The sequence below is a fragment of the Streptomyces sp. NPDC059169 genome, assembly GCF_042755225.1.
Lineage (GTDB): Bacteria > Actinomycetota > Actinomycetes > Streptomycetales > Streptomycetaceae > Streptomyces.
Genome location: NZ_JBHZCF010000010.1, coordinates 186,931 through 302,273, shown reverse-complemented (window position 1 = coordinate 302,273; position 115,343 = coordinate 186,931). Strand labels below are relative to the sequence as shown.

Genomic DNA, 115,343 nt, shown 5'->3' with positions numbered 1-115,343 from the left:
GAGCACCGACCAGACGGGGCCGTCGTCGAGGGTGTCCGTGCGGTGGACGGGTGCCTCACGGCGTAGTTCGGCGACCAGGTCCGGGGTATCCGGCAGGGCCCACAGCCCCGGGTCGGTGAGGTCGATGGTGGTGGTCAGCATCTCTGCTCCCTGGGGGCGGTGCGGAACGGAGGGGAGGTCTGGCCTCTCGTCAGAAGGGAGGCCAGGAGGCCGACCGGGCCGGGCCGGTCGACCGTGGCGAGCAGGTGCCCGCCGGGGACGACCCGGTGGCGGAATTCACCGCGGGTGTGGGCCGCCCAGCCGGTGAGGCCGGCGGTGGCGAGCATCGGGTCGTCGGCCCCGGCCAGGGCGTGGAGCGCGGAACCGATCGGCGCACGGGGACGGTGGCGGTAGGTGGCGCTGACGGCGAGGTCCGCGCGGATGGCTCCGAGGGCGAGCTCGACCAGCTCGGGATCGGCCCGGACCATCTCCTCCAAACCGGTGAGCCTGAGGAGTTCGGACGCGTCCAGGTCCCTGGTCCGGCGCTCGGCCCACTCGGCGGGGCAGGGGGCACCGACCGCGACCAGAAGCTCTGGACGGCGGTCGGCGGGCAGTGCCCGGGCGACCTCGTAGGCGAGCAGGGCTCCGAAGCTCTGCCCGTAGAAGGCGAACCGGCCCCCGTCGCCCCCGGTCAGGTGTGGGGTCAGCGCCTCGACGACGGCAGTCACCAGCGCGTCGAAGTCGGTCGGCATCGGGTGCCTGCTGCGGCCGCCCCGGGCCGGCGGGCGCAGCGCCCAGACCTCGGCCACGGGGGCGAGGGATCGGGCCAGCGGGGTGTAGGCGGTGGCATCCCCACCGGCGTGCGGGAAGCAGAACAGCCGCACGGGTCTGTGGGGTTGCGGCGCGGGGACGAGCAGCCAGTCGCCCTCGACCCGGGGACGGACGGTCCGCGCCGCCGGGGTGCCCGGTGTGGTGGTCGCTCCGGTCATCGGACGGCCGCCCGGCGGGCGGTGAGGGCGGGGCGGGCAGTGGCCGGACCTGCCTCGGCGGCACGGCGGACGGCTGCGGTGAAGCCGGCCAGGTCGGCGGCGTCCAACAGGTGACGGAGCTGCAGCTCGACGTTGAGCTTGCGGCGGAGCAGGTGGACGACGCGCAGGGCGGTGAGGGAGTGGCCGCCGAGGGAGAGGAAGTCGTCCGTCGGCGCGACGCTGGGCACACCGAGCACGGTGCGCCAGACTTCGGCGACCTGCTCGTCCACTCCCCCGGCCGCAGGCGGCTCGGCGGCGGCCTCGGGTGCGACGTCGTCCGCCGCCGGGGCGGGCAGGGAACGGTGGTCGACCTTGCCGTTGGGGGTGAGCGGCAGGGCGTCCAGCACGGTCACGGTGGACGGCACCAGATGGGCGGGCAGGGTGCGGCGCAGCTCGGCCAGGAGGTCGGCGGGTCGGGCGGCTGCGCCGGTGACGTATCCGGCCAGCCGGTGGTCCCCGGGCGCGGCCTCGTGCACGGTGACCGCGGCGGCGGTCACCCCGACCAGCGCGCCCAGCGCGTGCTCCACCTCGCCCGGCTCGATGCGGAAGCCGCGCAACTTCACCTGGCGGTCCACGCGTCCGACGTACTCCAGCAGACCCTCGGCGGTGCGGCGGGCGAGGTCGCCGGTGCGGTACATCCGGGCACCCGGCTCCGGCGCGAACGGGTCCGCGACGAACCGGCCCGCGGTCAGGCCCGGGTGGCCCGGGTAGCCGTGGGCCAGGCCGGGCCCGGCCAGGTACAGCTCGCCGACCGCGCCGACGACCGTCACGGGGGCGAGCCGGTCGTCCAGCAGATGGGCGCGGACGCCGGGCAGCGGCTCGCCCAGGTGCGGGGCGGGGCCGGTGATCGAGGTGGTGGACGCGTCGACGGTGCACTCGGTGGGGCCGTACAGGTTGAGCGCGTCGATGCCGCCTTCGGCCAGCTCGCGCCAGGTCCGGGCGGGCACCGGCTCACCGCCCATGAACAGCCGCGGGACGCGGGCGCCGGCCAGCGGCTCGCGGAGCAGCTGCCAGTGCGAGGGGGTCAAGTCGAGGTCGGTGACGTTCCGTTCGGCGAGCAGTCGGGCCAGACGGGCCGGTTCGGCGCGATGGGCGTCGTCGATCACCACCAGGGTGTCGCCCCGACAGACCCGGATCCACTGCTGGACGGACGCGTCGAAGGAAACGCTGGCGTTCCAGGCGACGACGCCCGGCTCGGGTCGGTACGCGCCGGTGGCTTCCAGGGCGGCGGCGAGATCGGCAACGGCTCCGTGTGGGACCTCCACGCCCTTGGGGCGACCGGTCGAGCCCGAGGTGTAGATGACGTAGGCGGAATCGAGCGGGTGCGGGGTGCATGCGGTCACCGGTCCGTCGGTGCCCCGGTCGGCCGGCGCGGTATCCGGGCGGAGCACCGGGACGCCGTCCGGGACGGGCGGCGCGGCGTCGGTGCTGACCACGGCGGCGAGGCGGGCGTCCGCGGCCATGAAGGCGATCCGCTCGGCCGGGTAGGCAGGGTCGAGCGGGACGTACGCGGCGCCGGCCCGCCAGGCTGCGAGCAGCGCGACCGGCAGGTCGGCGGTGCGGGTGAGGTGGATGCCGACCCGGTCGCCGCGCCGCACGCCGTGCTCCTGCAGGGCACGGGCCAGGGCCGTGGTCCGTCGGTCCAGGGCGGCGAAGTCGAGGCTGCCGTCGACGGCGTGCACGGCGGGCCGCGCGGGGTGGGCCCGGACGGCGGCGCGCAGGCGGGACAGCAGGTCGGCGGCGGGACGCGGAGCGGAGTCGGGGGTGCTGCTGGACGGTTCGGCGTAGCTGGTCATGCGAGGGCACTCCTCGGTGGTCGGTGGGGCGGGGGGAATCACTCGGGCGTGGGTGTCGCGTCGGCGCAGCAGGGCGGAGTCGGCGGGCGGTGCCGTCCCGACGGCCCGAACACGGCGTGCGCGCGCCCGGTCCGACAGACCCGTCGGGCGAGCGGCACTGACCGGCGTCCGCGGCCGACGGCGGGTCAGACGTCGGCGGCCAGGCGGGCCAGCGCCGTCGCGTAGGCGTCGACGAACTCCCCCGCCGTGGCGTCGTCCACCACCGCACGCTGGTGGTCCACGGCGAGCAGCACGCGTTGCGAAACGGGGTCCTGGATCAGGGAGGCGCCGAAGGCGAAGCTGTTGGGCTCGTGCCGCAGGGTCGGCTCGCAGCCGATCCGGCCGTCCTCGATCCGGGCCCCGCTGAGCCGTCCCAGCGCGTGGAACCGCAGGTAGCCGAACTGGCTGTCCAGCGCCGTGTCGGCCATCATCCGGGCCAGCCGGGCGAACGGCACCCGGCGGTGCGGCATCATGTCCAGCTCCTCGCGGTGCACGTGCCGCACCAGGGCGGCCAGGTCCTCGTCCGGCTCGGCAACCAGCGGGACGGTGTTGAGGAACAGTCCGTACACTTCGGTCCCGCCGTGCCGTTCCAGCCGGCCGTTCGTCGCCAGCCCCGTGGTGACCCGATGGCGCCCGGTGATCCGGGCGAGGGCGTGCAGGTGGGCGGCGAGCGCGACCGACTTGACCGGGACGGCGAGCGCGTCGGCGACCGCGCGCAGTTGCCCGGGGGCCTCGGGCAGCACCCGCTCGAGGGTGCGCGGCAACTCGTGGACGTCCTCGCTGCCGGGCCACAGCTGCCCGGTGGCACCGTCGAGTCGCCGGTGCCAGTACGCCAGGGAGTCCTGCTCGTCGGCTGCCGCGCGCTCCACCGCGACGAAGTCGCGGAAGGCGGTGCGCGGCGGCGGGGTGGGCGCGGAGGCCGGGTCGGCGGCGAGCGCGGTGTGCCGCTCGAGGATCTCCGTGAGCAGCGAGGTGAAGCTCCAGCCGTCGAGGATGGCGTGGTGCTCGGAGATGGTGAGCTGGTAGGCGCCGTCGGCCAGCCGCTGGACGGTGATCCGGAAGAGCGGCGGTTCGGTCAGGTCGAAGGGCCGGTCCCGGTGGTGCTCGAACGCGGTACGCACCTGGACGTCCTGCTCCTCAGCCGCCGCCCTGCGCAGGTCGACGAACTGCACCGGCGCCGGCAGCGCGCCGTGCACCAGCTGGAGCGGTTCGCCGTAGCCGGAGAGGTCGAGGCCGGTGCGCAGGACGGCGTGCCGGGCCATCGCCTCGTCGACCGAGCGGCGGAAGGCGGACTCGTCGAGGTCGCCGGTGATCCGGTAGGAGTTGACGTTGTGGTAGCTGTCGGTGCCGCCGGCGACTTCCATATGGAAGACCATGGAGAGCTGCATCGAGACCATCGGGTAGGCGTCGACGATCCCGGGTGGCAGTTCGGCCCGGTCCGCTGCGGCGATCAGCGCGAACGGCCGGTGCGCAGCCGGGTCGACGGCCACCGGGCGGGCCCGTGGCAGCAGTTCGGCCACGGTGGGTGCGTCGAAGACGTCCCGCAGGGTGACCTGCCAGCCCCGCTCGTGCAGGGCTCCGGCCAGTTGGACGGCGCGGATGGAGTCCCCGCCGAGGTGGAAGAAGTCGTCGTGGACGCCGACCCCCCCGATTCCGAGCACGTCCGTCCAGACACCGGCGAAGAGTTCCTCCTCCGGCGTGCGCGGCTCGACGTGCCGGCCGGTGGCGGCGGGTGCGGCCCGGTCGGGCGCGGGCAGCGCGGACCGGTCGACCTTGCCGTTGACGGTGAGCGGCAGCGCGTCCAGCACGGTGACGGTCGCCGGGATCATGTAGTCGGGCAGCGAACGGCCGAGGAAGGCCCGCAGGTCCCGGGGCTCGGCCGGGGCGCGCCCGATGACGTACGCCGCGAGCCGGTCCTCGTGCACGGTGACCACGCAGGCGTCCACCTCGGGGTGGGCGGTGACGGCGTTCTCGATCTCGCCGAGCTCGATCCGGAAGCCGCGCAGCTTCACCTGGAAGTCCGCCCGGCCGACGTACTCGAGACCGCCGTCGGGCAGTCGCCTGGCGACGTCGCCGGTCCGGTAGAGCCTGGCACCGGGCGGCCCGTACGGGTCGGCGACGAACCGGCCTGCGGTGAGGTCCGGCCGGCCCCAGTAGCCGTGCGCGAGGCTGCCGCCGCCTACGTACAGCTCACCGGGGACGCCGGGTGGGCAGGGGCGCAGCCAGTCGTCCAGGACGAGCGCGGTGAGGTGCGGCAGGGGTTCGCCGACCACGCTGCGCTCGAACCCCGCGCCGTCCTCGGCGACGTCGTGGGCGGTGACGTGGACGGTGGTCTCGGTGATGCCGTAGAGGTTGCAGAGCCGGGCCGGTGGCAGTGGGTCCAGGTCGTACCAGCGCCGGACCGCTCCAGGGTCGAGCGCTTCGCCTCCGAGCATGATCCACCGCAGCTCCGGCAGGGTGCGCGGGTGGCGGCGGAGCGCCGGTTCGAGCTGGCGCAGTGCCGAGGGCGTGAGGCAGAGGTGGGTGACACGTTCCTCGTCGAGCAGGCCGGCGAAGTCGTCGGGCGAGCGGCTGGTGAGGTAGGGCACGACGACCAGGCGCGCGCCGTGCAACAGGGCGCCCCAGAGCTCCCAGACCGTCCAGTCGAAGGCGTAGCTGTGGAACAGCGTCCAGACCGTCTCGGGGCCGAATCCGAAGTGGTCCCGACCGGAGTCGAGGAGGCGGCTGACGTGCTCGTGGGCTACGGCGACCCCCTTGGGGCGGCCGGTCGAGCCGGAAGTGAAGATGAGATAGGCCAGGTCGGCGGGACGGCCGGCGGCGCGGGGACGGTCGGCCGGGCGGGCGGCGATCTCCTCCGCGCGGGCGGCGAGGTCGAGGGTCTGCCAGGGGCCGTCCGGTGCGCGGTCGGGCCGGTCGGTGACGACCAGGGTGACGGCGGTGTCGCCGAAGACCAAGGCCGCCCGGTCGGCCGGGGCGGCGAGGTCGACCGGGACGTAGGCGGCGCCCGTCTTCAGTACGGCCAGGATCGCGACCGGCACGGCGGCGCTGCGCTCGAGCAGCAGGCCGACCCGGTCGCCGGGACGCACCCCGCGAGCCAGCAGGGTGTGGGCCAACCGATTGGCCCGGCGGTCGAGTTCGGCGTAGCTGACGGTGCCGTGCGGGTCGCTCACGGCGGGCCGGTCGCCGTGGGCGTCGGCGGCCCGCTCGAAGAGGTGGTGCAGGCAGTGGCCCGGGGCGAGCCGTGCCGGGCGCTGCTGTTGGGGGTCGGAGGTGAGCCGGAGCACGGTGGCGTTCGGGTCTGCCAGGGCCGTGTCCAGCAGGCCGGCATAGTCGGCCGCGAGTCGGCGCACGGTGGCGGCTTCGAAGAGGTCGCTGCTGTACTCGGCCTCGCCGCGCAGCTCGCCGCCGTCGGCGCCCTCGAAGACGGACCAGGTGAGGTCGAACTTGCTGGTGCCGTTGGCGCGGACGGTTCGCTCGGCGGTCGCGGCGCCGAGCACGAGTGGCGCGCGCTCCTCGGAGTGGGCGCCGAACACCACCTGGACCAGCGGTGGGTGTTGCGGGCTGCGTGCGGTGCCGAGTTGGTCGACCACCTGGTCGAAGGGCACGTCGAGGTAGCCCAAGGCGTCGAAGACCCGGTCCTGGAGGTCGGCGAGCAGTTCGCGGAAGGTGGCGTCGGGGGCGAGCCGGACGCGAAGGGGGAGCAGGTTGACGAAGTAGCCGATCAGATCGGTGAGTTCGGGACGGCTGCGGGTTGTTGCCGGGGTGCCGACGAGCAGGTCGTCCGCTCCCGTCCAGCGTCCCATCAACAGGGCGAAGGCGGCGAGTTGGACGGTGAACGGGGTGACGCCCTCCTGCTCGGCGAGTTCCCGGACCCGGGCCGCCGTGCCGGGTGCGAGGTCGAACGGCTCGGTGGCTCCGCGCTGGCTGCGCTCGGCGGGCCGCGGCCGGTCGCCGGGCAGCTCCAGGAGGATGGGGGCGCCGTCGAGGCGCTCCTTCCAGTGGGCGAGGTGTTCCTCGTAGGAGACGTACTGCTCCTCCTCCGCCCAGTCGGCGTACTGGGTGGTGAGCGCCGGGAGGACGGGGGCCCGGTGCTCGCTCGACGCACTGTACGCCTCGACGAGTTCACGTTCGAACACCTCCGCCGACCAACCGTCCCAGACGATGTGGTGGACCACGAACAGGACGGTGGTGCGGTGCTCGGCGATCCGGAACGCCTCCGCGCGCAGCAGCGGACCCGCGGTCAGGTCGAACGGCTCGGCGGCCCGCGCCGCGATCAACTGCTCCGTCCGGTGTACCCGCTCCGGTTCGGGCAGTTCCCGGAGGTCGGTGACGGCGAGCGGTACGTCGAGGGTGCGGTGGACGTACTGGCGGGGGCCGTCCGGGTGCAGGGCGAAGGTGGTGCGCAGCGCCTCGTGCCGGGCGACCACGTCGTCCAACGCCCGTTGGAACAGCACGAGATCGAGCGGGCCGGCGACGTCGTACGTCCAGGGGGTGGTGTACGTGACGGACTGTGGGTTCCACCGGTCCAGGAACCAGAGGCCGCGCTGGAGGCCCGAGACGGGCACGGTACGGACCAGGCCGGCAGGCAGGTCGGTCGCCGGGGCGGCCGGCGGCGGCGCGGTGGGCAGGTCGGCGGACGGGCTCACGGCTCGTTCCCTTCGGTCGGGCGGGTGGTGGGGCGGTCGAGGTGCCGTGTCGTCACGAGGCCAGCCGTTCGGCGATGACCCCGACCGTCCGGCCGCGGAAGACGACCTGCGGCGGAACCCGGGTGCCGGTCTGCTGGGAGAGCCGCATGGCGACCCGGACCGCAGCCAGCGAATTGCCGCCGATCCGGAAGAAGTCGGCGTCCGGTCCGAGGTCATCGGCGAGCCTCAGGACGGCACGGACGGCGTCGGCGACCAGCCGCTGGTCCGGGGTCAGTGGGTCGACCGGGGTGACCGCGGGGCGTTGGGCCGGGGCGGGCAGGTCCCGGCGGTCGACCTTGCCGTTGGGGTTGAGCGGCAGTGCGTCCAGCACGTCGATCGTGGCGGGCACCAGGTGCTCGGGCAGCAGCCCGGCCAGGTGGTGGAGCAGCTCCTCCGGGTCGGGTGCCGGCACTCCGGAGGCGGCGGTGACGTACGCAGCGAGCCGGCGGTCCCCCTGGGCGGGCTCATGGACGGCGACCGCCGCCTCCCCCACGGACGAGTGGCGGGTGAGAGCGTCCTCGATCTCCCCGGGTTCGACACGGAAGCCGCGGATCTTCACCTGGTCGTCGATCCGGCCGGTGATCTCCAGCACTCCCTCCGCCGTCCGGTGGCCGAGGTCACCGGTGCGGTAGAGCCGCTCGCCGGGCGCGCCGAACGGGGAGGCGACGAACCGCTCGGCGGTCAACCCGGGCCGACCGACGTATCCGAGGGCCAGCCCGCCGCCCGCCGCGTAGAACTCGCCGGTGGTGCCGTCCTGGACGGGACGAAGTCGCTCGTCGAGGACGTGGACCGCCTTGCCGTGCAGCGGGCTGCCGATCGGGATCGAGGGACCGGCGGCGTCGTCCCGGGTGGCACGGTGGCAGGTGGTGAGTCCGAGACTCTCGACCGGACCGTAGCCGTTGGCGACGACCAGGTCCGGGTACTGTGCGAGCGCTTTGCCGACATGGGTGACGGAAGCGCGCTCACCGGCGGTGAAAGCCACCCTGAGGTCGCGGTAGGTCTCCGGGAACTCCTCCAGGAGGAAGTTGAACAGGCTGGCCGAGAGCTGGAGTTGGGTGACCCCGTGGCGGGGGGTGAGTTCGGCGACGGCCTGCGGGTCGGGCCGTTGCCCGGGCTGGAGCACGCACGTCCCGCCGAAGGCCAGCGCGCCGTACAGCTCCAGGGCGAAGGCGTCCCAGGAGACCGGGGAGCACTGGAGCCAGACCTCGTCGGGCCCGAAGCGGGCGTAGTCCTGGCCGAGGTAGGTGGTGGTGAGGGCACGGTGCGGGACGGCCACTCCCTTCGGGCGGCCGGTGGAACCAGAGGTGAACATCACGCAGGCGAGATCGGCCCCGGTGACCGGAAGGCCCGGGTCGTGGCCGTCCCGTGCGGCGACGGCGACAGCCGCGGCATCCAGGTCGAGGTGGCGGGCGACCGGGAACGCCGGGGTCGCGTTGCGGTGGGTGACCAGCAGGGCGGCTCCGCTGTCGGCCACCGCGCCGGCCATCCGCTCGGCAGGGAAGTCCGGGTCGAGCAGGGTGTAGGCGGCGCCGGCTTTCAGGGCGGCGAGCAGGGCGACCACCAGATCCGGTCCGCGCTCGACCAGGACCGCAACGGTGTCGCCACGGCCGATGCCCAGGCCGCCGAGGTGGTGGGCGAGGCGGTTGGCACGCTCGTTCAGGGTGCCGTAGTCGAGTCGGTCCTCGGCGCAGACCAGGGCGAGGGCGTGGGGGTCCCGGGCCGCCCGGTCCTCGAACAGCGCGTGCACGGGCGCCTCGACGGCCGCGGCGAGAGTGCCGAGCCACGCCTCGCACAGCTCGGCCATGGTGGCGGGATCGAACAGCTCGGAGTCGTACTCGAAGCGACCGGTGAAGTCGGTCCCCCGGTCGTCCACGGAGATCGACAGGTCGAAGCGGGAGACCGGGTTGGAGTGCAGCTCTCGGGTGACCTCGATGCCACCGACGGTCAACGGGCGGGTGTCCAGCGGATGCAGTTCCAGCAGTACCTGGCAGAGCGGATTGCGGTCCTCGGTGCGGTCCTCGGGACGCTCTTCCATGACGGCGCCCGCGATGGCGTCGAACGGCGCCTCCTGATGACGGTAGCCTTCGATCGCCACCTCACGAACCTGCCGCACCAACTCGCGGAAGCCCATCCCCTCGTCGAGCCGGACGCGCAGCGGCAGCAGGTTGACGAAGTAGCCGATCAGCGCGTCGAGTTCGGCCCGCCCACGGACGCTCACCGGGGAGCCGAGTACCAGATCGCGCTGGCCGGTGCGCCGGTGCAGGGTGAGTGCGAGCCCGGCCAGCAACACCATGAACGGCGTCGCGTCCTCGCTGCGGGCGAGGGCCCGCACGGCCTCGGCGACCGGGCGGGGCATCGCGAACCGGTGGAACGCTCCCCGGAAGGACTGGAGTTCGGGACGTGGTCGGTCGGTGGGGAGAACGGGATCGGTGGGCGCCTCGCGCAGGTGCTCGCGCCAGTAGCCGAGTTGCCGATCGGCCGTGCCGTCCCGGTGCTGCCAGCTGCTGTAGTCGGCGTACTGGACGGGGAGCGCGGGAAGGTCTGCGGGACGTCCCGTGGCCAGGGACTCGTACAAGGCCGCCAGTTCGGCTTCCAGGACGGGGAGCGAGCCCTCGTCCCAGACGATGTGGTGGCAGAGCAGCAGCAAGGTGGACGTCCCGCCGGTGCGGTAGAGGTGGGCGCGGACGAGCGGGCCGGTCTCCAGGTCGAAGGGCACCAGCGCCGCCTCGGCGATCAATTCGTCCAGGGCGGCGGGCGTGGTCTCCTTCACGGTGAACGGCAGCTCCACGGTGGAGTGGACCACCTGTCGGGGGCCGTCCTCGCCCAGCTCGAAGGTGGTGCGCAGTGCCTCGTGCCGGTCGACGACGCCGGTCAGGGCCCGGCGGAGCAACTCCGGGTCGACCGGCCCGGCGAAGCGGAACACCCAGGGCACGATGTAGGTCGGCGCTCCCGGATTCCACTGGTCCAAGAACCAGAGCCCGCGTTGGAAGGCGGCGAGCGGCGCTTCGGTGGCACCTGTCCGGGTCAGCTCCGGGCGCTCGCCGCCGTCCGAGGCGGCGGTGACCGCGGCGGCGAACTCGGCGAGGGAGGGCGCGTCGAAGATGGTGTAGGGCGAGATCATGCCGAACACGTCGAAGACCCGGCCGACCACGCGCACGGCGGTGAGCGAATCCCCGCCCAGGTGGAAGAAGTTGTCGTCGGCTCCGACGTCGGGCACCCCGAGTACGTCCGCCCAGACGGCGGCGATCAGCTGCTCGGCGGGCGTGCGCGGCGGACGGCGGACGGCGGACGGTGCCGCGGGCGCGGATCGGGGCTCGGGCAGCGCCGCCCGGTCCACCTTGCCGCCGGTGGTCAACGGGAAGGCTGCCAGCGGGGTGACGGTCGCCGGGACCATGTGCTCGGGGAGCCGCTCGGCCAGGTGGGCGCGCAGCTCGGCGATGTCGGGGGCGGATCCCGTCAGGTAGGCGGCGAGCCTGCCCTCACGTGCCACCACGACCGCTCCGGTGACGCCCGGGTGGCTGACCAGCATCTGCTCGATCTCACCGGGCTCGACCCGGTAGCCGCGGATCTTCACCTGGTGGTCCGCACGGCCGACGAACTCCAGCGCGTCATGCCCCCGAGGTCGTCGGACCAGGTCACCCGTGCGGTACATCCGGGCACCTGGCTCAGCCGCGAAGGGGTCCGCGACGAACCGGCCGGCCGTGAGGCCCGGGCTGCCGTGGTAGCCGGAGGCCAGCAGCGGGCCGCCGAGGTACAGCTCGCCCGTTGTTCCGGGCTCCACCGGACGCAGCCGGTCGTCCAGCACGTACGCGTGGCGGTCGCCGAGCGGGCGGCCGATCGGGACCGTGTCTCCCGCTCCGGCCACCGGTCCCGCCAACTCGTGGACGGTGGCGGTCACGACGGTTTCGGTCGGCCCGTAGGCGTTGAGCAGCGGCACGCCGGTGGCGGCCCACCATCCGGTGGCGGCGTCCGGGTAGAGCCGGTCGCTGCCGGAGATCATCAGACGGAGGGTGCTCGGGGGGCGGCAGCCCTCGCGCAGCGCCGCCACCACCTCCTGGAAGTAGCCGGCGGCAAGGTTGGCCACGGTGACGGCCTCGACGTCCAGCAGCTCCAGCAGCGCCGCGGGGGCGAGCAGTTGGCGCTCGGGAACGACGATGCAGGCGCCGACCGAGAGTGCGGTGAGTACCTGTTCGACAGCCACATCCACGGTCGGGCGGGCGAAGTGCAGCACCACGTCGTCCTCGGTGAGACCGAAGCGTTCGACGGCGGCTGCCAGGTGGTCACTCAGCGCGGGGAAGGGGACGTGCACACCCTTGGGGTGACCGGTGGTGCCGGAGGTGTAGATGAGGTAGCCCGCGGTGGACGCACGGCTCTGCCGGTCCGGCACGATCGCGGGTCCGTCGAGGTCCTGCCCGTTGGCCGCCTCGACGAGTTCGCCGTCCGTGTAGGCGAGCACGGCGCCGGCGTCCGCACGGATCCACCGGTTGCGCTCCTCGGGTGCCTCCCGGTCCAGCGCCAGGTAGGTGGCGCCGGCTCGGATGGCGGCGAGCAGGCCGACCACGTGATCGAGCCGGTCCCGGCCGGTGACGGCCACCGTCCGCCCGGGTGCGATACGGGCGGCCAGGGCGCCGCTCAGCTCGTCCAGCTCCCGGTAGGAGACGGTCCGGGAACCGAGCCGTAGGGCCGGGCGATCCGGGAACCGGCGTGCGACTGATACGAACGGGAAACCGCGAGATTCCATCATCCAACCCCGATGAATTAACAATGCTGCGGGTAGTGGCCTCGACGATAGAACGGCCCTTCCGGGACGATCGGCAGAATTATCGGAAGACCATCGGCAGTTTCAACTGCCGCTTGAGGAATGCACATCACCACAAACGAAACAGCCCGTCGAGACACGCACAGGCGCCTCGCCGGGCTGCTAAAAGAACGCTTCGACTATCTGGCGACAGGAATTCTGGTGAATTCCGGTGACCATACATCGTCCCGGTCCAGGTCGCGCGGAGTGTATTTTCCGAGCGCACTGATCAGCAGTCGGAGTTCGAGCGCGAGGCACTCCGAGAACCGGACCAGCCCGGCCTGCGGGTCTTCGGCGACGGCGAGCAGGGCCGCCCTGCCCAGACCCACCGCGCGGGCGCCGAGCGCCAGGCTCTTCACCGTTCGGCCGCCCTCCCAGATCCGTCCGGACACGAGCAGGCAGGGCGGCGGCCCGGAGGCCGCCAGCCGGCGCAGGCACTCCGCCAGCGGCAATCCGACCTGGGCCGGGAAGGCGCCCGGCGTCCAGCCGGTGCCGCCCTCAGCGCCGTCCACCGTGACGGCGTCCGCCCCCGCCTCGACCGCCACCCGGGCGGCCTCGGCCACGTCCCGGCCCGGGTGCAGCTTCACCCAGACCCGGGCCCGGGGGAAGTTGTTGCGCATCAGCCGGACCTGCTGGCGCAGGATCTCCGCCGTGAACGTGCCGGGAGTGCTGGAGCGGAGCACCCGACCGTCGCCGAAGACGTCGTCGAGGCCGTAGCGGTCGCCGAGCCGGGCAGCGGCAGCGGCGTCCAGCACGGTCATCCCGCCGAGGCCCGGCTTTGCGCCTTGCCCGAGCTTCAACTCGAAGGCCAGGCGTCCGGATTCGAGCAGCGGCAGCGCCGCGGGGTCGCTGTAGACCAGGTTCCACACCTCAGCATCGGCGTCCTCGGTGGACTGCTGGACGGCGACCCCGCCCCGCCCGTCCGGCAGGTCCTCGACGTAGGCGCGGAGACGACCGAGGAGCGCCCGGTCCGCCGCCTCGCCGAGCCGACCGTAACCGTTCACCGGGACGACGTTCTCGCCGATCACCATCGGGATGCCGAGCCCGCCCGCCTGCCTGCTGAGCGCGAGCCCGAGGTCGCCTCCGGCCGCGCGGGTGGAGCCGAGCGCGGACACGTACACCGGCAGGGAGGAGGTGAAGCCGCCGATACCGGTGGTCAACTCGACGTCCCGGTAATCCGGCTCGCGGCCCAGATCGATCAGCCGGGCGAGTCGCCGCGGCACGAAGACCGGCGGAGTGATCCGCAGCGCGTCGAGCGGGTCCAGCCCACCGTCCGGGTGATCGCCCCGGTGATCCGCACCGAACAGGACCCGCCCGTACTCGCCCGGCGGCGGGAAGGCCGCGGCCACGCCGGCCCGGGCCCGCTGGCGGACCTCCTCCTCCGGGAAACCGGGCGCCGAGAGGTCGCTCACGGCGACACCACCCCCGCCACCTTCGGGAAGGGGCTCGCCTGCCAGACGGCGTCCAGTCCGGCGACGTAGCGGGTGAGCCGCTCGACGCCGATGCCGAAGCCGGCGCTACCGGGCACGCCCTCACGGACCAGGTCCAGGTACCAGCGGTACTTCTGCGGGTTCTCACCCGTCTCCCGCATCCGGGTGACGATCTCCGCGTAGTCGTTGGTGCGCTGGCTGCCGCTGCACAGCTCGCCGCAGCCCTCCGCCGCGATCAGGTCGAAGTTCCGCAGCAGGCCGCTGTGCTCGGAGCTCTCCCGGTCGTAGAAGCCGCGCGAGCCCTTCGGGTAGTCGGTGACGAAGAAGGGGCGGTCCCGCCGCGCCGAGAGCAACGCCTCACCGGTCCAGTCGATTTCGGCGTCAGGACTCTGCGGGTGGCCGACTCCCTGGAGTTCTGCGACCGCTTCGGCGTGCCGCAGCCGGCCGAAGGAGCCCTTCAGCAGCTCGGCGAACACGTCGACGTCCCGGCCGAGTCGGGCGAATTCCTCGGGCAGCTCGCGGATCGCGTCGTCGACCATGTGCACCACCAGTTCCTCGACCAGTCGCACCACGTCGTCCCTGGTGGCACCCGCCACCTCCACGTCGAGCTGGTGGAACTCGGCGAGGTGACGACTGGTGCCGGCGGTCTCCAGGGGCTCCAACCGGACGTTGGGGGCGATGCAGAAGATCTTGTCGAAGGCCAGCAGCGAAGCTTGCTTGTAGAGGATGGCGCTCGTCATGAGCTTGTAGCGGTGGCCGTAGAAGTCGACGTCGACCTGCTTGGACCCGCGCGAGCCGGGATCGGTGACCGGGCCGATGATCGGCGGGAGCAACTCGGTGAAACCCCGGTCACACAGGAACGCGCGGGCCGCCGAGAGGAGCCGGTGCTGGATCCGCAACGCGCTGCGGGTGACCGGCGCGGTCAAGTGCCGGCCGGGGTCCGGGATCGGTGCGCGGGCCGTGAGCCCATCGGTGGTCATGGTGTTGTGGGTCCCAACTCTCGTCGTGGTGTGGACGTCGTGCGGGGCGTTAGGGGCGTGCAGGGAGTGCCGGTGCGGCGCCGACGGCCGACGGCCGTCCGGCGGCTCGGACGTCATAGGTCCGTTGGACGTGGGAAAGCGCCGCGAGCAGCTCGGACGAGCCGAGGATGGGCGGACGCGGGCCGCCGTCCGACAGGCCGGCGATCGGCATCGAACCGACGCTCGACCAGTGCAGCCGACCGTCGGGGGCGAGCGAGCTGCGGGCCCGGCCGGCGTTGTCGGGGTGCAGACAGTACGGGACATCGAGGTAGCCGGCGGCGAAGGCTCGGACCAGTGCTCGGCCGATGTCCGCGTCCAGCTCCAACACGGCGCCGATCAGTGCCCGCGCTTCCGCCTCGACACCGGTGTCCTCGACGGACGGGATCCGAGCGGCGACCAGGGGTGTGCGGGCACGTTCGTCGGCGGCGGCCGCTGCTGCCGTCTCCAGCGCCCGGACGTTCTCGCCCACGGTCGGGATCCGGTGCGCCTCGGCGGTGGTCTTGACGATCAGCCGGGCGGCTCCGGCCCGCACCGCAAGCCGGGCCGCGTCCTCCACCAGCATCCGGGCACCGCCGGGCGAGCGGGGGAAGACGCCCATGTAGGCGTAGAGGACGACGTGGTGGTCGACGTCCGGCAGCAGTTCGCCGGCCAGCCGCCCGAGCACGGTGAGGGCCTCCTCGTCCTGGCGCCGATCCGCCTGCTGGGCGTAGCTGAGCGAGATGCCGCGCAGCCCGTGCTGCCGGAAGAACAACGCCTCCAGCACACTGACGGCAACCAGCAGGCTCGGCGGACAGAGCTGCCCCATCAGGCAGCCGCCGAACGTCTCCACGTGCGGCTCGGCGCCGAACTCGGCGGTCGTGGCCAGCAGTTCGCAGCTGCGCCGCCAGCTGTCGACCGCCTCTCGCAGCGGCGTCCTGCTGTACGGCAGACAGTACGAGACGGGGCCGCCCTCGGTGGCGTCCAGACCGGCCCCCAGCAGCGCGCGGACGATGTGCTCCGGCCTCGCCGAACCGTGCCGGACCTGCACCGGAAAACCCGCGTCAGCGACACCCCGCAGAACCTCGCGAGTGGTGTCCGCGGGGTGGGTGGCGATCGGGTAGCCGTTCAAACCGACCCCTTCGGAGAGCGCGCGCCGGGCAGCCTCGAGGTCGCCGGTGCGCGTATAACTGTCGAGCGTGATGGTGCCGACGGTGACGGCGTCCGCTTCCCTGGTGGCGCGCAGGCCGTCGCGCATCCGCAACGGATCGGCCATTCCCATCCTGGGCTGGACCACCAGGGCACCCGTAGCACCGGCCCGGGCGACGAAGGAGCCGAAACCGGACACGGGGAGGCCTGGCGCGGCCGCACGTGCGACGAGGGCGTCGCTCGCACCGCCCCGGGAATCGCTCACAGCAGCGCCCCCGACCCTGCGGACGACGCCCCGGAGCCGGCGGGCAGCGAGCCGACGAAGGACCGGAAGTCCAGCACCGAGCCACCCTCCTCGAAGACCCCGTCGAAGCCCGCCGTCAGGAGCGCCTGCTGACGGGCCGGGTCTCCGGAGCCCGCTATCCCGAGCTTCCCGCCGATCACCGTCGCCGTGCGGGCCAGCGCGGGACAGGCGCGCAGCGCGGCGATCACCCGTAGTCCGTCGTGGAATCCGTGCCCGTTGACGCTGCTCAGCACGATCAGGTCCGGCTCGATCCTGCGGCACTCCGCGACCAGCAGCTCGTCCGGTACGCACGCGCCCAGGTTGGTGACCCGGTGACCGAGCTCCTCCAGCAGAAGCTGGAGGAAGACCAGGTTCCAGGTGTGCGAGTCCGAGGCCATGGTCGTCACGACGACGTCCAAACCGGCCGGCTCGGCCTTTCCGTGCATCTCCACGGCATGCTGCTCCACGGCGCGAACCCTCTGTGTCGATAGGTGGTGGGGAATCCCCGGGAGTGGTGGCTCCGGGTCTCCGGGCGACGGGGCCTCCGGGTGTCCGGCTCGCCCGGCCGTGGACGACACGCTAGGGACGTTCCGGGCGCAGGACCGGCAGCTCGTCCGGCAGGATGCGGGCAGTATCTGCCCAGGCCTGAGCCGTCGGACGGTGCTCAGCTCGCCGTCGCCAACTGCGGGTACGCGCCTGCCCCGCACAGGCGCCGGCACAGGTTCAGCACGGTGAACCGGACGCCGTCGCGGGCCGGGAGACTGCGGATCAGTCCGCTCGCGAGCAGCTCGTGCACCGCCGCCAGGCACTCCTGTGGTGGTCGGCCGCTCAGTTCGACGGCGTCCTCGCCCGACCAGTCCCCCGGTTCGGCCGCGAGACGCTCCAGCAGGTCCCGCTGGTCGAGCGTCAGCCGGTCAAGCGCCGACTCCAACGCCGCGGCCACGTCCGCCCTGCCGCCGTACCCGGCCGGCGGCGGCAGGTGGAACGGCCCGTCGGCCAGTCTCACCACGAGCTGGCGTGGGGACATCACCGTCGACCAGCCGGCCACCAGTTCCAGTGCCGAGGGCAGACCGTCGAGTTGGCGGCTCAGCTCGGCGACGGCGGGAGCCTCCTCGGGCTCCGGCCGGTAACCCGGGCGCAGCCGGCGCAGGTGCGAGAGCAGCAGCCGGACGGCGCCCACCTCGGCCAGCGCCACCGGGTCGTGGTCGAGTTCCGGCCCGGGAGTGGGCAGCGGCGCGAGCGGGATCACCTGGCCGCCGGGCAGCGGCTGCGGGACTCGAGCGGTGATCAGCACCCGCAGGCCGGGGCAGCGTTGGAACTGCTCGTCCAGCAGGGCGGTGTCCACGCCGGCGTCGGCACCGTCCAGAACCAGCAGGGTGGGCCGCTCCCCGATCGCCCGGACGAGGTCTGCACGGCGTTCGGGTCCCGCGACCGTCTGCCTGGCGCAGTCGATCCAGTGCACCGACCAGCCGGACGCGAGGTGCAGCCGTCGCGCGACCTCCAGGACCAGCCGCGTCTTGCCGACCCCGCCCAGCCCGGCCACCGTGACCAGGCGGTCGCCGTGCACGGCGAGAGCGTCGACCAAAACCTCGACCTCCAGCTCCCTGCCGACGATCGCGCCCCGGGCGACCGGCGGCGCGGTCGGCACGTCGCGCAGCTCCCCCGCGAGCACGTGCCGCCGTGCGGCCGCCTCGAAGTCCGAACGGGTGCGCCCTTCCAGCCGCAGTGCGTCAGCCAGCAGCCGGACCGTCTCCTGCCGCGGACGCTGCACCCGCCCGCTCTCCATGTCCCGGATCGCCCGGACGCTCAGGGTCGCGTGATCGGCGAGCACCTGCTGGGTCAGGCCGACCCGTTCGCGCCGGATCCTGAGCAGCTCTCCGAAGCCCGCCACCGACCGCAGCGGCTGCACACCGTCCATGCCTCGTCCACCTTCCGTGCGTTGGCCAACTACCGGGGACCGGGGGCGAGCTGCCGTACGACACGCCCGGGCGGCGGCGCGCGGTGGTGTCCGTCGAGCCGTGTTCCCCCTGGCGCCGATGGTCCACGGCACGGCTCTACGGTCGATCAACGGCCGATCACCACACGTTCACACTCTCTCCGCGTCACGCACGAACTCCGGGTCCGCGCACCGCGCGGTCGATCGGGGCGACGGCATGCCGACTGGGGGCGACCGGGCCGGCTGGGACCATCGGAGATGGTCCAGAGTTGTTCTGGTTAGTCAGGATCCGACTGAGGTCGTCCGGGGCCGGCCGCCGGACGAGTTCCCCTACGGCACGTCGGAGCGTCCGCGTTTCCGATCAGACCGCCCCTGCACGGCCTTTACGGGCGAGCAGCTGAACCTCCTGGAACTGCCGCCTGTCGGTGGGCTGTGGCTCCCGGACCATCCGGGCCACCTCGGCCAACCCGAACTCGCTCAGCACCGCGGCGAGGCGGTCGGGCGACCACCGATAGGCCGGGGCGACGGCATGATCGAAGACCTGCGTCGGCTGATTCGGGTCATCGGTTGCCGAGAAGCCGACCAGAAGGTGGCCACCTGGTGCCAGCACACGGTGGAACTCCGCCAACACGGCGGGGAGTTCCGACGGCGGAGTGTGGATGATGGACCACCGTGAGAGCACGCCGTCCAGCGCACCGTCAGCGATCTCCAACGCGGCCATCGAGCCCACGTCGAAGCGCAGGCCCGGATGAGCTTGCCGAGCCAATCCGATCATCGCGGGAGAGGCATCAAGGCCCACCACCGCCAGCCCAAGTTCATCCAGATAGGCAGTGACGTGGCCAGGCCCACACCCAAGGTCCGCGACCTGGCCGTCTCCACTCTCACGTACGAGTTCGGCGAAGGCACCCAAGATCGCACGGTCCAGGGGACTGTCACGCAGGGTGTCGCGGAACAGCCGCGCATAGGTGGGGGCGGCGTCGTCGTACGCCTCGCGGGTGGCGCTGAGGGAATCGTGTTCGACCATTCTCGCGACAGTAGTTCCTGTCCCCCCGGCGAGCCGGAGTACCCGAAAACCTCGGACTCGCTCTCCACTCCACGGACCCTCGGTCGACAACGGAACCCATGGGGACGCCCCTGAGCCTCCGCCCGTCACCGGCATACCAACCTTCCGCACGTGTGTGGCTGGGCCCGCTGTCAGATGCCGGCCGTACCCTCTGGCAGGTGACGAACCATGGGGTGGAGCCCCGGACCTTGGAAGCCGGGATCCGCGATGCACGGCGCGCCCTGGATGAACGCGGTGGTGCGGCGGAGTGGCTGCTGCAGCCCGATGCGGCGCTGAGGGGACCGCTTGCCACCGAGGTGTGGGTGTTCGACAGCAATATGACGCACATTCTCCTGGTGAAGCACCGCTGGCGAGGCTGGGTGCCGCCCGGCGGCAAAGTTGATCCCGGGGAGACACCGCGCGAGGCCGCGCGTCGTGAACTGTTCGAAGAGACCGGGGTGCAGGTGGAACTGCTTGACACCCCAGCGGCTGCCACTGTGCGGTCCTACCGTCCCGCCGGGTCGGACACCCTGGGGCTTTCCTATGTGGCATTCCTCGACCGGCGGACGCCGTTGACTCCCGAGGAGGGCCAGCCAGCCGCGTGGCACCGGCTGGACGAGCCATGGCACGGATGGTTCTCTGACGATCGCCTCAGGATGAGGCAGTGCGCCGTCCGCCTTTCACAACGGCTCTGAGGACATGGATCGTTCGATTGTCCGGCCGGAGGCTACCAGGGAGTCCGGTGCCTCCGTTTCGTGCCGAGGGCGCTACCACCGGGATCGAAGACGAGCCCGTCCGGAGTTGTCGTGCACCGGCGGCCCCGAAGGCTTCCGTCTCTCCGGTGGCGTCCGGCCCGTGACGTCGCCCGCGGTGGCGGCCGAGCCGGCCGGGGGATCCGGCCGGCGCGACGCCCCCCGCCAGCGCGGGCCAGGCGGAGGGCCTGGATGACGTGCCGCAACCGGCCGAGGGCCTACGGAAGCGGCGGGACCGCTGTGCGCAGGTGCGTCAGCAGCGTCGACAGGGACTCCCAGGCCGCCGGGTCCGCGCCGTCGCCCAGCGGGTAGTGCAGTCCGGGTCTGCGCTGCGGGCCCACCTGGACGGGCTTCATCGCCAGTGGGGGCCGTCGCGCCTGCGTAAGCGTCGCCTCGGCGACACCGGCCCCGCCGAGGGTGAAGGACACCGGCACCGCGGGCGCGGCCACCCTCGGGCTCAGACTCAGGTCCCGCCGTCCCGGCCCGACGGAGGCCAGCATGCTGACCAGACCGTGCCCGGCGACGAGTTCCTCCGCCAGGCTCGCGAGCGCGTCGAGCGGCACCTCCTCGGAGGGTCCGTACCCCAGGGACAGGGTGATGTCCTCTTCGACCCCGGTGGCCGTGCGGGTCACGCGTACGGTGGCCAGCGCGGGCTGCTCCGGCGTTCCGACGGCGGTGACCAGCGTCGGCTCCGGCGCCCGCCCCCGGGCCAGGTCGGTGAGCTGGCGCGGCGACCACGGCAGGTTCACCGGCTCGGCGGTGCCCCAGCCCGCGGGCGGCCCCCCGGTCAGGGTGCGCCAGGCGGCCTCCAGCGAACGCCCGACCAGCAGTTCCTCCTCGGCCCGGCGCTCCGTGCGGAATTGCAGCGTCAGCAGGCGCTCCCCCGACGGCTCGCCCCGACGGAACGCGGTGGCGAGTCGCGGTCGGCCCGCCTCGTCGCGGGCCGGGGCGAAGGTGCCGTCCTGCCAGCTGAGCACCGCACCCGACAGGCCGTCGTAGTAGCCGCACTCCGGATCCTGGACCACCCATCGGTTCGGGGCCCCGGCCAGCGCGGTGCGCAGCGGCAGGCTGAGCCGGCAGTTGCCCGGGGTGACGATGTGCAGGGCCGCTCCGAAGCCGGCGGTGGTCCTAAGGACGTCCGACAGCCAGGCCGTCAGCCCGACCACCGGCCGGTCCGCGAGCACCACCGCGGTGGACTCGGTAACCACGTCCACGGTGGGCAGCGCCCCGACGGGCGCAGGTGCCGCCGAGGCCTCGGAGCCCACCGGCACCACCGCGACGTGCCCGGCACCTTCGGGCCAGACCGTGCCGCCGAGGACCTCGGCGAGGCGTCCGGCGACGGCCCCGGCGAGGGGGCCCGCCTCGGGCACGGCAGTGGAGGCGCGGGTCTCCGTCCACCAGACGGGGGTGGGCGAGGGCGTCCCGAGGAGGCGTTCCACCTCGCCGGAGACCTGGACGAGCACCGGGGCCTCGACGGATACCAGCGGCCTGCCGCCCGCGCCGAGCAGCTGGATCACGGCGCCGTCCCCGGCGGTCTGGGCGCCGAGGTCCGCGCCGCCCGCCGTCAGGGCCACCATCAGGGCAGTGGTGTCAGGCATCTTGGCGGTGAGGGCGATGACGTCCTTGGTCATGGTGTCAGGTCGCTTCCTGGGTGGGGGAGCCGACGAGTGCGGTCTGCACGATCTCGTGCGGGCGGCCGCGCCGGACCAGCGTGCCGCGTCCGGGCGGCTGGGCACTCGCGTACAGCTGCGGGAACAGTTGTCCCTCGGAACGTTCGCCGCTCATCACGAGGGCCGTGGTGCCGGACTCGCGCAGGGTGGTCATCAGCGGCTCGTACAGGGCACGGGAGGAACCGGCGACGCGCCGCGCGATCACGAAGTGCAGGCCGATGTCCTGGGCGGAGGGCAGGTAGGGGACGAACGCCTGGAGCGGCTGCTGTCCGGCAGTGGTGAGGATGTCGTAGTCGTCGACGAGGACCACGATGCGCGGGCCGGCGAAGCCGGGTCCCTCGCCGGGTTCGGCGTCCGGGTCGATGCCGTCCTCGGGGAGCCTCTTGTCGAGTTCCTTGGCGATACCCGCCGAAAGGGCCGTGGCAATCTTCGAGTTGTGCGCGTAACCGCCCCGGTAGGGCTCGGGAACCACGCCGCGCAGCCCGCGTCGGGGGTCGTAGACGGCGAAGACCAGCTCCTCCTCGCCGTAGCGCGCGATGAGCTGGCGTGCGACGAGGGCGAGCAGGTTGGTCTTGCCGCAGGCGTTGTCGCCGAGGATCAGCAGGTGCTGGTCCTGCCCGAAGAGGTCGAGGAGCACCGGGGCGAGGACGTCCTGGTCCACGCCGACGGGGATCCGGTACGGCTCCTCGTCGACGGTGGGCAGCCGGTCGGAAGCCAGCCGTGCTGGCAGGACCCGTACGGGGGAGGCGAGTTCACCGTGCCAGGTGGCGCGGACGGTGCCGGCGGCCTCCTCCAGGGCGGTCGCCAAGTCGGTGTTCCCGGCCCGGGAGTCGATGCGCGGCAGGGCCGTCTGCGCGAACAGCTTGCCGTCGGTGAGGACCCGGCCCGGGGTGTCCGGGGAGATCGTCTCGGACAGCTTGCGGTCGATCGCCGAGTCGGAGGGGTCACCGAGGCGCAGTTCGACGCGGCCGCCGAACAGGGACTGGTTGGCGATCCGCACGTCGTTCCAGCGGAGCATGCCGACGACGACGTGGATGCCGTAGCCGCCGCCCCGCTTGAGCAGGTCGGTGACGGAGTCGTCGAGCTCGGAGAACTCCTCGCGCAGGGCCCCATACCCGTCGACGAGCAGCACGATGTCCGTGGAGGCCAGCTCCGCGAGCTGCCCCTGGGAGCGCAGCCGGCGCAGCTGGTCGACGGAGTCGATGGAGTACTCGCGGAAGAGCTCCTCGCGCGTGGCGAGCATGGCCCGCACCTCGGCGACCGTACGGGTGGCCCGTTCCCGGTCGGCACGGCCGGCGATCCCGCCGACGTGCGGGAGCCCGGCGAGCGCGGCGAGGCCGCCCCCGGCGAGGTCGAGACCGTAGACGGCGACCTCCTGCGGGGTGTGGGTCAGCGCCAGCGACAGGGCCAGGGTGCGCAGCAGAGTGGTTTTGCCGGATTGGGGTCCGCCGGTGACGGCGGTGTGCCCACCGGCGACGGTCAGATCCAGCTCCCACGTGCCGCGCCACTGGCGGGCCGGGTCGTCGAGGACACCGAGCGGCACCTTGAGCGGGGCCCGCCGGGCGGTGCAGAGCCGGAGTCCGTGTTCGGTGACGGACAGGGGCCCGGCGGCGGCGTCCAGGGGGATCGCGTCGGGCAGCGGCGGCAGCCAGATGCGGCGTACGGGCGGGGCGGCGTCGGCGAGCTGGTCGACGATGACGGAGAGCACGCTGGGCCCGGTCTCGCGGGCGGTGGCGGTGGGCTTCTCCTCGACGGCCTCGGCCGGACCGGTGCTGTCCTGGAGGGTGTTGAAGGTGGGGTAGGGCAAGGCCAGCGGGCCCCGCTCGGTGTCGTCGAGGGCGGCGGCAGGACCCCGGTGGCGGCCGGAGACATACCCGGCCTTGAAGCGGGAGTAGGTGGAGGTGTCCACCTTGAGGTAGCCGAAGCCGGGGAGCGGCGGCAGCTGGAAGGCGTCGGGGGTGTCGAGCACGGTCCGTGACTCGTCGGCGGAGAAGGTGCGCAGGCCCAGTCGGTACGACAGGTACGTGTCCAAGCCCTTGAGTTTGCCGCCCTCGATGCGCTGGCTGGAGAGCAGCAGGTGCACGCCGATGGAGCGGCCGATTCGACCAATGGAAAGGAACAGGTCGATGAAGTCGGGCTTGGCCGTGAGGAGTTCGCCGAACTCGTCGATGACGACGAACAGGTGCGGCAGCGGATCGAGTTCGGGCTTCTCCACGCGGAGCGCCGCGTAGTGGCCGATGTCGGCGACGTTCCCGGCGTCCTTGAGGACCTGCTGTCGGCGCTTGACCTCGCCGGCGAGGCTGGTGTGTACGCGTTCGACGAGCCCGGCCTGGTTCTCCAGGTTGGTGATGACACCGGCGACGTGCGGGAGCTTCTCGAAGGGGGCGAAGGTCGCGCCGCCCTTGTAGTCAACGAGAACCATCGCGAGGTCCTCGGGCGAGTGGGTGGCGACCAGCGCGAGGACGAGCGTACGGAGCAGTTCGCTCTTGCCTGAGCCGGTCGCGCCGACGCACAGCCCGTGCGGGCCCATGCCGAGCTGCGAGGACTCCTTGAGGTCGAGCAGCACGGGCTCGTGCCGGTCGTCGATGCCGATCGGGACGCGCAGGAAGTCCCGCTCTCCGCGCGGCGCCCACAGCCGCTTCACGTCGAGGGCCGCCGGATCGGTGATGCCGAGCAGGCCCATAAAGTCGACCGTCCCGGACACCGGGGTTCCCTCGGCGACGGACTCGGCGGACAGCCGCAGCGGGGCCAGCATGCGGGCCAGCCCCTCGGCGGTGGCCGTGCCGAGGGCGTCGCTGATGCCCTCGGCGGCGGGGTCCTGCGGGATGCGCAGGTCCCGGACGGTGACGTGGCTGCCGTCCACGGTGATCCGTATGGTCACTTCGTCGGGCTCGTGGACCTGCTCGGCGAGCAGGTGCAGCACGGTGGTGTTCATGTCGGCTAGGCCCACCGTCACGTCGGGGCGGGGCAGTTCGACGGAGTTCTCGCCGTACTCGTCACTGACGATGAGGAGCCGGCCTGCCAGGCGCAGGGCCCGCTTGTCGGACAGGCCGCGGCGCACCTCCGCCGCGTACGAGGCCCTGCGGCGCAGGTCGGGTGCGAGGACCCCGGAGGCGAGCTGGGGCAGGCTGGGCGCGATCCGCCGGGCGGCGACGGGACCGTCCTGCTCCTGTTGGTCGAGGACGTGCGGCAGCCACTTGGCCCACTCCCAGTCCGCGAGCCGGTCCCCGGGCACGCCGAGGGCGAAGGCCACGTCGTCGGGGGCGTGCAGGACGGCGGTGTGCGCGAGTAGAGCGCGGGCGACGCCCAGCACGCCTTCGCGGTCGCCGACAATGCTGACGTTCCCGACCCGGTCGAGGGGCACGGTCAGCGGGAAGTCGCTGGCCCGGCCGAAGCGGGCCATGAGCGCGCCGGCCTCGTTGAGCATGAACCGGTCGGGCGGGGTGAGGACGCCCCCGACGCCCGCCGCGAGGGACAGCTCCTGCACGGCGACGGCGCCGGTGCCCAGACGCGGCCGCAGGAAGTCGGGGTCGGTGCGGCGCCGCTCCCACAGCCGCGCGGGGTCGCGTACGAGGTCGTACAGGGCCTCCGGCGGCGGGTTGAGGCGGCGGGCCTCGTCGCGGAGCGCCTTCTCGCGGGCTCCGAGCTCCTCGCGCTGCTCCTCCAGGTACTCCAGGTAGCGCTCGCGCTGGGCGCGGCGGGTGCGCTGCGCCTTGCCGCGCTGGGACCAGAACAGGGCGATGGCACCGATCAGGGCGAAGACCAGCACGATCGCGCCGACGGCGGCGAACCGGCTGTTGCGGATGACGGTCATCATCACGACCGAGCCCATCACGCCGGCCATCGGCAGAAGCGCGGTGGCCGGGCTGCCGATCTTGCCCTCGGGCAGGTTCGGCGGGGCCTCGACGGTGTGGGGCTGGGCGGGGGCGGGGGGCATGGTGGCCCGGGCCGGCCGGTGGATCAGCTGCTGGGTCACCGGGCGGCACCGGAGGCCGGGAGGGCCACGGACCGCTGGAGCACCTCGGCGGCGAGCCGCATGGCCGCCTCGCGGGTCTGGAAGCCGAGGAGTTCGGACCGGACGGCGCCGCCGGAGGCGAGGTGGCGGTCGTAGGGCAGTACAAGGACCCCCGCGCCCGTCGCGCGCAGCTTCTCGGCGGCCTTGCCGAGGTCGACGGTGGGGTGCGGGGACTGGACGGTGAGCACGACGACGGTGCGCGGCAACACGGGAACCGGCAGGGAGGCCAGCCAGTCGAGGACGGCGTGGGTGGAGACCAGGCCCTCGGTGGTGGCGGGCGCGGTGAGCACCCGGGCGTGCGCGGTGTCGAGGGCGGTACGGGCGACCTCGCCGGGGAGGGTCTCGCAGTCGACGACGGTGACCCCGAAGTAGCGGCGCAGCGAGACCATCACGGTCCGGTAGGTGGCGACGTCGACCTGGGCGCCGATGCGGCCCTGGCTGCCGGGCAGCAACCAGCCGCCGTCGGGGATCGGGACGAGGTAGCCGGTGATGTCGGTGAGCTGCATGGAGGGTCGGACGATCTGCGCGAGGTCCGCGCAGGTCCACCGCACGGACTGCACGCCGAGCCGGACGGGGAGGGTGCCGAGGGCGGCGTCAGCCTCCAGGGTGAGTACCGGGTCCTGGCGGAAGTGGTTGTAGGTGCGGCTGAGGAGGGCGGTGACGGTGGTCTTGCCGGAGCCGCCGCGGATGCTGGTGACGACGATCTGGCGGCCGGTGGTGACAGGCTGCTGGACCTGGGTGGCGAGTTCCGTCTCGGCGGCGACGGCCTTGGCGACGGAGGAGCCGAATGCTCCGCGCAGGGTGCGCAGGGTGCGACGAACCAGCGGGTCCCCGTGGCGGGGGCGGCCAGCCGGGGCCTCGGCCCCGGGGACCGGGACGGTCTCGGGGGCCCGGGCCTGCGCGGTGTAGGGCTGCTGGTGGTGGGGCTGCCGGGACGCGGGGGCCGCCTGTAGCGGTAGGGGGGCGTGCGGCTGCACCGGCATGGGGGCGGGAGATGTCTGGGGAGCAGGGGCGCCGGTCAGTTCACCGAGGACCCCGGCCTGCCAGTCGTCACGCCGCTGGTTCATGCTCATGTCTGAGTGCCACCCTTACGCGAAGGTGCCGAGCAGCCGCCCGTACACGCCGAACACGCCGATGAGCAGCGGGAACAGCACGATGACGCCGATCGACTCGGCGGTGTCCCCGACCCGCCGCAGCCGGACCCGTACGTGCTCGGGCGGCTGGACGGCGAGGACGCCGAGCGCCACCAGGGCCAGCGCCAGCAGCACTGCCAGCGGCCCGGCCGCTCCGGCCCGCCCGGCCCACACCAGCAGCGCCGCCACGGTGATGGCGGCCCCGGCCAGCAGCAGCGCGACCACCTCCGGGACCAGCGGGAAGGCCCGCGCGCGCAGCCACAACACGGTGGCCACCGCCGAGGCGAGGGAGACCGTCCAGACATCGGGTTCCATCAGTGCGACCGTCCCGGCAGCGCCCGCCGAGACGGCGGTGGCGAGGGTGGCCAAGGCCATGCCCCGGTGAGTGGCGCCGAGGGCGGTGGCGACCTTGTAGCGGCTGACCGAGACACCGCGCGCCCGCTGGTCGTCCAGGCCGGTCAGCCCGGCCGCGGCCAGCGCGAGCCGCGGCAGCAGCCCGAGCAGGACGACGGAGACCACGGCGAGCACGGCGCCGGTCCGGGCGCCCGCGTGCCCCTGGGCCAGTGCGACGCCCTCCCAGACAACGGTCAGCGCGCCCACGGCGGCGGCTCCGACGAACCCACCCCGCCCGAGCGGCGTGAACCACCCCAGCAGCGCGAGCGCCACGGCCAGCGCACCCGCCACGGCGGCTAGGCGCCCCATGGCGTACCAGTGCTGCGCGTCACCCAGGGTCCAGGCCCCGAGCACCCCGACCGCACCCGCGGTCGCCAGCAGCGCGGTGGCGAGCCCGGACCCCTTCAGCCGGCCTGCCACGGCCCCGACCACCGCGCATACGGCGGCAGTCGCGAGCAGCGCACCCGCCACGGCCCCCGGCGCGAACGCGGCCCGGGCGAACCATCCGGCCACCAGCGTCCACAGCACCAGACCGGCCCCGGCGGTGACCCGCCGCGCGGACGGCCGCCAACGCCAGGCTCGTACGTCCAAGTCCTCTGCGGCCTCGTCGGTGACGTCGTGCACCACCGGCGCGGACGGCACGTCCTGCACCCGTACGAGCCGCAGCACTGCCCCGTCGGCAACGCCCGCCTCCTCCAGCGAGACCCTGTGCTCGAGCACGGAGCCGTCTGCCGTGACCAGATGACGCAGCATCGGCTGCGCGGCCACCCGGTCGTCCAGCAGCTGTATGACATCGGGCAGCAGACGCCCGACCGGCTCTTGGGAGGGCAGTACGAGATCCATCCGCCGCCGCTCGCCCACCAAGGTGACGCGGCTCAAAGCCGTACCGCTCACTGCCCCCATGCTCACCACGCGCTCGAACCTATCACCGAGTACTGACCTGCCCGGGCGTCCCGACCTTGCCGATGAGGCGGTGGGAGATGAACGACCAACCGACGCAGCCGGCGCACAGCACCGCCGCGATCACCAGTCCGGCAACGGCCTTCCCGATCCGCTCGTCGGCCACCCGCCGCCCACGCTGCGCACCGAACAACACGGCGTCGCGCATCCGGTGCCGCCGCACCGCGACGGACTCCAGCAACTGGCTGTCATAGTCCTCGGCAGCCATCCCGGCCTCCCTTCTCCCGGTCGCCCAACAGACGCTAGTACGCGCCCCTCACGACGCCGAAACCGGCGGGGGCAGTTGCGTCCTGCCACCCGAAGTCGACCTCTGCCAGCGACAGCTGGGGATCCGATCCGACGGGGCGGCCGGGATGCGTCCCGCACCCCTAACAACTTCTTGGCCAGTCGCCGAACCCTGGCCTTCGCCCACTCACCGGGCCACCTTGAGGCTCACCATCAGCAGCCGACCGGGCAACAGCCCCACGACGCCTTCTCCTCCGCGGTGCGGACCCTCGGGCCGCTCCGGCCGTTCGGCCGGCGTGCCCGCAGCAGGCTCGCCAGGACGCCACCGGCCTCCCCCAACAGGGCGAAGGCCTTCGAAGACCGCTCCCGGCAGCGTCGAGCACGGGTGTGATTCCCGGCCCCCCACGAGCCCGGTCGCGATCACTCTCCACATCAGCGCGGCCGTCCAGGTCGGAACTCCCCGTCTGGCTCGGCACGCGCATCACACCTCAAGTGTCTCGGCTCAGCTCCACGGCAGCATTGCCGGGCGACGATGCCAATACCACGCCGCAGAGGCGAAGTCCCCTCTGTCCTTCTTGAGAGCGACGGCGAGCGCGCGGCCGTCGTCCTCCGCAGTGTGCTCCCGAAACGCCGCGTCGAGGGAGTCCACGGAGGCGACCACGAGTGCCTTCTCGTCGTCGGGGAGCGCCTCGATCGCCACGCGGAGCCGATCGCGGTTCTCCAGGTCCTCCCGGTACATGTCAGCCCCGTACCAACCTGCAGGCGGCCAGCCCGTGGCCATCCGCGAGATGAGCGCCTCCCACAACCATACGAGCGTACGGACCTCGCCGGCGGGAGTGCGCCGAGCCGCGCCGGGCAGGAGTGCGTCCGCCACCGGCGTGGATACCGGCAGCTCCCGGGAGACCTCGGGAAGTCCCGCAACCACCGCGTGAGGGAACGCGGCCACCGCCACCTGTGTGGTCGAAACCGTGCATCCGGCTTCCTCGCCCTCCAACTCCTCTACCCGGGCGAAGGTGGTGAGTCCCTCGGGAGTCACGACCCGGTGGATCGAAGGAACACTTCCCCAGGACACGAGCACGGGCGTTACCAACGCGCGCGCCAACGCAGCGGCGAGTTCCTCCTCCGAGGGCTGGTCGGGCACCTCCTCGGCCCCGTACACGCTCAGTTGGCCTACGAGGTCACCCTGCAGGAGCTCGTAATCACACGTGACGGTCGCGTCCCAGTTCCGGTCGTCCATCTCACTGGCCGGGGAGACGTCCACCGACTGCAGAGACACGCGGAAGGTCTCCGCGAGCACGCGGGCGACGACTTCCGGGGCCGGCGCCGCTGCGGTCAAGAATCCGTACATCACGGGTAGTACTCCCTGTAGAGGTCGATCATCCGCTGAACCTTCTCCGGATTCTCTTTGAACTTCGGCGCGTTCTTGAACATCTTGTCGACCTTGCTCAAGTCTCCGTCCGCCCTCATGATCGCCTTCATCGCCTCGAACTCCACGCGGTCGAGGTTGACGAGTCCCGGACCCGACACCGGGAAGGTACGACCGGTTTGTTCCACACCGTAGCTGCGCCCATTGACCGTGTAATGCTGCTTCACCGGGTCGAAGTCGGCGCGGCCGGACGCGATCTCCGCGATGTCCTGCTTAACCAGTTCCTTGGTCTCCGGCAGGATGATGGTGTTCTTCGTGTCCACCTGACCACTCCTGATGCCGCTCAGGTTGTGGCGGGAGTTGGGGTACATCAGGTTCTTACCCCTGGCCGTACCGACGATGTCATCTTTAGCAGGCCAGGACTCCTCTGGCTTCTTCACCTTGGCGGGGGACTCAGCCTCCCCAGCACCGCCGCCAGGCGTGCCTGCCCCGCCGTGGTCGCCCTGGTGCGGAACAGTGGGACCGTCGCCGGGGCCGTGGCCGCCGCCAGTGCCCGGGCCGTCGTCGTGGCCGCCCGTTGACGGAGTGTCTGTGTGGCCGCTGCCGGTCGGGGTGGTGTCGGTGGCGCCGTGGCCTCCGTTGCCGCCGGGTTCGGGGTGGTTGTTGCGCGGCATGTTGTCCGCAGTGCCGCCGGGCATGTGGGATGCTGCCCCGCCCGGGGTTCGGGTGGTTGCGTCGACCTGATGGACCGGGCCGCCGACGGTGACTTCCTGCTTCTTCGGGAGCTCCGCCAAGGGGTGGTCGGTGCCCTTGGGGACGGAGGTGAGGTCCTGCTTGGGCACACCGTTGTGGTCCAGGAGCTGGTTCGTGGTCTTGTCGAAGTACTGCGGGCGGCCCAGGGCGTCGTCGGGGAGGCGGACCGTGTTCTCGGGGTGGGGGAAGGTGACGCCCGGGGCGTCGGCCTTGGGGAGGTCCTTCCACACCACCTCGTCGAGCTTGGGGAAGGTGCCGTCGACCTTGCCGAGGTTGGTGAACAGGTCGCCGATCTTGAGTTTGGCGAGGGAGCCGGCCTTGCCGATGTAGGTGATCGGGTCGATGAGACGGCCCGTCTTGCCCGCCACCGAAAGGACCTTCGCGACCGAGCCCGTCTTCGCGGCCGTGCCGGCACCGCCGGTGAAAACCGTGGTCAGGACGTTGAAGGTGACCGCGCCGGCCGCACGGGCCGGGTTCTTCCCCCACTCGTCCCACGCGACCAGCGCCTTGCCGGTCTCCTTCATCGCCGTACGCGAATCACGGAGCCAACCCGGAAGATGCTTGTCGTCCGCCGCCCAAAACGCCGCGCCCACACCCGGCATCGAGGTGATCACCAGACCGGTGGCGAGCTTGGCGAGACCCATCCATGCCTGGCCGGCAGCGTCCCAGCCATCGACCCCGACGAGGGTGCCCAGGCCGCGGACTGTGCCCCAGATGCCGTCGACGATCAGACCGTCCCACACGAACGACTTGACCCAGTAGCCGATCTCCCATGCCCGGTGGGTCTCCTCCAGCTGGGAGCCCCAGGGGAGGTCCTGGGCCTTGTTGAGGTCCTCGCCCTTGTAGCCGTACATGTTCGCGCCATGCGAGCCGTCGTCCGCGGTCAACGGGGGCGCGCAGTACAGCGCACGAATCTTGTTCGCACACGTCCGCTCGGCGGCCCAGAAAGCGGAGACGGCGGCGTTGACGTCGTGGATCAGATCATTGTTCTCATCGATCTTGTCCCCGTCGTCCTTCCAGTGCTCGTCCCCGCTGATCTTGTTGGAGAACGTCGTGGCCTTCGCCTGGAGTTCCTTCAGCCGCGCCACGATCGGACGGGCTTCGGTGACGTACTCGCCCAGGGCCTTCGCCGCCGACTCCAGCTGGTCGGCGAAGAAGTCGCTGTCCGTCTTCACCGGCTTGGTGGTGGCAAAGAGTTGGGCGGCCTCGGGGGCGGAGTAGAACGCGGACAGGCCCTGGAACTCCGAGTCCACGTTCGAGCCCGCGTCACGGAACGTGGACGCGGCCGTCGCGATGGCCGTGCGGTCCTGCTCCAGCGCGTCCAAGTCACCCGTGAACTGCGGGATCGTGCACGGATTGATCGGTACGTGGTCGGTCACTTCTGGCCCGCCCCCGGAAGGTCGACCTTCGGCGCCTTCAGGGCCTCGGCCTGGGCGTTCTGCGCCTGCTCGATGTTGCCCTGCACGTACGCAGTCGCCGCCTTGATGGCGCCGTTCAGCGAGGCCTCCGTGCGGGCGCTGATGAAGGCGAGACGGTACTCGTGGGCCTTCATGAGCTCACCCAGCGCGCCGGCGATCGGGCCCATACCGCCGCCCTCGCCACCGGTGCCGCCGCCGGGAGTGACGGTACCCGCGTGCTTCGCGGCCTCCGGCAGCTCCGTCTGGAGCGACTTGCCAGCCTTCTGGAAACCCTCGGCGGCGGTGATCGTCTTGTTGACGACCCCCTGCACGCCGGACGGCTTGATGTCCCAGTCCATGCTCTGCCCCCGTGTCCTCGCGTCCCTCGTCCGACGTGCGTCCCGACGTCAGCCGATGTTGTCGACCGCCGCCTTGGCCTTCTGCAGCGTGGCTTGCGCGGTCGCGTCGTTCTGCTCCAGCGTGGTGCGGACGAGGCGGATGATGTCGCGAACCTCGTTCGCCGCCTTGTTCCAGCGGACTTCCTTGCCGTGGTACTCGTCGGATACGCCGTCGGCCTGGAACTCGGCCATCGCGGCCTTCACCGCGGCGTCACGGTCGCCGAGCACCCGCTCCAGCTGGCCGATGATCCCGCCGAGGCCGCCCTGGACCTCAACGGAGGCGGCGATGTCGTAGGAGGTGCGGTCCTGGTTTGCCATGTGTCTTCAGCCCCCGGGTGTCAGCGCGCGCCGAAACGGGCGGCGTCGAAGTTCGCGGAGCCCATGTTCTGGTGGGCGTTGTCACCCTGCTCCTGGGCACCGGTGGTGAACGAGGTGTCCATCCCGGCCTGACCGCCGAGGATGGCGCGCAGCGAGGCGTTCAACTCGGCGGTGATCGAGTCCGAGCGCCGCTTGAAGGAGTCGAACGCCTGCCGACCGACGCCGTTGAACTTGCCCTCCAGCGGATCCGCCGCGGCGATCAACAGTTTGATCAGCGTGCCGAGGTCGTCGCTGGAGCCGGTAGTGGCCTTGCCCAGCTCGGACAACGTGGTGCTGCCCATGTCGAACTTCATTCACCCACCCCTGACGTGTTGTGCCGTCACTTGCGTGTATACCTGTCTACCGAAGGGACGTTGCGAGCACAAACACGGTTTCACTCGGCCTTGACGTCGGACTGAAAAACGCCGTCGGCCGGTTCACGGTCTCCTAGCACCTCCCGTACGTAGTCGTCCCCGGCCTCCCACGAATGGGCCGCCAGGGCCGACCCGCGGGTCCCGGCGGCAGTCGCCGAGCCGGTTGTCGAAGCCCTCCCGACGGCGAGGCCGAGCAGGGCGCGCAGGGTCGCGACGCGTCACCCCGCGGTACCCTTCTCCTCGGCCAACTCCCCGCTACGTTCTGGAGCATCCTCACTGAACCGGCCTGAACGCGGCTACGTGCCTCGTCCCGGTAAGATGCCTAGGCAGGCCATCTGCTGAATGGCTGGACAACCTCGATAGCAGTCGCGGCTGTTGGAGCCCTACGCGCCCTTCGCCGCCGCGCCACCGTGCCCACGCCATACCGGAAACAAGCGCATGGGCTCAGTGGGCCGCAGTGGTCGGAACCTGGTCGACGCCCCACTGCGCCAGCAGCCCGAGTGACTGCGCGGACGCCGAGCCCGGCTCCGCGTGATAGGTCACCAGGGACACGTCTTCGTCGTCCGATAGCCTCAACGTCTCGTACGACAGGGTCATGTCGCCGACGAGGCTATGGTGCAGCCGCTTGGTGCCGTGGCCCTTCTCCTGCACCGTGTGCGCCGCCCACAGCGTGCGGAACTCATCGCTCTTCACCGAAAGTTCCCCGATGAGCGCCGACACGTGCGGATCGTCCGGGTAGCAACCCGCGCACAGCCGCAGCACGCTCACCACCTCGATGGCCTTGCACTGCCAGTCGACGTAGAGCTCTCGGGCCGCCGGGTCGAGGAACACCAGCCGGCCCATGTTCCGCTCCTCCGGACGCATCGTCGCGAAGTCGCCGAACAGGGCGCGCGCCATCGTGTTCCAACCCAAGACGTCCATCCGGCGACCCACGAAGAACGCGGGCACCGCGTCCATCGCATCGATCAGGGCCTGGAGCTGCGGACGTAGGCGTTGGGTGCCACGCGCCACGCGCTTCTTCTTCTGTGTCGGCTTCGCCAGGTGGGTCAGATGGGCGCGCTCCGCATCGGAGAGCCGCAGCGCCCGGGCGATGGAATCGAGCACCTCGCTCGACACGTTCTGGCCGTTGCCCTGCTCGAGCCGCGTGTAGTAGGCCACCGACACCCCGGCCAGCTGGGCCAGCTCCTCGCGCCGCAACCCCGGCACCCTGCGGTGGCGGCCGAAATGGGGCAGACCGACGTCCTGTGGCTTCAGCCGCCCCCGCCGGGAACGCAGGAATTCGCTGAGTTCGGCACGCTGATCCATACCGTCCAGTATCCCGGTGCCCGGGTGCCCTCACGACCGTGAGCCTGACCCTGCCAGTGGTAGGCACGGCAGGCGTACGCACAACAGGGGGCTGGGTGGTTCCCGCGGAGCGAGGCACGCTCGTAGCCATGTCCAGCAACGTTTCCACCGTTCCCGCATACGCAGCACCGACCGCCAAGGCTCCTCTGGAGCGCACCACCATCCCGCGCCGGGCGGTCGGGAAGCACGATGTGCTGATCGAGATCAAGTACGCCGGCATCTGCCACTCCGACATCCACCAGGCCCGCGACGGATGGGGCGAGGGCATCTTCCCCATGGTTCCCGGCCACGAGATCACCGGAATCGTCACGGCGACCGGGCCGTCCGTGACCACGTTCGCCGTGGGCGACCGGGTCGGCGTCGGCTGCATGGTCGATTCCTGCCGCACGTGCGACAACTGCAAAGCCGGACTCGAGCAGTACTGCACCCGCGGCAGCGTCCTCACGTACAACGCCGTCGGCAAGGACGGCGAGCCGACCCACGGCGGCTACTCCACCCACATCGTCGTGGACGAGGCGTTCACCCTCCGGATCCCCGACGGCCTGCCCCTGGACGCGGCGGCACCGCTGCTGTGTGCGGGGATCACCACCTACTCCCCGCTGCGGCGCTGGAACGCCGGACCCGGCACGAAGGTCGCCGTGGTCGGCCTCGGCGGCCTCGGACACATGGGCGTCAAGATCGCCCACGCCCTGGGAGCCGAAGTGACCGTACTGTCCCAGTCCCTGCGCAAGAAGGACGACGGGCTGCGACTCGGCGCGGAGCACTACTACGCAACCGGCGACGACGCCACGTTCGACACGCTCGCGGGCACCTTCGACCTGATCCTGTCCACCGTCTCGGCCCCCCTGCCACTGGACAAGTTCCTCGGGTTGCTCACGACCAACGGGGCGATGGTCAACGTCGGAGCCCCCGAGGAACCCGTGTCGCTCAACCTCTTCTCCCTGATCGGTGGCCGCAGGACATTGGCCGGCTCCATGATCGGTGGCATCCCGGAAACCCAGGAGATGCTCGACTTCTGCGCCGAACACAACCTGGGCGCCGAGATCGAAGTGATCCGGGCCGACCAGATCAACGAGGCGTACGAGCGGGTGCTGGCGAGCGACGTCCGCTACCGCTTCGTCATCGACACCGCCACGATCTGACCAACGAATGCAACGCCCGGAGGCCATCGACAGCGCAGCAGCCCGGGGCGCGACCGGTACCTCCATCCGGTCCACGTGTCGTGTCACGGGCCGGTGGTGCCAGTCGTCTTCACTCCGCCGGTGCACGTCATCCGCCCGCGGCGTCCTCGGCCTCCCAGCGCAGCAGGTCGCCCGGCTGGCACTTGAGCACCTCGCAGAGCGCGGCGAGCGTCGCGAAGCGCACCGCCTTGGCACGGCCGTTCTTGAGCACCGCAAGGTTGGCGGGCGTGATCCCCACACGGTCCGCGAGCTCGCCCACGGACATCTTCCGCCTGGCCAGCATCACGTCGATGTCGACGGTGATCGGCATCAGATCACCTCGTCCAACTCGGCCTGCATCTGCGCCGCTTCGACGTCGCGTGCCACGGCCTGGGCGAGCAGCATCCGCAGCACGAGGACGATGAGTGCCACCCCCAGGATGGCCACGCCGATCCCGCCCATGATGAGGGTGACTCCGGGGTCCTCCCGCTGGCCCGGCGCATTGAGGATCGTGACCACGAACCACAGGAGGGCAGCCGCCACGATCGCACCGATCACGGCGTCCACATAGCGGAAGGCGGCGTGGGAGAACACGGTTCCGCGGCGCACCATCGTCACCAGCCGCCACACGCAAACCAGGGCGACCTGGGCCGACACCATGCCCAGGATCGTGATCACGCGTAGCGGGGTCAGCGGGAGCGACCCGTCCTCCGGGTCGGTGGCCAACGTCCACACCATCCCTGCCTGTACGAACACGGTGCCGGCGAGCACCACCACCAGCACGGCTCGCAGGGCACGCACGGTCAGCTCTCCCATGACCCACCTTCCATCGAGTTGCGATGGAAATCTATCGAATATCGATAGATTCGGCAAGGGCTGGGACGGAGGACGGGCGGCCCTTCCGCACCGTGACAGGGGCACCGGGCCGCCCCACGGCACGGCGTTCGCGCGAACCGCCGTGATCTTGTCGAAGTCGGCTTCGCCCGATCACACCGAACGCCACCCGACCGGGCCGAAACCGTGATCACCGCGTCGAAGGCGCCATGGAAGTCCTTCAGGTGCTCGACACCCTCGTGGTGTCCGGGACGAGCGCTCCCTACCGAGAGCGACGGTGGTCGCCCACTCACGCGGTCAAGCGGGCTGGTCCCTCAACTGGCCCCCAAAACGACCGGAGGCTGTTTCGGATCACTCCGAAACAGCCTCTGAACCGCGACTCTCACGAGTCGGGACGACAGGATTTGAACCTGCGACCCCTTGACCCCCAGTCAAGTGCGCTACCAAGCTGCGCCACGTCCCGGTGCGCTATCCCCGGGCCTCTGCCCGGCTGATCGCGCAAGGGAAACACTACCCCACTCCGCGGGGCGGATCGACGCACGGACTGCGTGCGCGGACGTGCCGCGGGCGCAAGGTCTTCGCAGGTGACGACGGTTACTCGTCGGCTGGCCGGCTCCGCGCCCACCCGCCACCGGCCGCCGGTGTTCCGCGACGCACCACCGCGTCCACTCGGTCCGGCTGACGGATCGGTTCTGACAGGACCGGTGCGCCGGGTGACAATCGAGACGTGAACCAGACCCCGAGGGACCGAGACGCCGAGGGCAGGGCGCGCAGCAGCCGGCCCCGCGACGGGCTGGGGCGTCCCCTGCCGTACGGGGACACGGGCGTTCCGCGACAACCCGAAGGGGTGGTTCGCACACCGCAGGAGACGCTCGCAGAGGCGCAACGGCTGTTGGACGCGGGCATGCCCTTCCACGCCCACGAGGTGCTGGAGGACGCCTGGAAGTCGGGACCCGAGGAGGAACGCGGGCTGTGGCGCGGACTGGCCCAACTCGCCGTGGGCCTCACCCACGCCGCGCGCGGCAATGCGGCGGGGGGTCTGGCGCTGTTGGACCGCGGTACGGCGTCGATCGCCCCGTACGGAGCCCGCTCCACGGCGCCGTACGGCATCGACGTCGACGGGCTGGCCCGGTGGGCTGACCGGTTGGCGGCCGAACTACGGCGCGGCACTGCGGCGGTGTCCGCCGCCGACCGGGCACCGCGGCTGTGCTCCGGTTGACGTCAGGTGGTGACCAGCACGACCTCGAGGGTGCGGGGTCCGTGCACGCCCTCGACCCGGTCGAGCTCGATGTCGCTCGTCGCCGACGGTCCGGAGATCCAGGTGAGCGGGCGCTCCGGAGCCAGCCGACGCAGGGCCTGCGGTACGGAGGCCACGACCTGCTGCGGTACCCGGACCACGCAGATGTGGTGGTCGGGCACGAGCGTGATCCGGCGACGGCCCTGGTCGGGGCTGCCGTCGAGCACGATCGTGCCCGTCTCCGCGATCGCCACGGCGCACCCTGTGACCACGCTGTCGACGGCGTCGAGTTCCCTGGCCGTGGACTGCGCACGGTCGGCGACGCGCACGGCTTTCGCCTCGGCGGTCCAGTGCCGTGGCAATCCCGGTGGCGCGAGCACGCTCCGCGCCCCGCGTCCGTCGAGGAGTCGCGCCAGCAGGCCCGGTAGGACGCTGGGGTCCGTCCGGTGCACGAGCGCCCGGTAGTCGGCCAGGTTCTCGTGGAGCAGATCCGTCAATGCGTCCGGTTCGGGCGGCACATGGCTGTGCAGGTAGTCCCGGGAGACCTCCGGCGCCTCGGGAGCCCGGGCCACCGCGGCCCGCACCCTCGCGAGGACCAGTTCCCGGGAGCCGGGCCGCGGGGGCGGCGGCGTGCCGTGGCTCGACGTCATGTGCGGTTCCTCTTCCACCAGTCACGGAACGGCTCGGCGGGCAGGTCGGGCAGGTCACGGCCGCCGGTCCAGGCGCCGGCGCCCGGGGGGCGGGCCGGAAGCACCCCCCGGGTGCGGGCGGCGAGCCGTTCGACCGCCCCGAACGCGGCGGGATGGTCGAGGAGCCAACCCGCAGCCCTGATCGCGGCCTTCTCGAGGCGGCGTCCCCGGCCACCCTGCGCGGCGACCCTCTCCCTCAGGTGAACCAGTACCTCGGGGATGTCGATGGCGACGGGGCAGACGTCGTAGCAGGCGCCGCACAGCGACGACGCGTACGGGAGCGATGCGTCGAGATCACTCGCCGTGCCGCGCAGCTGGGGGGTGAGGATCGCGCCGATCGGACCGGGGTAGACGGATCCGTACGCGTGGCCGCCGGCACGTTCGTACACCGGGCAGACGTTGAGGCAGGCGGAGCACCGGATGCAGCGCAGGGCCTGTCTGCCGGTGGCGTCGCCGAGGACCTGGGTACGACCGTTGTCCAGCAGGACCAGGTGGAACGCCCGCGGCCCGTCGGCATCGGCATCGGACGCGTACGTGCCCGTCCACATGCTGGTGTACGGGTTCATCCGCTCGGCGGTGGAGGAACGCGGTAGGAGTTGCAGGAACACCTCCAGATCACGCCAGGTGGGCACCACCTTCTCGATCCCGACGACGGAGATCAACGTCTCCGGGAGGGTCAGGCACATCCGGCCGTTCCCCTCGGACTCGACCACGACGAGCGTACCGGTCTCCGCGACCATGAAATTGGCACCGGAGACCGCGACCTTCGCCCGGAGGAACTTCTCCCTGAGGTGCAGTCGGGCGGCCTCGGCGAGCTCGGCGGGTTCGTCGCCGAGCCCTTCCGGTGCGGGCCTGCCCCACCTGCCCATGCGGTCACGGAAGACGTCGCGGATCTCCTGGCGGTTGAGGTGGATGGCGGGCACGAGGATGTGGGACGGTCGATCGCCGCCGAGCTGCACGATGAGCTCCGCGAGGTCCGTCTCGTACGCGGAGATGCCTTCGACCTCCAGGGCTTCGTTGAGGCCGATCTCCTGCGTGGCCATCGACTTGACCTTGACGACCTCGGTCTCCCCGGTGGCCTTCACCAGATCGGCGACGATGCGGCACGCCTCGTCCGCGTCCGTCGCCCAGTGCACGGTGCCGCCGGCGACCGTGACCCGTTCCTCCAACTGCTCCAGGTAGCGGTCGAGGTGACGGAGCGTGCGGTCCTTGATCTGCCGTCCGGCCTCGCGCAGCTGGGGCCAGTCGGCCAGTTCGGCGACGGCTCCGGCACGCTTGTCGCGGATGGTGTGGGTGGCGTGGCGCAGATTGGCCCGCAACGTATCGTCGTGGACGGCCTCCCTGGCGGCTCGCGGGAACGACGGCATGCCGACGAAGGTTCCGGTCATGCGGGGTGCTCCTCTTCGGTCGCGGCGAGGATCTCGGCGATGTGCACGGTCCGCTGAGGTGATCCCTCGCGGCGCAGGATGCCTCCGAGGTGCATCAGACAGGAGTTGTCGGCTCCACACAGGACGTCTGCCCCGGTGGCTCCGGCGCTGCGCACCTTGTCGCGGCCCATCGCGGTGGACACATCGGGGTTCTTGACGGAGAAGGTGCCGCCGAATCCGCAACACTCCTCGGCGCCCGGCAGATCCACGAGTTCGAGGCCCTTCACGGCCCGCAGAAGCCTGCGGGGCCGCTCCCCGAGGCCGAGGAGCCGCAGGCCGTGGCAGGACGGGTGGTAGGTGACCCGGTGCGGGAAGTACGCGCCGACATCGGTGACCCCGAGGACGTCGACGAGGAACTCGGTCAGCTCGTACGTGCGAGACGCGAACGATTCCGCGGTGGCGTCACCGAGCCGGGGGTAGTGGTGGCGGACCATCGCGGCGCACGAAGCCGAAGGGGTGACGACGTGCTCGTAGCCGTCGAAGACCCGTGCCGTGCGCCCGACCAGTGACTGGGCTTCGCTCCGGTAGCCGGTGTTGAACTGGGGTTGGCCGCAGCACGTCTGCCCGTCCGGGAAGTCGACGTCGACGCCCAGTCGCTCCAGGAGGCGGACGGTCGCCACCCCCGTGGCGGGATAGACGGCGTCGTTGACGCAGGTGACGAAGAGTGCGACGCGCATGGGCGGAGGATATGCCGCGTGCGGGCGCCCCGGTAGGCGACGGTCCGCGCCCCGTGGCGGGCCCGCCCGGATTGCCGCCGGAGAGCCGCTCGAGGCGCCCGTGCCCGGCAACGGCTCCTGGGGCTCGTCGCGAACGGCGACGGTCGGGAACCGTTCCCAAGGCTCCCCGGCCGGGGCGTCATGCCGCCCGCACGCCCGTGCCCCGCGTCCCCGGGGCGGACCGCCCGGACGTGCGAGCGTGTCGGATCGGCGGTCGCGGTTCCGCGTCGCACAGGGCTCCTACGCTGACCGCGTGCGTCACACGGAGAAGCGGGCAGAAGGGGCGGGACCGTTCACCACCAGGCTGACCTGGCGGCTCGCCGACGGCGGTGAGGCGGTGTGGGAGTCTCGGGCGGCGCGCAAACGCGGTGCGCTGACGGTCCGGGCCGCCGAGGGCGCGGAGGGGGTGCCCCGGTCGGCTGAATCGGAGGCCCTCGGCAGGCTCCGGACCCTCAACAGCGTTGTCGCCGCGACGTTCACGGTCGGCGGCGCGCTGTTCGCGCTCGGTGCGGCCATCGCCCTCGGCGGCGGCGGTGCGACGGCGAGCGCCTCGGTCTACTTCGTGGGTGGCCTGTTCTTCAACGCGGGCGGCTACTCCTCCATGCTCCAGGCGATCAACGCGCCGAGGCCGGGCAGCGCCGCCCGCGCCCTGGAGACGCGCCGCTGGCGATGGTGGAGGTACGAGCCGATGCAGATCGACTGGCTCAGCACGTTCGTCCTGTTCGCCGGAACGCTGGTGTTCGGTCTCAATCTGCTGGACTCGTTCCTCCACGGGCTCTCCGCAGATCAGGCGAACCGACTGGTCTGGGCACCCGACATGGTCGGTTGTCTGCTGTTCCTCATCTCGGGGCACCTCGCCCTGGAGGAGGTGTGCCACGGCCGCCCCGGCGTCCGACCGCACGAGCTCGGGTGGTGGATCGTGGCCGTCAACCAGGTCGGATCCGTGTTGTTCATGATCGCGGCGCTGGCCGACTTCACCGTGCCGAGCACCGGGGGCCTCGTGAGCGCGAGCATCGCCGACTGGGGGACCCTCACCGGAGCCCTCTGCTTCTCCGCCGGCGGCGTGCTCCAGGCCTTCGAACGTCCGTAGGACCGTCGCTCCCGGGTGACCGTGGCGGACGGGCGCCGGGCCGGTAGGAGCGCCAGGCCGGTAGGGGCTCAGGCGGTACCGCGGAACGAGCCCGCGGGTCGGGGAGCACGGCCCGGACCCTGCCCGGAGTGCCGGGGCCGGGTGAGACGAGGCGAACGCCCGGGGAGGCACCTCAGCCGATGGAGAAGAGCGGGCCGGTGACGGTCAACCCGAGGTCGTGGCCCGCGTACGAGAAGAAGGCCACGAGCATCAGCGCGGCACCGCCCAGGGACACGTCCTTCAGGAACATGACCTGTTCCGTCTGCCGTGTCTGGGGGTCCGTCTCCTTCCAGAACGCGTGCATGAGGACGGCGGTCGGGAAGAGGAACACCGCCAGCAGCAGGGCACCCAGATCGGCCCAGATGCCGAGGACGACGCTCACGGACCCGGCCAGCATGACCAGTCCGCTGAGGACCGTCGCCGGCACCGGAGCCGGCAGTCCCTTCGCCGCGGCGTACGCGCCCATCGCCTTGGTCTGTGTGAGGTGGCCCATGGCAGAGGCGAGGAAGAGCAGTACGAAGAGGATGCGGCCGATCAGCACCAGGACATCCACGGCGGCCTCCCGGAGTCGGGACGTTCCCCCCTTGGCCCACCCCTCGGTCTGTGCCCCCATTCTCCCCCGACGGACGGGAAAGGGCGCAGCAGGAGACCGTCCCCGCAGGTCAGGCTCTGGGCAAGGCGGCGCGCCGGGCGGGCGTCCCCATGTGCTCCTGCGGGGAGCGACAAGGGTTTTCCCCGTATCGGGTTCACCCCGCCGTTCCCTACTGTCTGCCGCACCGGCGGATCCCGTCCCCCATGCAGCTGTCAGGTGCATGTAGGGCGTGCGCCCGCTGGAGACGGCCCTTGACCGCGGGCCGTCGCGTCGGCGAGGCGGCGCAAGGGCAACCCCGCCCGGGGAGCCCTGGAGCGTCCCCCCACAGCGCACCACGGTTCCCGTGCGCCGCCCGTCCGCGCCCTCCGCATCAGTGGAAAGGGAACATCTTGAACGGTTCCGGACGGAGACTCATATCCGTCGTGGCGACCAGCGCCACGATCCTCGGTGTCGCCGCCACCGCCTCCGCGGCATTCGCCGCCGCCCCGGGGGCCCCTTCGCCGAAGCCCGCTCCGGCCTCGCAGTCGATGGCCACCACCCCGACCGCCCCGGTCGAGAAGGTTATCGTCACCTACAAGTCCAAGACGGCCGAGGCCGGTTCCAACAGCGCCGCCGCGAGCGACGCGAAGGCCAAGGGCTCGACGACCGGCGAGAACCTGAAGTTCGAGCGCCGGCTCGCGGGCGGATCCGCCCTGGTGGACCTGGGCGGCAAGGCCACGAAGCAGGAGCTCGGCGAGGTCATGGCCGCCTTCCGCGCCGACCCGTCGGTGGCTTCCGTGGAGCCCGACATCCGGGCGTACCCCATGTCCGTCACACCGAACGACACCGAGTACTCCGAGCAGTGGGACCTGTTCGAGGCCACCGGCGGCATGAACGTGCCGGGCGCCTGGGACAAGACCACGGGCAGCGGCGTCACCGTGGCCGTGATCGACACCGGCTACGCCACCCACTCGGACGTCGGCGCCAACGTGGTGTCCGGCTACGACTTCATCTCCACCGCCGCGGACGCCCGTGACGGCAACGGCCGCGACAGCAACCCCAAGGACGAGGGCGACTGGAACGCCACCGACGGCGAGTGCGGCCTCGGTTCCAAGGCGAGCGACTCCTCCTGGCACGGTACGCACGTCGCCGGCACCATCGCCGCGAGCGCGAACAACGGCAAGGGCATCGCGGGCATCGCCTACAACGCCAAGATCCAGCCGGTGCGCGTCCTGGGCAAGTGCGGCGGTTCCTCCGCGGACATCGCCGACGCCATCACCTGGGCCTCCGGCGGCAGCGTCCCGGGCGTCCCGGCGAACCCGACGCCGGCGAAGGTCATCAACATGAGCCTCGGCGGCGCGAGCTCCACCTGCCCGAGCGTCTACCAGAAGGCGATCAACGGCGCCGTCTCGCGCGGCACCACGGTCGTCGTCGCCGCGGGCAACAGCAATGCCAACGCCTCCGGCTTCACGCCCGCGAACTGCGCCAACATCATCAACGTGGCGTCCACCAGCCGCGAGGGCAACCGCTCCTTCTACTCGAACTACGGCAGCATCGTCGACGTCGCCGCCCCCGGTGGTGAGACCCGTCGCGCCACCGACACGCCGGGTACCGTCACGACGCCCGAGAACGGCATCCTGTCGACGCTGAACTCCGGCACCACCATCCAGTCGACGGAGAACTACAAGCCCTACCAGGGCACTTCGATGGCAGCGCCGCACATCGCCGGCCTGGCCGCCCTGCTGAAGGCGGCCAAGCCGTCCCTCACGCCGGCCGACATCGAGTCCGCCATCAAGGCGAACGCCCGTCCGCTGCCGGGCACCTGCTCGGGCGGCTGCGGCACCGGCATCGCCGACGCGGCGAAGACCGTGAGCGCCGTCACCGGAAGCTCCTCCGGTGGTACGACGTTCACCAACGGGACGGATGTCGCGATCGGCGACAACACCACCGTGACGTCGCCCATCACCGTCACGGGCGTGACGGGCAACGCTCCCGCCGCCCTCAAGGTGAACGTGGACATCAAGCACACCTGGCGCGGCGACCTGGTCATCGACCTGATCGCCCCGGACGGGACGGTGCGCAACCTGAAGTCGTCCTCCGGATCGGACAGCGCCGCGAACGTCCTGGCGACGTACACGGTCGACGCGTCCAGCGAGGTCGCCAACGGTACGTGGAAGCTGCGGGTCCGCGACGTGGCATGGGGTGACACCGGCTACATCGACAGCTGGGGTCTCACCTTCTGAGACAGCTGCCACAACTGCATCATCGCTGGTCAGGGGCACGTTCGCAGGCATATGCCGCGAGCGTGCCCCGCCGTCGTCGCGGTCCGGCACTGTCCGCATGTCGGACACCGGGCCTGGACTCCGGCGACTGGCTTCGTATCCTCTGCTCGAACGGGCAGGGGGCCCGCGCACGCCGGAAGGTGGTGGTGGGTACGTGACGTCCGCGGTGTACCGTCCTGCGCCCGTCGGCCGGGCGGAGCTCCTCGACCGCCTGGACCGGGTCCTGCAGACCCGGGGGCGCGCCCTGCTCACCGGCCCCGCGGGGGTCGGGAAGTCCGAAGTCGCGCTGGCCGCCGCGGCTCGCGCCGAGGCCCGCGGCGAGACCGTGCTCTGGCTGGCCACGCTGCCCACCGACCGGACGATCCCCGGTGCCACCGCCGCCGCGCTGGTGGCCTCGGTGTCCGCGTCCGTGTCCTGGCCCGGGGGCGGACCGCACGACAGGTCCCCGAAGCCCTACGCCAACGACATCCTCGAGGCGCTGCCCGGACCGCAGCGCAGCGCCGTCGCGATGCTGTGCCGCGAAGCACCGGTGCCCGAAGAAGGCTGGGATCCCATCGCCCTGCGGCTGGCGCTGGCGCAGATCCTCCGCGCCCTCGCCGCGCGCGCGCCCGTCCTCCTCGTCGTCGACGGCGTACAGCGGATGGACCCCGACAGCGCCGACCTGCTGCGGTTCGCACTGCACCTGGCTCCGGCCGCGCTACGGGTGATCGCCGTGGAGACCCCGGAGGCGTACGGCCCCCACTCCCCCGGCAACGACACACCCGGGGGCGACCCGGAGCCCCTGTGGGTCCCGTCCGAGGCCGACGTCCTCCTCGTGCCGCCGCTGCACGCCGACGAGATCGCCGAACTCCTCATCCACCACCGGCTGCCGTCCCGGATGGCCGGGCGCATCCACCGGGCCAGCGGCGGCAACCCACGGCTCGCGCTCGCCGTCGGCCGGTCCCTCGCGGACGCACGTACCCCGGTGCACCACGCCGAGTCGCTGTCCCTGTCGGGGCGGGCCCGCGACCTGTCCCGTCAACTGCTCGGCGTCGTCTCGCCCGCGGTGCGCGGAACCCTGCTGCTTGCGGCCCTCGCCCTGCGGCCGACGGCCTCGCTGATCCGCCGCGCCGGGCGTCCCACGGCCGAGGCCGATCTGGCCGCCGCCGAACGGGCCGGGCTGGTCTCCCTCACCGAGGACGGCACGGTGGCCTTCACCGCGGGTGTCCTCCCGTCCACGCTGGTGCACGATGCCTGCTGGACCGAGCGCAGCGAGGGGCACGCGGCGCTCGCGCGGGTCGTGGACGATCCGGTGGCCGAGGTGCGGCACCGTGCGCTGGCCACCGACATCCCCGATGAGGACCTGGCGGCCGAGGTCGCCGCTGCCGCCGACGCCGCACGGCGCCGCGGGAACAGTGCTCTCGCCACCGAACTCGCCCTGCTCGCGGCCGAGTCGACGCCCGGACGGAACGGCGAGCGGCGGATCGCCAGACTCGTCGACGCCGCGGAGGAGGCCGCCCGCGCCGCCCGGGCCGATCTCGCGATGCGGGCGGCGACGGACCTCCTGGCGCGGGACGCCGCCCCACCGGACCGGGTTCGCGTCCGCCTCGCGGTACTGGACACGGCCGGACAGGGGCTGACGGATCTCGACGAGATCTACGTGCACGCCATGGAGGACTCCGAGGGTGACACGGCCCTTCGGGCGGCCGTGCAGCTGCGGCTCGCGATCAAGTACGTGCTCGCCGACGGCGACCCCGTACGCTCCCGGGCGGCCGCCGTGGAATCCGCCGCGCTCGCCGCTTCCGTGGGGGACCCCCGGACGGCGGCCCGGGCCCTCACCGTCCAGGCCCGCATGGAACGCGTCCTGGGCTCACCCGACGCGGAGCAGGTACTCGCCCGGGCAAGGGCCCTCGAGGTCGTCGAGCGCCCCTCGGGCATCCGCAACACCGCCCAGATCCTGACGATCCGACACGCCCTGTTCGACGACCGCCTCACCGAGGCACGGGACGAGCTGAACGCACTGCTGCCGTTGGTCGAGCGGCGAGGAACGGTGGAGGACGCCATCGAACTGTTCCGCACCCTCGCCGAGGTCGAGACCCGGCGGGGGCAGTGCGCAGCGGCGCTCGCACACGCCGGACGGTCGCTCGCGCTGACCCTGGAGGCGGGGCTGTCACCGGGGCCCGCGTGGTTCGCACTGGCGCTCGCGGAGACCGCGGGCGGCAGTTTCAGCCGTGCGGCCAGCTACGCCAGGCGCAGCGCCCAGGCCTCGGAGGAGGAAGGCGACCACGTCTTCCTGTCCCGCAGTCTGTACGCGCTGGGCCGGGTCCAGCTGATCACCGGTGACGTGACGAACGCCCTGGAGACGTTGCGGCGGGTGCAGGCCGGCGAACGCGCGCAGGCGGCCGTCGACCCCTCCATGCTGCGCTGGCACGAGGAGCTGGCGGAGGCGCTGTTGGCGAACGACGCTCTGGAGGACGCGGCCGCGCTACTCGCGGACGTCCGGCCGGTCGCCGAACGCCTCGGGCGTACGACGGTACTGCTCGGCTGCGACCGTGCCCGTGCCATGCACCTGGCGGCGAGCGGCAAGCCGGACGAGGCGGCCGCGTTGCTGACCGCGACCGCGGAGCGCTTCGGGGAGGCGGGTCTGCCGCTGGAGCGCGGGCGGGCCCTGGTGGCCCTCGCCCGCGTGGAGCGTCGCCGCCGGCGACGCTCCGCCGCGCAGAATGCGCTGCAGGCCGCGGCGACGGTGTTCGAACGGGCGGGCGCGACCCCCTGGCTGGCGCTGGCGACGGAAACCCCGGCGGGCTCGGCCGAGCCGGACCCGACCCGGGGCGGCATGCTGTCCTCCCTCACGGAGGCGGAGTTGCACCTCGCCCACATGGTCGGGCAGGGGGCGAGCAACCAGGAAGCAGCGGCCAGGCTCTACTTGAGCGTGAAGACGGTGGAGGCCCGGCTCACCCGGATCTACCAGAAGCTGGACGTCCGCTCGCGTGCCCAGCTGGCCGCCGTGCTGAAGAACGTGCCGTGACCGGCATCCGGATCGCGCCACGGTCAGCCGGGGGCTCCGTACCAGTCGGACCGCCCGGACGGCGCCCCGCCCGCGTCCTCGACCGACCGACGGTCCGGCACGGCGGGCCTGACCGTGCAGGGGTCCGTCGCCGAGTGCCCCCGTGGCGGGACGCGGAGCAACGCGGTGGGTACCGCCCCGCGTGGGGTCAGCCGTCGGCACCGAGCCCGTCCTCACGCACCCGCTGGGCGAGGTCGATCTTCGTGTAGGCGGGTCGGCCTGCCTGCCGGTACTTGTCCTTCACGCGGTCGAGGTAGTACTTGGCCGTGTGGGGGCTGATGCCGGCGCGCCGCGCCGTGGTCTTCAGGGTGAGGCCCGAGGCGTAGCCGAGCAGCACCTCGAGCTCCTTCGGGGACAGCCGGGGGCGGTCGGGGCCGGTGTCGTGGGCCCAGGCGAAGGCGAGTTCCGGGGAGTGCGCGGTGCCCCCGGCGGCTACCTCCTCCAGTGCACGGACCAGGGACTCCAGGTCGTGGTCCTTGGTCAGGTAGCCGTCCGCGCCCGCGCTCACGGCGGAGACGATGCGGGCGCGGTCCGCCACGGTGCTGATGACCAGTACGCGGCTGCCGGCGGCACGCAGCCGGCGGATGTTGTCGTCGGGACGCGAGCCGTCCTTGAGCAGCAGGTCGAGGAGCACCACGTCCGCGGGACGCAGCGCGCTCCCCCGCAGCGGACCGTCCGGGCCCGAAGGCGCCCCGGGGAGCAGGTCGTCGACGGTGGTCACCGCCGCCACGAGCTGGATCCGGCTCACTCCGGCCAGCCAGGAACGCAGTCCGTCGAGCAGCATGCGATCGTCGTCGACCACCGCGACCGTGATCATCCGGGCCAACGCAGTTCGACGCAGGTACCTTCACCGGGTGCGCTGTCGATGGCGGCGGATCCTCCTATGTCGCGCATCCGGGCGTGGACGGAGCGCCGCAGCCCCAATCCGCCGTCGCGGGTGCGGGACGGGTCGAAACCTGCGCCGCGGTCGACGACGGTCACCGCGAGGTGGCCGTCGTGGCCGGTCGCGGTGAGATACGCGTGTCCGGTTCCGGCATGCCGCAGGACGTTGTTCAGCGCCTCGGTGACGGCGTCACCGAAGGCCGTGGCGACGTCGGTCGGCACGGTCGGCAGGTCGTGGTACTGGGCGGTGACCTTGAGGTCCAGGTCCTCGGCGGCCCGTACGGCGCACTCCAGCGCCGCACCGACCTCCGGATTGCTCTCCCCGTCGGACGTCTGCTGGATCAGTCGCCGCAGGTACGCTGCCTCTCGTCCGCAACGTCGGCGCACCTGCTCGGAGTTGGCGTCGACACCGCCGCCGGCGATGGTGGTCAGGGTCGCCAGGACCGTGTCGTGCAGGGCACGGTGGTGGGCGATCCGCTCCGCGTACCGGGCGCGCTGCGCCTCCGCGTTCACCGCGTGCTCGGTGGCCGCGTCGAGCGTGCTCCCCTGCTTGCGCAGGTACCACCAGAAGACCGACGTCAACACCGCTGAGGACACCACGGCGTTGGTGTGGCCGGCGATCACGGCCATGTCCGCGTGTACCATCCGGTAGCCGGCGACGTGGATCGTGGCGATCAGCAGCACCGTACAGATCGCCGTCCACCGGCGGAACGTCACGGCGGCCACGCCGCTCGCGGACCCTCCGAGGAGCATGGCCCAGGCGATCGACGGCGCGTCGCGGTTCCCGGCCCAGGCGTACGCCAGGAACGGCAGCGCACCCCCCGTGAGGAGCACGTCGGCGGCGACCAGGCGAGGGTCGAACCACCCCCGGACCCGGGCCCTCCCGTACACGAGGACACTGGAGGTCACGGCCGCGGCCAGCAACGCCCAGGAGACGGGACGGCCGCGCTGGTGCTGGACGACGGCGAGGAAGCCGACCATGAGGTGGCTGCCGCGGTAGAGCATCGTGGCGAGGACCAGGAACGCCTGTGCACGCTGCAGGCCCGAGCCGCTCCTCACCCGTGCCTCCTCATGGTTCGTGCGCCGGGCTGCCCGCAACCCGCCCGAACTGGCGGTACTGCCCTGCCGTGGATCTCGCTAGCTTCTGGGACGTGGGAGCCGCCGCGGAACGCAGGAGCGACGGATACGGTCAGCGGGTACCGACCGGTGTCATCAGATCACCGGGGCGCCCCGTGGCGCCCGCCCGATGGGGAAAAGAGGTGGCAAGGTGGCTCGAATCATGCACCGGGGGGCGCTGGCCGTCCTGATGTCGGTGCCCGCCCTGCTCCTCCCCGGGGCCCGCCAAGGCGGCGCACCCGCCGACCGGCACACCACGTCGGCGTGCAACAAGGTCGGACAAGGGGTCGGAGCCTCGAACCCGTGGCACGGCCGGGACGTGCACGACGGATCCCACGAGCCGGGGGTGTGGTTGCGGCGGGCCGACCGGTCCGGCCATCACGGCGCGATCGTCGGGGCGTCGAGCGGCACGTGCCCGGACGTCGCGTGGCGCCGCCCCGCGGCCCCGCTCCTGCCGTGCGGCACCGGCCGGGGACCGTACCCGAGCCCGTGGACGCCGCGGTACGACGGCGGCGGCGTCCCGGGCTGACGACGGCCACCCGCCCGGCGTGGGGGACGTAGGGCGGGTAACGGGGGGCACGACGGCGCAGCGCCGGTGACGGGGGAAGCCACCGGGCGCTGCGCCGCTTCGCGCCGTGCTGCACTTGGCCCTTTGCCACCACGGGCTCGTTCAGCGGCCCGTGCGGCTCATCCGCCGGAGGGATCGATCATCTCCGCCAGCACCGACCTGCGGTCCTCGCCCCGCCGTTCACGCAGGGCAGGGGCGAGCCGGACCGCGTCGTAGTGCCAGCGGTGGTCCAGGTCCGGGTGGAACTCGTCCACCAGGCGGATCTCGCTCGTGCTGCCGAGCAGGGCGGCCAGGTCAGCGGTGAGGTCCTGCCAGGCGACGTGTCCGCTCACGGCGTTGGCGACACCGTGCAGAGGGGTGTCCAGACAGGCGGTCACCGCCCGTGCGAGCGCCGCGGCGTGTACCCAGGGCACGCCGTACCACGCATGGCCACCGGCACCCGTGCGCGGGAGGGCGATCGGCCGGCTCCGGGCGGCCTCCTGGTAGAGCAAGCCGGTCGCACCCCAACGGAGTTGGTCCCGCAACCGGTCGTGCGGGCCCCAGACGATGGGTGAGCGCACCGCGCTGGCGCCACCGCGCCCCTCGGTACCGGCCGCGCGCAACAGTAGTGCCTCGCAGTCGAGTTTGCCGCGACCGTAGTCGCTGAGCGGCTCGCACGGGGGTGATTCCTCCGCGACCCGGCGCGCAGCGGGGCGGCCGTAGGCGTCGACGCTGCTGACGAACACGAAGGGGCCGCGCCGCCAGGCGTCCACCATGGCCCGCATCGCCGCCACGTCGACCTCGGGTCGGGTGAAGGTGCATGCCGCGTGGACCACCGCGTCGGCGCCCTCCACGGCCGTGCGCAGACCGTCGAGGTCCTGGAGGTCGCCCTCGACGACGTCCACGCCCGAGCCGGCGACGAGGTGCGCGGACTCCGGACGGGCGAGCGCCAGCACCGGGCGTTCCCGGGCGGCCAGTTCGCGCAGGACGAACGCACCGACGCCCCCGGTCCCCCCGGTGACGAGGACGGTGCCCTCGCGACGGCGCCGCGGACGCGAGGACCGCGCGGGTGCGGCGGACGCCCGTTCCTCCGCACGCGCGTCCAGCAACGCGGTCAGCGCCCGAGGGGTCCGGGCCTGCATGACATCGAGTCCGGTCAGCGGCAACGTGAGGACCGTGCGGAGTCGTTCGGCGAGCTGTACGGCGGTCAGCGAGTGGCCGCCGAGGGCGAAGAAGTCGTCGTCCGGCCCCGGTGTGCGGCCCAGCAGTGCGGTGAACCCGTCGTGCACGGCCCGGGCGCGGGGGCCTTCGGGATCGGCAGCCGACGGCACCCCCGGCAGTCGCGCGGTGTCGACCGCGCCGTCGACGGACCGAGGCACGGCATCGAGCAGGACGACAGCGCTCGGGAGGTGCTCGGGTGCCAGTGCAGCCCGCAGAAAGGAACGCAGCTCGGCGGGGGTGGGGCCGCCGATACCGCGCAGCACCGCGTAGGCGAGCGGGGGGCCACCGGCCGGTGCGACGACGACGGCACCGTCGACCTGGGGGTGGCCTTGGAGGACCGTTTCGGCGGGGTGTCCCGACGACTCGTCCGGGACCGCCCGCGCACCGGGCAGCCGGGACAGCGTGAGCCCGGGATCCGCGGCCACCGCGGCGAGCAGCGCCGCGTGGTCGCGGCCGAGGTCGGCGGCCGCCGCCCCGTCCACCGCGGCGCGGTGGTACTGGACCAACCCGGCCGGGCGGTCGGTGTCCACGAGACCGAACGAGAGGTCGAACTTGGCTCCTGCACCGCCTGCTTCCACCGGTGCCGCAACCAGGCCCGGGAGGGCGAGCGTGGTGGGCCGGCCGAGCACGTCGGACGTCACCCGCACCAGTCCGGTGCCGTCGGCGCCGCGCGCGGTGGCGCCGAGCCGCTCCAGGATGAGGTCGAAGGGGACGTCACGGTGCTCCTGCGCCTGAAGCAGCGCTTCCCGCACACGGTCCAGGAGCACGGCGAAGGACGGATCGCCGGACAGGTCCACGCGCACCGGGAGGGTGTTGACGCACAAGCCGACGAGTCGGCGCATGGCACTGCCCCGGCGATGGGTGCTCGCGATGCCCACGACCAGGTCCTCGTCGCCGGTGCAGCGGTGCAGGGACGCGAAGGCCGCGGCGAGCGCCACGGTGAACAGGGTGGCCCGGTGCCGCCTGCCCAACTCGCGCAGCGCGGGGATCACGTGCGGGTCGAGAGGTGTGGTGTGCAGGCCGGCGGACGCCGTTCCCGGCGCGTCCGACGGCCCCACCGGTCCGGGGAGGCGCAACGGGCGGACTCCGCGCAGCCGTTCGGCCCAGTGGTCGAGACCCGCCCCGAAGTCCGCTGCCGCAGCGTGCTCCCGGTGTGAGAACTCGGCGTACTGCGGCGCTCGTTCGGGAAGCGAGGTTCCGATCCCATTGGCCATCCCGGCGTATAGGAAGGCCAGTTCCTCCGCGACGACCTCCAGTGACGGCCCGTCGACCGCTATGTGATGGAAGGTCAGCAGGACGGTGTGGTCTTCCGGCCCGTGCCGCAGGACCAGGGCGCGGGGCACCGGCCCCGATGCCAGGTCGAAGGGGCGGCCCGCCTCGGCGTCCAGCAGGGCGGGGGCGGCGCCTCCTCCCACGTCGACGACGGGCACGTCGATGCGGTCGGGGGCACGCATGACCTCCTGGTACGGTTCGCCGTCCCGCTGTCCGTACCGGGTGCGCAGGATCTGGTGCCGGCGTACCAGCGCGGTCAGCGCGGCACCGAGCGCATCGACGTCGAGGCGGCCGCGCAGCCGGGTGGCGAAGGGAACGTTGTAGGAGGCGTCGGTACGGCCGAGCCGGTCCATCAGCCACATGCGGCGCTGTGCGTGGGTGAGCGGCGCGGGGCCCGGTCGGTCGGGATCCTGCCCCGCTGCCCCGCTGGGCCGGGTGGATCTGCCGGCGGCTCGATCGCGTGCACGGCGGAGGAGTTGCTCCTGGAGGAGCAGGGCGTCGGGCGTGTCAGCGGCCATCGGTGTCCTCCGCGGCTTCGGGATGCAGCTCGCCGTGCGCGGTGAGGAGGGCACGCTCGACGAGACGGGCCTGCTCCGCGACCGTGGGTGCGGCGAAGAAGTCGGCGAGCGAGAGCTCCACGCCCAGTTCCTCGCGGAGGTCGTCGGTGACCACGAGGGCGAGCAGGGAGTGTCCGCCCAGTGCGATGAAGTCCGCGTCCGGCCTGGTGACTTCGGTGCCGAGGGAGCGGCCCCACAGGTCGGCGACGGCCTGCTCCAGGGGCGTCATCGGCGCTTCGCACGCCGTCCCTCCGCCGGTGTCGACGAGTTGGACGAGGGCGCGGCGGTCCACCTTCCCCGAGGGTGTGAGCGGCAGGTGATCGACCACGGTCACGTCGTCCGGGACGAGGTGCGCGGGCAGGACGGCGGCGAGCCGTTCCCGCAGGGTCGTGGGCCTCGGCACGGGCCCCGGGGCAGCGACCACGAAGGCGACCAGTCGGGCGTCGTCCGGAGCGGGGCGGTGCACGGTCACGGCCGCGTCGTCCACGTCGCCCAGTTCGCGCAGGGCGTGCTCGATCTCCCCCGGCTCGATGCGGAAGCCGCGGACCTTCACCTGGTCGTCGGTGCGGCCGTGGAAGTCCAGGGTGCCGTCGGGGCGCACGGAGACGAGGTCCCCGGTGCGGTACAGCCTCCCCCGTCCGGGCCGGTCCGTGAAGCGCTCGGCCGTCAACTCGGGCTGCCCGGCGTAGCCGTGGGCGAGGCGGCTGCCCCCGATCCACAGCTCTCCGCGCTCGCCGTCCGCGACCGGAGCCCCGGAGGCGTCCAGCACGTGCACCGTCGCGCCCGCGATGGGGCGGCCGATCGGTACCTGTCCCTCGCAGTCGGATTCCGCGACGCGGTGGGCTGTGGCGAAGGTGGTCGCCTCCGTCGGACCGTAGGCATTGACGAGTTCGAGCCAGGGAAAGGCGCGCAGGACCTCACGCGCCCGTTGTGCGGCCAGTGCCTCACCGCCCACGACGACCGTCCGCAGCACCGAGAACACCCGGGAGCGTCGCACGGCCAGCTGGTGGAAGAGCGCGGTGGTGAGGAAGGCGACGGTGACGCCGTGGCGTTCCACGTGCCGGGCGAGGTCCTCGAACGAGGGCCGGGGCACGGTGCACACCACGACGGCGGCACCGTTGGCGAGGGCGGCCCACACCTCGAACGTCGAGGCGTCGAACGTCATCGGTGAGTGGAACAGCAGCCGGTCGCGGGGCGTCAGCGTGAGGTAGTCGGGATCGGTGACGAGCTCGGCGATCGCGCGGTGCGGAACGGCTACGCCCTTGGGTCGCCCGGTGGATCCGGAGGTGAACATGATGAACGCCATGGCGGCCGGGGCGAGTTCGGCCGCCGGAAGGTCGTCCGGTTCGTGCGCGCCGGCCGTCGGGAGATCCTCGGTCAGGGGGAGCGCCGGTCCCGTGAGGGCCGCGGACTCCAGCAGCTTGGCGTCCCCGACGATCAGGACGACTCCGGCGTCACCCGCCATCGCCTCGGTGCGCGGACCGGGATGCGCCGGATCGAGCGGTACGCAGACGGCACCGGCCCACCACAGAGCGAGCTGGGTGACGATCGTGCGGGCGCAGCGCGGCATCAGCAGGCCGACCGCGTCGCCCCTGCGGACGCCGTGCGCGTGCAGCCGGCAGGCGAGGGCACGGGCGGCGCCGACGAGTTGGGCGTAGGTGAGGGTGGTGTCGCCGTCGGTCACGGCGAGCGCGTGCGGGGTCCGTTCGGCGTGCCGTGCGACGAGGGTCGGCACGCCCGCTACCGGGTCGGCGGTGCCGCGGACTGGCACGGTGCGTTCGAAGGGCACGGGCGCGTCCTCATGGTGGTCGTGGACGTACGGGTCGGGATGGGTCATCTCAGGCTCCCGCGACGTGGAGGGCTCCGCGGCGCCGGTCGACGAGCGCGGCGAGGGACCGCAGGTCCGGCTGCCGCAATAGTTCGGGGGCGCGGAGCCGGACGCCGCTCTCCCGCTCGATGGCGGTCAGCAGCCGGGCGGCGACGATCGACGTGCCCCCGGCGTCGGTGAAGTTCTCCGTGAGCCTGGTGTGCGGCCGGGCGAGCAGGTCGCGCACGGCGCGGAGTACGAGCCGTTCGCCCTCGGTGTCGCCGTCCCCGGGTTCGGCGTGCCGTACCCCGGTGGCCTCGGGGGCCTCCGCCCGTCGGGTCAGGTCAGCGCGGTCCACCTTGCCGTTGGCGTCCAGCGGGAAGGCGTCGACGATCCGTACCGAAGCGGGGACGGCCTGCTCGGGAAGCCACGGCCGTACCGAGGCCAGGAGGGACGCCTCCGTGGGAGCGGTACCGTCGACCGGCCGTACGTACGCGACGAGCCTTACGTGCCCGTCGGGGGTGCGCGGCGCGGTGACGACGGCGCTGTGGACCGCCGCGTCCTTCTCGAACGCAGTCTCCACCTCGGCGGGCTCGATCCGCACCCCGCTGATCTTCACCTGGTCGTCCATGCGGCCGAGGAACTCGAGGTTTCCGTCGTCCAGCATCCGCACCCGGTCACCGGTGCGGTACAGCCGGTCCACGCCCGGGATCTCCAGGCCCGCGGGCGGGGCGGTGAAGCGCCGGGCGGTCAGTTCCGGATCGAGGTAGCCGAGGGAGAGGCAGCTGCCGCCGACGCGGAGTTCGCCCTCCTCGCCCCGTGCGACGGGACGGCCGTCCCTGCTCGTGACCACGACGGTCGCGCCGGGCACGGGCCTGCCGATCGGTGGCGCCGACCGCTCCCCCGCTCCGCCTCCCGCGTCGTCGCCGCCGCTGCCGCTGCGCATCGCGTAGCTGGTGGTGACGACCGTGGCCTCGGCGGGACCGTAGGCGTTGTGGATCGTCGCGGTGACGTCCGGGGCGGGTCGCCGCCGCATCCGGTCCCCGCCGACGACCAGGTGGCGCAGTGCCAGACCCTCCGTCCACGGCCGGTCGAGTAGCGGCTCGACCATGGGGGTGGCCGCCACGCCCACCGTCACGGCGGCGTCGCGCCACCACCCGGTGAGCACCGCGGGATCCCAACGGACCTCGTCCGGTGCGGGCACGAGGGCCGCGCCGGACGTCAGCCCGGCCCACAGCTCCAGCAGGTGGGGGTCGAAGGCCACGCCGATCAGCAGGGACTGGCGGTCGCCCGGGGCGAGAGAGGTCTCGTTCCGGTACCAGTCGAGCAGCCCGCCCAGTGCGGGCTCGGAGACGGCGACCGCCTTGGGCCGCCCGGTGGATCCGGAGGTGAGGACGGCGTAGAACGCCTCACCCGGCGCCGGGCGGGCACCCGGCCGGGGCGCGGCGAACGCGGCGACGACCGGGCCGGACGCGTTGGCTCCCTCCCCCGGGAGCGCCAGCTCCAGCCGTTCGGTGGTGCGGTAGCGGGGAGGCAGCACGGCAGGCTCGCCGATCAGACACACGACGTCGAGGTCTTCGGTGACCGCCTCGGTGCGCCGTTCGCCGGGCCGTGGACCGAGGGGGAGGTACACGGCCCCGATCCTGGCGAGGGCGACGTCGGTGACCACGAGGGCGGCCGAGCGGTCGAGGCAGACGCCGACGAGGTCGCCGGACCGGACGCGTCCGCGCAGCGCGCGGGCGACATCGTCCGCGGCGGCGTCGATGTGCCCGTAGGTCCAGCGGTTGCTCCCGTCGATGACCGCGGGGGCTTGCGGCGAGCGGCGCACCCACTCCTCGAAGCGGCCGAGCACGGCGGTCTCCGTCGTGACGGCTGCACCGCGGGCGACGCTGGGCGCGGTGTCGCGGGTGGCCGTGTCGGTGGCGGGTGTGGTCGGGTGCAGGGTCATCACGACTCCGTCGGAAGGAGGGTGGCGGTACCGGTGGCCGTGCCGACGGCCGCGAGTGCGCCGGACTGGTCGCCCAGCACCGGGTTCTGGAAGAAGAGGCGCAGCGGGGGGCGGACGCCGAGGTGCGGCTCCAGCCAGGCGGCGAGCCGGGCTGCGAGCAGCGAGTGGCCGCCGCTGCGGAAGAAGTGGGAGGCCGCGTCGAAGCGGTCGTGGCCGAGGACCGTGCGCCAGCCTTCCGCGAGCAGCTCCGTCATCGGGTCCGCGGGGAGTGCCTCGGGCGACGGGTCCCCGGCCTCTTCCACGGGGGTTTCCGGCGCCCGTTCGGCCACCGTCCGTTCGAGTGCCGCGCGGTCCGGCTTGCCCCCGGGGAGGGTGGGCATGGAGTCCAGCATCGTCCAACGCGCTGGTACGAGGGCGCTCGGGAGCCTTCGGCTCAACTCGGCGTGCAGCGCACGCTCGTCCAGGGGCTCGGGTGCGTCCCTCTCCAGGAAGCCGACGAGCCGGGGTCCGCCGTCGGCCTCGCGGTCCAGGACGACTGCGCACGACCGCCCGCCGAGGGCTGCCGAGGCCGCGGCTTCCACTTCTTCCAACTCGATCCGGTAGCCGCGGAGCTTGACCTGGTTGTCACGGCGGCCGAGGAAGTGCAGCTGGCCGTCGCGCCCCCGGTAGCCGAGGTCTCCGGTGAGGTAGACCCTCTCGCCGCGCAGGGCGTCGACGCGGACGAACCGGGCGCCCGTCGCCTCCGGATTGCCGAGGTACCCGTCGGCGAGTCCGGCGCCGGCGATGGCCAGCTCGCCGACCGCCCCGACGGGAAGGGGCCGCAGGTGGGCGTCGAGGACGTACACCCGTTCGCCCGGAAGCTCGGTGCCGAGCGGAATCTCCGCGGAGCCGTCGAGACCGTCCCGGGTGATCTCGTGGACGGTGGTGCTGACGGCGGCTTCCGTGACGCCGTAGACGTTGAGCACGGTGACATCACTGCCCTCGCCGCGCGTCGCGTCGTCGAGGAACGTGCGCATCACGTCGACCGGGAGGCGTTCGCCGCCGAGCACGAGCAGCCGTGGCGCCCAGCTTCCGTCGCGCAGCGCCGGCTGCATCTCCTCACGGGTGGCGAGGAAGTAGCTGGTGGGCAGGTTGGCGACGGTGACCCTGGCGGCGGCCAGCATCTCGACCAGCTCAGCGCCGGTCGGGACCTCGATCCCGGGAACGACGAGGCAGGCCCCTGCGTACAGGGAGGGCAGGACCTCTTCGAGCGCCACGTCGAACGACGGCTGCGCGAACAGCAGCACCCGGTCGCCCACGGCCAGCCGGAACCGCCCGGCGATTCCCGTCAGGTGGTTCTCCAGGGCCGCGCGGGCGACGACGACCGGCTTGGGCACGCCCGTCGATCCGGAGGTGTGGATGACGTACGCGGCCCCGGGCACGGCCACTGCCTCGCGGGCCCGCGGCAGTTCCGGGCTGTCGACCGTGGCCGTGGGCAGCCCTTCCGGCAGCGTGACGGGGACGGCCGACGACGTCAGGACCAATGCCGGGGCGAGACGGTTCAGCAGCAGCTCGAGCCGCGCCGGTGGGTCGGACGGCGACAGCGGGCAGTACACCGAGCCGGTCCGCAGACAGGCGAGCAGCGTCACCACCGAGTCGACGCCACGGGGCAGGACGGCGGCGACCGGGCTGCCGCTCGTCACGCCCGCGTCGAGCATCCGCCGCGCGAGCGAGGACACCTGGGCATCGAGGTCGCCGTAGGTGATCCGGCGTGCCCCCACGAGGAGTGCGGGCAGGGCGGGGTCGTGGACGGCCGAGGGATCGAGCGGGTCGGGTCCCGGAGCCCGCACCGGATCCGGCGCGGAGGGCGGCGGCTTCGGCAGGGCCAGGTCCGCGAGGACGGAGCCGGGGGCGTCGAGGTAGGCCCGCAGCAGCTCCAGGAACCTGGTCGCGATCAGCTCGGCGACGTCCCGACCGAACAGGTCGGCGTCGTAGTCCCACACCAGCGTCATGCCGGGGGCACCGTGCCGGGGGCCGACGCCGCGGCGGTCGTCCGGCAACAGCACCACGTCGAGGTCGAACCGCGTGGTACCGGTGTTGAACCCTTCGAACAGGGTGATCTCCAGACCGGGCACCTCGATCTCGGGCAGCTCGGCGTCATGGGCGCTGAACATGACGCTGAACAGCGGGTTGTCGGCACCCGAGGTGTGCATGCCCAGTGCTCGGGTCAGCTCCTGGACCGGCACCTCTTGGTGCGGCAGGGCGCGGAAGAGGGTGTCGGTCACCTCGTCCATCAGCTCCTGTGCCGGCGCCGAGGGGTCCACCCGAAGCGGCAGCGGGATGGTGTTGACGAACATGCCCACGGCGTCCTCGAAGCCGCGGGGCCGGTTGCCGACCGCGGTGCCGACGACCATCTGGGTACGGCCGCTGTGACGGCGCAGCAGCTCGGCGAAGAGGCCGAGGAGGGTGGAGAACGGCGTCACACCGCGTGTCCTGGCGTGCTCGCGGAGCCGCTGTGTCAGGTCCGCGCCGATGGACTGGCGCAGTTGTGCGCCGTGGTGCCTGCGCCGGGCTCCGGGCCGGGTCAGTCCCGGCAGCGGCATGTCGTGGGAGAGGTCGCGCAGTTCGGTCGTCCAGAAGTCCAGGCCCGCGCGCTTGTCCTCGTCCCGGGCTCCCTCGAACTGCGCCCTCACGTGGTCGGCGTAGGAGGGCGCCGGGAGCTGGAGGACGGGCTCGCCGAGGACGTGGGCGCGGTACACGGCGAAGACGTCGTGCAGCAGGATCGCGAAGGAGTGGCCGTCGTGGATCAGATGGTGCTCGACGTGGACGAGGCGGTGCCGGTCATCGGCCAGCCGGACCAACGTCCATCGCAGCAGGGGAGCTTCACAGGTGTCCAGCGGCGTCTCTGCCTCGGAGCGCAGGAGGTCGTCGTACGCGGCTTCCGGGTCCGCCTCCCCGCTCAGGTCGACCGTGTGCAACCGGGGTGCGCAGGCCTCGACGACCCGCTGCCCGGGCATCGCGCCCGGGACGGGGACGAGTTCGAGCCGCAGACCGGGGTGCCGGTCGAGCGCGGCGGCGAGTCCGCGGCGCAGCGCGACGACGTCGAGCGTGCCCCACAGGTCGAGGGAAGCCGTGAAGTTGTAGGCACGGCTGCCCGGTTGCACCTGTTCGTGCAGCCAGACGATCTCCTGCGAGGAGGAGAGGGAAAGCATGGGCGGTCCCTGAGGTTGGCGGGGTGGTGGTCGATCGGCCGGACACGGTGGTGCCCGGCCGTGGTGCGCAGGCCGTCCGCGGGTCGCGCGGCGCTGTCCGGCCGTGTGCGTCCGGAGGGTGGTGACGACTCCGGAGGACTGTGTGGTGGGCGTGTCGCTGTGCGAAGGCGGCTATCAAACGTCCTTCGGCGACGTGTGCCGCAGCGCGTCCACGAGCGCCGCGAAGGCCGCTTCGGCGATGTCGTCCCGGAGCACGGCCTTGTCCCACACCATGCGCAGGTGTAGCTCGGCCCCGTGGGTGGCGGACACGGTGAAGGGGCCGCGCACCGGGCGTCCGTCGATGTGGATCTCCCGCCCTTCGACGCCGCCGAGACGCAGCGGCGGCCGGCGCGCCGCGTCATCGACGGTCAGCATGCCGTCGAGCTTGCCCGTCCAGCCCGATCCGGCCGCACGCGCGGCGTGCACGACGGCGTCGAAGGGCGTGTCCGCCCGGTCGAGGTCGTCCCACCAGGCTCCGGCCGTGGCGTCGGCCGCGGAGGGGGCCTCCCCCGTGGCCGCGGGGAACACCACCGTGTTGAGGAAGCAGCCGAGCACGGGCGCGGCGGAGGGTGGTCGGCCGCCCCACGGATAGCCGAGCGGCACCACGTGTTCGGGCCCGTACAGTACGCGGGCCGCGGCGCGACAGGCGTCCAGCAGGCCGGGGAAGGGGACGCCGGCGGACGGCGCGGGCAGCCTCGTCACGGCCGCACCGCTCGGCAGCGTCCGCGCGGTGAGCGGGGCGGCGCGCCCGGAACGCGGCGCGGGTGCCCGTTCGCGAACGGCACGGAGCCGGTCGCCCCAGTACGCCATGGCTCCGGCCGAGCAGGCTCGCTGTTCCGCCTCGAGTTGGAGCAGGACCGCCTCCCGGTACGCGGCGAGTTCCGCCGCGGTGTCCGCCGGTTCCTCCCGCGCGGGGGCGGGCCGTTCGGCATGGGTGGCTGCGAGCTCTTCGACGACCCGGCCGAGCGACTGGCCGTCGCAGGCGATGTGGTCGAGCACGATGGCGAGGACCTCCTCACCGTCTCCGGCCCGCGCCCGGCCGTCCGTGAGGAACATCCGCATCGGTGGGCCCTGCACGGACCACTCGGCCAGCACCTTGCGCAGTCCGGTGGCCGCGTCCTCGCCGGGCGCCAGGGACAGCCGGGTCACGGGGACCTCTGGTTTCCCGAGGTGGAGGACGGGCGTGCCGCGCAGCACCTTGGGCCGCGCGCGCAGTACGGGGTGCAGTGCGGCGAGGCGGTGGGCGGCCGCCCCGAGGCGCGCGGGGTCCACCGTTCCCTGCGGGAACGCGAAGAACATCGGCACGAGGTCGGGCCGACCGGCCGGGTCCATGGAACGCACCAGCACGAAGCGACGCTGCGCACCCGTGACGGGCAACAGTCCCGGGTCCGCGTCACCGGAGGTGAGTCGCCGGTAGCGTTCCAGGTACTGGTTCGTGATGCTGAGCACGTGATCCTCTCTTCATTGCCGGGCACTCGTCCGTGCCGGTGGCTGCGGCGGCGGGTTGCGGCCGCGGCGACCGGAGTCCCGGAGTCAGCCCGCCGGCGCCGGTTCGGACCGGTCGGTGGTGGCGGCGTCCCCGCCGTGGTCGGGGGCGACCGGCAGGTCGCGCATGCGCCGCAGGGGGGAGCACAGCAGCGGCAGCGGCACGACGAGGAAGCCGGCCGCGCAGCAGAGCAGCGCCGCCCTGGGGCCGAAGGACTCGGCGAGGCCACCTCCGACGAGCGCGCCGAGGGGCAGGGTGCCCCACATCAGGAAGCGCAGGGTGGCGTTCATGCGGCCGAGCAGTCGCGGAGGGCACACCGCCTGGCGGAAGCTGACTTGGGCGACGTTGTAGACGACGGCCCCGAAGAAGACCACTGCGGTGCCGAGGGCGAACAGGGCCGCTCCGGCTCCGCGCCCGGACAACGGCCACAGCAACGCGAACGGGCCGGTGGCCAGGGCGGACAGCCAGATGATCCGGGCCGTGCCGAACCTGGCGGCCAGGGCGCCCGCGCCGAGGGCGCCGGCGAGTCCGCCCACGGCGGCTGCGGACAGCACCAGGCCGATCGCGCCCGGCTGCAGTCCGAGGACACGGACCAGGAAGACCGTCTGCGTGGCCATCAGGACCGCGGTGAAGAAGTTGGCCAGAGCCGTGGTGACCGCGATCACCCGGAGCAGCGGGTGGCCGAACACGAAGCGCAGTCCTTCTCCCACGTCCTTGCCCAGTGAGGCCCCGGGCGGGGGTTCCGGCCGGCTCTCCGGTCGTCTGACGGCGGCGAGGAACAGGGCGGAGATCGCGTAGCCGATCGCGTCGGCCACGATGGCGAGGTGCGCCCCGAGGAGTTGCACGAGTCCGCCGCCGAGGCCCGGGCCCGCGACCTGCGCGGAGGAACGCACCGTCTCCAGCGCCCCGTTGCCGGCCACCAACTGTTCCCTCGGCAGCAGTTGGGGCAGGTAGCTCTGGTGGGCGACGTCGAAGAACACCGTCGCGACGCCGGTGACGAAGGCGACAGCGTAGAGCTGTCCCATCGTCAGCACGTCGGCGACCGCGGCCAGTGGGATACTCGCCATGGCCACCGCCCGAACCGCGTCGGCGCGGATCATCAGCGGCTTCTTGCGCATCCGGTCGACCCAGGCTCCGGCCGGCAGCCCGATGAGCAGGAACGCCGCGGTCTCGACGGCGGTGAGCAACCCGACGGAGAAGGCGGGGGCATCGAGCTCGAGTACGGCGACGAGGGGCAGCGCCACCAGGGTGACCTGGGCGCCGAGCTGTCCTACGGCGGCGCCGGCGAGCAGACGTCGGAAGTCGCGCATGCGCAGCGGGCCGCCGGTGGCGGCTCGTTCTGTGACGGGCATGTAAACGACCCTCACTGAACGACCGATCAGCAGTCAAAGCTCAAAGCACACTTTCAGTCGTTTCTTTCACTGTTTTCGCTCTAGATCAGAAAATTTTTCGCTAGATCATGGCAACTTCCGGATGAATGACACATGTCCCAGCCCGCCGCACCACAGGGCCCAGGACGACTCCCACCGAGCCGTATGCGCCAGTCGATGACAGAGCGTAACGCGACATGAACTGACCGAAAAGTGACACCTATCGCCCACCCCTGACGGAATCACTCCCTCCGCCCGCTATGACCTCCCCTCATGCGCGGCTGCCGCCGACCCAGCGACCGAGCGCGGCCCGAAGGCCCGGAACGACCCGGCAGCCGAGGGCACCGCCGCAGTCGAACCCGCTTCCCGGCGCACCGAGGAATCCGCCGGGCACGCGACGCCACCGCGAACCGGAAGGGCGCCTCCGGCCCACCCACCACTCCCTCTTTACTCGTGGAGCAATACGGACGTCACACCGACTCGTCGGCGGTAACGAAATCTCCCGTACGGTACGAAAGGAGCCGCCGCACCCATCCGCCGGTAAACACCCGCGTCGGGAAACCGCCGAGCCGGAACAGCACCCCCAGCCAGCTGGGGTGATTGTCCGTCAGATGATCTCTTCCGCGATATTGACAGTGCCGTGGGAGCACGCAAAGATGGCGGGCTGCGCCGCCGAATTCCCCCCACAGTGCACCCAGCGCATTCCCACGGCAGACACGGGCCGCGAGTTCCCCAACTCGCCGCCCGTTCGCGTCATGTTCACATCCTGCCTCCGCTCGGGTTCCCTCGGGGCGATGAAGCCGCCGCAGCATTGACCGAATGGTTGACCACTGAGTAACTTGACGCTAGTTTCAAGCCGTTCCACCGCTCATCAGAATTCCTGGTCACGGGCATTGCGCTATCCGCACTTCCCGCGCCTTCTGATTGACTGAAATTTAACCTCCGGGAAACGCCAACGCCTATTCGGAGAATTATGACGTCGGCAGAGCACGTCGTGGACCTGGTCATCGGAACGACCCCCTTCGGTGAGCCCGACGCACGACTCGCCGCCGCGGTCAGCCGCGCCGGCGGGCTCGGGGTGCTCGACCTGGGAGCCGGGGACAGAAGAGCGAGGGACGCCCTGGCGTCCCTGCGCCAGTGGACACCGGGACGGTACGGCGTGCGCGTCGGCCCGGACTGCCGGCTCGACCCCGGCGAACTGGGCGACGGGCCGGCAGGCGGAGGACCGGACACCGTGGTCCTCGCTCCCGGTGCGACATGGCGGGTCGACGCCGTCCCGGCGGGCCACCGGGTGCTCGTCGAGGTGACGGACCTGGAACAAGCCCGCACCGCCTCCCGGTCCGGGGTGCACGGTCTCATCGCTCGCGGCAGCGAGTGCGGAGGGCCCGTCGGCGAGCTGAGTACCCTCGTGCTGCTCCAACTCCTCTTATCCTCAGATGAGTTACGCGGAATTCCGATCTGGGCTTGTGGAGGAATCGCCCCCGGGACGGCAGCCGCCGCGGTCGTGGGGGGTGCGACGGGCGTAGTGCTGGACAGCCAGCTCGCCCTGCTCGCCGAATCAGGGGTGGCTGAACCGGTCGCCGCCCTGCTGCGCACCATGGACGGCTCGGAGACCACGGTGTCCGGCGGCCACCGTGCCCTGCGGCGCAGGGGTACGGCCCGCAAAGGTCCCGAGGACACCTCGCAGACCGCGCTGCCGGTCGGTCAGGACGGTTTCCTCGCTGCCTTGTTCGCCAAGCGGTGGGGCGACACCGGCCGGGCCGTGCGCGCGATCGTCACCGCAGTGCACGAGGCCCTGCGCGAGGACAGCGTCGCGCGGGCCCTCCAACCCGGCTCAGCCATGAGTCGTGCGCTCGGCACCCGACTCCCGGTCGCGCAGGGCCCGATGACCCGGGTCAGTGACGGCGCGGCCTTCGCCGCAGCCGTCGCCGCGGACGGCGCGCTGCCGTTCGTCGCCCTCGCCCTCGCGGACGGCAGGCAGGCCCGGGCCGTGCTTGAGGAAGCACGGGAGTCGCTCGGCGACAGGCCCTGGGGCGTAGGCGTCCTGGGATTCGCCCCAGAGGCGACCAGGGCGGCCCAGTTGGAGGCCGTGCGGGCCTTCCGCCCCACGCACGCGATCATCGCCGGCGGCCGTCCCGCGCAGGCGCGCGCTTTGGAAGAAGCCGGCGTCAAGACGTTTCTCCACGTGCCGTCCCCCGGCCTGTTGCGGCAGTTCCTCGAAGCCGGAGCTCGTCGATTCGTCTTCGAGGGCGCCGAGTGCGGCGGCCACATCGGCCCCCGCAACAGCTTCCCCCTGTGGGAGGCGCAGCTCGCCGTGCTGGAGGAGTTCCTCGACGGACAGCAGCGGGACACCGACGACGCCGCGGTCCGCTCCACCGCCGAGCAGATCGAGGTGTTCCTCGCGGGCGGTGTGCACGACGAACGCTCCTCGGCGATGGCCGCCGCGCTCGCCTCGCGACTGACGGCACGGGGCTGTGCCGTAGGCGTCCTGATGGGTACCGCCTACCTGTTCACGGAGGAGGCGGTCGCCTGCGGTGCCGTACGGCCGCTGTTCCAACGCCGCCTGCTGACGGCGGACCGCACCGCACTGCTGGAGACCGCACCGGGACACGTGACCCGCTGCGTGCCCAGCCCGTTCAGTGACGGCTACCCGGCGCTACGGGCACGGCTGCGCGATGAAGGACTGGACGACCGGCAGATCTGGGAACGACTGGAGCGGATCAACGTCGGCCGGCTGCGGATCGCCGCCAAGGGCGTCGAACGGGCGGGGGACGGGCCTCCGGCCCCGGTCTCCGAGGAACGCCAGCTGTCGGACGGCATGTTCATGGCCGGCGAGGTCGCGGTACTGCGGTCGTCGACCACGTCCCTCGCCTCCCTGCACGCCTCGGTGACCTCGGGAGCAGCACGCTTCCTCGGTGAGCGCGCGGCGGCCCTGCGGACACGCCTGGGCACCGGACCGGCGGCACACACCTCGCTCGAACCCCCGGCGGCCCCGCCACTGGACGTGGCAGTCATCGGGATGGCCTGCATGTTTCCCGAGGCACCGGACCTGGCCGCGTTCTGGGCGAACGTCCTCGACGGAACCGACGCGGTGGGGGACGTCCCCCACGACCGCTGGGACCCGGCCCTGTACGCAGCGGGCTCCCCCGGTTCCACCGTGTCCTCCGCTTCGGGAGGGTTCCTGCCCCGGATCCCCTTCGACCCGCTGCGCTACGGCATCCCGCCCGCTTCGCTCGGGAGCATCGAGCCCGTCCAACTGCTGGCCCTCGAAGCCGCCCGCAGAGCCCTGGAGGACGCGGGGTACGGCGAGCACGGTGGGACCTTCGACCGCGGCCGCACGGGAGTGGTGTTCGGCGCCGAGCCCGGGAGCGACCTCTCCCACGCGACCGCCCTGCGCGCCGTCCTCCCGGCATACTTCGGCCGGGTGCCGGAGGGCCTGGACGAGCAGCTGCCCCAACTGACCGAGGACTCGTTCCCCGGAATGCTGGCCAACGTCATCTCCGGCCGGATCGCCAACCGGCTCGATCTCGGCGGGCCCAACTTCACGGTCGACGCCGCCTGCGCCTCCTCCCTCGCCGCCGTGGACGTCGCGTGCAAGGAACTCGTCGCCGGCACCAGCGACGTCATGCTGTGCGGCGGTGCGGACCTGCACAACGGCATCAACGACTACGTCCTCTTCTCCTCCGTGCACGCCCTCTCGCCGACGGGACGTTCACGCGCCTTCGACAGCGAAGCCGACGGGATCGCCCTGGGCGAGGGCGTGGCGTGCCTCGTGCTCAAACGGCTGGCCGACGCGGAGCGCGACGGCGACCGGATCTACGGCGTGATCCGGGGGGTCGGCAGCTCAAGCGACGGACGTGCGCTGGGCTTGACGGCGCCCTCCCCGGCCGGACAGCGGGCGGCGCTCACCCGGGCGTACCGCAACGCCGGTACGTCGCCCGCCGAGGTCGGCCTGGTCGAGGCGCACGGCACCGGCACCGTGGTCGGGGACCGGGCAGAACTGAGCGTCCTCACCGAGGTCTTCCAGGAGGCGGGGGCCCATCCGGGCAGCTGTGTGCTCGGCTCGGTCAAGTCACAGATCGGGCACACCAAGTGTGCCGCCGGACTGGCGGGCCTGATCAAGACGGTCATGGCGCTGCACACCGGTGTCCGCCCACCGACGCTGCACATCGGGCAGCCCAACTCCGGCTGGGAGGGGGAACGCAGCCCCTTCGTGTTCCACCGCACGGCGTTGCCCTGGGCCGAGCCGCCACGCCGGCGGATCGCCGGAGTCAGCGCTTTCGGCTTCGGTGGGACGAACTTCCACGTGGTGGTGGGTGCCCACGCCCGCTCGGTCCCCCCGGTGCACGCCCGGAACGCCTGGCCGGCCGAGCTCTTCACGTTCCGCGGTACGGACCTGGCTGCTGCGCACCGGGCTGTGGAGGCGCTGCTGGAACTCGCCGCCGGCGGCGGGAGCGGCACGGGCCGGTGGCGGCTGCGCGACCTGGCCGTGGCCGCTTCCCGGCGCAGCGACACCGGCCGCGGGCGCGTGCGGATCGCCGTCGTCGCCACCGGTGTGGAGGAGCTGTGCTCGACACTGCGGCGGGTCCTGGCCGGTGAGCACGACCCGCGCTCCGGCATCCACCTCACGGCGGACGCAGGCGGGACGGAACAGGACCCGGGGAAGGTCGCGTTCCTCTTCCCCGGGCAGGGCAGCCAGCGGCCCGGCATGCTGGCCGAGGTCTTCACGGCCTTCCCGGACCTGCACCGGCTGCTCGCGCTCGGTGGTGAGGCCGCCGCTGCGCTGTACCCGCCGGCCGCGTTCGACGACGCCGCCCGCGAGCGCCACCGTTCCGCCGTCACGGACACCAGAATCGCGCAACCCGCCCTCGGGATGGTGGACCTCGCCCTCTTCTCGCTACTCGCCCGGGCAGGGGTACGCCCCGACATGGCCGCAGGACACAGCTACGGGGAGCTGGTGGCCTTGTGCGCGGCCGATGTACTCGGCCCCGAGTCCCTCCTGGAACTCAGCACCGAGCGGGCCGCCGCCATCCTCGCCGCAGCCGGGGACGACCCGGGCGCCATGGCGGCCGTCTCCTCCCCCGCCGAGGACGTCGGGCGGGCGCTGGCAGCCCCGGAGCTCGCGGAGCACACCGGGCAGCTGGTCATCGCCAATCACAACGCCCCGCGCCAGACGGTGATCTCCGGCCCCGGTCCGGCCGTGGACGCGGCAGTACGGTTGCTGCGCCGGGAAGGCCACAGCGCCAAGCGCCTTCCGGTGGCGTGCGCCTTCCACAGCCCCGTGGTGGCAGCGGCGGGCGAACGGTTCGCGCGGGCGGTGGCCGGACACGCCGTACGAGAACCGGAGTTCCCGGTGTGGTCCAACCGCACGGCGCAACCGTACGAAACCGGGGCCGAGGCAATCCGCGCGGAGGTGGCCGCACAGATCGGCGCGCCGGTCAGGTTCGTGGAACAGATCGAAGCCATGTACGCGGCAGGCGCCAGGACCTTCGTGGAAGTCGGGCCGGGCCGGACGCTGACCCGCCTGGTCGGCGACATCCTCGGCGACCGGCCGCACCGGACGGTCGCTTGCGAACCGCGCCAGGACAGCGGGCTGCCCGGGCTCCTCGACGCGCTGGCCCGGTTGGCCGTCGCCGGGTTGCCGGTCCGTACCGGCTGGATGTTCCAGGGGCGGGACGCGGTCGACGCGAGCAGCGCCCCCACGGAGCGGCCGCCCGGCTGGACGGTCGACGGCCACCTGGTCCGCACCGCTTCCGGTGACTTCCCGCCCGGTGCGTTGACACCGGCCCGACGTGTCGTGGAGACGACCGTGACGACGAACCACAGCGACGCGGCGGCCGACGGTGCCGCCCGCCAGGACGCCCTGATCGCCGAATTCCTCCGCACCAGCAGGGACATGCTCGCGGCCCAGCGGGACGTGCTGCTCACCTACTTCGGCGACCGGATGCCCGCGCCGGACACGGGAGACACCCGGCCCGCCACCGTGCCCGCACCTGCAGCCCTCCGGACGCAGCCGCTCCCCCCCGTCGCCGCGCTGCCCGCGGACGAGCCGCCGCAGCCCGCCTCGGACACCACGGCCCCCAGGGCGACACCGACCGGGCCGGACGTGCTGCGTTTGGTGGTGGAGATCATCAGCGAGCGCACGGGCTACCCGGCGGACATGGTCGAACCCGATCTCGACCTCGAAGCAGATCTGAGCATCGACTCGATCAAGCGCACGGAGATCGTGGGTGAGCTGGCCCAGCGGCTGGGCGCCGGTGGCACAACGGGACCCGTGACGCTGGACGACGCCGAAACGGAGGAGCTGGCGAAGGCCAGGACCGCCGCCGCCGTGGCCGAATGGTTGGCCGGGCGTCTCTCCTCTGCGCCGCCACCGGCCCCGCCGGGCGAAGGAGAGGGTCCGAAGGAAACCGGGATGACGCGTCCCGGACCGTCCACCGACCCCGCCCCGCAGCCACCGGCTGCGGTGGTCACCGCCCCCAGGCGGTTCCGACTGCGCCCCGTCCCGCTGCCGGACGGATCGGCCGCCGGCGGGACGGGAAGCCTCGGCGGGAAGCGTTTCGCGGTGCTCGGTGACGCCGACGGCCAGGGTGACGGCACGGCCGCGGCCCTCGCGGCGAGGCTCACCGAACTGGGCGCCACCGCACTGCGGTTCGGCGCCGGGGACCTCATCACCGACCAGGACGGCCCGCTGGACGGGGTGTTGTTGCTCGACCCGCTCGCCGCGGCAGGTCCGTCCGTGCTGCCCGCTGCCTTCCCGGTGGTGCAGGCCGCACTGCGGTGCCGCCCCGGACGGATCCTCGCCGTACGGTACGCCGAACACGCACAGCACGCCGATCCCGCTCCCGCGGCGACCCGCGCGGCCGGACTCCACGGGCTCTTCCGCACCATCGCCCGCGAGTACCCGGACATCACGGCCCGCGTGGTCGAGTTGCAGCCGGACGGCGCTCCCGAACTGCTCACGCCGCAGGGGGTCACCGACGCACTGCTCGCCGAGCTGACGGCCCCGGGCGAGGCACCGGTCGTGCTGCGCGGGGCCACGGGGCGGTCCGGCCTGGAACCGGCCGAGGCACCGCTCGGTCTGCTGGGCACCACCGGCGCGGGCCCCGCCGGTGACGGGGCCGCGGAGGCCGCCGCGATCGGACTCGACCGCGAGTCCGTGGTGCTCCTGGTCGGCGGAGCCCGGGGCATCACGGCCACGTTCGCCGGCGCGCTCGCCGCCGCGTCCCGTTGCCGCATCGAACTCCTCGGGAGGACGCCCGCCCCGACCGGGCCGGAAGACCCCCGGACCGCGGCCGCCGAGGACATCGCGGCACTGCGTGCCCTGCTCGCCTCCCGCGGGTCCGGCACCCCCGCCGAGATCGACCGGGCCGCGGAGTTGGTCCTCGCCCAACGTGAGATCGCCGCCACGGTGGCGGCGCTCGAAGCCGCCGGCAGCCGAGTGCGCTACCGCAGTGCCGACTGCCGTGAGCCCGCGGCGGTGCTCCAGGCGGTGAAGGAGATCCACGCCGAGCACGGACGCCTCGACGGCGTCGTGTACGCGGCCGGCGTCGTCGAGGACAGGCTGATCGACGAGAAGTCCGAGGAGTCGTTCGGGCGGGTGTACGCGACGAAGGTCTCCGGTGCGGAGTCGCTGTTGGCCGCGCTCGAGGAACTGCCGGAAGGTCCCTCGTTCGTGGTCCTCTTCGGCAGTGTGTCGGCCGTGTTCGGGAATCGGGGCCAAGCCGACTACGCCGCCGCCAACGACGCGCTGGAATGCCTCGGCGAACACCGCCGGACGAGGACCGGACGGCGGACGCTGACCGTCCATTGGGGCCCCTGGGCGCCCTCGCAGGTGCACTCCGGGATGGTCGGGCCGGAACTCGCCCGCGAGTACGCCCGGCGCGGGATCGCCCTGATCGACCCGGAGGAGGGGGCACTCGCCCTGCTCCGCGAGTTGGCCTGGGGCGATGACGCGGCCGGAGCCGTCGTCTACACCGCCTCGGGGTGGTGAGATGGGGCGTGCTGGGACCGGTGCGACCACCGGTACGGAGGGCGGCGGCCGTGCCGTACCGGTCGCCCTGGTCGGGATGGCGGTACTGCTGCCCGGTGCACCCGACCTCGGAACGTACTGGCGCAACCTGGTGGGCGGGGTCGACGCGATCGGCGACGTTCCCGAGGGACGCTGGGACGCCGCCTACTACCGCCCGGGTCCCCCCACCGGGCCGCCGACGGCCGACGAGGTGTACTGCCGCCGTGGCGGTTTCGTGGACGCGCTGGCGGAAGTGGAGGTCACCCGGTTCGGGATCATGCCCAGCTCCGTGCGGGGCACCGAGCCCGACCAGTTGATCGCCCTCCACGTGGCGGCGTCCGCCCTGGCCGACGCGGGAGGTGAGGAGCGGTTACCGCCCCGTGAGCGGATCGGCGTGGTGCTGGGCAGGGGCGGCTATCTCACTCCCGGGCTGGTCCGCCTCGACCAGCGGGTGCGTACGGCGGGACAGCTCGTGCACACCCTCGGTGAGCTTTTGCCCGATCTGGCGCCGGCACAACTCGCGCGGGTACGGGAGGCGTTCGTCGCCCGGCTCGACTCCGGAGCGCCGGAGTCCGCGATCGGGCTCGTGCCCAATCTGGCGGCTTCCCGGGTGGCCAACCGGCTGGACCTGCGCGGCCCCGCGTACACGGTGGACGCCGCGTGCGCCTCCTCGCTGGTCGCCGTGGACCAGGCGGTCGGCGAACTGGCCACCGGGCGCTGCGACCTGATGCTGGCGGGCGGGGTGCACCACTGCCACGACATCACGCTGTGGAGCGTCTTCTCCCAGCTCCGGGCGCTCTCTCCGAGCCAGCGCATCCGCCCGTTCCACCGAGGTGCGGACGGCATCCTGATCGGCGAGGGCACCGGTGTCGTCGTCCTCAAGCGGCTGGCCGACGCCGAGCGGGACGGGGACCGGATCTACGCGGTGATCAGGGGGACCGCCGTGAGCAGCGACGGCCGCACCTCGGGGCTGGTCAACCCCGACCCCGGCGGGCAGGTCCGTGCCGTGCGCGAGGCGTGGCGGGCCGCGGGGCTGGACCCGTCGGAGCCGGGGTCGATCGGCCTGCTGGAAGCGCACGGCACGGCGACACCGGCCGGGGACGCGGCCGAACTCACCACACTCGCCCGGGTGTTCGGACCGGTCCCAGCGCACGAGGACCGGTCCGTGATCGGCTCGGTCAAGTCGATGATCGGTCATGCCATGCCGGCCGCCGGGGTGGCCGGGCTGGTCAAGGCCGCGCTCGCCGTACACCACGGAACGCTGCTACCGACGCTCCACTGCGACGAGCCGCACCCCGCCCTGGCGGACACCCGGTTCCGACCGCTCGCAGCCGCGGCCCCCTGGGAGTCCCGCCCCGGGAGCCCGGTACGAAGGGCCGCCGTCAACGCCTTCGGATTCGGCGGGATCAACGCCCACGTGGTCCTGGAACAGGCTCCGGAACACACCCCGCACCCGTCTGTCGCACCACCGCGCCCTGCGGCCGGTGTCGCCGTGCGCCCGGCGGCGGCCGGTGCCGTCTCGGTGTCCGAGCCGGAACGGGTGCTGCTGCTCTCCGCCACGACACCGCAGGAACTCGCCCGGCTGCTCGACGCCGAGGACCCGGCGGTACGTGCCGCCGGCACGGCGCGTGCGGGCGTGGGGAACGCCCCCGAAGGCTGCCGCATCGGCATCGTCGATCCGACGGACCGGCGACTGGCCCTGGCCCGCAGGGCCGTGGCCAAGGGCCGTGCCTGGCGCGGACGCAACGACCTGTGGTTCGCTCCGCGCCCGCTGCTGCGCACGGATCCGCCGGGGCGCGTCGCCTTCGTCTTCCCCGGGCTCGAAGGGGAGTTCGCGCCCCGCGTGGACGACGTCGCCGACCACTTCGGTCTGGACCGGCCCCCGTCCCCGGGCGAGGGGCGTACGGCGGTCGGCGACGTGGGCCGGCACGGACTCGGCGTCGTCGCCGTGGGCCGGCTGCTGGACGCTGCGCTGCGCCGCATGGGAGTGGTACCGGAAGCGGTGGCCGGCCACAGCATCGGCGAGTGGACGGCGATGGCAGCGGCCGGACTGTACGAGGAGCGGGCGGTCGACGATTTCATGGCCTCCCTCGACCCGGACAGCGTGACCGTTCCGGACCTGGCGTTCGCGGCCGTCGGCGCCCCGGCGGAACGGGTCCTCGCCCGACTCGCAGCCGACCGCGACCGGTCGGTGACCTTGTCCCACGACAACGCGCCCAGCCAGTCGATGGTGTGTGGGCCCCCCGAGGCCGTCGAGGCGTTCGTCCGCGGGCTCCGCGCCGAGGGGGTGCTCTGCAGGGTGCTCCCGTTCCGATCGGGTTTCCACACGCCGATGCTGGCCCCCCTCCTCGGGCCGTTCCGCGCGGCGGCCGAACGGTTCGCCCTGCGCACGCCGACCGTTCCCGTGTGGTCGGGGACGACGGCCTCCCCCTACCCCGTCCACGAACCGGCGATTCGGGAGCTGTTCGTCCGCCACCTGCTGGAGCCCGTCCGGTTCCGCAGCCTGACGGAGGCGCTGTACGCGGCGGGGTTCAGGGTCTTCGTGCAGGCCGGCCCCGGGCAGCTCGGTTCGCTGGTCGCGGACACCCTGGCCGGCCGCGAGCACCTCGTGGTCACGGCCAACTCCCCGCACCGGTCCGGCCTCGCCCAACTGCGTCGGGTGGCCGTGGCCCTGTGGACCGAAGGCGCGGAAGTGGTACCCGACCGGCTGGACCGGGGCGGGGACGTGCCCCCGTCGACCACCCGCACCACTGGCGGCGCCTCGCGACCGCCCGTACGACTGGACCTCGGCGGCGCGCTGGTCTCACTGGCCCCGGACGTCCTCGCCGGTCTGCGGCCCGCGCTCGCGGGCACCGCAGCGCCCGCCCCGCCCGCCGACGCGGGCGTCCTCGCCGCGGCGGCCGAACGCTACCCGGTGATGGCGGAGTTGAACGCACTGTTGCGGGACGCGTCGGCGACCGCTGCCGAGGTGATCGCCGCGGCCGGCGTGCTCCCCGGCAGAGCCTCGGTGGCACCCGCGCCACGGACCGCCGCCGGTCGCAGCCGCACCCCGGTCGTCCGGGCGCCCGGCGTCGGTGCGGCACCGGCCGCCCCTGCCGGCCGCACGACGGTCCATGTCGGTCCGGACACCATGCCCCATCTGCTGGACCACTGCTTCTTCCGGCAGCGCCCGGACTGGCCCGACGTGGGTGACCGCTGGCCGGTCGTCCCCGCCACCACCATCGTCCACCACCTCATGGAGGCCGCCGAGCAGTACGTGCCCGGAATGCGGGCCGTCGCCGTGCACGACGCCCGGTTCGACCGGTGGCTGACGGCCGCGGAGCCGGTGGACGTCGCCGTCACCGTGACTCCCTCGGGACCGAACCGGGTCTCCGTGTCGTTCGGTGCGGACGCCCGGGCGGTCGTCGAACTCGCGCAACACCACCCGGCGGCACCGGCGGCGCCCGGACCGGCGGCGCCGGGGACCGAGCGTCAACCAGCGCACACCGCACGCGAGTTGTACGACCGGCGCTGGATGTTCCACGGGCCGGCGTACCAGGGCGTCACCGCGCTGACGGGGATCGGCGACCGTCACGTCCGCGCCGTGCTGACCACGCCACCGGCGCCCGGTGCGCTCCTCGACAACGTCGGCCAGGTGCTCGGCTACTGGATCATGGCGACCGCCACCGAGCGGACCGTGGTGTTCCCCGTACGCATGCGACACATGCGCTTCTTCGGCCCCCCACCGCCACCCGGCACGAGGCTGGATTGCCTGGTCCGGATCACCTCCCTCACCGACACGCTGCTCGAGGCGGACGCCGTGCTGACGTCCGCGGGGACGGTGTGGGCACAGTTGTCCGGCTGGCAGGACCGGCGCTTCGACAACGATCCGCAGACCCGTCCGGTCGAGCGCTTCCCGGAGCGCAACACACTGTCGTCGCACCGCCCGGGCGGCTGGTCGTTGGTCCACGAACGGTGGCCCGACCTCGCCTCGCGCGAACTCGTGATGCGCAACATGCTGGGCGGCGGCGAGCGGTCCGCCTACGAGCGGCACGCGCCACGCGGCCGGCGACAGTGGCTGCTCGGTCGGATCGCGGCCAAGGACGCGGTTCGCCGATGGCTCTGGGACCGCGGCGAAGGGCCCGTTTTCCCTGCGGAGTTGAGCGTGGGCAACGACGAGCGGGGCCGGCCCCGCGTCACCGGCGTGCACGGCCGGATCCTGCCACCGCTCGACGTGTCCCTGGCCCACTGCGCCGAGGCCGGCGTCGCCCTCGTCCGCCCCCGATCGGCCGGCCCGGTGCACGGAACGATCGGCCCCGGCATCGACATCGAGGCGGTCGCCGCACCGGAACAGGCCACCGTCACGGCCGCCCTCGGCGTCGGCGAACGCGACCTGCTCGCCTCCTGCCCGGAGGCGACCGGAGAACCGCACGCCCTGTGGTTCACCCGTTTCTGGACGGCCAAGGAAGCAGCGGCCAAGGCCGAGGGAACCGGATTCGGCGGCCGCCCGAAGGACTTCGCCGTGGTGGCCGCGGAGCGCGACCTGATCACGGTGGAGGTGCGGGACGCCTCCGGTGATCCCGTGCGCACGCACCGGGTGCGGTGCGAACAAGTGGCCAATCCCCCCGGGCTGCCGCCCCGCGACTACGTCGTGGCGTGGACGGAGGAACCGGGACGCGACAGCGAAGAGGAGGAAGGGACGTGACCACCACTCGGCCGAAGGGCCGCTTGTCGGCGGAACAGGACGCGATCCTCGCCGACATCACCGACATGATCGAGCTCGTGCTCGACGGCTACGGGCTCGACGACCACGACGTCGGCATGGACACCCGCTTCACCCGGGACCTGGAGTTCGAGAGCATCGACCTCGTGACCCTGGCGGGCCATTTGGAGGACCGGTACGGGCAGACGGTCAACTTCGCCGAGTTCGTGGCGTCGATGGAGCTGGAGGAGATCATCGAACTCACGGTGGGCCGTCTCGTCGAGCACGTCGCCCACTGCCTCGGGAACGCAGGACCGGCCTGACGATGGCGATCGTCGACACCGGCCGGATCAGGCTGCACGTCCAGCGCCTCGGCCCACGTGACGGGCGGCCCGCCACGGGCACCGTCGTCCTGCTGCACGGACTGCTGACCGACAGTCTGGCCAGCTACTACTTCACCATCGCCCCCGCCCTCGCCGAGGCGGGCCTGGACGTCGTGATGTACGACCACCGGGGGCACGGCCGCAGCGACCGGCCGGCAACCGGCTACACCCTCGACGCGTTCGTCGGCGACCTCGAACGCCTGCTGCGCCGGCTGGGGATCCACGGCCCCGTCCACCTGGTGGGCAACTCCTTCGGGGGAACGGTCTCGTTCGGCTACGCCGTCCGCAGGCCGGACCGCGTGGCGAGCATCTCGCTCATCGAGTCCGAACCGGCCACCACCGCTTGGTCGCACAAGCTCTCCGGACTGCTGGACCGGGTCCGCCACGAGATGACGGCGCACGAGACGGACGCGCTGGACTGGATCGCCACGCACCGCGGGGGACACACGGCGCGGCTCGCCAAGGCGGCCGGCAGACTCGTACGGGAGACCAGCATCGCGCGGGACGTCCCGGCCGGGGAGACCCTCGGTGACGCGACGATCCGCTCGCTGTCGTGTCCGGTCCTCGCGCTCTACGGGGCCGACTCCGATCTCGCCGAGCAGGCACCGCGGCTGCGCGCCCTGCTCCCCGCGTGCCGGACGGTGACGCTGCCCGGTCACGAGCACTCCGTCCTGGTGGAAGCCCCGAACCTGGTGCGCGACCTCGTTCTCGACTGGATCGACCGGCACCGCCACGCGGTCCGTCGTCCCACCGCGTCCGTGGAGGTGAACGCCCGGTGAGCCGCTACCTGTTCGTGGTGCCGCCGCTGGTAGGACACATCAACCCCCTGGTGGGCGTGGCCGCGGAACTGACGTCCCGTGGGCACCGGGTGGCCTGGTGCGGAGTGCCGCAACTGGTGCACCGGCTCGTCGGCGACCGGACGGAGGTCTTCCCGTGTCCGGCGAGCTGGGACGACGGGACGCGACCGGTCCGACCGGCGGAGATCCGCGGCCCCGAAGCCCTGCGCTTCCTGTGGGAGCACTTCTTGGTGCCCCTCGCCGAGGAGATGGCCGACGGCGTGCACACCGCGATGGCGGCCTTTCGCCCCGACGTCGTGGTCGCCGACCAGCAGGCGCTGGCGGGCGGTCTCGTGGCGGAGCGTCTCGGCGTGCCGTGGGCGACGTCGGCGAGCACGTCCGCGGAGTTCGCCGACGTGCTGGCGTCCATGCCGAAGGTCGCTGCCTGGAACGAGACCCTCCTGCGGGGGCTGCGGCAGCGCATCGGTGACCCCGGTGGCACGGCGGACCCACGCTTCTCACCGCACCTGGTACTGGCGTTCACCACCGAGGAGTTGGCCGGCCCGCCGGCCCGGGCCACGGTGAGGACGCGCTGGGTCGGCCCGTCCGTGGCCGACCGCCCCTCCCCCACGGGTTTCCCCTGGGACCGACTCGACCCGGACCGGGCGACCGTGCTGGTCACGCTCGGCACGGCGAACACCGACGTCGGCGCCCGTTTCCTCAGCGAGTGCAGTAGGGCACTGCGAGCCCGTGCCGACCGGGTGCAGGCCGTCGTCGTCGACCCGGAGAACGTCCTCTCGGGCCATCCGGACGACAAGGACGTGCTGGCCGTCCCCGTCGTTCCGCAACTGGCCCTCTTGCAGCAGACCGACGCCGTCGTCTGCCACGGCGGTCACAACACGGTGTGCGAGGCGCTGTGGCACGGCGTCCCCCTGGTCGTCGCGCCGATCAGGGACGACCAGCCGGTGATCGCCGCGCAGGTCGCCGAAGCTGGCGCTGGAGTTCGGGTGCGCTTCGGACGGGCCACGGCCGACCGGATCGGCGCGGCCGTCGACGCCGTGCTGCACGCACCCGAATACCGTGCCGCGGCCCGGGCGATCGGCTCGGCATTCCGTTCTGCAGGTGGAGCCGCGGCGGCGGCCGTCCATCTGGAGCACTTGGCCGACGAGGAGGACAGCGCATGAGCCCCCGGCAGACGCGCGAGGAGACCGTTGACGCCCTGCGCCCCCGGTACGCGGCCGAACTGGCCGACGGACCACAGGCCTTCTTCGAACCGCTGCAGCACACCTGCCCCTGGTGCGGCTCGTCGCGGATCGGGGGACACCTGCGCACCGCGGACCTGCTCCAGCACAAGCCGGGGTCGTTCGGGATCGACCGTTGCCACGACTGCCGTCACCTCTTCCAGAACCCCCGGCTCAACGCCCGGGGGCTCGACTTCTACTACCGCGACTTCTACGACGGACTGGGCGAGCGCCAGCTCGACGGCGTGTTCGGCGGACGCAGCAAGTCCTACCGGCGGCGCGCCGAATCGGTGCGACCGTACGTCGGGAACGCGAAGAACTGGCTCGACGTGGGCACCGGACACGGCCACTTCTGCGAGGCGGCTCGGTCCGTATTCCCCGCCGTCACGTTCGACGGCCTCGACCGGTCGGACGGCGCCGAGCTGGCCGAGCGTGCCGGCCGCGTGGAGCACGGATACCGCGGCAGCTTCACCGAGTCGACCCCGCCCATCACGGGGGAGTACGACGTGGTGAGCATGTTCCACTACCTGGAGCACTGCACCGATCCGCTGCGGGAGCTCCGGGCCGCACACACGGCGTTGCGTACCGGGGGGCACCTGGTCCTCGAGGTCCCCGATCCGGGCAGCCACTACGCCCGGCTGCTCGGCCGGTGGTGGCTGCCCTGGCTCCAGCCGCAGCACCTGCACCTCGCGCCGGTGCGCAACCTCCGCCGGGCGCTGACCGGGCTCGGCTTCACGGTGATGGCGGAGCAGCACGCCCCGGCCCACGAGCCGGTGGACCTGGTGGCAGCCGTCTGGCTGGCCCTCGACGAGGTCGCCCCCCGCGACGACCTGCCGTGGCTCCCGGCCCGACCGGGCACCGCGCGCCGCGCCCTGCGCACGTCGGTGCTGCTGGCGGGCGCCCCAGTGCTCGCCCTCGCAGCCCTCCTGGACCACGTGGTCGCCCCGTTCGCCGGGCGGCTGGGGCTGTGCAACGCGTACCGGCTGGTGGTACGACGCGACTGAGCCCGTCCCCAGCACCGGACGTCCGCCATGGACGTCGAGGTCGTGACCACCGTCGGATGCATCGGCCGGCGCGGCGCGTGCCCGCCGACGGCGCCGGCCGGGAAAACCGTCGTCGTGTCCTGCCGGACAGCCTCGACCGCCGGGCCAATACTCGCTTCATGTTCAACGGAGTCCGCCAGCGCGTCCTGCCCGACAACCAACGCCGCTCTCTGGATGACTTGGCACACGACCTCGACCTGTCATCGGGAGACACGCGGGCAAAGCAATCCGCGTTCTGGACGATGCTCACACTGTCGTCGGTGATCGCCGCCTGCGGGGTGCTCACGAACTCGACGGCCACGGTGATCGGCGCGATGATCATCGCGCCGATGTCGACCCCGATCATGGGCATCGCGCTGGGCACCCTCCAACGCCGCCGCACCGGGGCCGTCAGATACGTCCTCATCGGCGCCCTGCTGGTGATCGTCGTCGGCGGGGCCTTCTCCCTGGTCCTGCCCGGCAACTACGACCTGCTGTCCAACAGCGAGGTCACCTCGCGCACGTCGCCGGGCCTCCTCGCCCTGCTCTCGGCCCTGGCGACGGGCTTCGCCGGCTCCGTGGCGCTCGCGCGCAAGGACGTCGCCGCCGTGCTGCCTGGCGTCGCGATCGCCATCTCGCTCGTCCCGCCCCTGGTCGTCGTGGGGGTGTGCCTGGGGCAGCGCGCCGGATGGCTCGCGCTCGGAGCACTGGTGCTGTTCCTCTCCAACCTCCTCGCCCTGGTGTTCGCGGGCATGGTGGTGTTCGCCGCGCTCGCGTACGGCGCGGGCGATCACGACCGGACCGTACGTCCCACCCGCCGGGCGCACATCATGCTCGGGCTGCTGCTCACCGCGGTGTCCCTCCCGCTCGCGGCCAACACCGCGCTCACCCTGCTGCTCAACACGTGGACGGGCCGGGTCGAGAGCGCGGCCGACGCCTGGCTCGCGCCCCAGCGGGGCGCCTACGTCACCAGCGTGGAGGCGCAGTCCCGGACGATCTACGTACACGTCCGCTCCCCGGCGGACCTCCCGCCGATCGACACGCTGCTGGCGGCCCTCAAGGGGCAGATCCCGGACGGCATCCCGATCGTCGTCGACGCCACCCGCGGCCGGCGCATCGCGGCCGGCACCGTGGGCAGCTGACCCGGCCACGCCGCCGGGTGTGGCGGCGCCCCGTACAGGGCCGTCCGGTCATCCGGAGGGTGCCCGATGCCGTGTCGGCCCGTACGGATCGGAGACCGGGCCGCGCCGTGCGTCGCGGGGACGGGCGAAAGCACCGGGCCGACCCGGGCCGAGGAACGGTGCGGTAGCACGTCGGCCGCACCCGACACACCCGCCAGGGATGAACCCGGCGTACGCGGCACCCGGGAAAGGGGCCCGCCACGAGGGTCCGCCACGAAGCCCCGGGGGGCGGCGCTTGACGCGACCGGGACGCCAATGCATCATTCCACTAGTTCATTGATGCAATGGGGGTCGGCAGTGGTGTTCTCCTTCCGTATCGACCGGCGGAGCGGGGTCGCCAGCTACCTCCAGATCGTCCACCAGGTCCAGCAAGCCCTTCGCCTGGGTCTGCTGGGGCCGGGCGACCGCCTGCCCACCGCTCGCGCGGTGGTGGAGGAGACGGCGCTCAATCCCAACACCGTACTCAAGGCGTACCGCGAGCTCGAACACCAGGGCCTGGTCGAGACCCGACGCAGGCACGGGACGTTCGTGGTGGGCACGCTCGGCAGCTCCTCGGCGGATTCGCCGTGGCGAGCCGAACTCGCCGACGTAGCCACCCGCGCCCGCGCCGCCGGACTCGAACGCGACGACCTGGTCGCGCTGTTCACCGCCGCACTCGACGACCTCTACTCACCGAAGGAAAGCGATGCCACCCAGCACCAGTAGCCCTGAGGCGGCCCTCGCCGCTCAGGGCGCCACCAAGAGGTACCGGCGCAGGGGCCCGGCCGCCCTCGACGACTGCACCTTCAGCATCCCGGCAGGCGCGGTCTGCGCCCTGGTCGGGACCAACGGCGCCGGAAAGTCCACGCTGATGGAGATGGCGGCCGGTATGGAGAGACCCACCGCCGGGGCTCTCGAGATCTTGGGGGAACCCCCCAGGACCGGTCATCCGAGGGTCGCCTACCTCGCCCAGGACCGCCCGCTCTTCCCGCGGCTCACCGTGGCCGAGACGCTCCGCTACGGCGCACGGGCCAACCAAGGCAACTGGGACGCGGAGCTGGCCGAGCGAGCCGCTGACCTGCCGCGCTTCCACCGGCGCGAGCGGATAGGCGACTTGTCCGGCGGCCAACGCACCCGGGTCGCCCTGGCTCTCGCCCTCGGCAAGCGGGCCGACCTGCTGCTACTGGACGAGCCGATGGCGGACCTGGACGTGGTTTCCCGTCAGGAGGTGATGGGCCTGCTCATGGCCCATGTCGCCGACACCGGCAGCACGGTGATCATGTCCTCGCACATCATCTCCGAGTTGTCCGACGTCTGTGACCACCTCCTGGTGCTCGACCAGGGCCGCCCCCGCCTGTGCGGCGACGTCGAAGGACTCCTCGCCGACCACGCCGTGGTCACCTTCCCCGGCGGCGCCGAACGGCTCGCCGGCCACACGGTCCTCGAGTCCCGCCCCGTGGGACGCGGCACCAGCGCCCTCATCCGTACCACCTCCCCGACCCCCGACGACTGGGAGGTCCGCAGCCCATCCCTGGAGGAGCTGGTCCTCGCCGGCCTCAACGCCCCGGGACTCCCCGACCTCGCCCCCTCCTCCGCGCGGCACGTCAAGGAATTCAGCTCATGAGCACCTCCCCCGACACCACGACCTCGCCGAAGCCCCACTCGACCGGTGAGCACCGGCCGCTCGCACGGATCGTCGTGCGGCAGCTGGCACCCCTCGCACTCGTCCTCTTCCTGACCGCCCTGGCCTTCGGTGCCCTGCTGGTGCAGCACTACCAGGAATGGGCGGACGCCGTGGGCCTGCGCGAGCAAGTGGGCGACCACGCGTACCACTTCGGGCGCTATACGCACGACGCGCACAGCATGACCGCGAAGCTGCTCGCGGACGGGGAACGCATAGCGTTCATGCCGGCCCTCTGCGCCGCGGCGATCACCGGTCTGCTGACCGGCGGGGAGTGGGGAACGCGTCGGTTCGCTCTCACCCTCGCGCAGACGGTCTCCGCACGGCGGTGGTTCGCCGCACGCTGGACGGGCCTGGCGGTGCTCTTCACCGCCCTCCTGCTGCCCCTGGCGGTGCTGTACCGCTTCACCGTCGTGCACGCCCTCGACCTCGACCTGCTCACCTACGGCATCGACCGGCAGACCGCGTACTTCACGATCGGCCCGGTCACCGTGGCCTATGTGCTGCTCGGCGTCGCAGCCGGCGCGCTGACCGGCACCGCCCTGCGCCGCATGTGGCCGGCCTTCATCGCCGCGCCCGTCCTGACCTGGCTGGTGGTCGCCGTTCTGGTCCGCTCGCGCGCCGCTCTGCTGCTCGACGTCCCGGCCCGATCGAAGGTGGAAGGCATGCACGGGGGTGGCGTGTTCGGCCTCCAGTTCTACGACCTGCTGCCGACGGACTCCTTCCTGGTCAACTCCCTCGAGGCAGGCGACTACTGGCCCTACCAACTCGCCGAGAGCGCCCTCGTGGCCGCGATGGCGGCGCTGTTCGCGCTGGCCGCCTTCCGGACCCTGCGCCGCCGTACGGGACAGCCCTGATCCCGCCCGCCGAGGTCCGGCGGCGCCTTGTGTCGTACACGACGCTCGTCACCCCTTGCCGCTCGGACGTCTGCCCGCATCCTGAGCCCGCGTGATCGTCAGGCGCGTGTGACCACGTGTGGCGCGTGCCCCCGGAAAACGATCAAGGGCTCCGCCTCACATGGTGAGGAAGAGCCCTTTGACCTGCAACGACGAAGCAGAGCTTCCGTCGGGACGACAGGATTTGAACCTGCGACCCCTTGACCCCCAGTCAAGTGCGCTACCAAGCTGCGCCACGTCCCGATGCCCGCTGACCTGGGGTTTCCCCCGGCCGAACGCGCACGAGAACCATACCGCACTTCCCTGGGTGGTCACGAACCGATTGCCCGTTGACCTCAAGCGCGGTTGACGTTGCACGGTGGGTTCCATGACGAGCACGAGTCCCACCACGGCACACGACCACGCCCGAGCCCACGCTCTTGCCTCAGGACACGGCTCCGCGTACGGCTACCCGGACCTCGACCGCCTCATGGGCCTGATGACGGGCGACGAGAAGCACGGTCCGGCCGCCACCTCGACCCTGGACGCGCTCTGGGTCCTCTACGACCGGGTGCTGCGGGTTGCCCCGGGGACCGCGGACGCACCGGACCGGGACAGGTTCCTGCTGTCCAAGGGGCACGGCCCCATGGCGTACTACGCCATCCTGGCGGCGAAGGGGTTCTTCGACGAGGCGTTGCTCGCCGACTTCGGCGGCTACGGTTCGCCGCTCGGACACCACCCGGACCGGGTGCTCGTACCGGGCGTCGAGATCGGGAGCGGGTCGCTCGGGCACGGACTGCCGCTGGCCGTCGGGACGGCGCTCGGGCTACGGGCCCAGGGGCTCGCGGGGCCCCGGGTGTGGGTGCTGATAGGGGACGCGGAGCTGGACGAGGGCAGCAACCACGAGGCCCTCGCCTACGCCGGGCCCACCGGGCTCGAGCAGCTGCACACCCTCGTGATCGACAACGCGTCCGCCAGCCACGGGTGGCCGGGCGGCATCGCCTCGCGGTTCGAAGCCGCCGGCTGGTCCGCACGGACCGTGGACGGGCGCGATCACGAGGCGATGTACACGGCCTTCACCACGCCCCACCCCGGGCGTCCGCTGGCGGTCGTGGCCCGGGTCGAGTCCAAGAACGCCTGACGCACACCCGCACGAGCACACCCGCACGAGCAGACACGGACGAGGGGACACCACCGATGGACACGATGCGTGATCGATTCATCGCGACCACGACACGACTGCTCGACGAGGACCCGCGGCTCGCGCTCGTCCTCGCCGAGATCAGCAGGGACGGCTTCCAGCGGGCCGAGCAGGCGCATCCCGACCGGGTGATCAACGTCGGCATCCGGGAGCAGCTGATGATCGGCGTCGGCGGCGGCCTCGCGCTGACGGGACTGCGACCGATCGTCCACACCTTCGCCAGCTTCCTGGTGGAGCGGCCGTTCGAGCAGGTCAAGCTGGACTTCGGACACCAGGGGACGGGTGGGGTGCTGGTGAGCGCCGGTGCATCGTACGACTGGCCCGCGGGCGGCTTCACGCACATGGCACCGGGCGACGTGGCATTGCTCGACACCCTCGACGACTGGACGGTCCACGTGCCGGGGCATCCGGACGAGGCGGAGACCCTCCTGCGGGAGGCAGTCGGAGCGGGGGACGATCGGGTGTACGTACGGCTGTCGGTCCAGTCCAACAGCCGGAGCCGGAACGTGGCCGGAGCCGGCTTCCTGACCGTGCGAGAAGGCAACGCCGGAGTAGTGATCGCCGTTGGACCGATGCTGGACGACGTCCTCGCGGCGACCGAGGGCATGGACGTGGCCGTGCTGTACGCGACGACGGTGCGGCCTTTCGACGGGCCCGCGCTGCGCCGGGCGACGGGCGCCGGGCCGGCCGACGTCGTGATCGTCGAGCCGTACCTGGCCGGCACCTCGACTGCGGAGGCCAACGACGCGCTCGCCGACGTGCCGCACCGCGTCCTCGGCGTGGGCGTGGGGAGGAAGGAGCTGCGCCGGTACGGGCGGATCGAGGACCACCTGGTGGCGCACGGTCTGGACCGGGCCGGCCTGCGGGAGCGGATCGGCGCCTTCCTGCGGCGTTGAACGCGCTGCGGGCGGACGACGGGCGGCGCCGGCAGAGCCGAGTTCCCGGAGCCGCCCGATCAGGTGGTCTCCCGCACCGACGGGGCGAGCCACGCGGCAACCGCCTCCGCGATGGGCTGCCCGGTCTCGAGTTCGATGAACCCGAACTGGCCCCCCTGGTTGCACTCCAGGAACCACCAGACGTTCTCGTCGTCCTCGGCGAAGTCGAAGGCCGCGTAGGCGAGTCCGGCGAGACTCGTGTAGTCCCGCACGGCCCGGGCGATGCGGTCGGGTACGTCCACCGGCTCCCAGGGCTGACCCGTGTCCCCGTAGCGGCCGTCCACCTGTCCCGAAACGGCGGCCTTCCGGGCGGCGAACAGTCGTCCCCCGACCGCGGTCAGCCTGATGTCGGCCTTCTTCGGTACGTACTGCTGCAGGAGCGTGGGACCGGCGGAAACGCCGGAGAAGTCGGTGTCGGGTCCGATGCGGGTCGTGGGCAGCGCGACGGGCGGGTCCCCGCTCGGCGGACCGGAGGCGGCCTTCACCACGATGTCCTGGTACTGGAGGGCGAACTGACGGGCGACTCGGGGAAAGGTGGTGATCACCGTGGGTGGCACGGCGAACCCGCTCCGGTGCGCCAGCCCCAGCTGCCAAGGTTTGCAGCGGGCCTGCGCGGACACACAGGGATGGTTCATCCACCGTACGTTGGCGGAATAGAGCATCCCGTAGAGGGCCTGCTCAGTCTCGGCGGTCAGCCATTCGGAGGGCTCGGGAGCGTGAGCAGCGGGTTCACCCGGCCTGCGCACCCATATGGAGCGCAGAGCGCCCATGCTCACCAGGCGGCCGTCGGTCGAGAGGTGCCCGTAGAAGTCACCGCGGACGTACTCGGCCGAGAGCGCCGCCTCACCCGGCACGTCTGCGGGGTCCAGACGCACGAGGGGGACGCCCCGGTCATGCAGTTTCGCGACCACCATGTCCGCGGTGACGTCCTGCCGACACGTAAGGATCAGCACAGTCATCGGTGCGCCGGCTCGGTCAGTCGTCGAAGTGCGTCTTGGAACCGGCCGTGGACGTGGTGGTCCCGGTGGCCAGGATCAGTGCACTGTCGTCGATGGCGGGCCGCCCATCCGGCAGCACGTTCAACTGGAGGGCGGAGTCGTAGGTGTATGAGATCGTGACCACTGGACTCTCGGCCGGAAGTACGTAGTTCAGTACGAACGGTCGCATGAGTCTCCTTCGTCGTCTGTCTGTGCACACGTAACAGTACGTGCCGTGGATGTAGGGAACTCACTACGTTCCGTTACATCGGACCGGGTCGACCGTGAACGCCGTCACAACGGATCCGACCCACCGGGTAGACGGACGGGGGAACCGTGCGGGTTCCCGTCCTCGAACACGGGAAGTGTGGTGAACACCTCGCGTAAATCGCCTCTCCGTGGCACAGTGACTCTCCGTCAACTGCCCTTGACAGAGGGGGTTTTCGGAACGCTTACGGAGCCCTCCCGAGCCACCGGGACGACAGGGATTGCTGAGGTGGGAGCGACGCGAGGGGCTCCGTGACGGTGCACGGGAACCGGATGCCCGGCGGGGGTCCGTGGCTCCGCACCGGGCGTCACAGAGGGAACGAAGCCGCACAAAAGATCCACTCGGAGTGCTCGCCCCGCAGGCACCCGGCATCGGCCGGGCACTACTGCGCGTGACGTACTTCACTCCACCGGCACCCCCGCGCTTCCGCCGCCCCGGCCGGGCGCAGTGGGGGACGCCGCCCGGCGGGGAGCCGATCAGCCGCGCGCGGCCGTCCACCCGGCGCCAGCCCACTCGCCGGGCCGTCGTCGTCATCGGGCGAGGAGAAGGGCCCCCTCGGGGAGCCCCGGCCCGGACGCGGCAGGTCCCGGGCGAGCGCCGCCACTCCCCGACCGGAAGGACGCACCCGCGCTTACGTCGGCGCGTCGGTGGGGAAGGGCGAACCGTGGCGGTGCCGACGGAGCCCGACGTCCGTGCTCGCCGACCGACCGGAGGGCGGGGCGGCCCGGACTAGCAGGGTGACGCGGAGTAGCAGGGTGACGCGGGGAGCGTCACACGTGCTTGTCGAGCCAGGACACCAGGTCCTCCTGCACCTCTTCCCGGTTCGTCTCGTTGAGGATCTCGTGCCGGGCCCCCTGGTACCTCTTCCAGCTCAGGTCCTCCGTTCCGGCACGGCGGAACTCCTCCAGGAGCTCGTACACGAGCGACAGCCCCTGGTGGCACGGGTCCTCGGTACCCACGGCGACGTGAACCGGCAGGTCGGCGGGAGTGCGGTCCGCACGATCCGGCTCGTTGATCCGGTCCACGGCCCGCACCCAATCCAGGGCGAGCCCGGCGCTGAGGGCGAACCCGCACCGCTCGTCCACGGCGTACGCATCCACCTCGCCCTCGTCGCGGGAGAGCCATTCGAAGCCGGTACGGTGCGGATACGGGTCGTTGAAGGAGGCGAAGAGGTCGGGGAGGTACGAGGAGGGCGCGTCGCGGCCGTTCTCGGCCACCTCCCGCTCCAGACGGGCGAGGGCCTCTTCCTGCCGGGCGCCGGGCAGGGTGCGGAAGGCTCCGAACAGGACCAGTCCGTTGAGGTCGTCGGCGTACTCCTGGGCGTAGTGGCGGCCGAGCATGGCACCGAGGCTGTGCCCCAGCAGCACCACGGGAACACCCGGGTGCAGGAGCCGCGCCTGGTCGCCGACGGCGCGCAGGTCCTCGACGATCGCACGCCAACTGTCGTAGTCCGCGTCCGGCGCGGCTGCCGGGGTCTCCGCCACTCCGAAGCCCCCGGTAGCCTGCGCCGTCGCACCATGCCCTCGGTGGTCGGAGGCGATCGCCCCGTACCCCTGGGCCACCAGGTACCGGGCGAACCGGTCGTACCGCAGTGCATGTTCGGCAGCCCCGTGGGCGATCTGCACCAGGGCTCGCGGCCGGCCGCTCTCGGGCAGCCAGCTGTACGTGGCGATCTGCACGCCGTCGGCGGCGTGGAGTTGTCCGGGGCGGTACAAGGTCGCGGTCATGCGGTCCGGCCTCCTTCGTCCGGGGTACGCCCGTTCTCGGGGTGCCCGCCGCCCACCGGGCGACCGTACGCACTCCGTGCGTGCACGCCAGGCGCAGCGCCTGGGCGTACGGACCCGCCGTCGGGTCCTCTTCTCCGCCTCCCCCGGTTGCCGCCGGTCACACCCCCTGCCCTCGGCCCCACCCGTACGCCGCGGCCCTGGGCAGGGGTCTCAACCCGACGGCAGGCGCTTGGAGCGGCCGGTCCGCCGGGCTACGGGGCTCGTGCCGAGCGCCAGGAGCATCCCGCCCGCCGCGGCGGCGGTCCGTTCGGCCACGGCGAGGAGGGCCATGCCTGGGAAGAGCTACGGGCGCCCGGCGCAGGGGCGCGCGCCCGGCGTCGCATCCGTACGCCGGTGCTCCAGAAACGGGGTCCGCCGGCTTCCGTGCTGGTGTCGACCGCCCTTGTGCAGGCTCGCCACCGTACTCGCGCACATCGGGCGCAGGTCCGTGTCCCTCAGTGCCACATGCCCACGAAACCTTTGCCGACGACACGTGGCAGGAAGTGGCCGTGAGGGAATGCCCTACGGATAGGACCGTACGGGCCGCTACCACGGAGGTCAGAATTCCAATCAAACGTCAATGAACCGTATTTCAGCCAAACTTGACGACGATGTTGTCCGGCTCATAGGCGATCAACACCATGAGGTGGTCGGCCCGTACGGGACGGGACCATGCCGATGCACCACCTGCTCGAACACCCGCCCGAGCAGGCGTTTCGCAGAGGAGGGCTCGCGATGGACGGGTACTTCGCCAGTCGACTTCACCATCAGCTCCGAGACCGGGTACGGGACTTCGCGGAGTGCGAGATCCGCCCGCGAATAGCCGCCATGGAGGCCGCGCGCACGGTCCACCACGAACTGTCCAGGACGATCGCCCGGCAGGGCTGGCTGGGTGCCACGATCAGCAAGGCCCACGGCGGCATGGGGGTCGGTCACCTCGCCAAGACCATCATCATCGAGGAGCTGTCGCGCGTCAGCGGCGCCATGGGTGCCATGGTCCAGGCCTCGCAACTGGGCGCGGCCAAGATTGTCCACTTCGGTAGCGACGAGCAGAAGAAGACCTGGCTCCCGGTCATCGCCGCAGGGGAATGCCTACCCACGATCGCGGTCACGGAGCCCGAGTCGGGCAGCCACGTGCTGGGGATGAGCGCCACCGCCGTGCGGGACGGAGATGACTACGTCCTCAATGGCCGAAAAGTATATGTCGGCAATAGTCATGTCGGTGATCTGCACGGTGTGGTGGTGAGAACCGGGCCTGGTTCCCGTGGTCTCACCGCCTTCCTCGTCGAGTCGGACCGACGGGGCCTCAGCACGGGCGAGCAGAAGCCCACGATGGGCCTGCATGGCTTCGGGTTCGGCGAGCTGTCCTTCGAGGACTGCCGTGTGCCCCGCGGCAACCGTCTGGGGCAGGAGGGCGACGGACTCGCCGTCGCCTACTCGTCGAGCGTCCTCTACGGACGCGCCAACCTCACGGCCGTGTCACTCGGGCTCCACCAGGCGATCCTGGAGGAGACCACGCGCTTCTGCGTCGACCGTCACCGCTACGGCAAACCCCTTCACGAACTCCCGTCGGTGAAAATGAAGTTGGGGCAGATCCAGTCCCGGCTGATGACGGCCAGGCTCGCGGCGTACCACTCGGTGCACCTGCTCGACGAGGGACTCGCCTGTGACGCCGAGCTGATGAACGCGAAGCTGGTCAACGTCGAATCCACCCTCGACTCGGCGCGGAACGCCATGGAGGTCCACGCGGCGGCCGGGCTCTTCACGGACCGCCCCATCGAGCGGTACCTCCGCGACGCACACCACATCTGCGCGCCCGCGGGCACGTCCGACGTCCAGTTGCTGCGGCTCGCCGAAGTGGCCCTGGGGACGGCACAGGGCCAGTGGTCGGAGCGGCTGGCCGACGCGACGCGGGCGGAGGCCCTCGTCTGATGCCCATGCCACGTCACGGGCACGCACCACGTCCCCGGGGAGCGACGGTCGCTCCCCGGGGACGTCACCACCGAGCGCAGGTCACGGACTCGCGTCCTCACGGCGGTGGATCTGGCCGACCAGTTCCGCCGCGAGGGACTTGATGGTTTCCAGGCCCGGCCGCCCCCAAGGACGCGGCTCGGTGTCCACCACGCAGATGGTGCCCAGGGCGATTCCCGTGCGGTCGATCAGCGGAGCCCCCAGATAGGAGCGGATGCCGATCTCGTCGACGACGGGGTTGCCGGCGAACCGCGGATAGTCGCAGACGTCCTCCAGCACGAGCGCCTTGCGCCGGACCACCACATGCGGGCAGTAGCCGTGATCACGCGCCATGAACCGGCTGACGTCGCCAACCGCCGCGGCGGTCGCCGCACCCGGGTCGCGGCCCGCCTGGGTGCCCGCGGGGGTGTGCAGACCCGCGAAGAACTGCCGCCGCTCATCGATGAAGTTGACCATCGAGTAGGGCGCTCCGGTGACGCTCGCGAGCTTGTGGGCGAACGCGTCGAAGGCCGGATCGGGGCGATCTCCCAGCCCCAACTGGCGAAGCCGCTGGACCCGCGCGGGAGCCTCCCTATCGACGGGGGTCAGCAGTAGGTGGCCGGTCGGGTCATAGGTCATGACGGGCTCCGTAGCTCGGCGCCGCTCCCGGTGCCGTGGTGGTGGTGAGCAGGTACTGGACGAGGGTGACGAGGGTCTGGATCCCGGAGCTTGCGTTCCGTGCGTCGCAGAGCACGACGGGAACGTCCGGCTTCAGGTCGACCGCGGTCCGTACCTCGTCCGGTTCGTAGCGGTACGCACCGTCGAACTCGTTGACGGCGACCAGGAATCCGATGCCGCGCCGTTCGAAGAAGTCCACGGCAGAGAAACAGTCCTCCAAACGACGCGTATCAGCGAGGACCACCGCTCCTAGCGCTCCCTCGGAGAGCTCGTCCCACATGAACCAGAAGCGCTCCTGGCCCGGCGTGCCGAAGAGGTACAGCACGTGGCGGTCGTCGAGGGTGATCCTTCCGAAGTCCATGGCCACGGTGGTGGTCGTCTTGGACTCCACCCCCACCAAGCTGTCCGTGGCGACGCTGACCGTGGTCAGCAGTTCCTCGGTGCTCAGCGGCTCGATCTCGCTGGCCGCTCCCACGAAGGTCGTCTTGCCCACCCCGAATCCGCCCGCGACGAGGATCTTGAGGGCGGTGGGGAAGGGTTCGGGGCTGCCTGCCGGTCCGTCGGTGGCTCCGGGGACGATCGGGGGCCGGTGTTCAGAGCCGTCGTCGTAGGCCATCGAGCACTGCCTCCAGCAGGGAACGGTCGGTGTGAGGTTCTTGGAAGCGGGGTGCCCGCGCGGTGACCGCCCCGCAGTCCACGAGATCGGAGAGGAGCACCTTGGTGACGACCGCCGGTAGCCCCAAGTGGGCCGCGATTTCCGCCACGGACGTGGGACCGTCGCAGAGGCCGAGGGCCACGGTGTGCTCCGGCGCGAGCGCCCCCTGCGGAACCGTGCCGGTGGCCATCACCAAGGAGAGCAGGTCGAGGGCGGCCGACGGACGGGTGCGGCCGCCGCTCACCGTGTAGGGGCGGATGAGACGGCCGGCCGCGTCATCGATCCAGGGCCCGTCCTTGGGGGCCGGCACGTCAGACCCCCGTGGCGCCCGGCGCCCCCGCGGACTGTCTGGCGGGTGTGACCAGGTACGGCCGGACGCTCTTGACGAGCATCGCCATCTCGTAGCCGAGAACCGCCGCATCCGCCTCGCGCCCGGCCAGCACGGCGAGGCACGTGCCCGAACCGGCGGTCGAGACGAACAGCAGGCTGGTGTCGAGCTCCACCACGACCTGGCGCACTTCCCCGCCCTCGCCGAACCGGGTGCCCGCGCTGCGGCCGAGCGAGTAGAGCCCGGAAGCCAAGGCGGCCAGGTGATCGGCGCTGTCGGTGTCGAGTCCGTGGACGGATTTCACCAGGCCGTCGGAAGAGAGCAGAACCGCGTTCCGGGTGTACGGCACCCGCTGGACCAAGCCGCTCAGCAGCCAGTCGAGATCCGAGGAATGGCCGGTCGGCACATCGCTCGCCATGGTGCATCTACTCCTTGTACGTGTCGTCCTGTTGGTGCGGTTCGAGGGGGTCGTGGGACGGTTGGGCAGGGGAGGCGCCGCCCGGTGCCTGGGACTCGGCGAGACCGATGCCCCGCTGGAAGGCCGCCATGAGGCCGGGGTCGTGCAGGGCCTGCTCCTCGGCAGGCTTGCGGGGCGCCGGGGCAGTGCGCAGTTGGGGCATCAGGTGCTCCTGCGCCCGCCGTTTCGGCAGCTGCGGACGGCCGATGCCACCCGGAGCCGTCCGGGCCTCCGCCCCGGACGACGCACCGCCGGCGGGGGGGTTCCGGGCGCCGGGAGGTGGCGTCGGTCCGATGGCGGGTTGGTCCCCCGTGGCGTACGCGCCCGACGGGTCGGGGTGGGGCGGCCGTTCGGGGTGACTGCGACGCACCGGGAGCCGCCCGGACAGGGCTTCCACTTCGGGCTGCTGCTGCCGGGGCGGGGTGACCGGCACGCTCGCCGCGTAGGTGAGCGTGCGCGGAGTGCCGGAGTGCGGTGTGTCGACGACGGGATGGGCCGCGGGTCGGGGTGCGGCGTGTTTCGGACCCGCTGCGCCGGCGGGAGCCGTCGACGGATCGTCGGTGTGTCCTTCGACGATGGGGCGCTCCGTCGGCCCGGTGGCACCCGCGCCGCCGCCGAGCAGGCCCTGCGGCAGTACGAGGACGGCTTGGATGCCCCCGTAGATGTTGGACTGCAGGCGGACCGCGATGCCGTGCCGACGGGCGAGTGCCGAGACCACGAAGAGTCCGATGCGCCCGTCCTGCAGCAGGTGGGCGACGTTGACCTGGTCCGGGTCGCCGAGCAGGGCGTTCATCTTGTTCTGTTCGGCGACCGGCATGCCGAGCCCCCGGTCCTCGACCTCCACCGCCAAGCCGGCCGTGACGTGCGAGGCGCGCAGCAGCACCTGGGTGTCCGGGGCCGAGAACAGCGTGGCGTTCTCGACCAGTTCGGCCAGCAGGTGGATGACGTCCGCCACGGCGTGCCCGTGGAGCGTCCCGTCGATGGGCGGCACCAGTTTGACCCGGGGGTACTGCTCCACCTCGGCGATCGACGACCGCAGCACCTCGGTCATGGTGACCGGGTTGGACCACTGCCGCCGGGAGATCGCGCCGCCGAGGACCGCGAGGTTCTCGGCGTGCCGGCGGATCCGGGTGGCCAGGTGGTCGACGTGGAAGAGCCCCTTGAGTAGTTCCGGGTCCTCGACCTCGTTCTCCAACTCGTCGAGCAGCTGGATCTCGCGGTGCACGAGCGACTGCAACCGCCGGGCGAGATTGACGAAGACCTCCACCTTCTGCTCGTTGCCGACGCTGCTGGAGAGCCGGGACGCCTGGACGACCGCGGCCACCGCGCCCTCGTAGGACCGCTCCATCTCCTGGGCGAGCAGGCCGAATTCATCGCCGTCCGGCGTGGTCGCGGGCGGCGCCCCGCGGAGTGCCGGGCGTTCGCCCCGTCGTAGCCCCTCCACGACGGAACGGAGTTCCGCCTGGCCGCGGGCGCTGGTGCGGCGCAGGGAATGGCAGCGGTCGAGGACTGATCTGGCGGCGCGGTCGGCCCCCAGCGCGGCCACCGCCACGGCGGTGGCCCCGAGGACGGCACAGCCGGCGAGCGCCACCCACAGCGCGGGCGACGGCTGCACATGGGCGGAGCGGATCGTGAAGAGCACCGCCGCGGCACCGCTGAACGTCGCGACGACGACGGGAACGACAGCGGTGCGCAGCAGGTGGGGGCGTATGCGGGCGCTGGGGGATGACGGCGTGGACTGCGGCGTGCCCGCGGCCGAGTGGGAGCGAGCGCCTGACCGGCCGTGCCTCCCGCCCTCGCGGCGGTCCTGCCGGGGGACGGGTGCGCGTAATTGCGACATCAGTGTCCTTGGTACGTGGCCCAGGATTCGGTGTACCGATCGGTGTGCGGCGGCGCCACGGTGCGATGAGCCCACCGTTGATCACCGGCCACACACGGTAGTCGTCAATCGTTCAGGTGCGATGGGCAGTTGACAAAGTTCCCCATGGAGCATCCCGCTCTGGTATGAGCTCTCGCACGGTCGGCCGAAAATCCCGAGTTGACCGACGGGAGTTGTGTCCGAGTACGTCACGATGTGAATTTAGTAGCCATGGACATAGTAGCCATGTACTCTTATCGCATGAACGCAGTATCCGAGGGGCCGACGCCCGGGTTTCTGGTCTGGCGACTGTCGATGAAGTGGCGGGTGGCCGTCGACCGGGCGCTCGCACCGTTGGGCCTGACCCACGCCCAGTACTCCCTCCTGGCGGCCTTGCACGGCGTGGAGAACGCGGGCCGACGCCCCAGCCAGCGCCAGATGGCCGACCACACCGGACTCGAACCTCTCTACGTCTCGAAGCTGGCGCGGGCGCTGGCCACCGGGGGGCTCGTCGAGCGGGCCGCGGATCCCGCCGACAGCCGCGCGGTCCGACTGTCCCTGACCGCCGAGGGACGCGCGGTCACCGGACGGGCCGTGCTCGTCGTGCAGGAACTCATGGACCGGCTGCTGAAACCGCTCGGCGGACTCCACGGAGCGGGCACCGAATCCTTCGCCCGCGAACTCACGGCCTTGCTCGACGTCCCCCTGGACACCCGGAACCAGGACACCCCGGGCCCCGGCACCGCACACCCCACCGACACACTTACGGAGTGACCATGCCCACGAACCCCGAACTCACCGGCCAGACCATCGGGATGGCGCACTACGCCACGCGCGCCGTCCTGGAGCGGGCGCTGGCCGAAACGGGCACGACGTTCCCGCAGACGGTGGCGATCAACGCCCTCAGGACGGGCGGGAACACCACGACCCGCGAGCAGCTCGTGGACCGCCTGACCGGAGGGCTGAAGATCGACGGGGCGGCAGCCGCCGCGACCGTGGCCGAGCTCCTCGACGCCGCGCTCGTCGAGACCGCGCCCGAGGCACCGGCCACGCTGCGGCTCACCGGGACCGGCACGGCCCTGGCAAGCCGTATCGCAGCGAGGACAGCCGACATCACGGCGCGTCTGTACGGCGGCATACCGGACGAGGACAAGGCGACGACGGCCCGGGTCCTGACCACCGTCCTGGCCCGGGCGAACGCGGAGCTCGGTGCCGCCTGAGCCCCGTACAGCCCCGCGGCTGCCCACGCCGGGCACGACGTCATGCGGGCGCGGCGGCGTCCGGGCGCACGTAGTGGAGGAGAACGACCCCGTTGCCGAACGTCCGGGTACCGGCGAGCCGCAGCGCGCGGGGCGGGCCACCGGCCCGGAACGGGCGCCTACCGCGCCCGAGCAGCACCGGGTGGACGTACAGTCGGTACGCGTCGACGAGGTCGTGCGCGATGAAGGACGCCGCCAGGTCCCCTCCCCCGAGCGCCATGTCGCCGCCGGACTGCGCCTTGAGCGCCAGGACGTCCTCCACCACCACGTCCCGTACGACGGTGGTGTTCCAGTCGGCCCGCTCCAAGGTCCTCGAGTACACGTACTTCGGCATGTCCCGCCAGATGCCGGCGAACTCCGCCACGGGCGCGCTGCACCCCGGGGCGGTGTCGGCGGTCGGCCAGTACCCGGCCATCAGCTCGTGGGTGACCCGGCCGCTCAGGAACGCGCTCATCCCCGCGAGCTGCTCGTTGAAGTGCCGGTGGAGCTCGTCGTCGACCAGGTGCCAGTCGAGCTCTCGGTCCGGTCCCTCGAAGTAGCCGTCGAGGGACACCGACACGGCCAAGACGATCTTTCCCATCGCCGTCCTCACTGAGTCCGTCGGAAACGGGCCCCACCCTGGCACGGGGCGGTGTCCAAGGGTGCCCGCCTGTGTCGCCTACGGGGTCGGGGCCGCTTCCGGCGCGCCCGCATCCGTGGCGGGCGCGCCGGCCGCGCCGTCGCCCCTCGCCGTACCGGCGTCCCCGGCCGACACAACGGTTGCGGGCGCACGGACGACCGTCCGCCACCACGGCGTGTCCGGGACCTTCTCGGCCGTGGGCTCGAACGGCTCCCCGGGTCGGGGCAGCGCGATCCGCGCACCCGCCGCGGCGGCCGCCGTGACGGTGCCTTCGCCGGGCTCCTCCCAGGGGTGGAGCGCGAGGTTGAAGGTGGCCCAGTGGATCGGCAGCATGACGCCGGACGGGTGGCCGCCCTGAAGGTCCACGTGGGCGTCCATGCCCTCGGCCGGCGTCATGTGGATGTCGGGCCAGTACTCGCTGTAGGCACCGATCTGGATCATGGTCGCGTCGAAGGGGCCGTGCTCCGCACCGATCTCCTGGAATCCCGGGAAGTAGCCGGTGTCGCCGCTGTGGTAGACCCGGTGCCCCGAGGGTCCCTCGACCGCCCAGGACGCCCAGAGGGTCTGCTGCCGATTCCGCAGGCCCCGTCCGCAGAAGTGACGGGCCGGGGTCGCCGTCAGACGGAGCCCGTCCACCTGCGTCGACTCGTTCCAGTCCAGCTCGCGCAGGCGGCCCTCGGAGACACCCCAGCGCTCCAGGTGGGCCCCCACGCCCAGCGGCACGACGAAGACGCTGTCCGTCGAGGCCAGTGCACGGATCGTGGGCAGGTCCAGGTGGTCGTAGTGGTCGTGGGAGATCACGACCACGTCGACCGGGCCGAGCGCCGCGAGCGGCACCGGCACGGGGTGGAGGCGCTTGGGTCCGACGAACGCGAAGGGCGAGCAGCGCCGGCCCCACACCGGGTCGAAGAGCACCCGCCTACCGTCGATCTCGGCCAGTACGCTCGAATGCCCCATCCAAGTGAGGCGAAGCCCGGAGGACGGGGCCGTGGCGAGGTCGGCGAGCGTGGTGGTGTGGACCGGGACCGCCGCGGCCGGCGAGCGCCGCCGGCGCGCCTCCTTGTGGAAGTAGGCCTTCGCGAACTCCAGAGTGGACCCCGACGGCCTGGTCCTGGCCCCCAGGGGGTTCTGGAACTCGCCGTCGGCGAAGTTCGGGGAGCGGCGGATCCGCTCCATCCGCTCCCCGGAGGGGTCGGCCCCGAAGGCGGCGGGCCGCAGGGTGCGCAGCCTGGAGCGCAGCGGATGCGATGAAGCAGCGCCTGTCACGGCACCTCCTGGGGTCCTCGGGTCGTTCCATTATCTGCGGGGCTCCGCGGGATGCAGTGGCGGGGGTCCACCCGCCCACCGCACTCCACCGCGCCCGTCCGCTCTCATCCGATCGAGGCGTTCCTGCGGACACCGCTCCGCGGCCCACCCACCTCGCGCGGCAGGATGCACCAGCCGGCGGCCGGGGTCTCGACGGTCGGTGCGGGCCCGGTGCCACTGACCGGCGTCGCGCCGGTGCAGTCCGACAGTCCGGCGGCGTGCCCGCCGCGCGTGGGCACAGCACCCGCGTTGCCGGCACCTCGGCCTGAAGCCCGCCCCTCGGAGGTGCCGGGACGGCAAGAGGGGATGTCACATCCGGAGCGGTGTGTCCGTCGTACCCGTGTAAGGACGCGCCCCGACGACGAAGGAGCCCTCCATGGCCCGCATCTCCCTCACTCCGCCCCGCACGCTCTTCTACCGCGCCACCGAGTGGTACTCGAAGCGGACGTACGGAAGGGTCCTGGATCCTGCCAGGGCCCTGGGGCACAACCCGAGGGTGCTCCGCTCGGACCTTCGTTTCGAGCTGGCGGTGGCCAAGTGGAACCTGCTGGACGCCGATCTCAAAGCGCTGGCGGTGATGGCCACGGCCGTTTCGATCGGCTGCAGTTGGTGCATGGACTTCGGCCACTGGGAGAACCAGCGCCGAGGCATGGACATCCGCAAGATCCACGACGTGCCGTCATGGCGCGACAGCGACGCCTACACTCCGCTCGAGCGCGACGTGATGGCCTATGCGGAGGCCATGACGGCCAATCCGCCGGAGGTCACCGACGAGTTGGCCCAGCGGCTGGTCGCAGAGCTCGGCGAACCCGCGTTCGTCGAACTGACGGCAATGGTGGCGGTGGAGAACCTGCGGTCCCGCATGAACTCCGGTCTCGGACTCACCAGCCAGGGGTTCAAGGACCACTGCGACGTACCGACCGGTGGCAACGCACGAGCGGCGGAATCCTCCGCCGCCGGCTGACCGGCGTCTTCTCTGTCGAGTCCAGCGTGGTGCCGTTCCGTCGTGGGCGGCACCGCACGGGACGCGCCCCGACTGAGCTGCGCCCAGCACTCCGGGCAACGACCTCGGCCCGCACCCCTGCTGGGAACGGAACTCGTCGCCGTCGTCCCCGGCGACACAATAGGCTGTCCGCGTGGCAAGAGTGCGGTTGAGCGTGGCGGAGCGGCAGGAGGAACTCCTGAGGGCTGCCGTGGAGCAAATCGAGGCGCGCGGTGTGGCCGCGGTGCGGATCGCCGACGTGGCCTCCTCCCTGGGGGTGAGCAGCGCCCTGGTGCTCTACCACTTCTCCACGAAGGAGAAGCTCGTCGCGGCCGCCTTCGCCTACGCCGCCCGGGGCGACCTCGCGCACCTGCGCAGGCTGCTCCGAAGCCGCACGTCGGCGGCCCGCCGGTTGCGCGCGGCGATCCGGTGGTACGCCCCGACCGGACAGGCGAAGGGGTGGCGTCTCTGGATCGAAGGCTGGGCGGCCGCCCTGCGCGACCCCGCTCTGCGCGACGTGGCCCGTGACCTCGACCAGCAGTGGAAGGCTGAACTGACGGCAGTCATCGCCGAGGGCGCCGCATCGGGCGAGTTCTCCTGTGCGGACCCCGAGTCGGCTGCCTGGCGGCTGACCGCGCTGCTGGACGGCCTGGCCGTGCAGGTGACCTCCTACGCCGGATCGCTCACGCGAACCGCCATGGTGGAGTGGACGGATCAGGTGCTCGCCAGGGAACTGGGGCTCGACCAGGGGGTGTTGCCACGACAGGGCACCCGATGCGTCGAAGGCCCGCTCCCGTAGGAGCAGGGCAGGGCCGGTGCGGCCCTGCGGCCCCGTCGTCAGCTCAGGTCTGGCGCTGCGGTTCGTAGGCAGGTTCCTCCAGCCCGAAGGTCCCGCGGGCGGGGTCCTGGGAACGGATGCCCGCTCCCGCGGTGCTGCCGCTCAGAGCGGCAGCAGATACGGACGCTTCGGCTCCACGTGGTCACCGGACGACTCGCCGCGGAGCCTCCTGCCGATCCACGGCACGAGGTACTCGCGTGCCCATTGGATGTCGTCGCGCCGGACGTCGAGGGTGCCGCGCGGTGGGAGCGGCGGCCACGGCTGGTCCGGGTCGGCGGGCACCTCGAGTCCGAGCACCTGCGCGGCTCGGAGCGCCACACGTGTGTGGCCCTCGGGCGAGAGGTGCAGGCGGTCGTCGTCCCAGGCGCGCCTGTCCTGGACGGACCTGAGCGACCAGAGGTCGAGGACGGGGCAGTCGTAGCGGTCCGCGATGGAGCGGACGTGGGCGGTGTACGTGGCGATCTTGCCGCGGAGGTGGCGGAGCACCGGCACACCGCGGGTGTCGAACCCGGTGGTCACCATGACGGTGCCGACGGATGCCGCGAGGTCGGCCACGGCTCGCTCGAAGCGCTCCGCGACGTCGTCGGGGTCGGTTCCGGGCCGGATGATGTCGTTGCCTCCGGCGCAGAACGTCACCAGCTCGGGTGCGAGTTCCTTGGCGCGCGGGACCTGCTCCTCGACGATCTGGTCGAGGAGGCGGCCGCGTACGGCGAGGTTCGCATAACGGAAGGCGTGTTCGGGCATGCGGTCGTCCAGAAGGACGGCGAGGCGGTCCGCCCAGCCCGTGAACTGCCCGTCCGGTCCTGGGTCCCCGACGCCTTCGGTGAAGCTGTCACCAATGGCCGCGTACGACCCGAATGCACTCTTTGCTCTTGATCGCGAATCGTCTCCCACTCACGACATCTTTCACTGCGCGAAGTGACCTACGCCACCGTAGGGAGGGGTTGACGGGGCGTGATATAGACCACCCGGCGAGTCGGTGAGAAGCGGGAATACTGCGCGTTCGGCGAACGCGTCCGTCCGCCGCCCCGGTCAGGTGGGTCGGCGGACGGCTGCCCGGCGCGGGGATCCTCGTCAGATCGCCACGCCGTGCTGGCGCAGGTAGGCCAGCGGATCGATGTCCGAGCCGTAGTTCGGGGTGGTGCGGATCTCGAAGTGCAGGTGCGGACCGGTGGTGTTGCCGGTGGAACCGGAGAGGCCGACCTGATCGCCGCCCTTCACGCCCTGGCCGGCCGAGACGGACAGCGCGGAGAGGTGGGCGTACTGCGAGTAGGTACCGTCGTCGTGCTTGATCACGACCTGGTTGCCGTAGGCGCCGGCCCATCCGGCCGAGACGACGCTGCCCGGACCGACGGCCTTCACGGACGTCCCGGCCGACGCCACGAAGTCCACGCCCGTGTGGTAGCCGCTGGACCACATGGGCCCGGAGGTCTTGTACGCGGTACCGAGAGGGGAGTTGACCGGAAGGGTGTAGCCGGCGGCACTGATCTTCAGGGCGTTCGCGGCCGGTGCGGGAGCGACCGCGGGGCGGGCGTCCGAGCGGGAGGCGCGGTCGGCAGCGACGGCCGGCTTCTGGCTCTTCGCCGGGGCCTTGGCCTTCGCCGCGCTCTTCGCGGAGGGCTGGGCCGAGGGGGCGGCCTTTGCCCGGGCCCCGATGGACAGCTTCAGTCCGGGGTGGATCAGCGACGGGTCCTCCCCGACGGCAGCGCGGTTGTCGGCGTACAGCTTCTTCCAGCCGCCACGGACGTGCTGATCCCTGGCGATCTTCGACAGGTAGTCACCGGCCACGACGGTGTACGTCTTGGGCGCTGCGGGAGTCTTCACCACCTGCGGGGCGGCGGCCTGCCGGGCGACGGCGGCGGTGCGCTCGGCGGTGGGAGCGGACTTCGCAGCGGCGTGCGCACCGGCGGCGCCGATGAGCGGGAGTGCGATGACGACTCCACCCGTTCCGGCGGCGACGAATCCACGGCTGAACGGGCTGGTCCTCGGACGACGGTGCTTACCCCTACCGGGCATGGCGAATTCCTCTCCGTCGCCTGCGAGGTGAGCTGTCGGGTTCGAGCTGGAGCTGCCCGGCCGCGCGCAGGCGCGGCTTCACCCCGAGCCGTCCGCGGGTGCGGATCGGCGAACTACCTGGGTCCCCCGCTCCTGCCACACGTGGATGGGTGCGATATTCCGGACGGCGGCAGGATGAGGCGTTCCGACCGGATTGCGGTGACCGTAAACGAGCCAGGTCGAGACAAACAAGCCATCACTTCCACGAGGAATCCTTCCGGTTCAAATCGACCGGGAATTCCACGTCACGCTCCGTGGATTCGCGATCTTCGATTTCCACGAGGGCAAGGGAGTTGACCCGTGGGCCGCCACCACGGACCGTCACGGATATGATTCAGCTCACGGGGCTCCAGCCATTCCCGGCAGACTCAGGGCGAGTTGCCCAATATTGACAAATCCGGACAGAAGTATCGTTCGCATCGAAATTTCTCCAGTCGCCCACGCATTCCGCATATACGGAACGGCGGGCGGGCGACATGGCGCACCGGTGACGCAAAAGCCCAAAAGAGACATATGGCTACATTTATCGACATCTCACCTTCCGACTGGAGATTCGAGGCCGCAGCCACCCCGGACCTGACTGCCCGAAAGGCACCCCTTGGGGGCGCACGACGTGCCGCGGAGCGCCGACCGCGCACCAGTGCGAGCGATATCGCCACCGAGACGGTGGCTCCGACCGGCCGCATCGAAATAATTGCCTGAGGAATCAATGTCGTAGGGTCAGGACCGCGCCCTTGTCGGCGAGCGCCGACCGCAGACCCGAGGAGCCCCCGTGACGCAGCAGCTGCCTCAGATCCCCTCGACCGAGCCCGAGCTCTCCGGCGTGCGCAACTTCCGTGACGTGGGCGGGCTACCGACCGTCGACGGGCGCCGGGTGCGGCACGGACGCCTCTTCCGCAGCGGCCACCTCGCGCACGCCACCGACACCGACACCACGTTCCTCACCTCGCTCGGCCTCCACACGATCTTCGACTTCCGCAATTCCGCGGACCAACGGCTCGAGGGCCCGGACGTCGAACTCCCGGGCGTGCGGAACGTGAACATCCCGCTGTCGGATCCCGCCGACGGCGCCGAGTTCTGGCGGATGGTCCGCGAGGGCGACCTGGAGCAGCTGAAGTCGATCCTCGCGGACGGCAAAGCGGCCCACAGGATGTCCAGCTCGTACCGCACGATGGTCGAACAGCGCACCGCCGAGCACAGCCGCGTGCTCCACTCCCTGGCGGAGGACAGCGTTCCGGCACTGATGCACTGCGCTGCGGGAAAGGACCGGGCGGGGTTGGCGATCGTCGTCTCGCTGCTGGCGGTCGGGGTCGAGCGGGACGCCATCGAAGCCGACTACCTGAAGTCCAACGACCCTCACCGGCGCTACAAGGTGCGGCGCAGCGACAGCTCGTCGGCGGGGATGTCCCCGGAGGTCATGGAGCTGCTGAGCCCGCTGTTCGACGCCCGGTCCGAGTACCTCGCAGCGGCGTTCGAGACCATCGAGGAGACGTGGGGCTCCACCGAGCGCTACCTCTCCGAGGGGCTGAAGGTCTCCTCGGAGACGCGCGAGCGACTGCGCGACCGGCTGCTGGACGGCGCCGCCTGAGGCGGCCTGCTCACTTCCCCCCGACGGTGAACAGCAGGTAGAGGAAGCCCGCGAACAGGTGGCCCGCCACCAGGTAGGCGAACAGCCGCACGGCCAGCCCCACCGGGAACTTGTGCTCGTGGGTCGAAGGCGGCCCCGGCGACTTCTTCGACGGGTTCTGCGGCATGACGGTCCTCCTCGGGTCCTCAGGCATGCGGGTTTCCGTGCGGGTCGGGGCTCTGCAGCAGGGTGTGGACGAAGAGCAGCTCGGCGCCGCCGCGCGTGGCGGCGGCGATGCGGTGCGGAGTGAGCGAGTCGAAGTGGGCGCTGTCGCCCGGGTCGAGCTCGTGCACCGCGTCGCCGAGCCCCAGCCGCAGCCGCCCCTCCAGGACGTACAGCCACTCCTCGCCCGGGTGCACCCGCACCAGGTCCCCCTGGGGTCCGAACGGCACCCGCACCCGGAGGGCCTGCATGGCCCGGCCCCGGCCGCCCGCTTGGCGGTACGTCCAGCCGTCCGCCTCCGCGGGTCCCATCCGCCCGCCGCGGATGACGGGCTCGCGCTCCGGCGGTGCCTCGCCGAGCAGCTCGGCGACGGTCGTACCGTAGGTGCGGGCGAGCGCGAGCAGCATCGGCAGCGACGGCTGCCGGTTGCCCGTCTCGAGACGGGAGAGATGGGCGGGTGAAAGACCAGCGCGGCGGGCCGCGGCCTCCAGGGTGAGACCGCGGTGGCGGCGCAGGTCGCGCAGCCGCGGGGCGACGTCGGGTAGGGCGTCCGCTGCCGGTCCGGAGGGGTCTCCGGGGGAAGGGCTCATGGACCCATTTCGCCAGGACTTTTCCCCATGGGCAAATTTCTTGCCCCAAAGGCAAAAGTCTCTGACCGGCCTACCGTTGTGCCACGGCCTGCTTCACCAGGGTCTTGCCGAAGTCCCACATCAGACCGCTGCCGCCGTGTGCGTCATCCATCACGGCGGTGAACGCCGCCACGAACCGGTCGACCTCCGACTCACCGATCACGAGGGGCGGAATCAACTTGATCACTTCCAGGTGGTCCCCGGAAACCTGGGTGAGGATGCGGTGCCGCTGGAGCAGCGGGACTACGACCATCTGCGCGAAGAGGCCCTTGCGGGCCGCCTGGAGAACGGTCCAGCGGCTGCGCAGTCGCAAGGACGACGGCCGGCCGAACTCGATCCCGATCATCAGTCCCCGTCCGCGGACCTCCCGCAGCAGCTCGTACCGGTCCACGAGGGCTGCGAGCCGACCCTTCAGCAGCTCTCCGGTGGCCCTCGCGTTCGCCACCACCTGCTCCTCCTCGATCACCGACAGCACGGCGAGTCCGGCGGCCATCGCCTGCGCGTTGGAACCGAAGCTCGCCGAGTGGACCAGCACCCTGTCCATCGAGGAGTACACCTTCTTGAAGATCCAGTCCCTGCCCAGCGTGGCGCCCACCGGTACGTAGCCGCCGGAGAGCGCCTTCGCGACACAGACCAGGTCGGGCTCGACGCCGTCCTCGTGCTGGTAGGCGTAGAAGTCGCCGGTCCTGCCCAGGCCGGTCTGCACCTCGTCGGCGATCAGCAGCGCCCCGTGCCCGCGCAGTAGCTCCTGTGCCGCCGCGAGGAACCCGGGCGGTGCCGCGTGCACGCCCTTGCCCTGGATGGGCTCCACGACGAAGCCGGCCACGTCCCCGCGTGCCAGCTCGCGTTCCAGCGCCTCGAGGTCACCGAGCTCGATGGCGGTGTCCGGTAGCAGGGGAGCGAACCCGTCGCGGAAACCCGCCTCCCCATTGACCGAGAGGGAACCGGTGGTCAGTCCGTGGAACGCGTGGGTGCAGTAGAGGATGCGTGGCCTCCCGGTCGCGCACCGCGCGAACTTGAGTGCCGTCTCCACCGCCTCCGTGCCGCTGTTGCCGAAGAACACCCGGTCCAGGTGCGGGCTGTGTGCCAGCAGCTTCTCCGCGAGCAGCCCGGGCAACGGTGGACAGTCGAAGCGGGTGAGGTCGGCGGGGGAGGCGTCCAGGACGTCGTGCAGCGCCTTGCGGACGACCGGGTGGTGGCGGCCTAGGCCCATCACGCCGAAGCCCGCGAGCATGTCGAGGTAGTCGTTGCCCTCGTCGTCCCAGAAGTGGGCACCCTCACCACGTTCGTACACCTTGTCGAATCCGATGGTGTGCAGCATGCGGGGCAGTTGGTGGTTGAGATGCCGCGCATGAAGCGCGTACCGTTCGTGGCCGCGCTCCGCGAGCAGTCGCGCGAGGTCGAATTCGCTGCTCATCGCCCGTGCTCCCCGGTCTCTTGAACCTGTTTGCGTGCCAACGCGGCGCCGATCCGGCCCGCGATCTCGACCGGGGTCAGCCCGATGTCGGCCAGCACTTCGCTGCGCTTGGCGTGGGCGAGGAACTGCTCGGGGATGCCGAAGTTCCGCAAGGGGACGTCGACGTCTGCATCCCGCAACGCCTGCCCGACCGCCGAACCCACACCCGACGTACGGCTGTTGTCCTCCACGACCGCCACAAGGCGGTGCCGTCCCGCGAGCGGCACGAGCTGCTCGTCGACGGGCTTGACCCAGCGCGGGTCGACGACGGTGCACCGCAGACCGCGGGCCTCCAGGAGGTCGGCGGCCTGCAGGCAGACGGGGGCGAGCGCGCCGACGGACACCAGGAGCACCTCGGCGTCGTCGCTGCGGTGCAGGACGTCCATCCCGCCGATCCGTCCCACCGCGGGCACCGGTTTCCCCATCGACTCCTTCGGGAAGCGCACCACGGTCGGCGCGTCGGAAACGTCCACCGCCTCGCGGAGCTGGGCCCGCAACTGGCCGGCGTCGCGCGGGGCGGCGATCCTGAGGCCCGGGACGACCTGGAGGACGGACAGGTCCCACACGCCGTTGTGGGAAGGCCCGTCGACCCCGGTGACTCCCGCCCGGTCCAGGACGAAGGTGACACCGCACCGGTGCAGGGCCACGTCCATCAGCAGCTGGTCGAAGGCACGGTTGAGGAAGGTGGCGTAGACCGCGACGACGGGGTGGAGGCCGCCGGTGGCCAAGCCGGCGGCCGAGACCGTCGCGTGCTGCTCGGCGATGCCCACGTCCCAGATCCGGTCGGGGAAGCGCTCGGCGAACTCCGTCAACCCGACGGGGTGGAGCATGGCCGCGGTGATCGCCACGACGTCCGCCCGTTCGGCCCCGATGGCGACGATCTCGTCGGCGAACACCGAGGTCCACGACGGACCGGCGGGAGGAGCGAGAGGCACACAGGTCAGCGGGTCCATCGCGCCGACGGTGTGGAAGCGGTCGGCTTCGTCCTGGACCGCCGGCTGGTAGCCGCGGCCCTTCTGGGTGAGGCAGTGCACCAGCACGGGCCCGTGGAAACGCTTGGCCCGGCGCAGCGCGGACTCGACCGCCGCGGTGTCGTGGCCGTCGACGGGCCCCAGGTACTTGAGCCCCAGGTCCTCGAACATGCCTTGCGGGGCGAAGGCGTCCTTGAAGCCCTTCTTCGCTCCGTGGAGGGAGTCGTACAGCGGCCCACCCACCAGCGGGGTGTGCCGCAGCACGTCCCTGCCCCAGTCGAGGAGGCGTTCGTAGCCGTCGGTGGTGCGCAGGGTCGCGAGGTGGTTGGCCAGGCCGCCTATCGTGGGCCCGTAGGAGCGCTCGTTGTCGTTGACGACGATGATCAGCGGCCGGTGCCTGGCGGCGGCGATGTTGTTGAGCGCCTCCCACGCCATGCCGCCGGTGAGGGCCCCGTCACCGATGACGGCCACGACGTGGCCGGGGCGGCCGAGGAGTTCGCGGGCCTTGGCCAGCCCGTCGGCCCAGCCGAGCACCGTGGAGGCGTGGGAGTTCTCGATGACGTCGTGGTCGGACTCCTCCCGGGACGGGTAGCCGGACAGGCCGCCCTTGCCGCGCAGTTTCGAGAAGTCCTGGCGCCCCGTGAGCAGCTTGTGGACGTAGGACTGGTGCCCGGTGTCCCACAGGATGCGGTCGACGGGCGAGTCGAAGACCCGGTGCAGGGCCAGGGAAAGTTCCACCACGCCGAGATTGGGTCCCAGGTGGCCGCCGGTCCTGGCCACGGCTTGGACGAGGAAGTCCCTGATGTCCTCGGCGAGCTCCTCCAGCTCCCCTTCGGTCAGCACCTTGAGGTCCTGCGGCCCCCGGACGTTCTCCAGGATCGTCACGTGCGGTCCCCCTACTCTCTGCTGTGGTGGACTCAGAGTGGCGGCGGGCACCCGCGGCGGGCCCCGCCCCGGTCTCAACCGTGGTTCCCGGAGACCGTTTCCCGGGCCGCGCGCAGGGACTCCTTGAGCGAGTTCATGGTCGCGAGGACCGCGGTGGGCTCGTATCCGCAGTGCGCCATGCAGTTGGCGCAGCGCGGGTCCCTGCCGCGGCCGTACTTGCTCCAGTCCGTCTCCTCGACCAGCTCCCGGTACGTGGGCACGTACCCGTCGCTCATCAGGTAGCACGGCCGCTGCCAACCGAAGAGCGAGTAGTTGGGGATGGCCCACGCCGTGCAGGGGAAGTCCACCTTGCCCTCCAGGAAGTCCAGGAAGAGCGGCGAGTGGTTGAGCCGCCAGCGCCGCCGGTTCCCCCCGGCGAATGCCTTCCGGAACAGCTCGCGGGTCTGCTCGACGCCGAGGAAGTGCTCCTGATCGGGGGCCTTCTCGTAGGCGTAGGCCGGCGAGATCATCATCTCGTGGACCTGGAGTTCGTCGTTGAGGTAGTTGAGGACCTCCACGACGGTCTGCGGGGTGTCCGTATTGAAGAAGGTGGAGTTGGTGGTGACCCGGAAACCGCGGCGCTTCGCCTCCTTGATCGCCGCCACCGCCTCGTCGAACACCCCCTCCTTGGCGACCGACTCGTCGTGGCGCTCGCGCAGCCCGTCGATGTGGACGGCGAACGCGAAGTACCGCGAGGGGGTGAAGTCGTCCATCTTCTTCCGGAGCAGCATGGCATTGGTGCAGAGGAAGACGTACTTCTTGTGCGCGACCAACTGCCGCACGATCTCGTCGATCTGCGGGTGCATCAGTGGCTCGCCGCCGGCGATGGACACCATCGGAGCCCCGGATTCCAGGACCGCGCCCACCGCCTGCGCCACGGGCATCCGCTGCTTGAGGACTCCGGCCGGGTGCTGGATCTTTCCGCAGCCCTCACATTTCAGGTTGCACGCGAACAGCGGCTCCAGCTCCACGATCAGCGGGAATTTCGCACGCTTGCGGAGCTTCTGTTGGAAGAGGTAGGTCCCGACCCTGATGGTCTGACGGAGCGGCATGGCCATCTAGCTCACCTCCTGGGGAGCAGCAAAGAACGGTGCCATTCGGAGAAAGCGGGAATCACTGCACGGAGGACGCAGAAAGCCGATATTCCACCGCGCACCGTGCCGATACGGACCAGTTCATGCTCAGGAGCGTCCACGACCACCCGGACGGCCGCAACCGGGCGGGGGCCGGTGGCCAGTGCGGTGCGGAGCGTCTCCGCGGACTCCATGTCCGCCGCGATGGCTCCCGATGCGGCCAGCTCGGCCCGCTCCTGGCCGCGTACGACGTGGTCGGTACCGGTCAGCGGACCGGTGTGCACCATGCGCCCGGGAACGGCCCGGGCGAGCGCCTCCACCAGGAGGTCCGTGCCCGTGCACGGCGTTGTCCCCCGGGGACCACGGGTCTCCCCGGCGACGACGACGTCACCGGGGTGCATCCCCGGCGTGAGCCCGGCGCAGAACCCCGACGCGATCACCGCGGTGGCTGCCCCGTCCCCCCGGAGGGCGTGTGCGACGGCGCGCCGGGCGTTGCCCGGGCCCATCCCGGTTCGGAGCACGGTGACCGGGCCCGGAGCGCCGCCGCGTGCGCCCTTGCGCAGGGCGAGGTGCTCGATGCCGAGCGCACAGGCGATCAGCAGCGGCGGCGCTGGGGAACCGGGGGGCTCCGAGGAAGTGTCCATTCAGCCCCCTTCCCGCCGGCCGAGGGGCTCCCCGTGCACGTAGCGACCGAGCGCGGTGAGCGGGAAGACCTGGCGGTACAGGTGGTAGTTGATGGAGAAGTCCCAGGGGAATCCGGTGCCGGTGAAGTGGGGCTCGTCCCAGGTCCCGTCCGGGGCCTGCGTCCCGGAGAGGAAGTCGACGCCCCGTTCCACGGCCTTGCCCTCCCGCTCCCCCGCGGCGAGCAGGGCCAGCAGCGCCCACGCGGTCTGGGAGGCCGTCGACGCGCCACGGCCGTGCCAGTCCGGGTCGCGGTACGAACGCAGGTCCTCGCCCCAGCCTCCGTCGTCGTTCTGGACGGACTCCAGCCAGCGGACGGCACGCCTGATCGCCGGGTGCGCGGCGGGCAGTCCGACCGCCACGAGCGCCGGCACCACCGAACCGGTTCCGTAGAGGTAGTTGACGCCCCAGCGGCCGAACCATGCGCCGTTCGGTTCCTGTTCCGCCAGTAGCCAGTCGACGGCGCGCCGGGCAGCGGGGTTCTGGGACCGTCCCTCGTGGGCCAGCATCTCCACGACGTGTGCGGTCACGTCGGCGGACGGCGGGTCGATGACCTCGCCGAAGTCACAGAACGGCAGTCGATTGGGGAAGGCGCTGGTGTTGTCGGCGTCGAAGGCGGCCCAGGCCCCGTTCCTCGACTGCATCCCGAGCGTCCATCGGCAGCCGCGCACGACGGCGGCCTCGACCCGGGAGGGGTCGGGATGGTTCACCCTGCGCAGCGCGAGGATGACCTCGGCGGTGTCGTCGATGTCGGGATAGTTGTCGTTGTGGAACTCGAACGCCCAGCCACCGGGGGCAAGCCGCGGTTTGCGCACGGCCCAGTCGCCGGGGCGGACGACCTCTTCGGCGAGCATCCAGTCGGCGGCCTTCACCAGCGCCGGGTGGTCGGCGGGGAGTCCGGCGTCGGCCAGGGCGATGGTGGCGAGGCAGGTGTCCCAGACGGGCGACTGGCAGGCTTCGACCATCCGGAGCGGGGCTCCATCCGGGCGGAACGCCTCCTCGCGCCACACGGCGAAGCGGTCCAGTGACGCGAGTCCCTCGCGCATGACCGGGTGTTGCAGGTCGTACCCGAGCAGGTGCAGGGCGATGAGCGAGTAGACGGCTGGTGGCTGGATACCGCCCCAGCAGCCGTCGTTCTCCTGCCGCTCGATGATCCAGCGCGCCGCGCTGTTCATCGCCGCCCGCCGCAGGGGGCGCAGGGCCACTGCGCGGTAGCCGCGCAGCAGCTGGTCGATGCGCTGGAAGACGCCGTCCCAGGAGGTCAGTGGGGCCGGAGGCCGCGGGGGGTTCGGCCGGCGCGGGTCCGTGTGCAGTTCGTCGAGCCCGAACGGCGCCGGCCGGACCGGCCGCTTCGCCGACACGATGGTGAGCGGCACGATCGTCTGCCGCGCCCAACAGCCGAAGTCGTAGATGTTGAGGGGGAACCACGCGGGGAGGTAGATCAGCTCGGGGGGCAGCTCGGGAACGTCCTCCCACCTCCACCAGCCGAAGAGGGCGAGCCAGATCCGGGTGAAGACACGGGCGGCCGCGATACCTCCCTGCCGCCGGACCCAGGAGGCGGCACGGACCATGTGCGGGTCGTCGGGCCGGTCTCCGGCGAGCCGCAGGGCGACGTAGGCCTCGACGGTGGCCGAGAGCTCCGGAGGGCCACCGTGGAAGGTTGCCCAGGTGCCGTCGTCACGTTGCTCGCCGCGGATGAAACGCGCCGCGGCGGCCGTGGTCTCCTCGTCCTGGATACCGAGGAACTGACGGAGCAGCAGGTCCTCGGCGTCCATGGTGACGTTGGTTTCGAGGTCCCCTTTCCACCAGCCCTCGGGCGCCTGAGCGCCGAGGAGGTGGTCGACCGAACGCTGCATCGCCTGCTGGGCCGCGACGCGGGTGTCGTGTGGGACGGGGCGGTTGTCAGTGGTCTCGCTTGCCGCGGCGGTGCGGAGCCCCGATGGCCCCGCCCCTCCGTCGGACGTCGCTGTCATGGCTTCCCCTCGGTGCAGTCGGACGTGCTGCTTCGGGTCTGCCGTCGGCCGGTGCCGTGAGGGCACCGGCCGGCGACTGCAAGCTCATATGCGTGTGATCGTGATCATCTCTTCCGTACGACGACGAAGTCCGCGAGCGCGCTGAGTTGGGCCCGCACCCGTTCCGGCATGTCGACGCCGCCGAGTGCGGCGATCGCCTTCCCGTGCTGCCTTCGGGCCTCCTCGGCGGTCCACTCCCGGCCACCCGCCTCCTCGATCAGCGCGGCCCTGGTGGCGAACTCCTCTTCGGAGAAGCTGTCGAAGTCGGTGCTCTTGGCATCGGCGGCGAGCAGTTCACCGAGCCGCTCGGATGCCGCACCGCCCGCGGCGAGCGCGGCGACGACCGGCAAGGACTTCTTGCGCTGGCGCAGGTCGCTCCAGGTCTGCTTGCCGGTGGACTCCGGGTCGCCCCAGATGCCGAGCAGGTCGTCTACGGCCTGGAACGCGAGCCCCAGGTGGTAGCCGTACGCCTCCAGCGTGTCGGCCGTCCGGTCGTCCGCCCCGCCGAGCACCGCCCCGATGGACACGGCACAGGCGAGCAGCGCGCCCGTCTTGTTGCCCTCCATCTCCAGGCACTCCTCGACGGTGACCCGCTCGCGGTGCTCGTAGGAGATGTCCTGAGCCTGCCCGTCGATGAGCTTCCGGGTGGCCGTGGTGAGCCGGCGGGTCGCCCGTCCCGCCTCCACCGTGCCGAGCTCCAACAGGATCTCGTTGGCCAGTGCGAAGAGCGCGTCGCCGACGAGGATCGCCTGGGCCGGTCCGTGGACCTTCCACACGGTGTCGCGGTGGCGGCGCTGCTCGTCCCCGTCCATCAGGTCGTCGTGGAGCAGGGAGAAGTTGTGCACGAGCTCGACGGCCACGGCGCCGGGGACACCGACCTCCGGCGCGGCACCGGCCGCCTCCGCGGACAGCAGCGCGAGCGCGGGACGTACGGCCTTGCCGCCGTCCCCGTCGGCGGGCCTGCCGTGGACGTCGATCCAGCCGAAGTGGTAGGCGGCGACGGTGTCCATGGGCGCCGCGAGCCGGTCAACGGCAGCGCGCAACACCGGCGTGGACATGGTCCGTCCGCGCTCGAGCAGCGCGGTGACGTCCACGGTGTCGGCAGCCGGGTTCGCCGAGGGCACAGTCGGCACGTTCTCTCCTCTGGTTCCGGTGCTCGGTCTCATGCCGCCTCCTTGAGCGGATGTTCATGGGGGCGGCCGAGGGCCTTGAGCGCGGCGCCGGCAGCGTTCAAACCGCTGCGCACGGCGCCCTCCATGGTCGCGGGCCAGCCGGTGGCGGTCCACGAGCCGGCCAGGCACAGGCCGGGGGCACGGGTGCGCGCGACGGGCCTCAGCCTGCCGACGCCTGGGGTGGGGGCGAACGTGGCGGTGCGCTCCCGGGTGACGAAGAAGTCCCGCACCTCGGCCGTCCGGGCGGCGGGCAGCAACCGCTCCAGCTCGGGGACGTAGCGTGCGCGGAGTTCCGCGACGGGGGTGTCGATCTCGTCTTCGGCGGCCGACTGGGAGAGTGCCAGGTACTGGCCCACCCGTCGCCCACCACCCACCTCGTTCGAGGGCCCGCCGGGCCCGCCCCGCAGCAGGCCGGATGCCTCGGTCCGGTCGAAGACCCACTGGACGGGGGTGCCGAGCGCGGCGAAGAAGGGCCGGCGCAGCACTTCCCGGTCGTAGACCACGTGGACGTTCAGGATGGGCGCGGTGCCGATGGCGAGGAGCCGCTCCGGGTCGTCCAGCGCACCGTCCGGCAGCAGGTCGTGTGTCTCGCGCGGCGGTACGGCGAGGACGACGGCGTCCGCCACGAGGCGCTCGGCACCTGCCGTGACGTTCCAGCGGCCGTCGCCGGTGCGGGTGACCGCGCCGGCCCGGGTGCGCAGTTCGGTGCGGACCCCGGCGGCGTCGAGCGCCTTGCGGGCCAGCGTGTCGTGGAGTTCGCCCAGCGGGACGCGGGCCCAGCCGATGTCCGCCGCGCCCGGTGCTGAGAGCAACCCGGTCTTGAAGACCATCGCGGCCAGTGCCATGGACGCCTGGGGCGCTCTGGCGTTGAGGGTGGCGACGCCGACGAGGTCCCAAAGGGCCTCGACGGTGCGCCGGGACTGGCCGTGGCGGCCCAGCCAGGTGGCGAAGTCGATGTCGTCGAGAGCGGGATCCGCCGGGTCGAGGGTCTTCAGCGCGAGTGCTGCGCGCGAGACCGCCACCCGCTCCGCCACGGACAGGTGCGGGTAGGTGGCGAGGCTCGCGGCGAGGTGCAGCGGCACGGGCAGGGCGGTGCGCCGGAGCCGGCCGAGTCGGGGCCCCCGTGGGTGGGCGGCGTCCAGTACGGGTACGTCGAGACGTGCCTGGAGGGGAGCCAGTCGGGCACCGTCGATGCGGTCGAGCAGCCAGCGGTAGCCGGTGCAGCAGCGCAGGTAGACGTGCTGGCCGTTGTCGACGGTCAGCTCGCCGCGCCGGAAGGAGAAGGCGAGGCCGCCCAGCCGCGGACGGTGCTCGAGGAGGGTCACCTGCACCCCGGCGTCGGCGAGTTGGAGTGCGGCGGTGACTCCGGCGAGCCCGCCTCCTACGACGACCGTTTGCGGGGGCGTCATGCCGCGGTGCGCCATGAGCCCTCCCTCGCCGATGTGCCCTCGCCCTTGGGGACCGCTGCTCTGAGGGACGCAACCCCGCAGCGGAAAGTTGCGCGCCCGGCCGGTCCGCTCGTCCACCGGGTCCCGGGGGTGCTGTTCCGGCGCATCATGCACGCCTCCTGACGGTCCGCCGGGACATGTGCCGGGCGTCCAGGCCGGAGAGTCCGCGGACGGCGACGTACGCCTTCTCACGGCCCGGCAGCGAGACCCGGCCGCGCAGTACGGCCTCGGGGTCGCGTTCGATGCGGTCGAGGAGACGGCGGTAGATGCCCGCCATCGCGGCGACGCAGGCGCCGCTGCGCCGGTCGAGCATGGGCAGCAGCCGGTATCCCTCGGCGAACAGCGCGCGGGCGCGCCGCACTTCGAAGTGGACGAGGCCGGTGAAGTCGGCCCCCGACGGAGGGGTGGCCCAGTGGAATCCGACGGAGCAGCCGAACTTGGCGAGGTCGTCGGCCGGCAGGTACGTGCGGCCGTTGCTCGCGTCCTCGCGGACGTCCCGGAGGATGTTGGTGAGCTGGAGGGCGAGGCCCAGCGTGTCGGCGTACTCGGGGGCACGCTCGACGCCACGCGCGCCCGGCGCAGTGCCGAACACCCCGAGGGAGAGGCGTCCGATGGCCCCCGCGACGCACCGGCAGTACACCTTGAGGTCGTCCCAGGTCTCGTAGGTGTCCCCGCGGACGTCCATGAGCACGCCGTCGATGAGCTCGTCGAGGGCCTCGAGCGGGATCGGGAAGCGCCGTGCCGCGTCCGTGAGCGCCACCGCGACCGGGTCAGTGTCGTCCTCGTCCACGGCTCCGCCCCGGATCCTGCCGAGCAGCTCGCGGGTCGCGTCGAGCCGGTCCCGCTTGTCGCCGTCGCCGAGCGTCCCGTCGCCGATGTCGTCGACGCGCCGCGAGAAGGCGTACAGCGCGGACATGGCTTGACGCTTGTCCGTTGGCAGCAGCCGGATCCCGTAGGCGAAGTTGCGCGCCTGCTGTCCGGTGACGGCCTCGCAGTAGCTGTACGCGGCCTGCACCGGCGCGGAGACGTGCGTGTGTTCCTCCATGCCCTGACTCACCCCTCTCTGTGCGCTCTTCGCAAGACGGCTCCCGCTTCGCGCAGCAGTCGGGACTTCGCGGGGCCGGGCGGCCCCGGGTGCACGCGGTGTCCGACGTCCGCGAGGGCAGCGAGCGCGGCGTGCCCGCCGGCGACGAACCCGGCGAGCAGCAGCTTCAGCCTGCCGTGGACACTTGCCACCAGCGGGGTGCCCTGGTCCAGCAGCCTCTTGGCGCGTTCCGCCTCGAACGCGACCAGCGCCCGGACCGCCGTGCTGTCGGGTGCGGCCAGGTCCGCTTCGGTGACGTCGAACCGCTTCATGTCCTCGGCGGGGAGGTAGATGCGGTCGCGGGCCAGGTCCTCCGCCACGTCCTGGAGGTGCTCGACGATCTGGAGCGCGGTGCAGATCGCGTCGGAGTGGCGAATCCTCTCGGGACTCGTGGTGCCGGTGATCCCGAGGACGAGCCGGCCGACGGGGTCGGCCGAGAGCGCGCAGTAGGCGACGAGGTCGTCGTAGGTCTCGTAGCGGCGTACCAGCTGGTCCTGGCGATTCGCCTCGATGAGACGGAGGAACGGCTCGGGGGTGAGCGAACACCGGCGCACGGTGGGCACCAGGACACGCAGCAGCGGATGGCGGGGGGAGTCGCCGGAGAAGACACGCCGGAGATCGCTCTCGAAGGCGTCGAGCATGCCGAGCCGGTCGTCGGGCCCGGCGGGATCGAGTCCGAGGTGGCGGGCGTCGGCTCCGCCTGGGGCGAGGTCGCCGTCACCGATGTCGTCGACGAGGCGAGCGTAGCCGTACACAGCCATGAGGTCCTCGCGCCACGCGCGCGGCAGGAAGAAGGGGGCCACGGGGAAGTTCTCGTCCGCGGCCTTGCCGAGTGTGGTGCGCGTAGAGGCATCAGGGCGCACTTGCCGAGTACCTGTCACTGCGGGCTGCCCGCTGCGGGGACGGCACTGCCCTCGCGGAGCTGGAGATTTTCCGTCATGGCCGTCACATCTCCCGTTCTACACTGCCGACCCAATACATCCTATTTCGGACACGCCGCCGGTCATTCCGAGGGGTACGCCCGCCCGGCGAGCGGGATCCTTCAGGGGGTATCGCCCCACTTGCCATGAATCAGCACCGGTACAGCTTACGTTGTACAACGCCCGACCCCACCCGGGGGTGCTGCGCGCAGGGCAAGAAGCATGCGATTCCACACCAACCAGCACGCAGGGCACAGAAGTTGACGATCGTTCTGCGACGGCGAGCGGATTCGGCCGCGAACCGTGGACCTGCCTGCCGGCGCGCCGGCCGCACCGGGGAGGGGACCTACCGGGGAATCCCGTGGGGGCCCCCCCTGGGATCGGGGCCGCCGATGCTTT

At 72.0% G+C, this 115,343-nt stretch carries 84 protein-coding genes, 2 tRNA genes and 1 riboswitch (1 of these 87 running past the window's edge); of the genes, 25 read left to right on the top strand and 61 right to left on the bottom strand.

Features of this window, described 5'->3' with window-relative positions:
• The 11 genes from ACFXOM_RS20770 to ACFXOM_RS20720 form a co-directional block, all read right to left on the bottom strand.
• Positions 1–141, bottom strand: partial view of a cytochrome P450 gene (locus tag ACFXOM_RS20770; protein ID WP_385038710.1) — the 5' end (the start) only. 1,041 nt of this gene lie to the left of the window's left edge; 141 of the gene's 1,182 nt are visible here — the first part of the coding sequence; the start codon lies at positions 139–141; its stop codon lies beyond the left edge, outside the window.
• The gene (locus ACFXOM_RS20765) at positions 135–968 is read right to left on the bottom strand and encodes a thioesterase II family protein (protein ID WP_384930393.1); all 834 of its coding nucleotides are present in this window, start codon (positions 966–968) and stop codon (positions 135–137) included. The genes ACFXOM_RS20770 and ACFXOM_RS20765 overlap by 7 nt, the downstream gene beginning before the upstream one ends.
• Positions 965–2,803 (bottom strand): non-ribosomal peptide synthetase, encoded by a 1,839-nt coding sequence (locus tag ACFXOM_RS20760; protein WP_385038707.1) that lies wholly within the window; start codon positions 2,801–2,803, stop codon positions 965–967. The genes ACFXOM_RS20765 and ACFXOM_RS20760 overlap by 4 nt, the downstream gene beginning before the upstream one ends.
• Positions 2,804–2,988: 185 nt before the next feature.
• Positions 2,989–7,488, bottom strand: a complete 4,500-nt coding sequence (locus ACFXOM_RS20755; protein ID WP_385038704.1) for an amino acid adenylation domain-containing protein — start codon at positions 7,486–7,488, stop codon at positions 2,989–2,991.
• A gap of 52 nt (positions 7,489–7,540) precedes the next feature.
• Positions 7,541–12,268, bottom strand: a complete 4,728-nt coding sequence (locus ACFXOM_RS20750) for an amino acid adenylation domain-containing protein (protein ID WP_385038701.1) — start codon at positions 12,266–12,268, stop codon at positions 7,541–7,543.
• A 197-nt stretch (positions 12,269–12,465) separates the two neighbouring features.
• Positions 12,466–13,737, bottom strand: a complete 1,272-nt coding sequence (locus ACFXOM_RS20745) for a glutamate synthase-related protein (protein ID WP_384930403.1) — start codon at positions 13,735–13,737, stop codon at positions 12,466–12,468.
• Positions 13,734–14,735, bottom strand: coding sequence for an asparagine synthetase A (locus tag ACFXOM_RS20740; protein WP_384930406.1), 1,002 nt, complete (start codon positions 14,733–14,735; stop codon positions 13,734–13,736). The genes ACFXOM_RS20745 and ACFXOM_RS20740 overlap by 4 nt, the downstream gene beginning before the upstream one ends.
• A gap of 49 nt (positions 14,736–14,784) precedes the next feature.
• Positions 14,785–16,098, bottom strand: a complete 1,314-nt coding sequence (locus ACFXOM_RS20735; protein WP_384930946.1) for a methylaspartate mutase — start codon at positions 16,096–16,098, stop codon at positions 14,785–14,787.
• A gap of 62 nt (positions 16,099–16,160) precedes the next feature.
• Positions 16,161–16,628: a cobalamin B12-binding domain-containing protein gene (locus tag ACFXOM_RS20730; RefSeq protein WP_384930948.1), complete on the bottom strand. Its 468-nt coding sequence runs from the start codon at positions 16,626–16,628 to the stop codon at positions 16,161–16,163.
• Positions 16,629–16,846: 218 nt separating this feature from the next.
• Positions 16,847–18,100 (bottom strand): helix-turn-helix domain-containing protein, encoded by a 1,254-nt coding sequence (locus ACFXOM_RS20725; protein ID WP_384930409.1) that lies wholly within the window; start codon positions 18,098–18,100, stop codon positions 16,847–16,849.
• Positions 18,101–18,479: 379 nt separating this feature from the next.
• Positions 18,480–19,142, bottom strand: a complete 663-nt coding sequence (locus ACFXOM_RS20720) for a class I SAM-dependent methyltransferase (RefSeq protein ID WP_385038698.1) — start codon at positions 19,140–19,142, stop codon at positions 18,480–18,482.
• 197 nt (positions 19,143–19,339) lie between these two features.
• On the opposite strand from ACFXOM_RS20720, the gene ACFXOM_RS20715 reads away from it, so the two are divergent.
• Positions 19,340–19,855 (top strand): NUDIX hydrolase, encoded by a 516-nt coding sequence (locus tag ACFXOM_RS20715; protein WP_385038696.1) that lies wholly within the window; start codon positions 19,340–19,342, stop codon positions 19,853–19,855.
• 275 nt (positions 19,856–20,130) lie between these two features.
• Here ACFXOM_RS20715 and ACFXOM_RS20710 read toward each other — a convergent pair whose 3' ends face one another.
• The 11 genes from ACFXOM_RS20710 to ACFXOM_RS20660 all read right to left on the bottom strand — a co-directional run bounded on the left by ACFXOM_RS20710 (position 20,131) and on the right by ACFXOM_RS20660 (position 34,258).
• Positions 20,131–21,543 (bottom strand): DUF6177 family protein, encoded by a 1,413-nt coding sequence (locus tag ACFXOM_RS20710; protein WP_384948669.1) that lies wholly within the window; start codon positions 21,541–21,543, stop codon positions 20,131–20,133.
• A gap of 4 nt (positions 21,544–21,547) precedes the next feature.
• The gene (gene eccCb, locus ACFXOM_RS20705) at positions 21,548–25,558 is read right to left on the bottom strand and encodes a type VII secretion protein EccCb (protein ID WP_384930418.1); all 4,011 of its coding nucleotides are present in this window, start codon (positions 25,556–25,558) and stop codon (positions 21,548–21,550) included.
• A complete protein-coding gene (locus ACFXOM_RS20700) occupies positions 25,555–26,670 on the bottom strand; it encodes a hypothetical protein (RefSeq protein ID WP_385038693.1) in 1,116 nt (371 codons plus the stop codon). Before ACFXOM_RS20700 ends, eccCb begins: the two co-directional genes overlap by 4 nt.
• Before the next feature lie 15 nt (positions 26,671–26,685).
• Positions 26,686–28,026: a type VII secretion integral membrane protein EccD gene (gene eccD, locus ACFXOM_RS20695; RefSeq protein ID WP_384930951.1), complete on the bottom strand. Its 1,341-nt coding sequence runs from the start codon at positions 28,024–28,026 to the stop codon at positions 26,686–26,688.
• 22 nt (positions 28,027–28,048) lie between these two features.
• Positions 28,049–28,291, bottom strand: a complete 243-nt coding sequence (locus ACFXOM_RS20690) for a hypothetical protein (RefSeq protein ID WP_384930422.1) — start codon at positions 28,289–28,291, stop codon at positions 28,049–28,051.
• 519 nt (positions 28,292–28,810) lie between these two features.
• Positions 28,811–29,659: a hypothetical protein gene (locus ACFXOM_RS20685; protein ID WP_385038689.1), complete on the bottom strand. Its 849-nt coding sequence runs from the start codon at positions 29,657–29,659 to the stop codon at positions 28,811–28,813.
• The gene (locus tag ACFXOM_RS20680) at positions 29,656–31,806 is read right to left on the bottom strand and encodes a hypothetical protein (protein WP_385038686.1); all 2,151 of its coding nucleotides are present in this window, start codon (positions 31,804–31,806) and stop codon (positions 29,656–29,658) included. The genes ACFXOM_RS20685 and ACFXOM_RS20680 overlap by 4 nt, the downstream gene beginning before the upstream one ends.
• Positions 31,803–32,183: a DUF6507 family protein gene (locus tag ACFXOM_RS20675; protein WP_384930430.1), complete on the bottom strand. Its 381-nt coding sequence runs from the start codon at positions 32,181–32,183 to the stop codon at positions 31,803–31,805. Before ACFXOM_RS20675 ends, ACFXOM_RS20680 begins: the two co-directional genes overlap by 4 nt.
• A 48-nt stretch (positions 32,184–32,231) precedes the next feature.
• The gene (locus tag ACFXOM_RS20670) at positions 32,232–32,540 is read right to left on the bottom strand and encodes a pore-forming ESAT-6 family protein (RefSeq protein ID WP_384930432.1); all 309 of its coding nucleotides are present in this window, start codon (positions 32,538–32,540) and stop codon (positions 32,232–32,234) included.
• A gap of 20 nt (positions 32,541–32,560) precedes the next feature.
• Positions 32,561–32,893: a hypothetical protein gene (locus ACFXOM_RS20665; protein WP_384930435.1), complete on the bottom strand. Its 333-nt coding sequence runs from the start codon at positions 32,891–32,893 to the stop codon at positions 32,561–32,563.
• 504 nt (positions 32,894–33,397) lie between these two features.
• Positions 33,398–34,258 carry a helix-turn-helix transcriptional regulator gene (locus ACFXOM_RS20660; RefSeq protein WP_385038683.1) on the bottom strand — a complete coding sequence of 287 codons (861 nt, stop codon included), beginning with the start codon at positions 34,256–34,258 and terminating at the stop codon, positions 33,398–33,400.
• 128 nt (positions 34,259–34,386) lie between these two features.
• Between ACFXOM_RS20660 and ACFXOM_RS20655 the strand changes: the two genes are divergently transcribed.
• Positions 34,387–35,439 (top strand): NAD(P)-dependent alcohol dehydrogenase, encoded by a 1,053-nt coding sequence (locus ACFXOM_RS20655; protein WP_385038681.1) that lies wholly within the window; start codon positions 34,387–34,389, stop codon positions 35,437–35,439.
• A gap of 127 nt (positions 35,440–35,566) precedes the next feature.
• Here ACFXOM_RS20655 and ACFXOM_RS20650 read toward each other — a convergent pair whose 3' ends face one another.
• The 3 genes from ACFXOM_RS20650 to ACFXOM_RS20640 form a co-directional block, all read right to left on the bottom strand.
• The gene (locus tag ACFXOM_RS20650) at positions 35,567–35,788 is read right to left on the bottom strand and encodes a helix-turn-helix transcriptional regulator (protein ID WP_030609318.1); all 222 of its coding nucleotides are present in this window, start codon (positions 35,786–35,788) and stop codon (positions 35,567–35,569) included.
• Positions 35,788–36,273 carry a DUF2975 domain-containing protein gene (locus ACFXOM_RS20645; protein WP_385038678.1) on the bottom strand — a complete coding sequence of 162 codons (486 nt, stop codon included), beginning with the start codon at positions 36,271–36,273 and terminating at the stop codon, positions 35,788–35,790. The genes ACFXOM_RS20650 and ACFXOM_RS20645 overlap by 1 nt, the downstream gene beginning before the upstream one ends.
• A gap of 407 nt (positions 36,274–36,680) precedes the next feature.
• A tRNA-Pro gene (locus ACFXOM_RS20640) sits at positions 36,681–36,754 on the bottom strand.
• A gap of 264 nt (positions 36,755–37,018) precedes the next feature.
• On the opposite strand from ACFXOM_RS20640, the gene ACFXOM_RS20635 reads away from it, so the two are divergent.
• The gene (locus tag ACFXOM_RS20635; protein ID WP_384948017.1) at positions 37,019–37,510 is read left to right on the top strand and encodes a DUF309 domain-containing protein; all 492 of its coding nucleotides are present in this window, start codon (positions 37,019–37,021) and stop codon (positions 37,508–37,510) included.
• A 2-nt stretch (positions 37,511–37,512) separates the two neighbouring features.
• Here ACFXOM_RS20635 and ACFXOM_RS20630 read toward each other — a convergent pair whose 3' ends face one another.
• Genes ACFXOM_RS20630 through ACFXOM_RS20620 form a run of 3 tightly spaced genes read right to left on the bottom strand, consistent with a single transcriptional unit; the run spans position 37,513 to position 40,321 of the window.
• Positions 37,513–38,178, bottom strand: a complete 666-nt coding sequence (locus ACFXOM_RS20630; protein WP_384948014.1) for a lactate utilization protein C — start codon at positions 38,176–38,178, stop codon at positions 37,513–37,515.
• Entirely contained in the window at positions 38,175–39,605 is a 1,431-nt protein-coding gene (locus tag ACFXOM_RS20625) for a LutB/LldF family L-lactate oxidation iron-sulfur protein (protein WP_384948012.1), read from the bottom strand. The genes ACFXOM_RS20630 and ACFXOM_RS20625 overlap by 4 nt, the downstream gene beginning before the upstream one ends.
• Positions 39,602–40,321: a (Fe-S)-binding protein gene (locus ACFXOM_RS20620; RefSeq protein ID WP_384930455.1), complete on the bottom strand. Its 720-nt coding sequence runs from the start codon at positions 40,319–40,321 to the stop codon at positions 39,602–39,604. Before ACFXOM_RS20620 ends, ACFXOM_RS20625 begins: the two co-directional genes overlap by 4 nt.
• 292 nt (positions 40,322–40,613) lie before the next feature.
• Between ACFXOM_RS20620 and ACFXOM_RS20615 the strand changes: the two genes are divergently transcribed.
• Positions 40,614–41,450: a hypothetical protein gene (locus ACFXOM_RS20615; RefSeq protein ID WP_384930458.1), complete on the top strand. Its 837-nt coding sequence runs from the start codon at positions 40,614–40,616 to the stop codon at positions 41,448–41,450.
• A gap of 172 nt (positions 41,451–41,622) precedes the next feature.
• Here the strand turns inward: ACFXOM_RS20615 and ACFXOM_RS20610 are convergent, their stop codons facing one another.
• A complete protein-coding gene (locus ACFXOM_RS20610; RefSeq protein WP_384930954.1) occupies positions 41,623–42,042 on the bottom strand; it encodes a DoxX family protein in 420 nt (139 codons plus the stop codon).
• Positions 42,043–42,503: 461 nt separating this feature from the next.
• On the opposite strand from ACFXOM_RS20610, the gene ACFXOM_RS20605 reads away from it, so the two are divergent.
• Complete coding sequence (locus ACFXOM_RS20605; RefSeq protein WP_384948007.1) at positions 42,504–44,303, top strand: S8 family serine peptidase; 1,800 nt, start codon at positions 42,504–42,506, stop codon at positions 44,301–44,303.
• Between the two features lie 193 nt (positions 44,304–44,496).
• Complete coding sequence (locus ACFXOM_RS20600) at positions 44,497–47,349, top strand: AAA family ATPase (RefSeq protein ID WP_384930464.1); 2,853 nt, start codon at positions 44,497–44,499, stop codon at positions 47,347–47,349.
• Between the two features lie 187 nt (positions 47,350–47,536).
• On the opposite strand, the gene ACFXOM_RS20595 is transcribed toward ACFXOM_RS20600, so the two are convergent.
• Positions 47,537–48,205, bottom strand: coding sequence for a response regulator (locus ACFXOM_RS20595; protein ID WP_384930467.1), 669 nt, complete (start codon positions 48,203–48,205; stop codon positions 47,537–47,539).
• On the bottom strand, positions 48,202–49,329 hold the full coding sequence (locus ACFXOM_RS20590) for a sensor histidine kinase (RefSeq protein WP_385038675.1): 1,128 nt from the start codon (positions 49,327–49,329) through the stop codon (positions 48,202–48,204). Before ACFXOM_RS20590 ends, ACFXOM_RS20595 begins: the two co-directional genes overlap by 4 nt.
• A 208-nt stretch (positions 49,330–49,537) precedes the next feature.
• Between ACFXOM_RS20590 and ACFXOM_RS20585 the strand changes: the two genes are divergently transcribed.
• Positions 49,538–49,915, top strand: coding sequence for a hypothetical protein (locus ACFXOM_RS20585; RefSeq protein WP_384930474.1), 378 nt, complete (start codon positions 49,538–49,540; stop codon positions 49,913–49,915).
• A gap of 158 nt (positions 49,916–50,073) precedes the next feature.
• Here the strand turns inward: ACFXOM_RS20585 and ACFXOM_RS20580 are convergent, their stop codons facing one another.
• From ACFXOM_RS20580 to ACFXOM_RS20555, 6 genes are all read right to left on the bottom strand, one after another.
• The gene (locus tag ACFXOM_RS20580) at positions 50,074–52,944 is read right to left on the bottom strand and encodes a condensation domain-containing protein (protein ID WP_385038672.1); all 2,871 of its coding nucleotides are present in this window, start codon (positions 52,942–52,944) and stop codon (positions 50,074–50,076) included.
• Complete coding sequence (locus ACFXOM_RS20575; protein WP_385038669.1) at positions 52,934–54,820, bottom strand: amino acid adenylation domain-containing protein; 1,887 nt, start codon at positions 54,818–54,820, stop codon at positions 52,934–52,936. Before ACFXOM_RS20575 ends, ACFXOM_RS20580 begins: the two co-directional genes overlap by 11 nt.
• A 1-nt stretch (position 54,821) precedes the next feature.
• Positions 54,822–56,738 (bottom strand): non-ribosomal peptide synthetase, encoded by a 1,917-nt coding sequence (locus tag ACFXOM_RS20570; protein ID WP_385038666.1) that lies wholly within the window; start codon positions 56,736–56,738, stop codon positions 54,822–54,824.
• Entirely contained in the window at positions 56,738–59,929 is a 3,192-nt protein-coding gene (locus ACFXOM_RS20565; protein WP_385038664.1) for an amino acid adenylation domain-containing protein, read from the bottom strand. Before ACFXOM_RS20565 ends, ACFXOM_RS20570 begins: the two co-directional genes overlap by 1 nt.
• 174 nt (positions 59,930–60,103) lie before the next feature.
• Entirely contained in the window at positions 60,104–61,417 is a 1,314-nt protein-coding gene (locus ACFXOM_RS20560; RefSeq protein ID WP_384930486.1) for a non-ribosomal peptide synthetase, read from the bottom strand.
• Positions 61,418–61,501: 84 nt separating this feature from the next.
• Positions 61,502–62,806, bottom strand: coding sequence for an MFS transporter (locus tag ACFXOM_RS20555; RefSeq protein ID WP_384930489.1), 1,305 nt, complete (start codon positions 62,804–62,806; stop codon positions 61,502–61,504).
• 991 nt (positions 62,807–63,797) lie between these two features.
• Here ACFXOM_RS20555 and ACFXOM_RS20550 point away from each other — a divergent pair.
• The 10 genes from ACFXOM_RS20550 (at position 63,798) to ACFXOM_RS20505 (ending at position 82,636) form a co-directional block, all read left to right on the top strand.
• Positions 63,798–70,817, top strand: coding sequence for an SDR family NAD(P)-dependent oxidoreductase (locus ACFXOM_RS20550; protein ID WP_384947989.1), 7,020 nt, complete (start codon positions 63,798–63,800; stop codon positions 70,815–70,817).
• Between the two features lies 1 nt (position 70,818).
• Positions 70,819–75,519, top strand: coding sequence for a beta-ketoacyl synthase N-terminal-like domain-containing protein (locus ACFXOM_RS20545; RefSeq protein WP_385038661.1), 4,701 nt, complete (start codon positions 70,819–70,821; stop codon positions 75,517–75,519).
• Positions 75,516–75,839, top strand: a complete 324-nt coding sequence (locus tag ACFXOM_RS20540; RefSeq protein WP_384930496.1) for an acyl carrier protein — start codon at positions 75,516–75,518, stop codon at positions 75,837–75,839. The genes ACFXOM_RS20545 and ACFXOM_RS20540 overlap by 4 nt, the downstream gene beginning before the upstream one ends.
• A gap of 2 nt (positions 75,840–75,841) precedes the next feature.
• Positions 75,842–76,678: an alpha/beta fold hydrolase gene (locus ACFXOM_RS20535; protein WP_384930499.1), complete on the top strand. Its 837-nt coding sequence runs from the start codon at positions 75,842–75,844 to the stop codon at positions 76,676–76,678.
• Positions 76,675–77,859, top strand: coding sequence for a glycosyltransferase (locus tag ACFXOM_RS20530; protein WP_384930502.1), 1,185 nt, complete (start codon positions 76,675–76,677; stop codon positions 77,857–77,859). The genes ACFXOM_RS20535 and ACFXOM_RS20530 overlap by 4 nt, the downstream gene beginning before the upstream one ends.
• Positions 77,856–78,920 carry a class I SAM-dependent methyltransferase gene (locus tag ACFXOM_RS20525; RefSeq protein ID WP_384930505.1) on the top strand — a complete coding sequence of 355 codons (1,065 nt, stop codon included), beginning with the start codon at positions 77,856–77,858 and terminating at the stop codon, positions 78,918–78,920. Before ACFXOM_RS20530 ends, ACFXOM_RS20525 begins: the two co-directional genes overlap by 4 nt.
• 158 nt (positions 78,921–79,078) lie before the next feature.
• Positions 79,079–80,080, top strand: a complete 1,002-nt coding sequence (locus ACFXOM_RS20520) for a DUF389 domain-containing protein (protein ID WP_384930507.1) — start codon at positions 79,079–79,081, stop codon at positions 80,078–80,080.
• 339 nt (positions 80,081–80,419) lie between these two features.
• Positions 80,420–80,824 (top strand): GntR family transcriptional regulator, encoded by a 405-nt coding sequence (locus tag ACFXOM_RS20515; RefSeq protein ID WP_385038719.1) that lies wholly within the window; start codon positions 80,420–80,422, stop codon positions 80,822–80,824.
• Complete coding sequence (locus tag ACFXOM_RS20510; RefSeq protein ID WP_385038658.1) at positions 80,805–81,722, top strand: ABC transporter ATP-binding protein; 918 nt, start codon at positions 80,805–80,807, stop codon at positions 81,720–81,722. The genes ACFXOM_RS20515 and ACFXOM_RS20510 overlap by 20 nt, the downstream gene beginning before the upstream one ends.
• Positions 81,719–82,636: a hypothetical protein gene (locus ACFXOM_RS20505; RefSeq protein ID WP_385038655.1), complete on the top strand. Its 918-nt coding sequence runs from the start codon at positions 81,719–81,721 to the stop codon at positions 82,634–82,636. The genes ACFXOM_RS20510 and ACFXOM_RS20505 overlap by 4 nt, the downstream gene beginning before the upstream one ends.
• 208 nt (positions 82,637–82,844) lie before the next feature.
• On the opposite strand, the gene ACFXOM_RS20500 is transcribed toward ACFXOM_RS20505, so the two are convergent.
• A tRNA-Pro gene (locus tag ACFXOM_RS20500) sits at positions 82,845–82,918 on the bottom strand.
• Between the two features lie 124 nt (positions 82,919–83,042).
• Between ACFXOM_RS20500 and ACFXOM_RS20495 the strand changes: the two genes are divergently transcribed.
• Positions 83,043–83,795: a transketolase gene (locus ACFXOM_RS20495; protein ID WP_384930516.1), complete on the top strand. Its 753-nt coding sequence runs from the start codon at positions 83,043–83,045 to the stop codon at positions 83,793–83,795.
• A gap of 56 nt (positions 83,796–83,851) precedes the next feature.
• Positions 83,852–84,751 (top strand): transketolase family protein, encoded by a 900-nt coding sequence (locus ACFXOM_RS20490; protein ID WP_385038653.1) that lies wholly within the window; start codon positions 83,852–83,854, stop codon positions 84,749–84,751.
• 59 nt (positions 84,752–84,810) lie between these two features.
• On the opposite strand, the gene tgmB is transcribed toward ACFXOM_RS20490, so the two are convergent.
• The 3 genes from tgmB to ACFXOM_RS20475 form a co-directional block, all read right to left on the bottom strand.
• Entirely contained in the window at positions 84,811–85,749 is a 939-nt protein-coding gene (gene tgmB, locus ACFXOM_RS20485) for an ATP-grasp ribosomal peptide maturase (protein WP_384930521.1), read from the bottom strand.
• A gap of 16 nt (positions 85,750–85,765) precedes the next feature.
• Positions 85,766–85,957: a putative ATP-grasp-modified RiPP gene (gene tgmA, locus ACFXOM_RS20480; protein ID WP_384930524.1), complete on the bottom strand. Its 192-nt coding sequence runs from the start codon at positions 85,955–85,957 to the stop codon at positions 85,766–85,768.
• An 848-nt stretch (positions 85,958–86,805) separates the two neighbouring features.
• Entirely contained in the window at positions 86,806–87,762 is a 957-nt protein-coding gene (locus tag ACFXOM_RS20475; RefSeq protein ID WP_384930527.1) for an alpha/beta fold hydrolase, read from the bottom strand.
• 774 nt (positions 87,763–88,536) lie between these two features.
• Here ACFXOM_RS20475 and ACFXOM_RS20470 point away from each other — a divergent pair.
• Complete coding sequence (locus ACFXOM_RS20470; RefSeq protein ID WP_384948020.1) at positions 88,537–89,733, top strand: acyl-CoA dehydrogenase family protein; 1,197 nt, start codon at positions 88,537–88,539, stop codon at positions 89,731–89,733.
• Between the two features lie 81 nt (positions 89,734–89,814).
• Here ACFXOM_RS20470 and ACFXOM_RS20465 read toward each other — a convergent pair whose 3' ends face one another.
• The 5 genes from ACFXOM_RS20465 to ACFXOM_RS20445 are packed head-to-tail and all read right to left on the bottom strand — an operon-like array spanning position 89,815 to position 93,709.
• Positions 89,815–90,390, bottom strand: a complete 576-nt coding sequence (locus tag ACFXOM_RS20465) for a GAF domain-containing protein (protein WP_384930530.1) — start codon at positions 90,388–90,390, stop codon at positions 89,815–89,817.
• Complete coding sequence (locus ACFXOM_RS20460; RefSeq protein WP_384930533.1) at positions 90,380–91,045, bottom strand: ATP/GTP-binding protein; 666 nt, start codon at positions 91,043–91,045, stop codon at positions 90,380–90,382. The genes ACFXOM_RS20465 and ACFXOM_RS20460 overlap by 11 nt, the downstream gene beginning before the upstream one ends.
• Positions 91,023–91,394 carry a DUF742 domain-containing protein gene (locus ACFXOM_RS20455; protein WP_384930536.1) on the bottom strand — a complete coding sequence of 124 codons (372 nt, stop codon included), beginning with the start codon at positions 91,392–91,394 and terminating at the stop codon, positions 91,023–91,025. The genes ACFXOM_RS20460 and ACFXOM_RS20455 overlap by 23 nt, the downstream gene beginning before the upstream one ends.
• 1 nt (position 91,395) lies before the next feature.
• Positions 91,396–91,830 carry a roadblock/LC7 domain-containing protein gene (locus tag ACFXOM_RS20450; protein WP_384930538.1) on the bottom strand — a complete coding sequence of 145 codons (435 nt, stop codon included), beginning with the start codon at positions 91,828–91,830 and terminating at the stop codon, positions 91,396–91,398.
• 7 nt (positions 91,831–91,837) lie between these two features.
• Complete coding sequence (locus ACFXOM_RS20445; protein WP_384947986.1) at positions 91,838–93,709, bottom strand: ATP-binding protein; 1,872 nt, start codon at positions 93,707–93,709, stop codon at positions 91,838–91,840.
• Between the two features lie 279 nt (positions 93,710–93,988).
• Here ACFXOM_RS20445 and ACFXOM_RS20440 point away from each other — a divergent pair, with 279 nt between their 5' ends.
• A complete protein-coding gene (locus ACFXOM_RS20440; RefSeq protein WP_384947984.1) occupies positions 93,989–94,501 on the top strand; it encodes a MarR family winged helix-turn-helix transcriptional regulator in 513 nt (170 codons plus the stop codon).
• Between the two features lie 2 nt (positions 94,502–94,503).
• Positions 94,504–94,947 (top strand): hypothetical protein, encoded by a 444-nt coding sequence (locus ACFXOM_RS20435; protein ID WP_384947982.1) that lies wholly within the window; start codon positions 94,504–94,506, stop codon positions 94,945–94,947.
• A gap of 40 nt (positions 94,948–94,987) precedes the next feature.
• On the opposite strand, the gene ACFXOM_RS20430 is transcribed toward ACFXOM_RS20435, so the two are convergent.
• Positions 94,988–95,566, bottom strand: a complete 579-nt coding sequence (locus ACFXOM_RS20430; RefSeq protein ID WP_384930549.1) for a dihydrofolate reductase family protein — start codon at positions 95,564–95,566, stop codon at positions 94,988–94,990.
• Between the two features lie 78 nt (positions 95,567–95,644).
• The gene (locus ACFXOM_RS20425) at positions 95,645–96,871 is read right to left on the bottom strand and encodes an MBL fold metallo-hydrolase (protein ID WP_384930552.1); all 1,227 of its coding nucleotides are present in this window, start codon (positions 96,869–96,871) and stop codon (positions 95,645–95,647) included.
• 415 nt (positions 96,872–97,286) lie between these two features.
• On the opposite strand from ACFXOM_RS20425, the gene ACFXOM_RS20420 reads away from it, so the two are divergent.
• Both ACFXOM_RS20420 and ACFXOM_RS20415 read left to right on the top strand, forming a co-directional pair.
• Complete coding sequence (locus ACFXOM_RS20420) at positions 97,287–97,874, top strand: carboxymuconolactone decarboxylase family protein (protein ID WP_384930555.1); 588 nt, start codon at positions 97,287–97,289, stop codon at positions 97,872–97,874.
• 172 nt (positions 97,875–98,046) lie between these two features.
• Positions 98,047–98,691 carry a TetR/AcrR family transcriptional regulator gene (locus ACFXOM_RS20415; RefSeq protein WP_384930558.1) on the top strand — a complete coding sequence of 215 codons (645 nt, stop codon included), beginning with the start codon at positions 98,047–98,049 and terminating at the stop codon, positions 98,689–98,691.
• 141 nt (positions 98,692–98,832) lie between these two features.
• Here the strand turns inward: ACFXOM_RS20415 and ACFXOM_RS20410 are convergent, their stop codons facing one another.
• On the bottom strand, positions 98,833–99,624 hold the full coding sequence (locus tag ACFXOM_RS20410; RefSeq protein WP_384930561.1) for an SGNH/GDSL hydrolase family protein: 792 nt from the start codon (positions 99,622–99,624) through the stop codon (positions 98,833–98,835).
• Between the two features lie 180 nt (positions 99,625–99,804).
• Positions 99,805–100,746 carry a peptidoglycan DD-metalloendopeptidase family protein gene (locus tag ACFXOM_RS20405; protein ID WP_384930564.1) on the bottom strand — a complete coding sequence of 314 codons (942 nt, stop codon included), beginning with the start codon at positions 100,744–100,746 and terminating at the stop codon, positions 99,805–99,807.
• A 4-nt stretch (positions 100,747–100,750) separates the two neighbouring features.
• Positions 100,751–100,908, bottom strand: a riboswitch (cyclic di-AMP (ydaO/yuaA leader).
• A gap of 649 nt (positions 100,909–101,557) precedes the next feature.
• Between ACFXOM_RS20405 and ACFXOM_RS20400 the strand changes: the two genes are divergently transcribed.
• Complete coding sequence (locus tag ACFXOM_RS20400) at positions 101,558–102,373, top strand: tyrosine-protein phosphatase (RefSeq protein WP_384947980.1); 816 nt, start codon at positions 101,558–101,560, stop codon at positions 102,371–102,373.
• 10 nt (positions 102,374–102,383) lie between these two features.
• On the opposite strand, the gene ACFXOM_RS20395 is transcribed toward ACFXOM_RS20400, so the two are convergent.
• From ACFXOM_RS20395 to hpnC, 11 genes are all read right to left on the bottom strand, one after another.
• On the bottom strand, positions 102,384–102,539 hold the full coding sequence (locus ACFXOM_RS20395; RefSeq protein WP_384930569.1) for a DUF6126 family protein: 156 nt from the start codon (positions 102,537–102,539) through the stop codon (positions 102,384–102,386).
• Positions 102,540–102,558: 19 nt separating this feature from the next.
• Positions 102,559–103,164 carry a helix-turn-helix domain-containing protein gene (locus tag ACFXOM_RS20390; RefSeq protein WP_384930572.1) on the bottom strand — a complete coding sequence of 202 codons (606 nt, stop codon included), beginning with the start codon at positions 103,162–103,164 and terminating at the stop codon, positions 102,559–102,561.
• 70 nt (positions 103,165–103,234) lie between these two features.
• Positions 103,235–104,620 (bottom strand): aspartate aminotransferase family protein, encoded by a 1,386-nt coding sequence (locus ACFXOM_RS20385; protein WP_385038650.1) that lies wholly within the window; start codon positions 104,618–104,620, stop codon positions 103,235–103,237.
• Positions 104,617–106,515, bottom strand: a complete 1,899-nt coding sequence (dxs, locus tag ACFXOM_RS20380; RefSeq protein WP_385038647.1) for a 1-deoxy-D-xylulose-5-phosphate synthase — start codon at positions 106,513–106,515, stop codon at positions 104,617–104,619. The genes ACFXOM_RS20385 and dxs overlap by 4 nt, the downstream gene beginning before the upstream one ends.
• Before the next feature lie 74 nt (positions 106,516–106,589).
• Entirely contained in the window at positions 106,590–107,612 is a 1,023-nt protein-coding gene (hpnH, locus tag ACFXOM_RS20375; protein WP_384930580.1) for an adenosyl-hopene transferase HpnH, read from the bottom strand.
• 5 nt (positions 107,613–107,617) lie between these two features.
• Positions 107,618–108,271, bottom strand: coding sequence for a 1-hydroxy-2-methyl-2-butenyl 4-diphosphate reductase (locus ACFXOM_RS20370; RefSeq protein ID WP_384947973.1), 654 nt, complete (start codon positions 108,269–108,271; stop codon positions 107,618–107,620).
• Positions 108,272–110,281 carry a squalene--hopene cyclase gene (shc, locus tag ACFXOM_RS20365; RefSeq protein WP_384930586.1) on the bottom strand — a complete coding sequence of 670 codons (2,010 nt, stop codon included), beginning with the start codon at positions 110,279–110,281 and terminating at the stop codon, positions 108,272–108,274.
• 104 nt (positions 110,282–110,385) lie between these two features.
• Positions 110,386–111,486, bottom strand: coding sequence for a polyprenyl synthetase family protein (locus ACFXOM_RS20360; RefSeq protein ID WP_384930589.1), 1,101 nt, complete (start codon positions 111,484–111,486; stop codon positions 110,386–110,388).
• Positions 111,483–112,916 (bottom strand): hydroxysqualene dehydroxylase HpnE, encoded by a 1,434-nt coding sequence (hpnE, locus tag ACFXOM_RS20355; protein WP_384930592.1) that lies wholly within the window; start codon positions 112,914–112,916, stop codon positions 111,483–111,485. Before hpnE ends, ACFXOM_RS20360 begins: the two co-directional genes overlap by 4 nt.
• 130 nt (positions 112,917–113,046) lie before the next feature.
• Positions 113,047–113,985, bottom strand: a complete 939-nt coding sequence (gene hpnD / locus ACFXOM_RS20350; protein WP_384930595.1) for a presqualene diphosphate synthase HpnD — start codon at positions 113,983–113,985, stop codon at positions 113,047–113,049.
• A gap of 8 nt (positions 113,986–113,993) precedes the next feature.
• Positions 113,994–114,905 (bottom strand): squalene synthase HpnC, encoded by a 912-nt coding sequence (gene hpnC, locus ACFXOM_RS20345; protein WP_384930598.1) that lies wholly within the window; start codon positions 114,903–114,905, stop codon positions 113,994–113,996.
• Positions 114,906–115,343: the final 438 nt, after the last annotated feature.

What these genes read in the sequence shown, in the direction of transcription:
- tgmB (WP_384930521.1), bottom strand. Translation starts at nt 85,749, where the DNA reads ATGACTGTGCTGATCCTTACGTGTCGGCAGGACGTCACCGCGGACATG.
- ACFXOM_RS20670 (WP_384930432.1), bottom strand. Translation starts at nt 32,540, where the DNA reads ATGGCAAACCAGGACCGCACCTCCTACGACATCGCCGCCTCCGTTGAG.
- hpnH (WP_384930580.1), bottom strand. Translation starts at nt 107,612, where the DNA reads ATGGCCATGCCGCTCCGTCAGACCATCAGGGTCGGGACCTACCTCTTC.
- ACFXOM_RS20700 (WP_385038693.1), bottom strand. Translation starts at nt 26,670, where the DNA reads ATGAGCATGAACCAGCGGCGTGACGACTGGCAGGCCGGGGTCCTCGGT.
- ACFXOM_RS20690 (WP_384930422.1), bottom strand. Translation starts at nt 28,291, where the DNA reads ATGGCTGCCGAGGACTATGACAGCCAGTTGCTGGAGTCCGTCGCGGTG.
- ACFXOM_RS20570 (WP_385038666.1), bottom strand. Translation starts at nt 56,738, where the DNA reads ATGACCCTGCACCCGACCACACCCGCCACCGACACGGCCACCCGCGAC.
- tgmA (WP_384930524.1), bottom strand. Translation starts at nt 85,957, where the DNA reads ATGCGACCGTTCGTACTGAACTACGTACTTCCGGCCGAGAGTCCAGTG.
- ACFXOM_RS20555 (WP_384930489.1), bottom strand. Translation starts at nt 62,806, where the DNA reads ATGCCCGTCACAGAACGAGCCGCCACCGGCGGCCCGCTGCGCATGCGC.
- ACFXOM_RS20470 (WP_384948020.1), top strand. Translation starts at nt 88,537, where the DNA reads ATGGACGGGTACTTCGCCAGTCGACTTCACCATCAGCTCCGAGACCGG.
- ACFXOM_RS20630 (WP_384948014.1), bottom strand. Translation starts at nt 38,178, where the DNA reads ATGACGTCGAGCCACGGCACGCCGCCGCCCCCGCGGCCCGGCTCCCGG.
- ACFXOM_RS20510 (WP_385038658.1), top strand. Translation starts at nt 80,805, where the DNA reads ATGCCACCCAGCACCAGTAGCCCTGAGGCGGCCCTCGCCGCTCAGGGC.
- ACFXOM_RS20575 (WP_385038669.1), bottom strand. Translation starts at nt 54,820, where the DNA reads ATGACCCATCCCGACCCGTACGTCCACGACCACCATGAGGACGCGCCC.
- ACFXOM_RS20565 (WP_385038664.1), bottom strand. Translation starts at nt 59,929, where the DNA reads ATGCTTTCCCTCTCCTCCTCGCAGGAGATCGTCTGGCTGCACGAACAG.
- ACFXOM_RS20720 (WP_385038698.1), bottom strand. Translation starts at nt 19,142, where the DNA reads ATGGTCGAACACGATTCCCTCAGCGCCACCCGCGAGGCGTACGACGAC.
- ACFXOM_RS20390 (WP_384930572.1), bottom strand. Translation starts at nt 103,164, where the DNA reads ATGAGCCCTTCCCCCGGAGACCCCTCCGGACCGGCAGCGGACGCCCTA.
- ACFXOM_RS20550 (WP_384947989.1), top strand. Translation starts at nt 63,798, where the DNA reads ATGACGTCGGCAGAGCACGTCGTGGACCTGGTCATCGGAACGACCCCC.
- ACFXOM_RS20675 (WP_384930430.1), bottom strand. Translation starts at nt 32,183, where the DNA reads ATGGACTGGGACATCAAGCCGTCCGGCGTGCAGGGGGTCGTCAACAAG.
- ACFXOM_RS20710 (WP_384948669.1), bottom strand. Translation starts at nt 21,543, where the DNA reads ATGACCAAGGACGTCATCGCCCTCACCGCCAAGATGCCTGACACCACT.
- ACFXOM_RS20660 (WP_385038683.1), bottom strand. Translation starts at nt 34,258, where the DNA reads ATGGATCAGCGTGCCGAACTCAGCGAATTCCTGCGTTCCCGGCGGGGG.
- ACFXOM_RS20655 (WP_385038681.1), top strand. Translation starts at nt 34,387, where the DNA reads ATGTCCAGCAACGTTTCCACCGTTCCCGCATACGCAGCACCGACCGCC.
- ACFXOM_RS20650 (WP_030609318.1), bottom strand. Translation starts at nt 35,788, where the DNA reads ATGCCGATCACCGTCGACATCGACGTGATGCTGGCCAGGCGGAAGATG.
- ACFXOM_RS20725 (WP_384930409.1), bottom strand. Translation starts at nt 18,100, where the DNA reads ATGGACGGTGTGCAGCCGCTGCGGTCGGTGGCGGGCTTCGGAGAGCTG.
- ACFXOM_RS20740 (WP_384930406.1), bottom strand. Translation starts at nt 14,735, where the DNA reads ATGACCACCGATGGGCTCACGGCCCGCGCACCGATCCCGGACCCCGGC.
- ACFXOM_RS20580 (WP_385038672.1), bottom strand. Translation starts at nt 52,944, where the DNA reads ATGGCCGCTGACACGCCCGACGCCCTGCTCCTCCAGGAGCAACTCCTC.
- ACFXOM_RS20505 (WP_385038655.1), top strand. Translation starts at nt 81,719, where the DNA reads ATGAGCACCTCCCCCGACACCACGACCTCGCCGAAGCCCCACTCGACC.
- ACFXOM_RS20520 (WP_384930507.1), top strand. Translation starts at nt 79,079, where the DNA reads ATGTTCAACGGAGTCCGCCAGCGCGTCCTGCCCGACAACCAACGCCGC.
- ACFXOM_RS20645 (WP_385038678.1), bottom strand. Translation starts at nt 36,273, where the DNA reads ATGGGAGAGCTGACCGTGCGTGCCCTGCGAGCCGTGCTGGTGGTGGTG.
- ACFXOM_RS20460 (WP_384930533.1), bottom strand. Translation starts at nt 91,045, where the DNA reads ATGGCCTACGACGACGGCTCTGAACACCGGCCCCCGATCGTCCCCGGA.
- ACFXOM_RS20545 (WP_385038661.1), top strand. Translation starts at nt 70,819, where the DNA reads ATGGGGCGTGCTGGGACCGGTGCGACCACCGGTACGGAGGGCGGCGGC.
- ACFXOM_RS20760 (WP_385038707.1), bottom strand. Translation starts at nt 2,803, where the DNA reads ATGACCAGCTACGCCGAACCGTCCAGCAGCACCCCCGACTCCGCTCCG.
- ACFXOM_RS20625 (WP_384948012.1), bottom strand. Translation starts at nt 39,605, where the DNA reads ATGACCGGAACCTTCGTCGGCATGCCGTCGTTCCCGCGAGCCGCCAGG.
- ACFXOM_RS20495 (WP_384930516.1), top strand. Translation starts at nt 83,043, where the DNA reads ATGACGAGCACGAGTCCCACCACGGCACACGACCACGCCCGAGCCCAC.
- ACFXOM_RS20450 (WP_384930538.1), bottom strand. Translation starts at nt 91,830, where the DNA reads ATGGCGAGCGATGTGCCGACCGGCCATTCCTCGGATCTCGACTGGCTG.
- ACFXOM_RS20595 (WP_384930467.1), bottom strand. Translation starts at nt 48,205, where the DNA reads ATGATCACGGTCGCGGTGGTCGACGACGATCGCATGCTGCTCGACGGA.
- ACFXOM_RS20405 (WP_384930564.1), bottom strand. Translation starts at nt 100,746, where the DNA reads ATGCCCGGTAGGGGTAAGCACCGTCGTCCGAGGACCAGCCCGTTCAGC.
- ACFXOM_RS20620 (WP_384930455.1), bottom strand. Translation starts at nt 40,321, where the DNA reads ATGCGCGTCGCACTCTTCGTCACCTGCGTCAACGACGCCGTCTATCCC.
- ACFXOM_RS20440 (WP_384947984.1), top strand. Translation starts at nt 93,989, where the DNA reads ATGAACGCAGTATCCGAGGGGCCGACGCCCGGGTTTCTGGTCTGGCGA.
- hpnE (WP_384930592.1), bottom strand. Translation starts at nt 112,916, where the DNA reads ATGGCGCACCGCGGCATGACGCCCCCGCAAACGGTCGTCGTAGGAGGC.
- ACFXOM_RS20435 (WP_384947982.1), top strand. Translation starts at nt 94,504, where the DNA reads ATGCCCACGAACCCCGAACTCACCGGCCAGACCATCGGGATGGCGCAC.
- ACFXOM_RS20750 (WP_385038701.1), bottom strand. Translation starts at nt 12,268, where the DNA reads ATGGAATCTCGCGGTTTCCCGTTCGTATCAGTCGCACGCCGGTTCCCG.
- shc (WP_384930586.1), bottom strand. Translation starts at nt 110,281, where the DNA reads ATGACAGCGACGTCCGACGGAGGGGCGGGGCCATCGGGGCTCCGCACC.
- ACFXOM_RS20490 (WP_385038653.1), top strand. Translation starts at nt 83,852, where the DNA reads ATGGACACGATGCGTGATCGATTCATCGCGACCACGACACGACTGCTC.
- ACFXOM_RS20370 (WP_384947973.1), bottom strand. Translation starts at nt 108,271, where the DNA reads ATGGACACTTCCTCGGAGCCCCCCGGTTCCCCAGCGCCGCCGCTGCTG.
- ACFXOM_RS20475 (WP_384930527.1), bottom strand. Translation starts at nt 87,762, where the DNA reads ATGACCGCGACCTTGTACCGCCCCGGACAACTCCACGCCGCCGACGGC.
- hpnD (WP_384930595.1), bottom strand. Translation starts at nt 113,985, where the DNA reads ATGGAGGAACACACGCACGTCTCCGCGCCGGTGCAGGCCGCGTACAGC.
- ACFXOM_RS20535 (WP_384930499.1), top strand. Translation starts at nt 75,842, where the DNA reads ATGGCGATCGTCGACACCGGCCGGATCAGGCTGCACGTCCAGCGCCTC.
- ACFXOM_RS20730 (WP_384930948.1), bottom strand. Translation starts at nt 16,628, where the DNA reads ATGCACGGAAAGGCCGAGCCGGCCGGTTTGGACGTCGTCGTGACGACC.
- ACFXOM_RS20525 (WP_384930505.1), top strand. Translation starts at nt 77,856, where the DNA reads ATGAGCCCCCGGCAGACGCGCGAGGAGACCGTTGACGCCCTGCGCCCC.
- ACFXOM_RS20395 (WP_384930569.1), bottom strand. Translation starts at nt 102,539, where the DNA reads ATGCCGCAGAACCCGTCGAAGAAGTCGCCGGGGCCGCCTTCGACCCAC.
- ACFXOM_RS20665 (WP_384930435.1), bottom strand. Translation starts at nt 32,893, where the DNA reads ATGAAGTTCGACATGGGCAGCACCACGTTGTCCGAGCTGGGCAAGGCC.
- ACFXOM_RS20385 (WP_385038650.1), bottom strand. Translation starts at nt 104,620, where the DNA reads ATGAGCAGCGAATTCGACCTCGCGCGACTGCTCGCGGAGCGCGGCCAC.
- ACFXOM_RS20420 (WP_384930555.1), top strand. Translation starts at nt 97,287, where the DNA reads ATGGCCCGCATCTCCCTCACTCCGCCCCGCACGCTCTTCTACCGCGCC.
- eccD (WP_384930951.1), bottom strand. Translation starts at nt 28,026, where the DNA reads ATGGGGGCAGTGAGCGGTACGGCTTTGAGCCGCGTCACCTTGGTGGGC.
- ACFXOM_RS20445 (WP_384947986.1), bottom strand. Translation starts at nt 93,709, where the DNA reads ATGTCGCAATTACGCGCACCCGTCCCCCGGCAGGACCGCCGCGAGGGC.
- ACFXOM_RS20465 (WP_384930530.1), bottom strand. Translation starts at nt 90,390, where the DNA reads ATGACCTATGACCCGACCGGCCACCTACTGCTGACCCCCGTCGATAGG.
- ACFXOM_RS20765 (WP_384930393.1), bottom strand. Translation starts at nt 968, where the DNA reads ATGACCGGAGCGACCACCACACCGGGCACCCCGGCGGCGCGGACCGTC.
- ACFXOM_RS20430 (WP_384930549.1), bottom strand. Translation starts at nt 95,566, where the DNA reads ATGGGAAAGATCGTCTTGGCCGTGTCGGTGTCCCTCGACGGCTACTTC.
- ACFXOM_RS20360 (WP_384930589.1), bottom strand. Translation starts at nt 111,486, where the DNA reads ATGAGACCGAGCACCGGAACCAGAGGAGAGAACGTGCCGACTGTGCCC.